Source organism: Flavobacterium sp. ARAG 55.4, from assembly GCF_051846875.1.
Classification (GTDB): Bacteria; Bacteroidota; Bacteroidia; order Flavobacteriales; family Flavobacteriaceae; genus Flavobacterium; species Flavobacterium plantiphilum.
Genome location: NZ_JBPYCT010000006.1, coordinates 115,344 through 224,363, shown reverse-complemented (window position 1 = coordinate 224,363; position 109,020 = coordinate 115,344). Strand labels below are relative to the sequence as shown.

Here is a 109,020-nt window from a genome sequence, read left to right as displayed (position 1 = left end):
AAAGAATATCCGTTTCAGGGCGGTGGCTGTTACTTGCTTATGGGACGTGTAGAAGTGGATTATCATTTTCCCACCATTACAGTAACCAAAATGGCTAAAATGCCTTTCATCCCCGATCCGCGGTATTCGAATACCAAAGACAGTCAATATAAAGTACACGAAAATATACGGGAAGATGTGAGTATGACCCATCGTGCTCCCTATCCTCAGGAACATGAGATCAATTTACCCAGATTTAAAATGACAAATAGTAATCCATAAAAGTGAAATGAAATTAGCAATCATTTGATAATTTTGTAATCTGGTGACTGCAATGAAAAAACTCGAATATGCCATAGTAGATATCGAAACCACAGGCGGAAATGCCAGTGGAAGTCGTATTACTGAAATTGCTATTATCATTCATGACGGATCTTTCAGAAATCAAAAAAGGACAGAAAGAAACGCATTGAATATGGTTTGTTTTTTCTCAACTCAAAGGTTTGGGCTTGAGCAAGACCTCTGCCCTTTATGGAATTAGCGATTTAAACGAAGAACAACGCTATCTCTCTCATCCTGTACTGGAAAAACATCTGATTGAAATTCTTCCATGCAGAGGGCTGAAAAACAAAAATTCAAAACATCATAAAATGATTCTGAATCTGAGGAAAAAAAATCTGTATAAAGTACACTCTCATATGAAAAAGAACAAATTGTAACTTATTAATCTCAACCATATCATCAGCTCTTTTTATTTAAAAGGGCTGAAAAATTTTACCCCGCAATTGCTCTTCCGGTAGTCGTGCAATTGCGGGGCGAAAAACATATTTCTACATACTACTAATTAAAAAACTATTTAACACATCGAAAACCAATATGGTTTGCAGATGACTTTATTTCTCCATGGCCGCGAGATCCTACTAAATATCTGGTACAATAGTCATCGGTACATAAGAATGAGCCTCCCCTGTGAACCTTTACTAATGCATTAGGTTCGGCAGGATCATGACTCGATTTTGGTCCTTGCGGATTTCTGGCTACTGCATTACTTTCAGCTAAAACCTGGTAATAATCCTCGCTATACCAATCATTAATTAATTCCCACACATTACCAGCCATATCATACAATCCATAACCATTAGGTTTGTACTGAGCCACAGGTGCCAATCCTACAAAACCGTCCTCTGCTGTATCTCCTTTGTCTACCGGAAATTCCCCCTGATAGATATTGGCCTGAAATTTCCCTTCTGGTTTGAAAACATTCCCCCAGGTATACGATGTTCCTGTTAATCCTCCTCGGGCTGCAAATTCCCATTCTGCTTCTGTAGGCAATCGTTTACCCGCCCATTTAGCATAGGCAACCGCATCTTCATAGGCAATCTGTACTACCGGATAATTATCCTTTCCAATGATGTTACTATCTGGACCTGAAGGATGCCTCCAATTAGCCCCTCCTACATATTGCCACCAGGCCAAATAATTATTTAAATCCACTTTATCAGGAGTAGGCGTAAAAACTGCCGAACCTGCAATTAATTGTTCTAAAGGAACGCCTGGTAATTCTTCCGGAAGTGGTTTTTTTTCGGCTACAGTTACATAACCCGTAGCTTTAACAAATGCTGAAAATTCTTTATTCGTTACCTCGGTTTTATCCATCCAAAATCCGTCTACATAAACCCGATGAATGGGTCTGGCATCATTGGTCACTCCTTTAATACTGCACAAACTCTCATCATCAAAGTTACTTCCCATAGAGAATTCGCCTCCGGGAATCCAAACCATGCCTTCCGGTGTTTCTTTAGGCTTATTGTTTTTATTTTCAATGGTTAATTCAAACTTTGGTTCTGAATTTCCATTAGCTGTATCTTCAATAACTGAGCTCCTGTCTTTGTCTTTTGAACTACCAAAATTCATTAAGACATACAAAAATCCAATTAACGGTATTAGCATAAAAAATACGACTCTTATTATTTTTTTCTCTCTGCTATTCATATTTTTTTTTATTTTTAAAACTCTTTTTTTCCAAATTCACTATCAATAAACTTCGATTTATTCTTAGTTTTAGTAAAGGTATACGATAAATTCAGAATGACCATATCCACTTCATACACATAATTTGTTGTGGTATAAAAGGCATTTGGCAAATAGGTGGTGATTCGTTGTTCGTTGGAGTTTAACAAGCCCATATCTATATTTTGCCATTGTAGTGTGGCTACCAATTGATTGTCGAAAAAAGTTTTTCTAAAACTTAAATTGGGTGAGTAAAATCGGGAATCTTCTCCTTGTGCGGTTATACGCTGTGAGAGATAATTTAAAGTAAACTGTAACGATGCGGTTTTAGAAAAATCGTAGGTACTGTTGGCATTGATTGAAAATTGGGTTGCATTTGAGTCCACTGGACGACCATCAAAACGACCCGCTATCTGCTGATTATAAACATTTCCTCCAATAAAATTATTCCATTTATTGCTGATTTTAAAATTAGCTCCTACTTCTAATCCTAATACTCTTCCCCTGCCTACATTGGTATATATTCTGTCCAAAATAGTATCGTTTAAAACTCCCATTTTATCATACGATCGGGTATTGACACGGTTTATTAGATTCTGAACATTTCTGAAATAAGCAGTAGCAAAAACAGAATTCCCAGTATTAAAATTTTTACTGATTCCTAATTCTACTAAATCCGTAAACTCTGGTCGTAAATTTTTATCTCCCTGTTCAAATGTTTCAGAATGCTCTCTTTCCTTAAATGGATTCATTTGATATGTTGGTGCACGGTCCACACGTTTACTATATCCTAATTTCAATTTTAAGTTATTATCCATCGTATATTGAGCCGAAGCCGAAGGAAATAACTTCACATAATCGTACGATAAATTTTCGGCTGCTTGATCATAACCTTTTAAATAAAAATCACGATTCATGGATTCCAAACGAAGTCCGGCCGCATATTCCCATTTGCTGGAAGAACCATTCAGTTGTGCATAACCTGAATGTATGATACGGTCTAAGTTAACTACAGAGGTAAACTCAGGTACAATTTCAAAATCAGCTGTGGTGAGATTACGTCTTTCGTAAATGAAATTACCGTTGTTTTTTAAGCCTCTGTATTGATATCCTACTTCAATTTTACCAAAGCTAAATGGTTTAAAGCTATAATCTAATTGGGCTCTTGTTCCATACAAAGGATTGTCATTGGTATTATACTCATCCTGATAAACCTGAGATTTATCCAAACTTAAATTTAGGTTAGTTGTTGGACCTCCCAATAAAGTATATTCATATAAAAAAGTAGAAGTCAATTTTGATTGGTTTTTAAACACATGTGTGTAATCAAAACTTCCTAATGCAAAATCACCATCTCTTGTTCTTAAATTTTCATTCAAATAATTAAATGTACGAAGTTCACTATCGTCACTTAAAGAAGTGGTTCTGTTTTGATAAACAATATTAGCGGTTCGGTCATTTTTTCGTTTTCCTCCATAAAAAGCTAAGGCAAAAGTATTACTATTATTAGGTGTAAAATCAACTGTAAATCGACCGTTGTAATCTAATAAATCCGTGCTACGCTCACCATCAGACGGAAATTGGGTTTTATATTTTTCAACATCGTTGATTGTAAACACATCTCCTTCTCTTCGACCGGTTATATCACTTCGTGAATAACTCCCTCCTAAAGCGATATCCCATTTGTTCTTCTTTATCGAATAAGTCCCATCGATTCCGTAACGCTGTGCAGGATCTTGATTGTTATAATCTTCTATCGAAGGAAAACCTCCTTTTATATTTAACTGTGCATAATTACCGTTTGTAGCCCCTTTTTTGGTAATAATATTTAAAATCCCAGCTTTTCCATCAGGATCATATTTGGCTGAGGGTGCTGTAACGATTTCAACACGTTCAATAGCATTAGCTGGCAATTGTCCTAAAATTGTTGAAACACTTCCCTGAGTAGGTTTACCATTCAATAAAACTTTAAAACCTGTAGTACCCCTGACGCTTATTTCACCTTGACCATCAATGGAAACTGAAGGTAGGTTTTTTAAAACATCCGTTGCTGAACCTCCTCTACTATTCTGAAAGGCTTTAACATCATAAACCTGACGGTCAATTTTAGTTGTTACCGTTTTATTCCCATTTTGAATCACCACATCACTTAATTGGTTTTCTGCTGATACCAATACTATTGTTCCTAAATTAACAAGCTGATTTCTATACTTTACATGAATAGTATTGATGGTTTTCTGTTTGAAACCAATAAATGATACTTCTAAATAATAGCTTCCGTTTTTTATGTTTTTAATTATGAATTTCCCCGATGCATCTGTAACAACACCTGTAATTAATGTTTTATCTTTTGCTGAAAACAAACTCGCCGTTGCGTATTCTAATGGATAATCTCCATCCACTACTTTAGCTGTGATCTGACTAAAAATTTCAACTGTTGCAAAGAAGCTAAGGATTATAAATAATGTTTTTATTTTCATTTTATTATTTCTAAGAAGTATTTTCTTACTTCATAGTAATTTACTACGGTTTATAAACTAGTAAAAGAAGCAATCTTAAATTGAACTTCTATAATTAAAACTTAGTACCTTTTATTTTGATATAGTTCCATTCAATCTCCAACTCGCCCAAACTCAACCTTTTCACTTCTTCATCTCAACTCTGACATAATGAAAGGTGAAACTTTTAAACCTAACACTAAATTTAGCTTAATCAACAAAAAAATCTTATCCGCATTAGTTCTTCAATATTACGATAACTGAGTGTAAAACTAGGTATGAAATATACAGCCTTAAGAATTATAGATTTTGTATAGCCAACACCGTTCGTATTTAATTTCTGAATGGGTTTAAAATTCTATAAATAAGGTTTTTAATTGATACAAAAGAGTCTCTGAAAATTTATTTAAAATAATAGTTAGAATGAAAGATACATCCTACGAAACTCCGTTTCCAAACGCAACAAAGATAATTCCTGCCACCATGCAAGCCAATCCAAAGTAAAGGAAGTTTCTAGCTTTAGCAGAAGCGTTAATCCATTCTTTGGTAACAATTCCACTCATGATGGCTGTTACCACACAGGAAGTATTAAAGATGGCATAACCTACAGTATTACCACTATTTCCTAGTTTGAAGGCTGCAAAAGCAAACAAAGCGGAAGCAGCATAATGAAAAACGGCCATTACTAAAATTAAGAAAAAGTTTTTACTGAAAGATGGTGTTGAAAAATCTCCCCAGGCCTTTTTTGCAGATAATTGCCATACAAAATAAGCCGTCATTACTAAGCCTCCGCTGATGAAAATTGGAAACATTACCGCTACTGCAGTAATCCAATCTGCATTTCCTTGTGCTTGACATGCATTATGTAAATAGGGACGTCCCACTGCATTGGCATAACTAAAACCAGTAGCTAATAAACCTCCGATTACAGCAATTAAAATACCTGTTGTCATTGAAGCTTTATCAGTGTTTTTATCTGCTATTTTCTCAACTTTTTCTCTAATATAACCAGCTTTACCATTGGCAAAAATACCAACCAATACAACAACTAATCCGGTCAAAATTAAAGTCAATTGATCTGTTGGTGGAAATCCTTCGACAATAAAAGGCAATAATGAACCTACAAGAATTACTGTACCAATGAATAAAGAAAATCCTAATGATAAACCTATGTAATTAATCGCCTTACTCCACATCATTACCCCAATTCCCCATAAGAAACTCGCTAATCCCATTTTGATTAAAATATCTGTTGGCATTTCGCTGAAAATTGTTGAAAATCCATCAATAAGTGTTATGGATGCAATAATAGGCACAACAAACATGGTCAATAAAAAGAACAAACTCCAAGTGTTTTCGTATTTGAAATCTTTGGTGAATTTTTCTGGTAGTGCATAAAGCCCTAGCATCAAGCCCGCAAATATGGCTAATAATATTCCTTCGATCATAATTTTGTGTTATTTGGTTGTTAAATAGTAAATATAGATTTTGAATTAAAAAGTTAATTTGTAAATGGTTTCGCTTTCGAATGTGTCTCCAGCATTTGTAATACATCTTGGAGCTTCTGTCATGTTGATACCGTTTGGATAGCGATGGGTTTCACAGCAGAAGGCACGAAATTTACCATATTGCTCTCCTGTTTCTCTTACAATGGTGTCCGAGGTATATTTCCCTGTGTAGAATAACATTCCGGGTTCCGAGCTACTGATTTCTAGTTTGCGTCCATTTTCATTACAATTGATTTCGGCTACTTTTTCTAGTTCGAAATTATTTTTATCGAAAATATAATAGTGTTCGAAACCATCATGCATTTTGTTATGAATTTCTTTGATAAGTTGTGGTTTTCTTAAATCATCAACTTGTCCATCTAAATTAATTATCTCGCCTGTAGCTGCCCCCGTTTCATCCATTGCCAGTTTTTTGCTAGCTTTAATTTGAACTGAATGGTTCTCGATAGAATCGGCAAATCCAGAAAGGTTGAAATAGGTGTGATTTGTTAGAGAAAGGGGAGTGTCAGCATCTGAATTGGCTTGGTATTTAATACTTAATTCGTTAGCATTGTTTAAACTAAACCAAACTTGAACGACCACATTACCAGGGAAACCTTCCTCAAGGTGATTGCTTAACAATGACATTTTTACAACTGCCGCTTCATTACTACCGATTGCTTCAGCTTCCCATATTTTTTTATCGAAGCCTATGTTTCCTCCATGTAGATTGTTGTTTCCACAATTGGCAGCCAGTTTATATTCTTTACCATTGAGGTTGAATTTAGCATCTTTAATTTGGGAAGAATAACGCCCCACGATGGAACCAAAATAAGGCGCATTGGATGTGTAATTTTCAGAAAAGTAGTTGTCGAATTTTTCAAATCCACAAACTAGTTCCTCTCTTTTACCATCTCCAGTAGGGATGGTTATAGAAGTAATTGTAGCCCCATAATTCATGATTTTGACGGTCATCCCGTTATCATTGGTTAAGGTAAATAGTTCAATGGCTTTGTTATTATAAGTAGCAAAATCGCTCTGGGTTGTGTGCATAGTGGTCTTTTTTTGGTGTTAAAAGTTTTATTTTTGTTCGAAAGGAGCTAATTTGTTCCAATCAAAAATCACTCCTGTACCAGGATAATCAGGTGCCACTGCTCTATGATTTTCAACTACTAACGGACGAGTGGTGTACTCATCAATAGGGAAACTATGAACCTCTAACCAACCTGAGTTAGGCTGAGCCGAAACCAAACTTACGTGTAATTCCTGCATTCCGTGTGAACAAGCTGGAATATTATGTTTGTCTGCTAATCTCGCTGCAGCTAACCATCCTGTAATTCCTCCACAATTAGAAGCATCAGGCTGAATGAATGATAATTTTGCTTGGTCGAAAGCATATTCAAATTCGTGAATTGTGTGTAAGTTTTCTCCCATAGCTAATGGGAATCCTGTTTTGTCGACGATTTCTCCATATCCTTTATAATCATCTGGAATGATAGGCTCTTCAAACCAAGTGATGTCGTATTGTTTGAAACCTTCAATGGCACGAATCGCTTTTTCTTTTGACATCGAATAATTAGCATCAACCATAAAAGTTACCTCTGGTCCCACAAACTCACGTACGGCTTTGATTCGCTCTAAATCTTCTTCAAGATTTTCACGACCAATTTTGATTTTTACTGCTTTAAATCCCGCATCCATATAGCCTTGCATGTTTCGCAATAATTTTTCGATAGGGAATTGCAAATCGATTCCACCGCAATAGGCTTTACAAGTATTGCCTTGTCCGCCGGCCATTTTCCATAACGGTAAACCTGCTTTTTTGCATTTAATATCCCAAAGTGCAATATCAATGGTCGAAATAGCAAAAGAAGCAATTCCTCCACGACCTACATAATGAATGTGCCATTCCATGAAATCATATATTCCATCAATGTCAGTACCGTCTTTCCCTACTAAAACCGATGCAAAATCATGTTCTACCATTGCTTTGATCGCGTGACCACCTTTACCACCTGTATAGGTGTAACCTGTTCCTTCGGAACCATCTTCTAGAGTAATTGTAGTTGTAACTAATTCAAAATGAGAATGGTCTCCGTGTTTGGCATCATTTAGAATTTCAGGTAATGGAACTTTAAATAATTGCACTTTTACGTTTTTAATTGCAGTATTCATGTTTGTCTTTTAATATTTGAGCGTCATTCATGGGTATGTTAGCTATACCGTTAGGATTTTTAGCTACCATAAAATGATATTTGATTGTAATACAAAAGTGGTGCAGCGAAAGTATTTGATCGCTGTACCACATTTGTTATTTATGCTTTATGTCTGATATAGAAAGTTTTCTTTTCTAAATATTGTTCAAAACCATATTTTCCGTCTTCACCGCCAGAACCAGATAATTTATAACCATTATGGAAACCTTGATGTTGCTCACCATGACCACGGTTTACGTAAATTTCTCCGTATTCCAATTCGTCATTACATTTCATGATGGTGTTCATGTCGTTGGTAAAAACCATTGCGGCTAAACCATATTCACAATCATTGGCATAACCAATAACTTCTTCAAAAGTTTTGAATTTAAGTACTGGTAAGATTGGTCCAAAAGACTCTTCGTGAACGATAGTCATATCTTGCGTTACATCAGTCAAAATAGTAGGTTCAAACCAATATCCTTTTTCAAATCCAGGGCCTGTAGGTTTGTTTCCACCAGTAGCAACTGTAGCGCCTTCTTTGATACTTACAGCAACCAAATGTTCCATTGCTTTCAACTCAGCTGCATTTACTTTTGGCCCCATATCGGTATCTTCCAGCATTGGGTCACCTACTTTTAAGGCTTTTACTTTAGGAATGAATTTTTCCATGAAAACATCATAAATATCTTCGTGTAAATACATACGTTCGTTACAAGTACACACTTGACCACAGTTGTCAAAACGAGAATGTAAAGCGGCATCTACCGCTGCATCAATATCTGCATCAGCAAAAACAATAAAAGGTGCTTTTCCACCTAACTCTAATTGCACGTGTGTTAAGTTTTCGGCTGCGTTACGAGCAATATCTTGTCCCACAGGCGTAGAACCAGTCATCGTAACCATTTTAGTAATAGGACTTTTTACCAAAGCATTCCCCATGGCTCTACCAGGACCTGTTAGGATGTTGATAACTCCAGCAGGAATCCCTACTTTATTAGCAATATTTCCTAATTCTAAAGTTGATAAAGGCGTTTCAGAAGTTGGTTTGATTACAATACTATTTCCTGCAATCAAAGCTGGGCCTAATTTACGAGCTGCTAATGCAAAAGGAAAGTTCCAAGCTGTGATTGCTACAATAACTCCACGAGGTACTTTTTGAATCCAAATTTGTTCATTTTTATTATCAGATGGGATGATATCTCCTTCAATTCTACGAGCACCTTCGCAAGCATATTCTATAAATGAAGAAGCTACTGCTACTTCAAAACGGGCTACTTTTAATAGTTTTCCTTGTTCTTTTACGATTAATTGCGCTAAATATTCAGAGTTTGCTTTAATTTCATTTGAAAATTTATATAGTAACTCCGCTCTTTCTCTAGCGGTTTTTTTCTTCCATTCTTTTTGTGCTTTGTCAGCAAATGCCAACGTTTCAAGTGCTTCTTCAGCAGTACCATTTTGTACTCTTGCCACTACTTCTTCAGTTGAAGGACTTAAAACATCAATTGTTTCACCAGAAGTAGAAGTTCTCCACTCACCGTTTATAAATAATTGGTATTCTTTAATTTCTGCCATGATATGTGTATTTTTTATTTATAAAATTATCTTCCCATCCAACCACCATCTACAAGCATGGTTGTACCGTGCATATAAGACGCCGCCTCAGAACATAAGAAAACCGTAGGTCCAGCAAAATCTTCAGGTTTTCCCCAACGTCCCGCAGGAATACGTCCTAAAATGGAAGCCGAACGAACAGGGTCGTTACGCAATGCTTCTGTATTATCTGTATCTATGTATCCTGGTGCAATTGCGTTAACATTTACTCCTTTACTTGCCCATTCGTTAGCAAAAGCCATTGTTAATTGACCAATCGCTCCTTTACTTGCTGCATAACCAGGAACCGTAATTCCACCTTGGAAAGTTAATAATGAGGCTGTGAAAACGATTTTACCGCTTCCTCTAGCAACCATTTCTTTACCAATTTCTCTAGTTAGAATGAATTGTGCATTTTGATTCACTTCTACTACTTTGTCCCACATTTCGTCTGGATGTTCCGCTGCTGGAGCTCTTAAAATAGTACCCGCATTATTGACCAAAATATCGATTTGTGGAAAATCAGCTTTTACAGCTTCAATAAATGCATACAATGATTTTCTATCACTGAAATCACAAGTATATCCTTTGAATTTTCTTCCCAATGCTGTTACTTCTTTTTCAACAGCACTACCTTGAGTTTCTAATGAAGCACTTACCCCAATAATATCAGCTCCTGCTTGTGCCAGACCGATAGCCATGGCTTTTCCAATTCCTCTTTTGCATCCTGTTACTAATGCAATTTTTCCTTTTAAACTAAATGTATCTAAAACGCTCATGTTTTTTTTAAGTTATTAGCCATTAGTTATTAGCCATTAGCTTGTTATGAAATTCTTTTTTATTTGAAGTATCTAGTGATTACAATTGACAATCCATTAAAACCTTTAATCCTTCTGGATTTTTGTCGATATTTTCAAAAACTTGTTGAATATTTGACAATGGTTGAATATCTGTAATCATTTGCTCAAAAGGCAATTCATTTGCAGTAATCAATTCAATTGATTTTTCATAATCTTCTTTTTCGTATACACGTGCGCCAATCAGACTTAATTCTTTCCAGAAAAATTTGAATAAATCTACCGGTTTTTTCTCGCCGTGAATAGCAACCATTAATATTCTACCACGAATACCCGCTACTTCACACATAATATCCAAAGCGGGTTGAACACCAGCTACTTCAAAAACAACATCTGCTCTACGATTCTCTGTTTTGCTTTTTACATATTCTACTAAATCCACTTCAATTGGACTTACTGCATCAAAACCAAGCTCTTTTGCTTTAGCAATACGATTAGGGTTTACTTCAGAAATGATTACCTGAGCACCTACTTCTTTAGCTACCATCGCTACTAATAATCCAATAGGACCACCACCTAAAACAACAGCCGTTTCTCCTTTTACCAATCCACTTCTGCGTACATCATGAGTAGCAACTGATAATGGTTCAATTAAAGCAGCTAATTTTAAATCGGTGTTTTCTTTTAATTTGTGCAAGGTAAAAGCTGGAACATTCCAATATTCTTGCATAGCACCTGGACTATCAATCCCAATGAATTTTAGTTCTTCGCAAATATGATTAAACCCTTTATCAGAAGCTTTAGCTTTTCTATCATCCAATGGACGAACAACTACTTTGTCTCCAACAGCATATCCCGTAACTCCTTCGCCAACGGCATCAACAACACCTGACATTTCGTGACCGATGGTTTCAGGAATACTCACGCGCTTATCCATCATTCCGTGATAGATATGCACATCGGTTCCGCATACTCCCACATAGGCTACTTTTATTCTAACTTCTCCAACAGCAGGTTGTTCAATCTCTTTTTCAATAACGGTAAAGGTTTTATTTCCTTCGTAAATGGTTGCTTTCATTTTACACTTATTTGTTTCAAATATTAAACTTGTTTCTTATTTGAAACAAATATAAAAAAAAGTATTAATAAACTTTAAATATAAGCTATTTTTTTTCATAAAAGAAACCAGTTTCACTTATGAATCTAATTATAAAAAAAAGTGCTATGAATTTCATAGCACTTTTCTGTAATATTGATAAACAGTGACTTATCTTTCGATATATCCTAATTTGGTTGATATTTCCAAAGCATATTTGGTTACAATTTTTCCTTTTTTTTCAAATTCTTCATGAGGAAGGCGTCCGTGAGGAGCAGTAATCCAAAGGGAGGCAACAGGAGTACCTTGCTCATTAAAAATAGGGGCACCGATACAATGAATTCCTTGAATATCTTCCCCGTTATCAATAGCATATCCTAGTTCACGAACGGTTTTCAGTTGGGCTTTGAAATCCTTTTTGGACGTGATTGTATTTTTAGTGAATTTTTCAAATTTAACAGAGTTCAAAATCGTGTCCACTTCCTCCTCTGGTAGGAACGCTAAAATAGATTTTCCTCCAACGGAACTATGCAAATGAAAACGAGTACCTAATTCCACAAACAGCTTAACTGGATAAGAAGAAGAAACTTGTTCTAGAATCGTCCCTGTATTTCCTAAGACAACACCTAACATTACAGACTCTTTAAGTTCATCGCGCAAGGCTCTCATGATATCAATTGATAATTCAACGATACTTTGTTCATTCATGGATGAGATTCCCAAGGTTAACATCTTTCTTGATAGAGTAATTTTTTTAGTTGTTTCGTTCTTTTGAAGATAGTTTTTGAAAATTAAAGTATTGGTAATACGAAAGGCGCTAGACTTGGTTACGTCCAAAGTCTGAAGTATTTCAGACAAAGTAAGCCCTTTAGGGTGCATTGCTAATAATTCAATAATTTGTAATCCTCTTTCAAGGTTAGGGACGTTATAATTTGATTTTAAATCTTCTTTTTCTTGAGTCATGTGATTGTATACTAAGTAATGTGCAAAAATAGTTTTATTTATTTGACTTTCTAAAAAAAAATACTTTTAGTGTATGTATATCTATTTGAGTGTCTTATATTTTTTCATCGGATTTATAAACTTTTATTTGGACCACTCTCATGGTTGGTCTTGCATCGACAGATACGGATGGATCAATAATTAATCTATACCTTGTGATTGTCTCCCGGATTGGCATATGGCTGAAATAATTAGATACATATCCTTGGCGAGTCTTTTTGTTTAGTATAATTATTACGGTCAGTTTGAATAGCTGTAGAGTTGGAGTAGTTCTTACTAAAACCCCGTCAACATAGTATTGTAATTTAATAGGATCTAGTCACAATACTTCATAATTATGATAGTCGTTTACCTATTGTGTTCTCTCGCTATCAGCATAATTTGTTTCCAGACCAGATGGCTGGTAATCCTGAAAAGGTGCTCTTATATAGCGGATTTGTCACTGAAAGAATTTAAAAAGCTCGAAATGTAAATTATCTAAAAACTCCCCTTTCGAATTTACTCTAAAAAGCAAATTCAAAAGAGGAGTTTTCTCTTAGTTATAATTGTGGATTAATATTTCTATTTATGCATGTTTTCCGCTTTTTCTTCTTTACCACTTTTGGACTTTTCTCCTACTGCTACGTGTGTCGTTTTTCTTTCAGAGGAAAAACGCATAATGCTTTGGTAATTCCAGTTGTTGTAGATATGAGTCAATCCCCATCTCAAAATTTCAGTTGGTTCTTTTTCGTTATCCGCAGTTCTGTTTAATCCAATGGCGTGCGGAGCATCTTTTATAGATGCCATGATATTGAAGTTAATTCCATCAGGAGACCATTGAATAGTGTTTTTTTCAGGACCATCAGTGGTGATTAATGAAGCAATTCCGCCGTTGTATGGCCAAACACAAATTTCGTGACCACTATTACTAATTGGGTTATAAGGTGATTTTACATAAGGTCCAAGTGGGTTGTCGGCAATAGCCACACCATGACGAATTTGACGCCCCCCAAAAGTCATTTCTTCACCCATTTGCTCTCCTTTGTAGTATAGGTAAAATTTTCCTTTGTATGGTAAAATACAAGGATCATGAGTTTTATGACTGTCAAAGTCACCTTTTTTCTCAACCAAGAAGCGGTTGTCTTCTTTTCCTTTCCAAATTCCATTTTGAGCAGGAGCTAATATTGGTGCGTCTAATTTTGTCCATGGTCCATCAGGTGAGTTTGACCATGCCATTCCTACTTTTTCCTGTACACGTACGTTGTAAATTCCTTCTACGGTTTGATAGCATAAATAGTATTTACCATCCCATTTCATGATTTCAACAGTAAAAACAGAACGATCGTCATAAGATCCTTTTTTACCTCTAGGAATTGCAATACCTTCTTCTTTCCAGTCCCATCCATCTTTAGAAGTTGCGTACCAAATGTCGCAACGATCCCATGGGAATACTTTTTCATTGACCATATCGCCACCAAATCCTTGTGTTGGACCAGTACTCTTAGTATACCAAACATAGTATTTTCCGTTTTCTTGAATAATAGCACTAGGATCTCTTCTAACAACACCTTCTTCGTAAGCTAGATCTCCTTTAAGGGGCTTTAGATCTCCAAATTCAATAAACCATTCGTTTCCTAAATCTTTAGGCCATTTTAAGGCTCTTTTTGAGGCAGCACTTAAATGATTTACATCCATAATACCTAACTTATCTTTAAGTTCGATAGCATCTTTTTTTAGCTGTTTTTCTTCCTCAATTTTGCATTTTGTTGACTGTGCAGTTGTCAAGATTGGCATTGCTAGCGTTAATAATCCAAAAACGCTTTTTGTAAATGTATTCATAGCTTAAGTTTGATTAATAATACAATATTAATTAATTTTTATCAGTTAATTTAATTTTATTAGTGAAATTAGTTTTATATATGGAATTAAATTGATCATTTTTGAAGACAACATTTTGAATTTGAACCGTACCAGTCACTGGAACACCTTTTTTTGATTGTACGATTAGTAAGCATCTCCCTTTAGAAGTGGTTAGAGTTTTCGATTGAAAATCTTGTACATTATCAACAGCGCCATTGTCTACACCTAACAACTTGATGTTGCCATCAATTGCAAATGTGATTTTTGGATTGATAGTCTTAATTGGATTGTTGTTTTTATCCACTACTTGAGCAACTATATGAGCCACATCATATCCATCAGAAGCTAGACTTGTTCGATCTGCTGTTAATTGAATGCTAAAAGGTTCAGAAGGTGTAACCCTTTCAGATGTAATTGTCGTACCTGATTTAGTTCCTTTTGCTACTAATTTTCCTGCTTCAAAAGGTACTGCCCATTTGTAAATACGGTCTTCAAAATCACTTAGTTTCTTTTTGCCTAACGAACGATCATTCAAAAATAATTCGACTTCCTCACAATTAGAGTATATTTCTACAATTGTTTTTTGTCCTTCATTGTATTCCCAATGTTCATTTACATCATGCCAAAACCATAGGGCTGTTTCCCATCCATCTTTCTTCTTTTCTACTGGTTCTCCTGTTTTTTCATCGATTTTGTAGATGGACTTATCAGTTGTTTGTGTGGCAATATATAATTCAGGAGCATTATTCCATAAGGATTTCATCATATGGTAGGATGGTTTTTCAAAACCTGCATAATCCAGCAGACCACTTTCTGTTCCTTTCTTAGGCCACTTTTTATTTGCCTCTCCCATATAATCTATACCTGTCCATAAAAATGTTCCTGAAATAAAAGGACGCTCCATAATGGCTTTCCATTCGTGCCATTGGGCTACATTCTCGGTTCCCATAATAGGTAAGTTGGGATAGTTTTTATGCCCATAATCATAAATAACTCTACGATAACTATATCCAATAATATCAAGAGCATCTGCATAACCTGATTCATAACTTGAGGAGGGAAGTATACAATTTGCAATTACATACCTGGTTGTATCCATTTCCTTAGTCCATTTAGCTAATTTATTTGCTGTTTGACCTATATCGTATTTTTCTCTTGGTAAAGTTCTAAGTTTTTCTTTAATTTTTTCGATAGAATTAGGAGGAAGTGACCAAAAATAGTTCCCACTCCAATCCATATTGTTAAAGAAACCCGTTGCCTGAGCATTTCTATCATAAGTCCACTCAATTTCATTACCAATACTCCATTGGATGATGCTTGGGTGATTTCTATGAGCCAACATAGTATTCTTTAAATCGCGCTCTGCCCATTCTTGAAAATGTTCCCCGTACCCACGAGTAATAGCATCAACTGATTTTTCCTTCATATTTAATCTTTTGTCTTTTGGGTTGTCCCATTCGTCAAAAAACTCATCTTGAACCATGAAACCCATTTCGTCACAAAGTGAAATAAATTCATCTGAACCTGGATTGTGCGAAATTCTAATAGCATTGACTCCAGCCTCCTTTAATTTTTCAAAACGTCTTCTCCAAACTCCTTTAGGTACGGCTGAACCTACTAGTCCTGCATCATGGTGCAAACATACGCCTTTGATTTTCATGTTTTTGCCATTGAGGTAAAAACCAGTATTAGCATCAAACTTAATGGTTCTTATGCCAAAAGTAGTGCTGTTTTCATCAATGACTTTCCCATTTTGTTTGATGGTCGTTACAGCAGTGTATAAATTTGGATTATCGATATCCCATAATCTAGGATTATTTACCACTGATTCAATGATGAATTTTTCTTCTTTATGAGCATTTACTTTTCCTGTGATGGATTTTTCAGCAACTTTCACACCTTTATTATCTAAGAAAACAGTATTCAGTTCAAAGTTTTCCAACTTGTCAAAGTTGTTTTTGACTTTGATTTCTAAATGAATGTTGCTTTTTTGACTGTCCACTTTTGGAGTCGTAATATAAGTACCCCAAATTGGGATATGTAAATTGTATTTCGTGATTAAATTTACATTTCTATAAATTCCTGAACCCGTGTACCAGCGACTATCAGCATACCTTGTTCGGTCAACCTTTACTTTCACTTCATTTGTGCCATTACTTTTTAAGTAAGCATTTAAGTCGTAATAAAAAGGGGAATACCCATAAGGATGTGTCCCTAATTTTTTATCATTGAGCCAAACTTCACTATTGTTATAAATCCCATCAAAGAGGAGATAAGTCGTATGGTTTTTACTTGGCTTTAAATTAAAGTTTTTCTTGTACCAACCCATTCCTCCTGGTAAATACCCCGTTGCTCCTTCGCCTTTAATTGAATCAAAAGAAGCTTCAACACTCCAATCATGTGGTAAATTGACTTTTTCCCAATTGGAGTTTTGACTCTTTTCTAGCTTAAAATTCCAATTAAAATTAAAATCGGTATTTTTTTGCGGGATGTTTTGAGCATTTGAACTTAATAAGACTAAATTCAAAACACTCAATCCAATTATTTTTTTGACGGATAAGGATTTCGTTTTATGTTCCACGTTTTTATAATTTTGTATATATAGCTCTTTATTTTTTCATACTTTAAAAAACTAAAAAGGACTGATTATTTTTTTAATATCATTTTTAATAGATAATCGCCTCTTCTTCTAGTTTTATATTTTCTTAAATTTGAATTCTTGTTGTCACTACTAAGTAATGTTCCAATTATAATTTTACTGATGAAGGAATAAATTATCAATATCTAATTTTTACCTAACAAAAGTTATTGATTCTTAATAATATTCACTTTAAAAATCCATAATTGTTATCTAAGCAAATATCTTATTATTATAAGATACCATAATTATTTACAACTAGACAAGAACTGAACAAATGTATTTTTTAATCATTTGTATTGTTTTTTTAACTAGACATTAACTACTTTAGACTCACTATTACTAAATACCTCCAAAGTTGAGTCTAAATTTTAAAGTATTTTTACCAAAACTAACTACCCAAACAACCAACCAAAAATGAACAGAATTACTTTTCTTAAAACCTTTAAAAAAAAATATCACATAAAAGTGTGTTCCAATTCGAAAAAGGAAATTTGTTTTGCTAATCTTTTGTTTTTATATTTTGCTTTATTTCCCGTTTGTTCTTATTCTCAATACGATTTTAAAACTAATCCATATTTAGAAAAAGCAGAACAATTAAAATACATCAATCCTGATAGCTCGATATCCTATTACAAAAAAAGCATTGCGATCTATGAAAAAGAAAAAGACACCGTTAATATCATTAACAATATAATGGCGTTATCTTTTTTATATGCACATATTGTAGATTACGGTAGATCCTATGATGGTTATTGGAAAGCATTATTATTAGCCGATAAATCAAAAGACGATGTATCAAAAGCTAGAATTTACCAAGCTTTAGGCTGGCTTTATAGCTATTATGATAGAAACGAAGAGGCTTTGCAGTATTTTAATCATTCATTAGAAATAACCAAACGCAATATTGATAAGCATGAAATCAGAAATTACGAATATTTATCGCAAGATTATTTCTCAATTTTAAACCTATATCGCGTTAATCATAATTACACAAAAGCAAAAATCTACTTAGATAGTTGTTATATTGCACATAAACAAATCAATAGCGGCAAAAAAAGTTACTATATTGAAGCAGAAGCTGCTTACCTCGACGCAGTGGACAAAAAGTATGATTTATCATTAACTAAATTGAAAGAGGTTAATGATTATTTTGAAATAAGTGACCCCTCCTATTTAGTTATTATTGACTACCTAATTGGGGATGTATATAGAATGAAAGGTGATCTTGCTAACAGTATTATATATTTTGAAAAATCACTTACTTTTTCAAAAAAATACAAAAGCCATTCCAATTATCGATTGATGACTCATGAGGTATTAGCTAAAATCTACGCTGCTACTGGAAATTACAAAAATGCGTATTTACATTCTAATCAAGCCATGATATTTAACGCACAAGTTTTTGGAAAGAATAGTAAAAACAGTCAACATCTTTTTGAAATTAATGATAAATACCACATTCAAAAAGAGAAAGAAAAAGAAATCATTCGACTCCAACGTATCAAAGAACTGGAACATGAAGAAAGTATTGCTAATTTAAAAACCATATTGTATTCTTTGATTGTTATTTCTTTATTATTATACGGTAGATTGTTAATCAAAAATATAAGAAGAAAGCATCAGGCCGAAAAACAAGCTTTGGCTGAAAAGCAAGAAATGGAACTTCAAAAAAGTAAAGAAATCTTAGAGCTAAAAAACAAGGAACTTACATCTTCGGCATTACAATTAATTGAAAAAGATGAATTTATAGAACGATTAAAGGTCAATTTGACCGAAAACAAAGAGAATGTTGATGTGCGAACTATCAATAAGATGCTGAAAACCATCCAAGGCACCCCTAGCAGTAACTGGAAAGAATTTGAAGCTCGATTTACAGCGGTTAACCAAAGCTTTTACAGCAACCTAAAAGAAAAATATCCCGATTTAGGACAGACAGATTTAAAAATTTGCGCACTAATTAAACTTAATTTCTCAAGTAAAGATATGGCATCACTACTTGGAATTTCTTTTGAAAGTGTACATACCTCTCGTTACCGACTACGCAAAAAATTTAAATTGGATAGGAATGATAATTTGAATGATTTTATTGCAGGAATTTGATTGAGTTAGAGTTATTATAAGTTTAAAAAACATCAGTTTGTAATTTCAGACTGATGTTTTTTTTTGCAGTTACCTTATTATTTTTGTTTATAACCCTCCCGTTTTTTTGTTATTTAAATGTGAAGTTAATTTTGTTTTAATTCATTTATAGAACTAATCATTCATTTTGGATTCTTCAGTTAGTCGTTGTGTACACTTTTATGGACTTACCAAATAAATAAAAGGAATTTAGCAATAAAAAACCACTTCTGTCTAGTTTTAATCTAGTCGATATTTTATAGTCCTGAATGCTAAATACATAATTTAGCCTTGTTAAAAAAACGTTATAAATAAAAAAATATACCATATAATGAATTTTTAACAATAAACTAAAATCAAATTATTTAACTAATTAAAAATTATTTATGAAAAAAAAGAATGGATTTTGGAAAAAGACATTACCTATAATGTTTTTTCTTTTAAGTTTTTGTGCAGTGAACGCACAGAAAAAAGTTTCGGGTCAAGTCAAAGACGATTCGGGATTTCCTTTGCCTGGAGTTACGGTATCAGTGATAGGTACTCAAAATGGTGCAGTTACAGATATAGATGGTAAATATTCCATCATAGCAAATGAAACAGATGAATTAAGTTTTTCTTATTTAGGATTCAAAACCCAAAAAAAGAAAGTAGGTTCAGCAGCTCAAATTATTATAACATTAGTAACAGATGCAAAATTACTTAATGAGGTTGTAGTAAATGTTGGATATGGAAAACAAAAAGTAAAAGAAGTAACTGGAGCTGTTGCTCAAGTTAAATCTGACATAATTGATCGCGCTCCAGTTTCTGACATTAGTGAGTCTATTCAAGGTAGAGTTGCAGGTGTAAATGTTCAAGCTGCAAGTGGGCGACCAGGAGAAGCAGCAAATATTCAAATCAGAGGTGTAGGTTCATTATTAGGAAAATTAGAACCTTTATATGTAGTGGATGGAGTACCTTATGAATCCAATCCCAACATTGCCCCCGATCAAGTAGAGACCATGGATATTCTGAAAGATGGAGCTTCAGCTGCTATTTACGGTGTAAGAGCTTCCAACGGCGTAATTTTGATTACTACTAAAAGAGGTAAGAAAGGTAATTTCTCAGTAGATTTATCCACTTACACAGGAATACAAAATATATATTCAGGAACTCCGTTGATGAATACACAACAGCAATTGTTTGCTGATTTCACAGTGCAACCAGTATTAAATGGTGGAAATCTTCCTGGTTATTTTATTATTACCCCTGAATTATTGGACTATGACACCAATTTTGTGAAAGATGTTCAGAACAATAATGCTATTATTAGAAATTACAATTTAGGAATTTCTGGAGGAACAAATGACTTGTCATTAAATTTTAATACAAGCTATTATAATCAAGATGGTGTTTTAATTAATTCAGGATTCGATCGACTGAGCTCAAGACTGAATGCTCAATTTACTAAAGGAAAATTTAAAGCATTTGCAACTATTGGATTAACTGATGAAAATCGTCAACAAGAACCATGGGGATTGTATGAATACAGTATTGGTCAAAAACCATGGCAACTCCCTTTAGGTGATTTGAATATAAGTGGAGATAATAACGTAAATATTCCTGTTGATAATGTGATTTATTTTGGATATTTAGCTAAACAACTGCAAAACACTGATGACAGAAAAGTTTCGTCCTCTAATATTGCCTTAAATTTAGAGTATGAATTTATTAAAGGACTTTCTTATAAAATAAATTTAAGTAAAAACAAATACGATTACAGACGAAAATTCTTTATGCCTTCCTACTTAATTTATGGTTTAGATGGACAACTGAACGCTACAGCATCCACACTCCAAGCACAACTGCAAGAGGATTATACGTTTAGCGAAAGAAATGTAATTGAAAATATGTTGAACTATAATGTTAAGTTTGGAAAACATAACGTTACAGCTACTGCAGTATCTTCTTATGAAGAATTTGAATCCAAGCAATTTTCTATTGGTGCAATTGGTTTCCCTACTAATGACACACAAGAAATTGGACAAGGAGAATCGGCTAAATCCCCTTCAAGCTTTGTAAATAAATATACTTTATCAGGGTTATTGGGAAGAATTCAATATAACTATGACGAACGCTACTTATTTTCTGCCAGTATTCGTAGGGACGGTTCTTCTAAATTCTTAAATAATCGCTATGCGAGCTTCCCATCAGTATCTGCAGGTTGGAACATTTCTGAAGAAAGTTTCTTTAAAAATTCTGCACTTAGAAACTCTGTGAATAGTTTGAAATTAAGAGCTAGTTATGCACAATTGGGTAATCAAGATGTTCCACCATATTCTGCAGCTACCCAATTAGAAACAGGAGTAAATTATTTGTATGGTACAAGTGAAATTTTAACCTCTGGATTGATTCAAAGAAGGTATTCAAATCCTGATTTAAAATGGGAAACAAGTACATCAAAAAATATAGGTATTGATTTAGCGATGTTCAATAACAAATTAACTTTGAATGCTGATATATACAGCAATGATAAAAAAGATATGTTATTGCCTTTCCAGACACCACCTTCAGGAGGAACAACACAACCAAATGCCGAAGGAACTTACAATCCTATTTATGTGAATGCAGGTAAAATGACAAATAAAGGTATTGAAATAGCACTGGCATATCGTAATCAATTGAAAAATGGTTTGAAATATGATGTTTCTGGAACATTTACTAAAAACATAAATGAAGTAGTTGATTTAAATGGTATTGACAGAGGTTTTCCTAATGGACGCCCAACACTTTCATTAGGTGATGCAGTTGATCAAACTACCTTTTTTGCGGTTGGACATCCAGCAGGAGCTTTCTTTTTATTACAAAATCAAGGTGTAATCAAGACAGATGACGAATTAACAGAATACAGAAAGATAAATCCAAATGCTCAAAAAGGAGATATACGTTATTTAGATGTTGATGGAAACAAAAAAATAGATGAAAATGATCGAGTGTATTCAGGATCAGGACAACCAAAATTTGAGGCTGGATTGAATATTGATTTAAAATATAAAAACTTTGATTTATCAGTTCAGTCCTACTTGTCATATGGTGCTAAATTATTTAATGGCGCACGTTTTTTTGCTTATGCGCTAGGGAGACATTTAGATCAGTATAATCAATGGTCACCTCAAAATCCGACATCAGATGTTCCAAGTTTTAAAAACAGTAGTCTTAGCGAAAGTGTTAGAGCAAGATCTGATTACTGGTTGGAAGATGGTTCTTATCTGAGAATTCGAAATATCACTTTAGGGTACTCATTACCTACGAAACTTCTTGATAAATATGGTGTAAGAAAAATTAGACTTTATGTAACAGGATTTAATCCTTTCACATTTACTAAGTACACAGGATACGACCCAGAAGTTGGTGGTAATGGAATAAGTACTAGAGGTGTAGACAGTGGTAATTATCCAGTCGCTAGAAGATTTGTTCTAGGAGCTCAAGTTAAATTTTAAGAACTAAAAAATATAAACTATGATACAATATAAAATAAAACCCAAAGCAGTGTCCATTGCATTTATGACTTGCGCTATCTTATTTCTTTCAAGTTGTGACGAGAAAGACTTTCTAACAGTTGATAACCCAAATGCAGTTACCGAGGCTACTTTTTGGAAAACACCCACACAGTTTAATAGTGCTTTAACAACAGTTTATGCTGCTATGCAGTTTCAAGCCATTAGTGGTGGTGGTTTGCCTGAAGAAGAAGTGCGTGCTGATATAGCAGATACCTATTCATTTTTTAGACCTCTTGCATACAGGCAGTTGACTTACACTGATAACTCTCCTCAAGTAGTAGGAAAGTGGAATCAATTGTACATTGGGATATTCAGAGCTAATCAAGTAATCAATCAAATAAATAAAGTTGACGGTTCTGCATTTGCTCCAAAAGAGAAAGAAACCATTTTAGCACAAGCCCGTTTTTTAAGAGCATTTTTTTACTTCAAATTAGCCTATACTTATGGTAAGGCAGTTATCCGTACAGAAGTCTCCACAACTGATTTTAATAAAAAATTGAGTTCTATTGATGAAATTAATACTGAAGTTATCATTCCAGATTTAATCTATGCCAAAGCAAATCTACCTACAAGTTGGTCTGCGAATGACATAGGAAGAGTGACGTGGGGTAGCGCAACTTCTTTATTAGGAAAGGTATATTTATACGATAAAAAATGGCCAGAAGCAGCAGCGGAATTCAAAGAAGTTATTGACTCCAAAATATATTCGTTAACGCCAAACATTCTGGATAATTTTACAGATCAAAATGAGTTTAATTCAGAATCTATTTTAGAAGTGGCCTATAGTTCAACAGCTAATCCAGGAGCTAATGGAAGCAATGTCGATGATACACCTTATGCTTCAGGAGCAGAAGCGAATGATGTTGCTGCTCAATATGCTTCCATCGGTGGTTTTGGTGGATATAATACTGTAGTGAGTAATTATTACCTCCATGAATTATTCCTAAGTGACGAGGTTGATGCAACAAACCCAATTAATGGTTCAAACGTACATTCCAGACGTCTTACTGCTTCTATCTGTCCTAAAGACTTTGAAGGAACTTATTTTGGAGTAACAAACACGAGTCAACAAGTACATGCCTATAGAGGACTAGGTTTGACTGCTTTAGTTAAAAAATACACTAACTGGTACCAAGGAACGGCTGAAATTCCCTTGAATAGAAGTGGTATTAACTTTAGACATATTCGTTTAGCTGATGTTTATTTGATGTATGCCGAAGCTGTTTTAAATGCCTCTTCAGATGTTGACGAAGCGATAAAGCACATTGATCTTGTTAGAGAGAGAGCAGGTGTTAAAACAATAAGACAATATCTTATAGCTAATAACAATACTTTCCCTCAATTACATGTTAGCAAACTAAGATATACTACTCAACCCATGGTAGCTCCAACAAAAGAGAACATAATGACACATATTCAAATGGTAGAGAGACCATTAGAATTATGTTTTGAAGGACATCGTTGGAATGATTTAGTTCGTTGGGGAATTGTAAATGATGTATTTACAACTTTAGGTTCTAACTTAAATTGGGAAAAAGATAATTTTGCTTCAATTGTAGGCAAAGCTCCACTTACTATTGAAGGTTCACTTAATTTATTGGCTTTAGCTGCGATTAGCAATTATAATTCTTCTATTCATGATTATTTCCCTATACCTGCACCTGAATTACAAACCAATACAGGATTGTAGATAAACTTAATTTAACTTGAAAAATATGAAAACAAATTTTAAAATAATAGTAGCAATTTGTATAGCCGTCTTTGGTTTACACTCTTGTAATGACATATATGATGCTATAAATTTAAACGAGGCAAATAGCAGGGTTATTGCTACCTCACAAATGGATTTCGGAAACACCATTAGAGTTGGTACAAGTATAACACTAGGAGATCTTTCTTCTGGTGTTGAATCTAGATTATGGACTTTTCCTGAAGGTGTTGCCGATATTGTAGGCTCTGATAATGATATGACTGCAACAACAGCAAATGTAAAAGCAATTTTCAATGTTGCTGGAGAGCATAATGTAAAATTAAATCAAATATTTAAAGAAGATGCTTATGATTTACAACAAATAAATAAGTTAGGTAAAGTTTTGGATACTACGATAGTTGTAACGGTTCTTCCTGAAATTGAAATTGATGTAAAAGCCTATTATGTAAATCCTGATGGAACTGATGGGACAGCACTAGTAATTGCTAATGGTGCTAAAAATGAGATTATCGCTGGTAGAACAATACGATATAAAATCACCACAGTTGGTGAGCCTCAAAAGTTTCTTTGGACAATGGAAGGTGGCGATCCTGTAACGTCAACTGTGGATACTCAAGTATTAGATGTAAAATATAAAAAATTAGGAACTTATGGTTTTAGCATTAATGCAAATACACCAAGACCAGCAGGAAGTGCAACAGTAACATTTACTGATTTTGTAAAAGTTATTCCATCTACAGATCCAGTAACTCTTGATGCTGCACAGGTAGTAAATGGAAAAATCGCACTAAATTTTAGCAGAGAAATGGAACCAACTACTTTAAATACATCTCAATTTTCGGTAGGTCTTACTAATAAAGGGGTAACATTACCCGCAAATATCAAATCAATATCTATTAATCCAACCGAAGGTAATATCGTTCTTGTGGAGTTAAACGGACAAATATTATATAATGATGATAAAGTAACTATTTCATATACTAAAGGTACTTTAGCTACTACTGATGCTGTTGCGGTGAGTTCTTTTAGTGATACACCTGTTAGTTTTGTTGGAACAAACCTCCTTAAAACTACTTCCACTTACGATTCAGGTTTTGAAAATTCAACTGCTGCAAACTGGGGGTATTTATCTTGGGGATCGCCATGGGATAAATATACATTACAAATTTCTGGTGGTAAAGCACATTCTGGAAGCAAAAGCGCTTACATCGAGATGCAGCCTAATGGAGGTATGATAATGGGACATAAAGATAATTCTGGAGCATTAGTGAATTTCAATCTGGTTGCGGGAAAAACTTATGAAGTAGGTTCATGGGTATATGTTGTGAGTCTAGGGAATAATCCACCAACATCTGCGCCTGATTTGAGATTTTATATCAATCCAAATACAGATTGGTCAGTGGGTCCTAATCCCGCTTTTAGTTCAACTTTTGTAGTAGGAAAATGGATATATAGCTCTACTTTAATGAAAATTACCACAACAGCTAATTATAATTTTATGATTAGAGGTGATAATCAAAATAACCCTAGTGCATTAAAATTTTATTTAGATGACATTACTGTTACTGAAGCGAAACTTCGACCATAACTGTTTTATTTTGAATTAGTTTGAAAAGGCGGTTACATTGCAAAATGTACCGTCTTTTTTTGTGCTTTTTTTTATAAAAATAGATCCTAAATAGCTATTTGAAATTGAGTTGAAAAAAAATATTTTTTAAATATGTAAACACATCGTGCTATTGTTTATTGTAAAAAGTGATATATTGTTTAACTACATGGATAAAAATAATATCCATAATTCATAATTAGAATATTTGATAGGAACATTTAAAAAATTCTACAATTGTGGTTACTAAATACAAGTTGGCTCGATCGGGTCAATAAGGTGGAATCTATTCAATCCAAATTACGTAGTAGAAATACATTCAACTTTATTCTAGTCAAAATCAGGTGCTTACTCAATTTTTAATCATTGAAAAAGTTTACTATTCCTTCTTCAAAAAATTTCCGTGAGCACCTGAATTAATTGAAAAATTTCGTTTCCCTACGAAGTCAGTTGCATAATTTGTGTTCAAAATAGACAGTTTTGTATAAAAAAAGACCATTTCAAAGTAAACTCAATGAAATGGTCTGATTATATCTCGTCAAATTTTATTTAGAAGACGATTTTTTTGAATAAATGAATAGCGATTCATTACTTAGCCTTATTTAATAATTTTTGGTTTTCTTCAGCAATTCTGGCTTTTTGCTTGGGATTCAAACCTTGTTTAAAATTATCTTCTGGTTTGGTATAAATATGTGTTCTCTTCATGTCGGGATCATCTAAATCCTGACTTAAATCACAATCAAAACGCACTAACATAGCATGATTTGTAGCCCAACCGTTTACGGTAGTCAAATGGCTAATACCCCAGGTAATTCCTCTACCATCTTTGGTATCAGTGAAAGCGTCTGGAATAAAAGGTCCTGCTGCATCTGGCATTAACTCAGTAATGGAAGCGATATCAAAATTAACCCCATCCTTAGCGTATTGAATTGTATTGTGTTCGTTTCCATCACGTATGGTAAAGGCAGCAATACCTTCCTTGAAAGGGAACATCGTAGTTTCATGCCCTGAAGCCAAAACAGGATTCAATGGATTTTTGGTAAAAGGACCAAATGGATTATCGGCTGTAGCCAAACCTTGCATACGAACTAAATTTGGTTTTCCGTCAAAATCTGATTTGTAATATAAATATATTTTTCCTTTATATACCAATGGATAAGGATCGTGAATCGAATATTGATCCCAAGCATCTTTAGGACCGTTAGGAATCACAATTTGGTTTGTCGCTGTCCACGGACCATCAGGTGAATCCGCATAAGACATTAAAACAGGACAATCATCACCGCGCGTACCACTGGCTTCGCTAAACCCTTGATAATACATATAATATTTGCCTTTCCATTTCAAAATATCTGCAGTCGCCACGGAACGATGTCCCAAATTAGGTTTGGGTGGACGCGGAATCGCAACTCCTTGTTCTTCCCAAGTAAACCCATCTTTACTGGTAGCGTACCAAATCTCGGCTAGATCCCAATCGGCTGACGGAATGGTTTCTGTCGCTAATTTGGCCCCTTTTGGTGGTGTTGGTGTTTGTCTGTGCGTGTACCAAACATAATATTTTCCGTTTTCGAAAAGTACTTTTGAAGGGTCACGACGCGAAATAGTACCATCATGATTACTGTAATCCAAACCTTTTAGTTCAGTATATTTAAACTGGGTGTAAAGCTCATTATCTTCAGGTCTAGGAGCCATATAATTATCGTAATTACGTTGCATCGCTTTACTCAAAGGCATTTTTGGTTTCTCATCTGGCAACTTAAAAGGGAAGCTTTGTTGCGTTGTTTTACAAGAACTAACAATGAGTCCTAAAGAGGCCAGTGCGTATATAATTGTTTTTTTTTGTAACATGAATTTTTATTCTTTAATTAAATTTACTGATTTATTAGTTTACCAATTTCCAAGATCTCACCCAGTTATAAGTTGTTGTTCTGTCTTCTTTTGAACCGTTCATCCCTCCATCTTCAGGTGCTTTATTCCAATCGTAAGTTTCAACTACCATTCTCAAATACATTTCGATATCATAATCAGCAGGTGGTTTTACCTTATTAATGAATTTACCATCTAAAAAGAACAATACTTCGTCTTTTGATTTCCACCAAACACCGTAAACATGATAGTCATCATACACTTTCCCGCCAACATCAGCGCTCGATTTATTAGAACCTTTAGCATAATCACATCCTTCTGGAATGTTTCGGCTGTGTGTGTTCGAATTCATTTTTTGGTCAAAATTTTTCATCCATTCCGCCGTGTTTACAATCTGACCCACACACTCTTGAATATCTAATTCAGTAGTTCTTTTATCGCAACCTTGTAATTCTTTAGGTTCATTAATTAACCAAAAAGTAGAAGACATAAAAGTTTTGTTTGCTTTCATTTCGCATTCGTAATACCCATACTTCATTGCGTTTCTTGAACCTACATATCCTCCGCCATGGGTAAAAGTTTTATTTTGTTTGACAATGGGTTCAGGCAATAATCGGGTAGTTATTTTCAAGCTACCATCTGATACTGTGATATTTTCAGCTTGGAATAATCCCGGGGCACGACCAATCCATCCTTGACCAGAAATTTGCCATTTGGATTCGTCTACTTTGTTTCCATTAAATTCATCCGACATGTTTTTAACTAACTCCCATTTTTGATTGGCTGCTTTTGGATCTTGTCCCTTAAGAAAATGAGGCCCTTTCTGCGCACTAATTGCGTTTGCTGTTAATAACACCATTAATGGTGTCAGTTGTTTGATTTTTTTGATTAATCTGTTCATGCTATTAAAATAGTGTTTAAAATTGATTATTTATTAAAATTATTTTGAATTTAGATATTCCAATCTTCGGAGAACTGTATTGTTTTCTCGGACTTTTTTATCCATTTTATCGATATTTACATCAAAATGTTGTTTCTGGTAGAAATCCTGCATCAATACTATGCTGTTTAGAATTAACAAAGCTTCGGTATCCCTTTTAGATTCATACAATGCCTCACATATTTGTTTTGTAGTATTTTGATGTCCCACAATAGATAAGAATTCGGCCGCTCTTACTTTATTAATAATTACTGTATCGGTATTCATGACAGTTCTTACATTAATAGTCAAGGATTTTGCTTTTTCTCCAAAAGAAGTAGCCGTAATTAGCCCCCAATAACGTTCCCATTGGTCATCCGACTTCAGACACTTGATGATTTTTGGCGCTGCTTTATCAAAATCCAACAAAGACAAATTGGCAATACTGATGTACTTCTTAATGTCTTTTTTATGTTTTTGTCCAAATTCTATCGGATTTTGAATGGCGTTATCCAACAAATAAAATTCAGGATAAAAAGACAAATCAGGTTGTTCTAGCATCCAAGAATTCAAGTCTTTTCGCAAACTCAATAATTGCGTTTTGTACGCAGGATTGTTTGCTAAGTTGGTCGTTTCAAAAGGATCTTTACTCACATCATACAAAGCTTCGGGAGCTTTTGGTTCAAAAAATTGAGATTGAATTTTGTTTAATTTTCCTTGTTTGTATAAATCAAACCATTCTTGATAAGCCAATTGTTTGTATCGGTATTCATTCATCAAACCATCAACATTGAAAGGTTCAAAGTTGCGAACATATTTTAAATTACCTTTTCGAAGACTTCTCACCATATCATACTTTTCGTCAAATCGATCAGCATAACCAAAAGTTTCATTTCTTTTCTTTAATTTTTTTACCGAAATATTTTTCCCTAAAAAAGGTTTTCCGTCCATGGTTTTCGGAACTTTAACCCCTGCTAAGTTCACGACCGTAGCACCAAAATCAACAAAACTCACAAAAGAATTGGTTCGAGAACCTGGTTTAAAAACCGTTACGTCTTGGTATTTCTTTGGAACATACACCACTAGCGGAATGTGTAACCCTGTTTCTGTCAAATAGCCTTTACTATCTGGCAAAACTCCACCGTGATCACCATAATAAAATATAATAGTATTATCCAGTTGTCCGTCTTTTTTCAGTTGGTCTAAAACTTGGCCAACTTCCTTATCCATCGCTTTAATTTTATCGCGATAATAAGTGTTTGTATATCTGAACAAATCCGTTTGAGGATGGTTTGGTTGTACAAAAACAGTGCTCGGATCCATCGAGGTTTTAGTGTTCTTCATGGTCTCTTTCGAAAAATGAATTCTGCTTTCGTGCGTTGTTTCGATGTTAAAAACAAAGAAAAAAGGTTGGCCTTCTTTTCTGTTCTTCCAAGTTGCTTTTTTAGAAGAATCATCCCAAACATCATTGGATTTGTAAATATTGTAATCCTCTTTGGCATTATTAGCAGTATAATACCCCGCTTTTCTTAAATAGGCAGGAAACATTTCTTGGATATTTGTCAAAGTTACTTTCCCCTCAGCCCTATGATAATGGGTTGCCAACTTTGGACCATAACTGGAGGTAATTAAGGTGGAACGAGCAGCACTACAAACGGCAGCGTTAGAAAAAGCGCGGTCAAAAACAATTCCGTCTTTGGCCAAATTTTCGATATTAGGTGTTGCTATTCCATGTTCATCAAACAATTTCATATAATGCTTCGAGTTGTCTTCTGATACAATCCACACAATATTAGGCTGCTGCGCATAAGAAGCAACAGTTGTAATCAGATTAACTAAGAATAATTTTATTAGTTTATTATTCACGATTAAATTATTATTTTACACTTTTTCTATTTACAAAAATATTCTTTGCTGATCCATTTAAAACATCATCAAAAACGACCGGTTTACGAGCATCCTTGTTTATTATATTGATATGAACATTATCAATAGCCAAACCATCAATATGACGTGCAAAAATTCCTGAAGCTGGTAAAGTTCCTACTTTACTGAACTCAGGCCACCAATTTCCCAGAGTTTCCAGAGTAAATTCTTTAATGTCTTTTTTCTTTGCATCTTCTTTTGTTCCTCCTCCCGCAATCGTCATTTGAATGTTTTTTAACTGAATATCACTGATATAGTGCTTGGGCATTCCTGTGATAAAAATGGCAGTATTTTTATCCAAATCCCTATTATCCACAATGATATTTTCAAAAAGAAAACCGTGCATGGCTTTCATCGGAATCATTTCAATTGGGGCATCAACTCCTGCCCGCTGTTGGCAGAAAGTCATAAAAATGGGTCTAGGAACATTTTTCATCACTATATTTGAAAAAATCATGTTCTTCATTTCACCACCTTCGTTCATTTGAATTTTCAAACCTGAATCTAGAATATCATGAAAAGTACAGTTGCTTACCGTCACCGATTCAAAATCTCCTCTTGAGGCTAATCCAAAACGCATGGCAGCCCATTTGCTGGTAAAAACACAGTTGGTGATTGTAATGTCTTTACACGGTTTATCAGCTCTGGAGGTTTGCAGGCAAATTGAATCATCACTGGTGTCAAATGAAGAATTGGAGACTTTTACATTGGTACAACCATCAAAATCCAGTCCGTCTCCGTTATGATTTACTCTGCTGATGATTTTGATTCCGTCAACCACAATTTCATTGCAATACAACCAAGCCGAAGTCCATGCTGCCGGATTTATAAGGGTTACATCTCTTAAATGAATATCATTGCAATTTAAAAAACGTAACATCATAGGACGACCACCTTTCTCTTTGGTAAAATTTTCAGGATGACCGTTGGCATCAATTGTACCTTTACCTTCTATAGAAAAAGATCTAGCATTATGTGCAAATATCAGACAACGATCCATGTGCGGTTCGTTTTTATAGGTGTTTTTGTGTGTATCAGTTGTATAATCTGAATAATTAGGACTACCTAACAAAATCGAACCATTTTCAAGATAGAGGGTTACAAAATCTTTTAAATAGATGGTGCCTATAAGTACTCTTTTTCCCGATGGAATAATGATTTTACCTCCTCCTTCCTTTGAACACAAATCAATGGCTTTTTGGACCGCTTGCGTATCTTTAGTAATTCCGTCACCCTTTGCTCCATAGTCTAAAACATTATAGTTTTTGGCTTGAATAGAGAAAGAGAAACTAAGTAAGAAAAGTTGCAATACTTTTTTCATGTTTCGTTTGATAATCTATTGGTTCTAATAAATTCTTTTATACATGTTTTAGGTCAATTATCATATGGCCTCGATGGTTCAGCATTACAGCTTAGTCTCAAAAAATCAATGCCCCGCTTTTGGAAACAAATCATTGGTATAGCGCAACACTTCGGCTTTACCTTCTCCTCTGGCGTTCTTTATTTCCACTTTCCATTGTTTTTTTAATGATGCCAAAACAGTACTGTATTTTTTATCGTTTACCAAATTATGTAGCTCGTGAGGGTCATTTTTTAAATTATATAATTCTTCATAAACCGGTTTTTCTCCATTTAAAGAAGATTCGATGTAGTCACGGTAAACAGCGATTTCAGGGTCATGCATTTTATACAACATATCGTTTACACTCATGCCTATTTCTTTGGCATACTTAATTTCTTTGGTAGCCGAAAAATTATCGTTTTTGTAATAGCGAATGTATTTCCAATCTTTTTCCTGAACAGCTTCGCAACGTGGATTACCAAAATGGGTTGACCATAGATTTTCGGTGTACAAATAGTCTCTTGGCTCCTCTTTGCCCCCTTTAATCAAATTTGAGATGTCTTTACCTTGAAATTCCTTTGGAGCCGCAATACCCGCCATAGCTAACATTGTGGGAGCGATATCGATGGTTTGTACCAAGGCATCACTCTTTAAACCTCTTGCTTTTTTTGGCGCTTTAGGGTCTAATACGATAAAGGGAACATGAGTTGTTTTTTCGTAACAAAGAGCTTTTCCTCCCAGTCCTTGTTCTCCTCCAAACAATCCGTGGTCTGAAGTGAAAATAATAACGGTATTCTTATCGATTTTTAAGTCTTTTAATTTTTTTCTAAGATTACCAATCATGCGGTCAATTCCGGTCATGGCTTGCATTTCGCGAATGAGTCTTTCTTTGATTCCGGCAGGAGTATCAACATAATTGTATCCCACTTGTCTGTCCTCTGCATGTAATAAATCGGCTGGTAATTTTGGCATTTTTATATCAGCTTTGGCGATATAATTTGGAGGTAAAGGAATTTCGACATTACGATATAACATTCTGTAAATTTCATCATCAGTTGGCTTCATTTTCATTGTTTCTGTACTCGCACCATGGGGTAGATTGAAATTAACCGATAATACAAAAGGCTTATATGTAGGGCGAGTTTCCAAAAACTTAATAGCCCCTTTTAATTTTCTTTCGTTAGAGTCTAAAAAGTCTATTACCCCTTCGTTGATGATCTCAGGTTGGGTAAAAGCGATGGCATCATTAAAAATAGCATGTCTGTCTTTTGGATAAAAACTCAAATGTCCGTGTCCTGCATACCAGTAATCAAAACTTTTTTCCATCAGGCCACTATCATAACCACCTTTTCCTACCGGTGCATGATTCTTTCCTATCCACCCGCTGTAGTAACCGTTTCTGCGCATTATCATCGGATATGATTGTTCCCAAGCTTTATCTGAAACACTGGTTCCCGAATTAAAATTAACACCATGTTTACGCTCAAATTGCCCTAATAATATAGAAACCCTACTTGGCGTACAAATGGCACTAGTCACATGAGCATTAGTAAACAAAATCCCTTCTTTAGCCATCTTATCGATATTTGGAGTTTGCACAATGGTATTCCCAGTACAACCTAATAACTCATAGGATTGGTCATCGGTTAAGATGAAAATTATGTTTGGTCGCTGTTGAGCTCTAATGGATAAAAAATATTGTAAAATAAAAACAAGAACAATTCCTTTCTTTAGCATTTTTTTTTGATTAATCTTTGTGAGCTTCGATGGTACCCCCAATGTTATTTTCTTGATATCCTTCTAAAAGTATTTTAAAGGAATGTGCGTACTCCGAAGGATATGATTTTGGTGCTTTTATAACTAATCCTTCTTCATTACGTTCCCAATAAATTTTTTCATCACTCCCTAAAAGTTCAATTTTATTAATTTTTGAATTCAACACGCCTAATTGCGTACTCAATGACTTTATTACAATTTTATCCTCAGGTTTGTCCAAAACAATGGCATAAAACTCTTTATCTGACTTTTTAGTAAATCGAATGTCTTTATTTGAATATACTATCTTACTACTTTCCTCTACTTTATGACCTCCTTCTGGCAGTCTGTTTGGTCCTTCACCAAAAATAGTCCATGGTCTTGTTCCATAAATCGCATCGCCGTTGATCTTTAACCATTTTCCCATATCAGTCAATAGATTTTCCATAACGACAGGAATTGTTCCATCAGGATCTGGTGGTACATTTAGTAACATTACACCATTTTTAGAAACAATATCAACCAAAATATCTATCAATTCGTTAGGCGATTTAAATTGAGCATTGGGTCTGTAAAACCAAGCTCCTGGCGAAGTATCTGTCAACCAAGTTGGATTTTTGGGTTGGTTAGGCCTTCCTCTTTCATAATCTTTAATAGCCGTATCTAAGGTAAAAGTACTCTCTTTATAAGCTACGCCTACTTCTTTATTCCATTCTAAACCTTTGTTATAATAATAGGCCAAAAATTTCAATCGGCATTCTTCGGTCATATTTTCCAACCACCAATCAAACCAAATTAAATCAGGTTTATAGACATCAATATATTCTTTTAATTTAGCCCACCATTCTTTGTAAAAACGTTCGTCTGGAGTATCTGATTCTAAGGAATGCGGTGAGGTATATAAATCGTAATCCTCAGGGCTAATATTGCCATGTGCATGCGCTGGAGCAAAATATTTCCAAGTAAATGCATGGTGAAAAGAGGCCATAAATTTCATTCCTCTGGCTTCAATTTCCTTTTTTAATGCCGCCGATGGATCTATTCTTCCATAATTCATACTATTCCATCGAGTGGCTTTGCTATCCCACATGGCAAAATTATCGTGATGCATGGCTACCGGACCAGCAAATTTAGCACCCGATTTCTGGAATATTTCTGCCCATTTTGCAGCGTCAAATCCTGTTGGTTTAAACTGTTCAATGATGTATTTGTATCCAAATTCTTTAGGTTCACCATACTTGTTTTTGTGATGTATGTAGTTATTGGAAGGCTGGCCGTTTTTAGTAGGTACAATTTTCCCATCTTGATACATCACCATTCCGTGCCAACCGCCATAGAATTTTTTAGGATCAGAGCCTTCAAAAGCTGCCGAAACAGGCCCCCAATGCGCATAAATTCCAAATTTAGCATCTTGAAACCAATCAGGAATTTGCTTTACGGTCGATAAGGATTCCCAACTTTGTTTGTATTTTTCTTTTTTTTGAGAATGATCCTTTTGAGCATCTGCTGTATGTACCGTTAGAATGGCAAAAAGACTCAGCAGACTAATTTTTATTTTTTTCATTTCTACTTTAATTTTTAAAAATGGGATACGAGTTTCCCGAGCAATATTTCTCTTTCTTTTACCTACTTTATGGTTAATTTTAGTTCCCCATTTATCTTCCATCTGTAAAACTAAAGGATTACTCTTGCATAAAGAAAATTTCATTCTTGTAAATTGAGTCAAAAATCATTTGTTATATTTAATAAACCATTCGATACATTTTGGGCATTTAAAAGAAAAACGCTTAGCACTATTTCTAGTTTATTAGAAATAATGTTAAGCGCACTTATCAGAAAATAGTAAATAAAAACTAGGGAGTATTTTATAAAAATTAACAGTATTAGATAAAACTATATATTAAGTTTTTAACTTATAATATGATTCCCATAAGCAATAAAAAGAATTCCAATGGTCATCATTGACAATCCTGAAAATAAAAAACGCTTACTTTTATCCCCTGCACTAGACCACTCTCCTGAAAATAATCCCAATAAATTGGCAACCATAATACAACCTGTTTGAAATACAGCAAACCCTACTGATGTTCCTAATGTTCCCAACTTGTATGCTCCTAAGCCATAAATGATCAAAGAAGTTACATATATTAGAGCCATACTAACGATAAGGATTATGTTTTTCGGACTTGAAGATCCGGAAAATTTCACCCATGATTTACCTTTCCTCAATTGGTAAACAAAGTAGGAAACCGTTACAATACCACTGCCAATGAAGGAGGGCAACATAACTGCTAAACGTGCAATCCAAGGTGAATTTCCATATTGATTTTGAGAAATTTCCCCAATTTGTCCAATAGTATCAGCCACATGGTACGCTAAATTAAATCCTGCTGCACAAATACCTCCAACAACACACATGATAATTCCAGATTTCATGTTTTTATTGGAAATATCTGTACCCGTTAATTCATTGGCTTCACGCAACAATCCTGCTTTACCATTAAAAAAAATACCAAGCATAATGATTATAATTCCAACCACAATAACGAGACCCCCGGTAGTCTTTAATTGTTCAATATTTCCCATGAAAAATGGCAATATCGACCCCACTAAAGTCCCAACTCCAATTAATAATGAGAAACCTAAAGCCATTCCAATTCTGGAAATACTTATTCCCCATAAGAGATTACCAACCCCCCACAATACACTTAGAAAGAAAACACTTATAAATACCGAAATTGGTACTTGTGTATAGGTATTAATTAAACCGTTAACCAAAAATATCGAGGCTAAAGAAGGCACAATAAACATAGCCAATAACCAAAAACTTCCCCAGGTGTTTTCTACATCAAATTCTTTAATATACTTAGTTGGAAAAGCATAAAAACCTAGCATGATAGCAGCTAGCAGTACCCAAAAAAATCCTATTATCATATCTATATATTTTTTTGACTAGTACTCTAAATAAATTGTTCTCTTTTGCAAATAATGATCAATGCCATAGATACCATCTTCTCCAGCAAGACCTGATGTTTTGTGTCCTGAATGATATCCTTGTATGTATCCTACAATTTGTCTATTGATAAAAATAGTTCCAACTTGTAATTGGTCTATAGCTTTTTGGTGAATCTTATAATCGTTTGTAAATAAATAAGCGGATAGACCTTCTTCTCTTGCGTTCGAAAAAGCCATTGCTTCATCAAATCCAGAAACTTTCATTATAGGCAACACGGGTGCAAACAATTCGTGTTTGGTAGTAGCATCTCCATTTTTAACATTTGTTAAAATCGTTGGCGCATACCAATTCCCTTTTTCAAACTCTGCCCCTTCGGGACGCCCTCCACCTAAAACTAATTGCGCTCCTTCAGCCAAATTATCTTTCACTAATTGATTTACTCTGTCTAGTCCCGACGTACTTACATTAGGCCCCATATTGATATCTTTACCGAATGGATCTCCGACTCTTATTTGTTGTACTCTTTTAATTAATTTATCAGTAAACTCTTCTGCAATTTTATCGGCAACCATAACCATTTCATTACAGATACATACTTGTCCACAATTAGCATATCGTGAAATTGCAGCAGCATTTACTGCTTTGTCGATATCGGCATCTTCTAAAACTATAAATGGCGCTTTGCCTCCTAGTTCTAAAATCAAACCCGTAATATTATTAGCTGCGGCTCGATACATTGCTCTCCCCGCATTAGTACTACCCGTTAAACTAATTAATTTAGTAATAGGACTTTCTACTAATAAAGAGGCTGCCTGGGCATTTTGAGTAGAAACCATATTTACTACGCCTTTTGGCACACCAGCCTCTTCTACTAAACGACAAAATTCTGAAGCGGTTACTGGTGTTAATTCATGTGGCTTTATAATAATAGTATTGCCAGTCACCAAAGCAGGACCTAACTTACGCCCAATTAGCGCCAATGGATAATTAAAAGCACATAATGCCACTGTTACCCCATAGGGCACTTTGTGAATTTCTAAACGCTCATTAGCATTTTCTGATGGAAAAATTGCTCCTTGAATACGACGGCCAGACTCAGCGGAATAGGTCATATAACGTATCGTATCATCTACTTCTCCTAAAGCTTCGGGATAAGTTTTCCCCTGTTCCATTACTAAGAGTTTTGCAAAATGTTCCCGCTCTATTTTCAGTCGATCACAAATAGCATAAATATAATTTGCACGAGTTTGAGGGGGTAATAATCCCCAAGCAAATTGTGCTTTTTCAGAGGACTCTAATGCGTATTGTACGTCGTCTAAAGTACAAGCCGTTACCGTAGCAAAAACTTCGTTAGTTACAGGATACTCCACCGCAATACGTTCTCTTGTGGACGAATCTAGCCATTCACCGTTTATGTAACATCTGTAATGTTGAATTTCTTGACTCATAAAAAGGAGTAATTTGGTTAGTTAATAAATTAATTAAATTTCGGTTTCCGCTTTTCAACAAATGCCTGAAAACCTTCTTTCGCATCATAGGTATCGTACAAGGTTTCCACCGATTTGGTTTCAAAATCTAAGGATTCTTGTAAATTCATTCCTTTGTGCAATTGGATGTACTTTTTAATAGCAGACATGGCTTCACCTGCGCCTAAAGCTAATTCTTGTACGTATTGATGAACTTTCGTTTTAAATTCTGTCGCTTCAAAAAGCTGATTGAATAATCCGTAGTGAAAGGCTTTTTCTGGCGAAATAGAGTTTCCGGTTACCAAAAGTTCCATGGCTCTACCGGCACCTATTAAATCGATCATTCTTGGTGTCCCACCATTTCCAGGCATCAACCCCAGTTTTACTTCGGGTAATCCTACGAGATAATTTCCCGTTGCCGCTAAACGGATGTCACAAGACATCGCCATTTCTAACCCCCCGCCTAAAACATGACCCCTAATGGCTGCAATTACTATTTTTGAACTTGAGGCAATAGTTGTACTAACTTCTCTAGCGGCAACTACCATTTCAGCGTTTTGCTCTGTGGTATTTTGACTGAACACTTTAATATCCGCACCAGCACAAAAGAATTTGTCAGAAGTACTTTCAATCAAAATTACTTTTATTGAAGAGTCACTTTCAATATCAACTAATGCTTTATTTATCAGCTTTAAATAATTTTTATCGTAACTGTTAGCGGGTGGTTTATTCAAACTCAAAACAGCGTACTCTTTTTCTATTTTAATCTTTAAGAATGATTCTACTTGCTCCATATTTATTTTTACTTGTGCATTTTTATTTAACCCAAATTACGCAGTAGAAATCTACTCAACTTTATTTTTCTTCAAATTCAGGTACTTACTCAATTTTTAATCATTGAAATAGTTTACTATTCCTTCTTCAAAAAATTTCCGTGAGCACCTGAATTTATTGAAAAATTTCGTTTCCCTACGAAGTCTATTGCATAATTTGGGTTTAATTAAAATCATAAATTGATTTCAATTATTTTTTACTTTGTTCAAAGCCAGTTGCGCGAGGATTTTGGGTTTGACTTTCGTATCTCATACCATCTTCACCTGTAAACTCTTTAAAATAGTGGTAATATGAACCGTAACCTCCATTGTCATTCTCTTCTTTTAAACGTATTTTTTTCCATTCATTGAAGTATTTTGTAGCTTCTTTTTGGTCACCAATCAAGAAGAAATAATCGTTTTTAGAAATTACTTTACCTGATTTATCCGTTAATTCAAGATTTACATAAAATTTAGATTTTACCGTTTTCAATACTTTTTCGCTTATAGGGAAGAAAGATTTCGCGCTATTCTCATCAATTTTTGACACATCAAAATTTTTGGTAGAAATAACAGCGCCGGAATCATCTTTCATTTCAAACTTCACTTTACAATCTTTGTACTCTTTGTAAAAATCATTGATAATCCAAATGTTCCCAACAAAAGGCTCTCTCGTATCCCAACGGCGTTTTTTGAATTCGAAATTCACTAATAAGGGCTGATAAGCTTTTTGTACAAAATAATAAGAATTCTTAGGTTTTCTATAATTATCTACAATTGCCCATTTCATATCCGGTCCATAAGTGATGTAATGACAGAGTGCTATACCACTTAAACTAGGCTTATCACGACGGAAATGCTCTATTCCGTTCTGGAAAATAATTCCTTGTGCATCCTGAGTCGCATTCACAAATTCTTCTAGTGAACCTTTCATTTCACTGTTAAAAACATCCCAGTTTTGCATGCGCAAATGTGTTAAATCGGCCCAATGGTGTCCCCAACTCAAACCCGGAGGCCACATCTCATTTTCAGGAATAAATTTTTTCAAACTTTCTACAGAGGGCACTGATGTGATGGCAAACTCAGGAACAATAGGGAACCCATCAGCATTGGTTTGATACCAATCTTCGTGCAACCAGCGTCCCATTTCATAGAAATAACGCAATGCATGAACCGCTTCTTTGGGTTTAAATCCGGCTTGTTGTCCCACATGGTCAGTCATTGGAGAATCCGGAACATACGGTAATTTCACATGTGCTTGTAACGAGTCACCTAAACGTTCTAAGAATTGTCTGCCAAATTTAGGATCACGGGTACGGAACATCATTTCCTCTCCACCTTCCATCATAATTAATGACGGGTGATTTCTACGTGCTACTACCACTTTTACTCCTTCATTAAAAATTGCTGCTAAATTTTTCTCATCTGATGGAATATTACCTGTTCCTAGTGGAATAATATCTTGCCAAACTGTCATTCCCATTTCGTCGCAGTACTGATAAAATTCTGGAATTTCAGGAGGATGCCATCCGAAAATACGAATGTTATTCATATTCATTTCCTTAGCCAAACGAATCAGTTCTTTATAATCACTGATTTCTGTACGACCTACAAAAATATTTGGTGGTCCACCCCAACAAGCCGAACGAATGAAATGGAATTTACCATTGATATAAGTAGAACGTGGAAAAGTAACATCTACATCTTTTACGAATCCAGGATTCCATTTTGAAGTTACCTCACGGATACCAAAAGTAGTTTCGTTAATATCTTGATTTAGTTTACCGTCTTTTATAGCAATTTTTGTTATATATAAATTTTGATCACCTAAATCCCAAGGCCACCAAAGTTTTGGATCTTTTAAGTGTATTTCTTGAATTATTTTATGCGTTCCAGGTTGAATTACTTTTTTAAACACAAATTTTTCTTCCTTTATCTTAAAGTTTTTACCATTAAGAGCGGTTTCAAATGTATATTCTCTTGCGTCTTTATTCGTATTTTCAACTGTTATTTCCAAATTCACATCAGCTGAACCGTCTTTATGGATTGTATTATTAGCATATACATCTTTAAAACGAGCTTTACCCGTTCGAACTAGTTTTACGGGACCTACAATGCCAATCGGGGTGATATCTCTCCAGTAATCTCCAAACCATGGTGTTTTTTTACCCGCTACAAAGGCATTAACTTGCGGTGGCGTATCTAGTTTTACCACCAACATATTACGACCTTTAAGGAAATCCCATTTATGAATCCTTAAATATTCGTTTACATTAAATGAAAAAGATGAAAATACCCCTTCATGATGCCCTAAAAAATGACCATTTAACCAAACATCACAGCTATAATCTACACTTTCAAAAGCGAGATCAACCATTTGGTTTTCTACACCTTCAGTTATACTAAACTGTAAAGCATACCACCATTCATACTGTTGTACCCACTGTGCTTTAACGCTATTTCGTCCAAAATGCGGGTCCTCTATAACACCAGCCTTCCACAAGTCAGTATAGACATCTCCTGGTACTTTGGCATTATTCCATACCAACGTTTCAATATCCTCGGACGGTAGTTTGTGCAAACCTTTTTTCACACCTTCTCCTGGTGCCATCATTTTAAAGCGCCATCTTTTTCCACTTAAATCAAGTATTTGTTGACTAGAATCCTCCAATGATAAGGTAGTGTTGGGTTGAGCATTGAGGACTACTGCATAAACACAACTCAGGAATAGAGCTGCAATTGTCTTTGATAATTTCATTTTCATAGTTAGTATGTTGATTTTATATGCAAATATAAAATTTATATTTAAATTTAAATAATCATGTAAAATATACTTTTTTTAAATTTTAAGTGATTCTTTATTTAAATAATAATTCCCTTTGAGGAGGATACACTCTGTATAATAGTACTGTAAAAAAAACACAATTTATTCTCAAAATAATGGTGTTTTTAAGCATTATTACTCTCAAAAAAAAGCGACAGTAAAGTCGCTTTCATAAAATAGGATTGTTGTATTAATAGTGAAATTCATATGGATTAATTCATTCCATAGATTCACTCTATTTATTTTATTTAGAAATCTTAGTTGTTGGTTTAAAAACTCTTATCCAGTCGACTTTCATGGTGTTTTTGTTCATATCTGCCAAATGAGCATCTGTAGGAGTTCTTCCTGCTGCAACATGCCAATCTTGTGATTCCATATTTATGATAATATTCAACTCCTTGGTAAATCCTTTTCCACTTTGATAATCATAAGGATCAATAATACTTACTTTGGATATTTCATTAGCTTTTTTCAGTTCTTCAAAAGAATAATCTGTTTGTGTACTGAAGTTTACAATTTTCTGCTTGCCCGATTCAACATCAAGTTTACCATCTGTCATAGTAGGGTATCCGTATTCCCATTTTCCATTTCTCTTAGTTGCCAAAGCCTTGTCATATAGAACACGCACTAACTCTCCGTCTATATAATACTCAAAATGAAAAGGACTTTTCCAATACACGCCCACTGTTACATATTTTCGGTCACCATTGTTCCAGCAATAGTCTCCCCAGGCTTCAACACCATTACTATCGTACCAGGAACCCGTATCTCTGGGTTGGTAATCTTTAAATGGTTTTCTGATAAAAGAGTGGTGACTTAAATGAATCGATTTGGCAAAAAAAGCATTACCCGGTTCTTTTCCGCCATAACACTCAATGATGTCTATTTCTTGTGTCGCATCGGGGCTTAGTAACCAAACATCAGAAGCCAAGGCAATATTGGCAACACTTACTTTAGATTCAATAAAAACAGGATAAACTACCTTTTTGACAGAAGTAATACAACCCGCATTTACACCACCATCAGGTTTATTCATTTTAACGGTCTGAGAATGAACCGGATTATATTCTACTCCTTTCTCCCTTCTAGAAGACTTTATGATTAAATCGTTCCCATCAACAGCAACATGATTGTATTTCCAATACGTTGTACCTGGACCATCCCACTGACTCTGATAAAAATTGACCCATTTATCACCTCCAAAGTTTGTTTTAGCATTGACAGGATCAAACTGATAATTAAAATCATCTGATACTTCGGGTTGAAACTCCCATTTTCCGTCTTTTTGTAAATGCTCAGGCAAAGCAAGACTTTTTATATTTTCTTTTTTGCCTTTATTGTTTAGAGTTACATTTTCAGTAGTAGCAGTTTCAAATTTACTTTTACATGAAAAAAAATACATTGTAGTTAAAACTACGAGAGACAATCTGTAAAATTTCATTTATATATAATTTAATATTTTTTGTAAAATTAGTTTTAAACAGGACAACAAACTATAAAGTACAACTAGACATCAACTAAACATGAGAAGATATTCGGTTCTCATTTATTTTCCAAGGACACACAAAATCTTACTATAATAAGAATCCTATGGATGGATTTCTATTTTCAAACAATCAAGTTCATACAAAAGATTATAAATCAAAAACTTATGTATATAAAAATATTGTAATATCCTATCCACATACTTGACAAATGACTGTAATTGCAGCACAGTTTCAAAGTTTAAAACCGAATAAAAAACATATGTTCTAATGTTTAAAACATTGGTAGCTGCTGGTCTCCTTATAATAAACTTATTTTATACAATAAAAAACAAATGAAAATAAGCAACCTACTTTATGCTGCGCTAGTAGTGACAACTTCAATCTGTCAAACAAAAGCGCAGGATTCTACTCGTCCGGCGAGCTATTATACCGATTCATTATCTTTTGGCTCCGCCCCAAAAAGAATTACAGATAAACTTCCCTTATCCCATCAAAGAGATAAAAAATGGGTTTTACAAAAAGACTTGTCCGATGAATTTAATGCACCAACATTAGATCTAGAAAAGTGGTATGATACCAATCCCAAATGGTTGGGAAGAGAGCCCTCTATGGCGAGCAATGAAAATGTTTCGATACAAAATAAAGCATTAACCTTAAAAATTAATCAAGCTAAAAATCCTGTATATAAAAATGGGTACACACATAATGTAGGTTGGGTTGTGAGTAAAAAATCTATTACCTATGGTTACTTTGAAATGCGAGCCAAACTAATGGATGCTCCTTGGGTAAGTTGCTTTTGGTTGTACAATTGGTGGTACAAGGACAATTGGAAAACCGAAATTGATATTTGCGAAAATAATCCGGGAGCTGCAAAAAACCGACATACTTTGACCTCAAATCTACATGTGTTCTCCGCTCCACCGGATAAAGGAAACGTAACCAAACTAAAATCGCACCCACAAAATTATTATATCCCTTTTGAATTACAAAAAGATTACCATGTTTGGGGGCTGGAATGGGACAAAGATTACATTAGGTGGTACATAGACGGTATTTTATTCAGAGAATCTCCCAATACTTATTGGCACCAAGATTTACACATTAATTTTAATAGTGAATCCAACAAATGGCTTTTGGCATTTCCGGATGACAACCGCTTGAATGAAGATTACAGCATCGATTATGTACGAGTATGGCAAAAGAAATAGCGTTTTTACAAATGCCTCCGCGAAAGTTAAAATTAACAAAACAAGCAATTAACCCAAGATTTGTACTATTATTTTCTGGAGGTAAATATTTTTATTAATATAATCTAAAAAAAATATAATGAGATTTTCGACATTCAAATTTCAAGTAATCATACTTTTACTTGGACTGGCTCATGGCCAACTTTATGCACAACCAACTCCCCCCGAAGGAAAAAAATGGATTATCGAGAAAAGCTTATCTGATGAATTTAACGGCTCATTTGACACCAATAAATGGTCAAAATCAACATGGAATTATAAAAACACTCCTTGCGAAATGGTAACACAAAACGCAGGAGTTTCAGACGGAAACATGTGGATCAAAGCAACCCTTAGCGAAAAAGATTCTCTGTGGTTCAAAACTGCCAGAGTACAATCAAAATCAAAGATTTCTTTTCCGATGTATACAGAGTGCAGAATAAAGGCCGCTAATATATCTGCCTACACCACCTACTGGCTCAATAATGGAAATGCTAATAGTCGTGATGAAATCGATATTTGTGAAAACAATCCAAAACCATCTATAGCAGCTCAAACCAAGATAAGGCCCTACACCTTATATTCACAATATTTTATTGTGAAAAATGGTGTTACAGAAAGAAACCACTCAGAAGAACAAAAAAGGAGACCCGACACAAGGAATCTTTCGGATAAAAACCCGGCAAAAGGAAAAAAATGGAATGAAGATTATCAGGTTTTGGGGTGCTACTGGAAAGATTCAAAAAATGTACAATTTTACATCAACGGTGAACCAGCAGGAAGTACAAACAGCAAACAAGATTTCTCCCTAGATCTAAATATTATTTGGGACTTATGGACAGGTCCGTTTGACTACTTGGGAGGATTGGCAATCAAAGAAGATCTTAAAAACAGTCAATGGAATACCATGTATGTGGATTGGATACACACTTACAAATTGGAAAATATCAAAAATTAAGAATGCTGTACCATAGATTGATATAACCAACACAATCCATTTAAAAGGAACTAAAAGTGTCGTTGTATATTATAATTAAGGTTTAGTCCAGTATTTTTCTAGGATCATTTTGATATTGAAGCTACGTTCTTATTTCCTTTAGCTAAACAAATAACACATCTTTTTTATTATCGATAAAAAAAAACAAAATGAAAATATTAATTATCCCTGTTTGCATACTGCTTAGCACATTGACAATATCTTGCAGTACCAATTCTTCAGTACCTACCCCTGAAGTGGTAGATCCGCCAATTGTTGTTCCACCAGCCGAATCCGAAGTTGCTTTTTTGCCAACTATTACTGGAAAAACGTGGAAGATTCAACCTAAATTCACGAACGAGTTTAATTTTACTGGCGGAAAAACAGATGCCGCTTTTGCTGACAATTGGCAAGATCGTTTTTTTAACGGTTGGACAGGTGCACCAAAAACGGTTTATACTGCTGGACAGTCCTCAATTGCAAACGGTGAAATGATATTTAAAGCAACCATTGACGGGCAAAAAGTGTTAACAGGTTGTGTCACTTCTAAAAACAAAGTGGGTTACCCACTGTACATGGAAGCTAGGGTAAAAATTAGCGAATCTTCATTGGCTACAGCGGTGTGGATGTTAAGTGAAGATTCAACTCAAGAGATTGACAATTTAGAAGCGTATGGAGATAAAACAAATACCGCTTATGCACAACGTTTGCACTTGTCTCATCATATATTCAAAAGAGACGTTTCTCCTATTTTGGACTACCAACCTTCTGGCTGGGCCGAAACTTATTACCTAGATGGAAAAGGAACCTATTGGGCAGATGATTATCATACCTACGGAGTGCTTTGGCTAGATCCATGGACTTTAAAATATTATGTTGATGGTAAATTAGTGAGGGAAACTCCAACGGCAGACATAGACCCGAAAAATTATACAAGCCCTACTGGTGCACCATCTGATCGGACTGGATTAAATAAAGATATGTATTTAATTATAAGTGCGGCATCGCAACCTTGGAGAGAAAATCAAGGTATTAACTACCTAACAGATCCATCCGTTATGAGTGCTACAAGGTCTACTAGTCGTTTTGATTATATTAGAGTGTATAAACCCGAATAATCAATCTAAACTGAAGTAAAAAAAAAGAGGCTGCCCTATTAAGACAGCCTCTACTTCAGTTAATTACACCCTATTATTATACCGTAAGAACTATTATGATTATTTAATAACTAATTTTTCTGTTTTCGACTCACTTTCTCCCACTTTTGTATATTTTAATAAATAGACACCAGATTTTAAATGAGAAACAGGAACTTGTTTCGTGGAATTTTTAACGATTTCAATTGATTGAACCAATCTTCCACTACTATCGTGTAATTCTACGTTGTAATCACTATCTCCCGAATTAATTTCTACTATTGAAGATGTTGGGTTAGGATAGAATTTAAATTCTGTTGATGTGATTACTTCTTTATTAAGATTTGCACTTTTAGAAACATTAACAGTCTTATAGGCTCGTATCCAATTGTATCGATTTCTATTGATAGCAGTATTGCTTAATTGGGCATTTGTGGGGTGTGTACCTGCGTTAGTAAGCCATTCATGGTTTTCGGTGTCAAGCACAATGTGCATTGGTTGAATCATTGCCTGACCATCTGTGCCTCTAGCATCTACTGTTAATTCTCTAACACGTACACCATTTAAATAAAAATCTACTCTTGTGGCATTAATCCAATGTATCCCGTATCTATTAAAACCGGTTGTTAAGTCTGATGCGGTTGCTGTTTGATGAAACTGTTGATGACTGTTGCCAGTTAGGTCGGTAGGTGGACTAGTAGTAGTATCAAAAATATGATAATTTGATGGCATTCTTCTTCTAAACCAATCAGTATGTCCATAAATTTCAATGATATCTATTTCTCTTGTCTGGTCCGCGCTTATCAACCAAAAGTTGTTGGCAAGTGACGTCATTCCTGGCTTCATACTAACTTCTATGAAACAAGGGTACCCAATTGCAGCTTTTGAGGTTACTACACCGCAATTTACACCATAGGTTGTTCCTGCTTGCCTTGATCCAATTACTTGAAGTTCTGAACCATTGACCGTAGAATTGGCTGGTACAAAATTAGTTAAACCAGGACCTTTCCAAGAAGTTACATAGGAATCTTTCCACTTTGTGGTAAAAGCGGTTCCTGTTTTACCATTGTAATTAAAGCTATCTGAAATATAATCCATGATTTGCCATTGTTTTCCAGCTCCAGCAGCAGCAGGTATAGGAATTCCGTTCCAATCTTGCGAGAAGCAATGGTAATTTGTTAAAAGTGCTGCAATAATTAAAAAGTTTGTTTTTTTCATAAATTGTTTTGTTTGTTGATAATAATTAATAGTGGTTCATAATTAGCTGTATTTAATTTGATTGTGATCTACTGCTGCTTTGTAGACCATTATAGTTGTTAGATTAAAAAAGATTTTTGCCTTGCTCGTGCAATTGTTTATCTTAATTCAAGTACCGGTAATTGGTGTTTTTTAATCATATTGGTAGTTTAGATTTAGTGTAAAATAACGCTAAAATTAGCACTAGGTTATAATCATATGATTAGGAGAACATAACAAATGTTTTTATTTGATTTATTTGAACATTAACAGAAAAGGTCTTTTAACCAACAAGGCTACTTCAGTGATGAAGTAGCCTTGTTGGTGTGTTTACCCAAATTAATCATTCCAATGCTTATCAATTACTTTTTGAATTTCGGGATAGTTTGTATCCGTTTCATTCAACGCTGCTCTTTGTTTTAATATTTCTTCTTTTAAGGAAGCAATTATCTCTTTAAATTTTGGATTTTTGTATTGATTGTTTAATTCCTCAGGATCATTTTTTAAATCATAAAACTCCCAAGCCACAGGTGTATTCCACCCAATGCTTTTCATTTCTCTTGCCCAATAAAATTGATCCCATTCTGCTTCGGGCAAATAATGTTTGGCATAGAAAAATATCAATTTGTATTGGTTGGTACGCACCCCAAAATGCGCCGGTACCCAGTGATGAATGTTGTGCATCCAATAACGATAATAGGTAGCTGTACGCCAGTTTTTTTCTGATTTTCCCTGAAGCGTATTGATAAAACTCATTCCTTGCATATAGGAAGGTTTCTTTCCTTTTGCCAATTCAATTAAGGTTGGAGCAAAATCCGTGTTATTAATCAACAAATCAGTAGTAGAACCCGCTTTAATCATTTTTGGATAATGCACGATAAAAGGCATACGCATCGATTCATCATACATCCAGCGTTTGTCAATCATATCATGCTCTCCTAACATCATTCCTTGATCAGCTGTATAAACAATAACGGTATTATCCCAAAGTCCTTCCTTTTTCAGACAATCAAAAAGACGACCCAGATTATCATCAACACCCTTTACACAACGCAAATATCTTTTTAGGTATTCTTGATAAGCCAAATGGGTAGCAATTTGTCCTGAAACAGTGTCTTTTAAAAGCATGTTGACATAATTGCGTTTTAAATGTTTTTCAGAAACTGATGAACCTACTAATTCCCTCATTTTTCCGTTTTTACCATAAGTCGCTTCCGAACCAAAGTTAGGTTGGTAATACAAACTAGCAGGTTCAGGAATTTCAGTGTTGGCTAAGTAATCTTTGTATCGTGGCGCAAATTCAAACATATCATGCGGTGCTTTGTAATGGTGCATGATAAAGAAAGGTTTTGATTTATCTCTTTTTTTCAAGTAATCCAAAGTAATATCTGTAATCACATCAGACGAATGCCCTTCTGATTTTACTTGGTTTTTAGGCCAAATCCCTTTTCCTTTTTCTAAGAATGAAGGATTAAAATACTTTCCTTGACCATCTAATACTTTATAAAAATCAAACGCAGATGGTTCGTTTTTAAGGTGCCATTTGCCAATCATGGCTGTTGTATAGCCTAATTTTTTCATCTCCATAGGAAGGTACTCTTTGGTAGGATCTATTTCGCCATCCAAGTCCAGAACTCCATTAGTTTGTGAGTACTGACCAGTAATGATGCTAGCACGACTGGGAGTACAAATAGAATTGGTTACAAAAGCATTTTCGAAAATAATCCCTTCTTTTGCTAAAGCATCAATATTTGGGGTTGGGTTTAACCTTGCCAATCGTCCGCCATAGACTCCAATCGCCTGCGAAGTATGGTCGTCTGCCATGATGTAAATAATATTCGGTCTGCCTTTTACTGACTGACCGATTGCCATTTGACACAATAAAATTAATATTAGAGTGATCTTGGTGTTTGAATTTTTCATATTAGCATTCCTATTTATAAAAAATCACTTCCTAGCAAAACGGCCAAGAAGTGATAGCTTTAAAAAAATTATTTATTAGGTGTAATTTTGAATGCAAAGGCATAATCTCCAACCTTTTCTTTTGGCAGTTGAATGTGTAATCCATCATTTTCGATGCTGAATTTCATCTTTTCTTTATTAGCCAAAAACTCAATAGTTTTAATTCCTTTAGTTAAATAAGGACCGTCTTTTTTGAAAGAGTGTATTACCAATTCATTAGTTGAAGGCCAGTCTAAAACCGTAGCGTAAATAATGTCGCCTTTGGTGGTAAACCGAATATCTTTGGCGGTATTATCGGCGTTCTTTTCTTCACTCAAATGGCCTTCTTGTACTTTTGCATCCCCTTCTCCATAAATATCAAATGTACGTGTACCATAGATTGCTTCTCCATTAGTTCTTAACCAATCTCCCATTTGTAGTAAACGTTCTTTAACAGGTTCTGGAATTTCACCATTCGCTTTAGGAGTAATATTTAGTAATACAGCTCCATTTTTACTTACCACATCCACCAAGAAATCAATCAAACGATTAGTCGATTTGTAGTTTGGATCTGCAATATGCGACCACGATTTCCAATCTATAGAATCATCTGTCAACCACGGAAATTCTTTCTTTTCACTCATTCGGGCACGTTCCAGGTCTAAGACAGCTGTTCCCTCGGCAAAGTCATGGAATTTGTAAGTTGAAACCACCTCTTGATTTTTCTTTGCAGCATGATTGTAAAAATACTGTAAAAATTCTTTTCTATAATCCTCACCAATAATGTCCATTTTATTATCAAACCAGACCATATCAGGATTGTACTTATTGATAATTTCCTTCAAACGATCCAGCCATTCCTTGTTAAATTGTTCGTCAGCCAACGGATAATAAGATGCCGCTCCTAGTTTTTTTCTATTTGGGTTATCTGGGAAAAGGAAATCCCCTTTTTTAACTTTTGGACCATATAATCCTGCATATCTTGGATCTGATGCATCGGTAGTTTCATCCCAAGTAGGGAACCAAGCATACAACCATTGGCGGTGGAAGGTAGCAATAAACTTCATGTTTCTTTTACGGATTTCTTTTGCCAATTCGCCCATAATGTCACGCTTTGGCCCCATGTCTTTGGCATCCCATTTGGTCAAATCACTGTCCCACATAGCAAAACCATCGGCATGTTCAGAAACAGGTCCGGCAAATTTGGCCCCCGATTTTTCAAATAAATCAGCCCAAGCAGCTGGATCAAATTTCTCTGCCTTAAACATAGGGATAAAATCTTTGTACCCAAATTTGTCCAATGGGCCGTAGGTCTTTACGTGATGTTTATAATACTCACTGTCTTTCCCATTTCTGGCCTCCGGATTGTCTTTGTGTACGTACATCCAATGGGAATACCACTCATTTTTGAATTCAGGAACAGAGTAGGGGCCCCAATGGCAATAGATTCCAAATTTGGCGTCTAAAAACCATTCTGGTGTTTGGTGCTGTTTTAATGATTCCCAATCGGCTTTGTATTCGATTTTTTTATCAAAAACTCTATTTTTCTTTATATTTTGTTGCGCATTGCAAGAGACTAAGGCCAAACTTGCTAATCCTAAAATGGTGTTTTTCATTTTATATCAATTATGATTTATATTTTGCTAATAGTATGTGGTCACATACCAAAACCAATTGGTCGTGTTGATTAAAGATCTCAACGTGTTCTGTGATATGACCAAGATCTGGTTTATTGGATTCTTTTTTTTCGCTGATAGTCACCACAACTCTTATGGTATCCCCAATATAAACCGGTTTTACAAACCGTAAACGATCGTATCCTTTAGAAAAAGCTTCGGGATTAATCTCTGTTGCTGTCATTCCGATTCCAACGGCAAAGGTTAATGTTCCGTGTGCAATTCGTTGTTTAAAAGGCTGTGTTTTGCACCATTCAGCATCCATATGATGGGGAAAAAAATCGCCTGTATGTCCGGCATGAACCACAAAATCCGTTTCGGTTATGGTTCTGCCTAAAGTTTCTCTTTTACTACCTAATTCGTAGTCTTCGTAAAATCGCGATACGATATGCATGTTGTAACTTTTTTAAATATTATAATTTGGGATTATCCCACCTTTATCATTGGATTCGTAAGCCGCTTCAACAATCGCCATGGAATGTGCCACATCTTCTACACTGGTAGGTAATTCAGTTGTTGAACCCTCTACATAACGCATCAACGAAGCCATGGTGCCAACAAATGCGTCGGGGAACCAAGATCCTTCAAGAGGTACTTCAACCCATTTTGGGTCTTCGCCTTCATTTACAATACAATATTGAAACAAATCGGGTTTACCGTGCGGATAATCTAATAAAAGTCCTATTCTGGCTTTAATTGCGCCTTTCGTACCTTCCCATTTCACGAAACTCTCTTGGTTTTTTTCTCCAAAATTATGATCATGGTTAGTGTTGATTATCGCTCGCATCGCATCATTATAATCCATAATGGTAGTCGTGCGCGTAGATGACATCGCTTTACCGGGATTGCGCAAGGTTTTTGAATAAACAGCTTTTGGATTTCCTAAAAACGACCGAATCAAATCGATGTAGTGAATGCTATGTTGTTGAATTTCTAATCGAGGATGATTGACCACATTTGGGAAGTATTCCCAAGGAGTATAAGTGGTAAGTCTTACCTCAAAATCGTATAATTCACCTATCAATCCTTGGTTAATTATATCTTTGGCAGCCATAATATAAGGCGCAAAACGCATCTGACAGTTGATAGCTGCTTTTAATTTTTTTCTTCTGCAAACTTCTAGAATTTCTAAGGTTTGTTTAAAATCATCCCCCATTGGCTTCTGAATCAGTACGGCTGCACCATGCGGTAGTTGTTCCAATGTTGGAACAAATTGATTTGGCATAAGTGTCAAATCATAAATTGCGTTATCCGGTGCTTCTTTTACCATCTCAGAAACCGTATCATAGACTTTTGGAATAGCAAATTCTACAGCTATTTCCTCAGCTCTTTGTCGGGTCCTGTTGGTAATTCCAGCAACTGTAAAACCAACACTTTTATAGGCAGGCAAATGTGCATCGCGTACGATACCACCGGCACCAATGATATAAATAGGGCGATTTTCTAAAGGTAACTCCGGTTTGTACTTAATATTCATTTTTATTCTTTTTACTAAAATCTAAAAAATACATTATTCTATTTGTATCAAATGGTTTTTTATTTACCACAAATCAACTCCTAATAAAATAGATAGTCATTCTTTCAATCGATGGCTCGTTTTACTTCAAATGAACCTTTATTATTGTAAAATTTCTTTGTTCTCTATGAGGTCAATTTTATGTTGTGCCTGATCTAAAATAACTTGAATAGCAGTATCACTATTCATCACTTCTAAAACCACTTGATCCATCACATCGGCAATTTCAGACCAATTGCTTTTACGGGGTAATGAACGAGTATTTTTATGCAATTCTTCTAACTTATAATAATAGGGCACTACTGTATTTACATCATTGTCGTACCAAGTTGATTTACGACAACCAATTCCACCTTCAAGTGTTAATAATTTATCATTTTGAGCATTTACGGCAAACTTGATAAAATCGTATGCTAATTGTTTTTGTTTACTTCCTTTACCAATTACGTACATCCAATAAGCATTTAACGAAACAGCTTCACCATTTGGTCCTGCTGGTACATTGGCTACATCTATTTTTCCTTTGACTTTTGAATCTGGAAAAACTTCACTAAAAGACGCAAAACCAAACCAATTCACCATCATTGCCAGGTTCCCATTGGCGAAAGCCATACCTGATTTTACCGAATCAAAATCTCTAGAATCTGGGTGAATCGCTTTAGTGTTTTGCAAGGCTTTGCGATAAAATTCCATTCCCTCTTTTGCCACAGCTGTATTGATTTTTATTTTTTTATTTTGATCAAATAAATCACCGCCACGACTCCAAAGCTGTAGGCAAAAATCAAAAACGGTGTTGTGTCCGTCGGGATAAGCTGCAAAAGTAGTTCCGTATAAATTGTCCTCCGGACGATTAAAAAACTCGGCTACTTCGATTAAATCATCCCAGGTTTTAGGTACTTCTAAAGCCTTTCCGTGTTCTCTGTAGAAAGCTACTCCTTCATCAATGGATTCAAACAAATCTTTACGATAAATCAAACATTCGGGGCCATCATGAAAAGGAAGTCCAAAGGTCTTGCCCTCAAAACGTTGTTTGTAAAACAAGGATTCTGACCAAGCTTCAGGAAAATTTTCTGGGGCTTTTTTTTCTATGTAAGGAGTTAAGTCTTCAATTGCATTTGAGGCGTAGGCTTCAGTAATCCAATCGGTATTAATTAGAGAGACATCCCAATTCCCTTTTAGCAGCCCCTCATCTTTTAAAATAGTATCATACAGAGGATGTAACTCTAAAGCCACTGCTTCTAACTCGTAATTACAGCCGGTTTTTTCGCAAAACGACGCCCATATTTTGTCGATTGCCGACTCAAAAGCATCAAACTTTCTAACGGCTATTCTAAACTTTTGCTTGCTCATTTTTTTCTATTAATTCACTAATTATAGCTTGTGTATGTTCTCCTAAATCAGGCGACCCCAAATTTGAAGTTAAATATTTTCCATCAATTTTTATAGGACAACGGGTGGTTTCATATTCAAAACCGTCACCCATTTTTACTTTTTGAATCATATCCAGTACTTTAAAACCATCATGAGCAAACAGTTCGTTCCAATCCATGACTTTAGCACACCAAATATCAGCTGGTTCCAAAATATTTAACCAATGTTCGGTTGTGTTGGTAAACAAATGATTGGCTAATATTTTTTTGATTGCATCACGTTCTGTAAACCAACTCGCTCTGTCCGGATATTGAGTGAGTTCAGGACATCCAATTAATTCGCCAATCACAGGAATCGCTCCCATGGCCAAAGACATATATCCCGATTGGGTTTGGTAAATTCCATAAGGAGCCCCTAAATAAGCATGCGCACTATTGCTTTCCGGTCGTACTGTAGGTTGGCCTCCATCGTGATAGAAAGTAGTAATGGATTCAAATTGAAAATCAATTATGGTTTCAAGCATGCTGATAGAAACTTTGGAACCTAATCCTGTTTTGGCTCTTTTAATTAAAGCGGCTAAGATTCCTTGTGCCAAATGTGCTCCTGACAGAATATCCACAATTGACAAACCTACAGGTACGGGACCGTCTTGGTTTTTTCCGTTCAACCAAGTCACCCCCGACAGGGATTGAACCAATAAATCCTGACCTGGTTTTCCTTTCCAAGGTCCTTCGGAACCATAGCCAGAAATGTCTCCATAAATAATGGATGGATTTATCTTTTTGATTGTTTCATAATCTAAACCCAATCTTTCAATAACTCCGGGACGGAAATTATGTACGAACACATCTGCTTTTTGGATTAATTTCAATACTTGTTGCTTGTCAGCTTCTACTTTTAAATCGGCTTGAAAACTCTCCTTATTTCTATTAATGGCTCTAAAAGTGGAAGATTCACCGTTTAATATCACATTCGAAACATATAAATGACGGCAAATATCTCCCGTCTCTGGACGTTCTACTTTGATGACGCGAGCACCCAAATCAGCCAGACGCAAGGTTGCTGAAGGAGCCGATAAAAACTGACTCAAATCAACGATTAATATATCTTGTAACGGTTTCATTTTGTTGTGATTTTGCGGTTATAAATTAAATTCGGCTCTGATAGATTCTGTGTGCTGACCAACTCTTGGTGCGGGTTTGTTCGCAAAAATACGTTTGTCATCCATTCGAATCGGACAACGCAACGTATATACTTCCTCACCAGAGAGCAATTGGAGCTTTTGATCCATTTGCAACACTTTATACCCTTCGTGATTCAATAAGGTTTTATAATCAAACACATCTGAGCACCAAATCCCTGCTGGCTCCAGAATATCCAACCATTCTTGGGTATTTTTTTGAATTAAAAATCCTCTCAAAATAGCCATAATTTCATCTCTTTGTGTAAACCAAGAAAGAGCATCCGTATAATTCGCTAGTTCTTTGCAATCCAAAATTTCGCCCAATCGCAACAAAGAGCCCATAGCCAAAGCGATATACCCATCCTTAGTGGGGTATTCTCCATAAGGAGCTGATAAATAAGCGTGTGCCGCTCCTTTTTCAGCACGAACCGGTTTTTGATTTCCATCATTCAAATAGGTGGTAATTACCTCAAATTGTAAATCTAAAGTAGATTCCAACAAACTTACCTCAACCCAAGCTCCTTCATTAGTTTTAAAACGCTTTAAGATACTTGCTAGAATTCCGTGAGCCAAATGCGTTCCTGTTATAAGATCCGATATAGCGGCACCCACAGGTACAGGATCATCATTTTTATTTCCGGTTAAATTCACAAATCCCGACATGGATTGCACTAATAAATCTTGTCCGGGTTTTTTTACCCATGGACCAGTAGTACCGTAACCTGTCACCGTAGCATAAACCATTTTTGGGTTGATGGCTCTTACTTTTTCGTAATCCAAACCAATTTTTTCCATCACGCCAGGACGAAAATTGTGCGTCATCACATCAGCATGGGCAATTAGCTTTTTGACGCACTCTAAATCCTCAGGATTTTTTAAATCGGCGGCATAGGATTCTTTATTTCTATTTACAGTATGAAAAACCAAACTACTGCCATCCAAAAACAAATTTTTGAGCGCAATTTGTCTTCCTGCCTCCCCATGAATAGGTCTTTCTATCTTAATAACTCTTGCTCCCAAATCTGCCAATCGCAAACCTGCAGACGGTCCAGCCATAAACTGAGCAAATTCTAGAACTACAATTCCTTCCAGTGGTTTCATCTTTATTTTTGTTTATAGTTTTTTGTTTAAATACAAATATCAACTTCTTAAAAAATGACTTAAGAATCTTGGTTGAACTTCAGTTTTAAACTTTTATATTATACTTCCAGCGACTTAATATACAACTCATTCAACTGTTTCAATAAAGCCGCTTCATCACCACCATTCATCAAATAATTTCTGACAGGAGCCCCAGCTCTGTCTTGAAAGTACATATGACCGTTGTAACGAGGACGCAAAAATGCTCTGTCTAATCCCGGCAAAGTATTTTTGAAATAATCAGCTGTTTGGCCATTGGTATATTCATCAGTCCAAGCTTTGCGGTGACCGGGTTGTCCTCCTCCGTCAAAGAAAACTGTTTTTTGAATGTCTTCAGAAGCTACATATTCTACATATTTCATGATAACATCTAGCTCCGTAGCTTTGGCTGAAACTGCTAATCCTGTTCCTCCCAAAGTTGATATCGCTCCAACACCATTAATTTCAATCATATCATGAAAATGCAATAATTTACGAGCGTATCCATTACGACTGTAATTAGAGTAACCATAGGCCCATGGACAATAAGCATACTTATCTGTCAAAGTCATAGCTTCATATACTTTAATGGGGTTCCAATGAAATATAGCCGGATCCATTTCAACCGCTAAAGCACGTAACATTTTTAAAGCTTCAACACCTATTTCCTCACTTACAACATGTTCTTTGGAAGTACATACATCTTCGCCCAGGTTACAACACATCATGTAAAAATTCATCAAGGTATCTTGAGGGATTCCGGGCATGATTACCAATCCTTTTTTGGCCAAAGCCAATAACTCATCGTAATTTTTAGGAATTACCAATCCTTTTTCAGCAAAAATATCCGGACGGCTAGACGCCACTGGCGTTGCAGCATCAATAGCCAAAGCATACTGATGTCCGTTTGAAGTATAACTTACATGAGAATGCCCTACGGTATTTTCTGCCAAATCAGCCAAAAATTCTTTAGACAAATAGTTGTCTAGTGGCAAAATTACATTTGTCTTACCTGCAAAACCAGCCCAAGGATGATCAATTACTAATAAATCATAACGTTCAGCTAATTTATCAATAGGCTCATCGGCAAAAGCTTGAAGCGATCTTTTTTCCCAAGTTATTTCCACTCCCGGATTTAATTCTGAAAATCGTTGTGCTGTTGCCACCATTGATGTAAACCCTCTACTGTGATTCCAAGTAATTCCTTTTAATTGTATTGTTTTTGTACTCATTTTATTGGTTCTATTTTATTTTTAATTCAATTTCATTGACTAAGCGCCCTGCATACTACCGTAAGTCATCACAAAAAAAGAAAGTACTAGAATGATTAAAGCATATATTAAAGTGGTATAGGTTCGTTTGGTAACAGCTACCCATTCTTTCATTACAATACCGATGATGTAACTAAAGAAAATAAGCATAGACATATGAATCACCCAACTTGCAAATTTGAATGCTCCCATTTGCACATGCGCAATACCGTAAAAGAAAAACTGTCCGTACCAAAGTGCGCCACTCAAAACCGACATTCCAAAATTGATTCCGTAACTGCGTGTTCCTATACTTTTTACATCTACAAATTCTTTGAGCGTTTTGTTTTTGATTCCTGCTGTTATAAACCAAACCAAATTAGTTACAAAAGCCCCGAAAGTAGAGAGAATTAAACTCGCATTCCCTTCAAAATTCCCAGCGCCATACTTCCCTGCCATCTCAGCTACCGGCGCTCCTACCTCTAACGAAATTCCAAAGACAGCTGATAGAATCCCTGCTATTAAAGTCAGAAGCAATCCCTTTTTCATATCAAAAGTTAAAACATCATCACCTTCTTGGGCATTGCGTTTTAAGTCGGCTTCTTTTCTATAGCCTGCAACACCACAAATTGCAATTCCTATCAGAGCCATAAACATCCCAAGAAAAATGATTCCTCCTCCAGGTGCTTCCAATTTTTCAATAAAATTGCCATGCATTAATAAAGGTACTATTGTTCCGAGTATTGCCGATATTCCTATAGAGATAGTGTAAGTCAATGAATAACCTATATGTTTGATAGCAAAACCAAAACACATCCCGCCAAAACCATATACAGCTCCTAATAATGTAGCGTTTACAATAACATCTATAGGCGAATCATTAAATACAGCTAGTAAATTAGGAACGGTCAAAAAACCAAGAACCAACGGAAAGATAAACCAAGCAAAAGTAGCCTGTAATAGCCAGTACGTATCCCATGACCATTTCTTTACTTTTTGGAAAGGCACATAACAAGTTGAAGCAGAGACTCCTCCTACTCCATGAACAAAAGTACCTAATAGCGGATTTGACATAATTTTTTTTTGGTTTTTTAATTAACATAAATTCATATGCAAAATTATATTTTATATATGAACCACACAAGTACTCGATAAGATTTATTAAATTTGTTTCAAAAATAAATACGATGACAGACGATAGCGCTACAAAATACAATGCCCCTGCCTTGGACAAAGGTTTGGATATATTAGAATATTTATCACAAGAAGGGATTCCTTTATCTCAAGCAGAAATTGCACAAGGCATTAACAGAACCCCAAGCGAAATCTACCGAATGTTAGTTTGTCTTGAAGAGAGAGGTTATCTTACAAGAGGTTCTAATGCCGGGAAATACCGTTTATCACTTAAGATGTATAGCTTATCCCATCGCCATACTCCTTTTGATGAACTAAAACGTGTATCGCATTATCCGATGCAAAATCTATCCGAAAAAACAAGACAATCCAGTCATTTGAGCATCATCAACAACGATCAATTATTGATTATTGCTCAAACCCGAAGCCCGAATGCGGTCTCACTTTCAATCGAAGAAGGTACCCATTTCCCTTTGACACTAACCACTTCAGGAAGAGTTTTTTTATCGATGTTTAACGAAAAAGAAAAAAATGATTTTCTAAATAGAGACGTACATTATAAAAAATTTTCTTACAAAGAAAAAGAAGAGTTCCTCAGTTCTATCGAAAAGATAAAAAAAGATGGTTATCGTTCAGCCAAAAGTAAAATTACCAGCGGAATCACTGATTTTGCAGTTCCTATAGGCCTTGAAGAATCAGAATTAAAAGCAGTTTTGGCCGTTTCGGTCTTTACCTCCAGCTTAGACGAAGAAATTAAAATGGAACAAATTATTGAAGCTCTTAAAGTAACACAAGCGGAAATTAACAAACTTATTGGGGGGTAAACCAAAACATTACCTTAATAAATTTTAAAAGCCTTGGATTGAGATTGCTTTGGGCAAAACGTTTAAAATAGCTGATAGTACTTCAGCCCCCCTAATCATATGTATTGTTACTCCGAATAAAGACTAGGAAAAACATGACGAAACTCAAGTAAATCTAAACCCTGAGACTATTCGCATAGGCGTTCTAGAAAATGAAATCATTGAGCTTGAAACTACTAAAGGAAGTCTAAAAACCAAATTAAATTTAAGAATAATAAAGTACTATGACAGGAAACATAAAAGAAGCTTTGATTTTGTTAGTAATCTGTTTGAATTCAGAGCCGAAACAATAGCGGCTCTTTATAAAATAAGATGGTATTATTAACTATAAAAAGCTTCCACTAAAAGGTAAAACACCAGAAGTCAAATGAGTTTTCCACCATCCTACATTCTTAACTGTGGTGTTTTACTACCAAATTTTATAATATTTGTGTGTTTTTTAATATGCATTAAAGTTCCAAATTTGACCAATAGACTCGCCTCCCTTACCATCTTTGGCAATAACTTTCCAATAGTATTTTGTGGAATTATTTACTGATACATTTAAGGATTTCGTATTTACATTAGTTCCAACTTTAGTAATAGGTGTAGTTTCTGTACCAAAATAGACATCGTATATTAATGAATCATTATCCGCATCAGAACAATTCCATTCTAAATTAACAGTTGTGTTTCCGGTCACACTATTCCCTAAAGTTGGCGCGACTAATTGAGGTGCAAAAGGTAAGTGGTTTATTACCCCTTCTCCTTCGGTATAAAATTGATTAACACTAGAATAATCTGCAGCTAGATTTTTACTGTCTACCGCTTTAACACGCCAATAATAAGCAAATCCTTTTTCTAAGGTTACAGTTTTAAAAGTGCCTAATACCGGAAATGACTTATCAATTGGAGAAAATAAATTATTTTTGGATATTTCGAGTACATATGAAACACTATCTCCATCTGGGTCTTGTGATCCTCCCCATGAAAAATCTACAACATTTGATGTACATAATAAATTGTTTGTTGGAAAAATTATTGCTTTAACTGCCGAAGGCGCTTGATTTTCCTTAGCAGTCACTGGGTCATCTCCTCCACCGGAGCATGCTGCCACCACTAATCCGAGTATTACCAATAAAACTATTTTTTTCATAACTTATTTCTTTATTACTTTAACATTAATAGGATTTTCAGTCATAATTTTGGCAAAATAAACTCCTGAAGGTTGATTATTTAAACTGAGATCAATGCGACCTGAATTAATAGTATATAACTCAGAACTAATCAATTGAGAATAAACATTATATATCTCTATAAAAACTTGCCCTTCATTAATGGGTACTAACAAATGAAAATCACCTTTATTGGGATTTGGAAAAGCTTTTACAATGCCTGAAAAATCGATAGTTTTAACTATTTCTCCTTCACACTCCTTGCTTGATTTAATTTTAACTTCGTCTCCTGTTTTGACACTTATAGAAAACGACGGGGCAGTTGTTTCATATGCTCTATCATTATTGACAAAAACAATAAAAGGTGCCGTCCCTTCTTTTATATCGACAGTAAGTTTTTCATTACTTAATGACGATTTACCTGTAAGCTCTTTCGCTTTTTTAATAGTTACATTAAAAAATTGGGTTTCAGATTTGCCTTTTACAGCTATACATAATTGATAATCGCCCGGTGCTATTTTCTCGAGCTTTATTTGTTTGGCAAAATTGGTATTGGTACCATTAAAACTAACAATATAATCATGTTCAACATCAGCATTAATACTTAGTGTACCATTGTTTTTATTGGGACAAGTTTCAGTACTTGTTGAAATAGTGAACTTAGTGTCCAAGACAGACCAAGAAGCACCTTCTCCGGTGTCTTCAATAGCATTGACACCTGCAGTCCAGGCAGTACCTCCTAATTCATATGCACCCAAATCAGGAGCGGTTCCTTTGTAGGGATTGTCAAATCCAGCGATTACTCTTCCCTTATTGACAACAGCACTTCCCGCTCTTGGCATAAAATTTTGAGCATTTGCATCTTCAAATGGAGAAATAGAGGTAATTAAATTATCTTGAACGTCAAAACCAGTTCCTCTAAACCAGTCACCACTACTAGCAAAATTATTATAGACACGGTTACCTTGTTGCACCCTTCCATTTACCCAGGAATCCATAGCTCCACCGGCATTCCAAATAGTGTTATTGAAGAAATCTAAATTGGTATTAGCCCAATTCACTTGATACCCTGACCATGACACATTCCAAATTACATTATGATGTACGACGTAACCTTTGCTATCATTATCTAAGTAAATTCCAGCAGCTTTGGCTGACGAATAAAACGGAGAAGCCGAATCATGAAACCAGTTATGATGGATTACACTATTTTTTAACTGGGTATTTCCTACTGTATAAAACACACCAGAATCACTGTTTATTAATTCAGCCTTCGAGACATCATTATAAGCCGTTTCACAATTCAAACCATTTACATACAAACCATCTCGACCAGCATTCCAAACGGTGTTTTTCAGTATTTTAATGTTATTGGCTGTAGAGCGAATGGGAGTTGCATGAATTCCCACATAATCAATATTACTAATATAGTTTCCTTCAATGATAGAATTATGTGCATTTGACCAACCTTGAATAATAATACCATTTACGGCACTGTGATTGATAGTACATCCCTTAATTAACGTATTTCCTCCCAGAACTTCAATCGAGGCTTCGCCGACACTTGCTCCTGTATTGCTCAAATTATCATGACCTTCGCTTCCATGAATCACTTTGTTATTCAAAAAGACATTGTTAGCACCACTAATCTTGATACTTCCTCCAAAAAAATCAATTCCTTCTACTTTGATGTATTGTCCCGTCAATTGAGCTGCATATTTTCGAGTTGTTATTTCTACTGTTCCATTGGCAGGAGTCGTTCCGTTAGGAGTTTGAAAATAAAGTGTATTATTTGTATTGTCATAATACCATTCTCTGGCATAATCCAAAGCTTCCAATTTATTAAAAAGATACAATTGTCCTCGATTATTGCCTGGGAGATCTCTCCAAACCGTAGGATTGTGCGGGTCAAAAGGCCATTTGGTTATATCCACACCCGTGTGATTGATAGTCGTATTGGCACTGCTCGTAATTGTTCTAGTCCAACTCGTTCCCGAGTGTGCACCTAAATAATATACCAATCCACCTGTCCAATCGATATTAGGAATCGAACTCACAGTAAATGAAGAACCATTGCCACCTGTTACAGGAATTGTATTTAAAGTCCAGCGATTGTTGTCTGTATTATTAGGCCATCGGGCTAAATCCATGATTTCTGTGTTGTAATATACCGCTAGAAACCTACTTTCTATGGCTGTTGAAACAGTAGCTTTATAAATACTTCCACTATGCAACTGCCATCCGCTTAATGATTTAGTTGCTTTAATATCTACTTTCTCCCCATCAGCGGCTTTGAAAGTGATATAATTCCCTGAAGTTCCACTTTTGTTTATCAGTAATTCCTCTTCATAGACGCCGCCCCTTATAATACAAGTTTTTCCAGCAGACATCATCGATACGGCTTTGCTAAAGGTTTTATAAGGACTCGTAATACTACCATTATTGGAATCGTTTCCATTGGTAGCCACATAAATATTTTGAGCCAACATAAAGGCTGGCATCATTAAAATAAAAAATAAAATGGTTGGTTTATTCATTATTATTAGTCAATTGGTTTTGACCAAAATTACAAAGAACTAAATCCTAACAGTATAACAGAAGTTACAACTAATGCAACATATGGTTAATTATGCACTGTAAGATGAAATTGATAGATTTTATAAATTAAACATTCACTTAACATGATTATAATATCACCAAGAAAATAATACTCTATAAACAGCTCTGATAGAAGCGACATCCTCTTGTGCTGCGATAGCGTACAAGAGATACAGCAGATAGAAGGAGGATTCGTAGCTGAAAAGCCAATCCTTCTGGTCCTAAAAAACAAAACCCACTCTATTTCATGTAAAGTGGGTTCCCTATATTATATTCTATGTTTACGCTAGAATCGTATCCAATTTTAACGGAAGCGAAGTATCCGTTAATTTTACTTTATCGATTATTTTTCGGTCTTTTATGGATTTGGTTCCAATGACATAGGCCTTCGCATTGTTAACCGCATCGACTGACAATAAGGTCTCATCTTGAAAATACCAAACCGAAAAACTATTCGGGTTTTCTTCTTTTCGAATGACGATTTGGTTGTAGCCTTGTGAGAGGCCGACCATTTGTAATTTAATATCGTATTGATCCGACCAAAACCAAGGAATGCTATCGTAAACGGGCTGTTTTCCACAAATTGCCGCTGCAGCCACTTTGGACTGATCCACGGCATTTTGCACCGACTCTAATCGAATATGACGTTGGTAATGCGGGTTGAAATGATAGGTACAATCACCGATAGCGTAGATATTAGCATCACTAGTACGAGTAGTTTCATCGACTAGAATTCCGTTTTCGATGGTAAGATTGGCTTTTTCGGCTAGTTCTTTGTTGACAAAAATTCCCGCTCCTACAATAATCATATCTGCAATGTATCGAGAACCGTCAGCACAAGCCACTTCATTAGTATTGCCCCAATTTTCGACAACCGCAACATTTTTATTCGTAAGCACCTCTACCCCATGGTTGTGATGCAAATCATGAAAAAAAGTAGACATTTCAGGTGCGGTAACACGAGCCAAAATTCTAGATTCACGTTCCAAAACAACCACCTCTGCACCTAACTTTTTAAGTGAAGCTGCCGTCTCGAGTCCGATATAACCACCTCCAATAACCACTACTCTCTTTTGTGCACTTGTTTGCATAAAATTCCGAATGTCGGTCACATTTTGAGCGCTTCGCAACGGAAATACATTTTTAGCGGTATCTAATCCAGAAATTCCTGGTATGATAGGACGTGCACCTGTGGCCAAGACTAATTTGTCATAGGCTTGAATGGTTCCATCACCTAAGGTTACGGTTTTGTTATCAGGGTTAATTTCGCTGACCCAAACACCAAGACGCAAACGAATGTTGTCTTTTTCATAACTTTCTTCGGATTTGAGGAGGTTTTTATCGATTCCGTCTTCGCTAGTCAAATACACTTTGGACAACGGAGGTTTGTGATACGGTAAAACAGGATCAGCATCAAAAAGAATGATTTCTCCTTCCCAACCTTCCCTGCGCAAAGCCGTAGCACAATTCACACCTGCATGACTAGCACCAATGATGACACAAACCTGTTTATTAAATTCGGTTCCTGACATACTATTATTATTTAGCGACCTGTAAAACTAAACCATCTAAGGCTTCACTGATTTCTAACTGGCAACACAAACGACTGAATTCATTCGCATTATCCGCTAATTCTAGCATATCCGTTTCAATTTCAGTGGCTTTACCAATTTTAGATACATGCTCTTGTAAAACGTGTACATGACAAGTAGCACAAGAACACACACCACCGCAATCGCCATCGATTCCTTTCACACCGTTATCAACTGCTAAATTCATTACAGTTCCTGTATTAGCTTCTAAGGTAATGCTTTCGTTATCACTAGTTATAAAAGTTACTTTTGCCATTTTCTATTTCTTTTTAGTTAAACTTTACTTGTAAACTGTGGAATCCTACTTTTCGTTTGAATTCCCCTAATTCTTCAATATTTTCTTCAGCACTAAGGATTTTCATGCTTTGTACTTTCTCTGTCAAAACGTCTACTAACACTTTCAAAATCGTACGGGCATGAGTTGCTCCCAAACAGTTGTGAGTCCCAAAACCGAAACTCAAATGCGGGTTCATTTTGCGATCTAAGACCACTTCGTTCGGATTTTCGAATACATTAGCATCTCTATTGGCAGATGCCCAGCAGAGCCCCACTCTTGTATCGGCTTTGATAGCATGCTCACAAACGGCAGTTTCCGTGGTAACGACACGCCCCATTTGGGTTAATGGTGCAAAATAACGAATCAACTCCTCGATAGCGCGGTTACGAATTTCAGGTTCAACACGCAGTCTGTCTAATGATTTGGGGTGTTCTGCAAAATAGGCAATCGAATTAGACACGGCATTGATAACCGTATCACGTCCACCAGCAAAAGTCAAAATCATGACTCCTTTGACCTCTTCTTTAGTTAGCTTTTTCCCATCTACTTCTGAATTCAATAGGACGGAATATAAATCTTCACCCGGATTTGCGATGGCTTTGTCAATTTGAGCATCAATATAATCATATAATATAGCTGCCTTATCCCCATCTAAGGCTTCCCCTTCGGAACGGAAAACGTGCGTTCCCCATGAAATCCATAAATCCGATTCTTCGTAAGGTATATTGAGCAATAAAGTCAAGGCTCTGGACTGCAATTTCAACGAGAATTCGCTAATCACATCAACCGAATTTTTCGCTATAACCTCATCCACTAAGGCACGGATTTGTTCTGTTAATTGGGCTTGATACTCCTCTCCTAAAGGGCGTTTAAACCAAGGGTCTAGCAAGTCTCTAAAATCTTTATGTTGGGGTGGATCTACTTCAAAAGGAATTTGACGCGTCGTCCTAATGTTGACTTCGGACGGAATCACAATTCGTCCCGGAACTGCTCCCGATTGAAAAGTCTTCCAGTCATGTGCTCCTTTGCGTACGTCCTTATGACGCAACAATATGGTTACGGGATCGTTTTGATCGTCCATTTCGCCAAAACCTTGGTTGATTCTTGCCTCTTCAAATGGGTCGTTAAATTCACTTTTTTTCATGTCCAAGAAAGTTTAATAGTATTTACTATGCAAAGATTGTTATAATACGAATCATTTGACTAGTGTTTTTTATCACATAAATAAACTATTCTGTAGTTATTATTCTTATTTTTGCGTTTTATTGATAATATAGAGACTAATTAACGAGGTTAGAAGTTAGAAGTGGAATTTGGATACAGAAAACATTGTGGCACTTAGATGACTTTGGGTTTGAAAATATTTGAACACAGATTATAGAAATTCAAGAATTCTTATATTAACTTATTATTCACTTTAGCTTAGTATAGAAAACTTATATGACTTATATGTTAAAATAATATCCATTCCGAATAGAAAATTTAGAGACTAAGACGCTAAGTCTCTAAGAAAATGATATAATTAATAATCTTGATGCTTGAGCTAATAAAACTAAAACACTTAATCTTAAAAACTTAGAACCTCAAAAAATGAAACCCATTCTTGAAGCCATACATCTAGGAGAACAAAAAACAATTACGGTTTTCAACTACGACAAAGCCAACTTTGATACGCCTTGGCATTTTCATCCGCAGCATGAATTGACCTATATTGAATCTAGTTTTGGCACCAAATTCATTGGGGATTATGTGGGGTCTTATGAGCCAGGCGAATTGGTTTTGATACGCTCTAACCTACCCCATTGCTGGAAAAATCAAGCGCAAAATAATGTTCCATCCAAGTCCATTGTCATCCAATGGAACAAAGGTGTTTTTGCTAAAGTGCCTGAATTAGCCGCATTATTCGAAATGCTCACGACCGCTTCCAAAGGGGTGATTTTTGATAACGAAGAAATAAAACCACTACTGCCTTCACTCCGAAATTTACTGCATTTACAGGAAGACGAACTCTATATTCATTTGTTAAGTCTGCTCTCACAGTTGTCCAAATGCCAATACCAAACCCTATCCGAATCTAGTTTTGTCGATGACATTCCCTTTGAGCATAATAACCGCATTACCAAAGTACACGATTTTATAGAAACCCATTTTAACCGTAAAATTTACCTAAAAGAAGTGGCCGATTTGGTCAAGATGTCCGAACAATCCTTTTCCCGATTTTTTAATAAAATGATGGGACGCTCCTTTTTTACATTCTTAAACGAATACCGCATCAATATGGCGAGCCGTATGTTGCTGTATTCGGACAAATCCGTTTCCCAAATTGGCTACGATTGTGGGTACGAATCACCACCCTTTTTCTTCAAAAAATTCAACGAAATTTATAATATTTCACCCACCAAATACCGTAAGCAACATTTGAAATAAAGATTTTGAAGTGGTCTCTTAGATGTTATTTACTTACAACCATCTGAATTTGAAATCATATCATTTTTTACTTTTACTTAGGGTAAACTCTTTTGAAATTTAAGTCTTCTTTTGGCGCAATTCCTCCACTAGATTTCTATTTTATTGAGCTCACAAGACTTCTACCTATTCAATAAAAACAAAAACGGTTGCTGAATCATCAGACAACCGTTTTAAACAAACTAAATCAATTCTTTATTTCACAACCAATTTAGAAGTTGCAGCACCATTTTTAACAAAGTATATCCCTTTACTTAGTTTAGAGATATCTATTTGCTGATAATACCCAAAAGGCACTACTTGCTCCATAATTTTTGTTCCATTAACGTTATAAATACTAACTAAATTGGATTCAAATGCTAATACATTAACAACATTATTTGCAGGGTTAGGATACAAATTTACTGTACTTATTGTTTCTGTAACCTCTTCTTTTTCTGAAGATTCTCCACCAAATTTGGCTGTTGTAGATGCTAAAGTATAAACTCTTACCCAATCCACCAACATGGTATTTTTTGTAGCATTAGCAATTTCAGTATTGGATGGTGATCTTCCTGCATCAGCTTGCCAAGATTGGTCTTCTTGGTTGATGATAAGCTCTAGCTCCTTTGTAATTTGATAATTATTATTCATATTATTGTACGGATCAATCACATTAAAATTGGAAGCCGCTATAGCAGCGTCGAGACTAGTAGCTGTTTTTACTGCTTGATAGCCACCAGACATGGCAATAGAACCATCTGCATTAAAATAAGGATAACGGTATTCCCAAACATTATTAATATTTTTGGTTTGGTAAGCTTTGAATTTTACAGTACGGACATGAACGCCATCTACGTAATAACGCCATTCGTTACCACTTACCCAATATACTCCTACGCGTACCCAACGACCTCCCCATTGTGTTACTCCGCTTTTCTGCCACCAACTTCCTAAATCTGTTGGTTGATAATCGGCATAAGTACCTGTTTTATTAAAAGCATGATGACTTAAATGGATTTTATCAGCAAAATATGCATTATTATTGTTATCTCCTTTACCTCCGTAGCATTCAATAATATCTATTTCTTGATCATCGCTTGGTGATGAAGGACTTAATAACCAGACATTGGTAGCTAATTGAGAATCCATAACAAAGACTCTTGCCTCAGCAAAACAAGGAAATTTCACTTTATTGTAAGAAGATATACAACCAGCTCGAGTAGCATAACTATAAGGGGCTTTTGTTTCTCCAGAAACACGGGAGGCTTTCAACCGTAGATTACCACCAGAAACCGATGCAGCATCATGACGCCAAATGGTTGGCCCTGGACCAGTCCAAGCATTGTGGTAAAAATTTTTCCATTTTCCTGTACCTCCAATATCCGCCGCACTATTAACAGCGGTAAAGGTGTAATTAAAATCATCAGACATATTGGTTTTTACCACCCATTGCAGACCAGCAGGAGCTGCTACAGGTATGGCGTAGGAGCTGTAGTTTTGTGAATGAATCAACGTGCTTACGAATAAAGCAACAAAAAGTAGGATAATGTTTTTTTTCATAGTTTTTTGATTTAAAAAAGAGTAATAGATTTGTTTGGGCATTCCTGTTTTTGTCACTCTTACAAAATAGGAGCAGCTAAAGTATTGCGTTAAATATATATTTGAATCTTTGAAGACTAGATTAAAACTGAACAATTTCTTATGTTTTTTAATATCTATAAATGGAGTCGTTTTGAAAACTAGACGGATTTCATTTAAATCTATAAAAAAGGATATTGAAGTAAGAAAAATCTACTAATTTAGTTGTTTTGACAATCTTAAAAAATGTATAATTGAAAATACGTTTCGGACATTAAAAATCATCGAATTCAAAAACATCAAATTGACAAAAGGCAACAATACTATTAAAGTTACTGCTGGAAAATAGCTGATGAAGTGTAATGGAAACTCAAATAATTACGGAATTTGCAGTACTTGTTTGCTTTAGGAATCCATTTAATTAGTCAAATAAAAACAAATAAATACCTAAAATTTTAAAAATTTGTTTTTATATTTCAGAATAAAAACAGTCCAATGACTCATCAGTTATTAAAAGAAAACATAACTAAGAACACCTCTTTTTCTACCACAGAACTAGAGGAATTTTGTAGTTATTTTTATCCTAAGCTCATCAAAAAGAAAGCGTTTCTATTAGAACAAGGTCAAGTCTGTAATTTTGAAGGTTTCGTGCTAAAAGGATGTTTTAGAATTTTTACAATCGACAAAAAAGGAAATGAAAACACACTCTATTTTGCCGCAAAAGAATGGTGGCTAATGGATATTGATAGTTTTATGAACCAATCAAACTCTGAATTAAATATTCAAGCTTTGGAAGACAGTGAAGTCTTATTGATAAATAGAACAGACAAATTGGCTCTTTACGAATCCATGCCTATTGTTGAGAAACTTTTTAGAATAATGTCACAAAAGGCATTGGTAGCATGGCAACAAAGATTAATCCGAAACCAGTGTCAGACAGCAAAGGAGCGTTATCATTATTTTATCGACAAGTACCCTAATATTGCCTCAAAAATAAACGACAAACAATTAGCTAGTTATCTAGGAATAACACATGAGTTTTTATGTAAAATTAAACGAATCGAATGATTTTTTACACAGAGTTGAACTAGTTCAATTGTTTTCTTATTTCATTTTTAGAAGTTTGTCATTTAAAACTAAAAAACAAAATGATGAACCTACTAAAAAAAATTAAGATTTGTTTAATTGTAATCTTTTTGGCCTTATTTTCAAGCGGGCTTAAGGCCCAAATTACGAATGACATAACTCATGACGAAGCTCTAAAGGCAGTATTGGCAGCAAAAGAAAAAGCTACAAAAGAAGGTGTTTTAGTGAATATTGCCGTCGTAGATGCGGGTGCCAACTTAAAAGCTTTCATAAGAATGGACGAATCCTATTTAGGGAGTATTGATGTAGCAATTAAAAAAGCCAAAACAGCAAGATATTTTAATATTGACACAGGTAAATTAGGCGAATTAACACAACCGGGGGGCATCATATATAATATTGAACTAACTAATGACGGACTCGTGTCTTTCCCAGGTGGAATTCCAATTAAAAACAAAAATGGAAAAATCATTGGAGCCATTGGCGTGAGTGGAGGTACTATAGAACAAGACAGAGCGATTGCTACTTTTGGAGCCAACTCAATATTAAAATAATCCTTACTAAAAATCAACTTATGACTCGTTTAAAAACTAAAATATTCTTCATCGCACTGCTTACAGTGCAAATGTGTTTTGCTCAAATTTCAGACAACCTAATGCTTTACAGAAAAGATTTCAAACACATATCAGGACAAAATACTGTATCTGTTACTAGCTATGAAAAAAATGGTTTGCATTTAGTTTATGCAGGTGGCGAGGGCGATTTGGATGTGTTTAGTCTAAACAATGAAGGGAAACTTACACCAATTAGTAAACATGAACTGTACAAACAAAAAGGCCCTTCCAGAGGTATGGTGGCTGATAAAATTAACGGTACTGATTTTCTATTTGTGGCGAATAAATACGGTAATGTAATTGAAACGTTTAAAATTTTAGACAACGGTTCCCTAGAACGTGTTTCTTTGGTCGAAGATACTGAGCAAACCTTTCTTGCCGTTGCTATTACACTTCAAGTGATACACATGAAAAAGGCGTCTTACTTGTTTATTGGTGGCTTAGAAAAAAAACCTGGATTGAGTAGTTTTAAAATTGAAGATAACGGAAAATTGACTCATGTGCAATCCATGAAAGACGACGAAAAAATACACACCGATGGTATTATCGGGATGTTTACCCATACAATCAAAGGTAAAACCTATTTATATACTGGTGGTTTTCAAGATAACGGTGTTAGTAGTTTTAGGGTTTTCGAAAATGGTACTTTTAAAAACATCAACAACATCGATGACAACAACACCGACCGATATCTAACAGGTGCTTATCCAGTCACAGGAGTAACATTAGGCGGAAACAAATATGTGGTAGTAGGGCATAGGCATCATAAATATTATGACCCCAAAGCTAATTTTATTAAAAAGAAAGATTTTGTCTATCACGGTGATGGCGTAAGTGTCTTTAAAATAAACCATAAAGGAGCCTTAATCCCGCATTTTGTTTTAAAGGATAATGAGAAAACTAAATTACAAGGGCAAACACGTATTGAAATTGTTTCAACATACAATAATGAAGCGGTATTGGCTGTTGGAACAAGGGACGATGCTAGTATTCAATTACTCAAATTAAACCAAGAAGGTGTACTAAGTCCAATTAATTATTTAGAAACCGGTTTCTCCATTTATTACGGATTAAGGTCTCACAAAATAGGGAGTGACAATTTCCTTATTGCGGGTTCTGATCAATTTAATTTTGGCAATCTCGTTACTTATAAAATAGCCCCTAAAATAGACAGGGAAAACAAAGTAATAAAACATATTGTTCACTTAAAATACAAAGACGAAGCAACTAAAACACAGGTAGATCAAGCGGTGAAAGCTTTTGTAAGCCTTAAAAACGAAATTCCATCGGTGAAAAAATTTGAATGGGGTGAAAACGATAGTACCGAAGGGCATACTAAAGGACTTACACATACCTTTGTGATCACATTTAAAGATGAAAATGCCAGAGAACAATATTTGTTTCATAAAGCACATCTCGAACTATTAAAAAAATATGCCCCATTTTTTGACGATGCGGTGGTGATGGATTATTGGACTGAGGAGTAAAACAGTCAGTATTTCCAAAAATATAAAGATCTAAAAAATAAAAAATGAGCGATTTAAAACATAAAAAAGCGATTATCACAGGTGGCAGTCGAGGTTTAGGTAAAGCTACTGCAATCGCCTTTGCAAAACAAGGTATTGATGTTGCCATTACAGGTAAAAATGAAGAAACACTTAAAAAAACAATAGCAGAACTGGAAGCCTTTGGTGTTAAAGCGATATATTCGGTATTTGATGTAGGAAATTATGAGGAGGTAAAAACCAATATTAAAAATACCGTAGAAGTCCTAGGTGGAGTTGATATTCTGGTAAATAATGCCGGTATCGGAGGATTTGGAACCTTTAGCGAAATGCCTGTTGAACAATGGACTCAGATTATTCAAACCAATCTAATGGGCATGTATTATGTTACTAAAGAGGTGCTACCCTTCCTCATTGCCAAAAACGAAGGCGATATTATAAATGTATCATCCACTGCGGGTTTAGGCGGAAATGCTAGCACATCGGCCTATTCTGCTTCAAAATTTGCCGTTATCGGGATGTCTGAATCCTTGATGAAAGAAGTTCGAAAAAACAACATCAGGGTAGTTACCCTAACCCCAAGCACCATAGAATCGGATATGTCAATAGAAGCAGGCATTGCTAAAAAAGGTTCTGATGACAGTGTACTTCAACCCGATGATTTTGCCCAATTAATCCTTGCGGGATTAAAATTACCTAGAAGAGCCCTGCTTAAAAGTGCTTCTTTGTGGTCGACAAATCCCTAAATTCGCCTACTACTACATAAAATTAACCCACTATTACACGCCTTCAATTAACTGTTAATAGTGGGATTTTTTTAATTAAAAAGAAATTATCGTTTTAGGTTTAGAAGGGAAATGCAAATAGAACAGTTAAAACAAAGCGAACTCCCGTGAACAGGAATTCGCTTGGATTTTAAAATTGATTGATAAATAATAAACTATCCTTGATGTGCTCTTGCCAGTATGACCATCGTGAGCGCCTTCAAAATCTTGGTAAGCATGATGCTTTATAGAATTTGATTCAAAAGCTTGATGCAAGGAACGGTTGTATTCAATGAGCAAATCGACTTTGCCACAGTCAAAACGAAGAGGCGGTAGTTGGTCTCTATTTTTAAGAAGCAACCTAAAAACATTTTTGTTGATGCTGCCCACTTGACTGTTGTTAAAATTACACCCATCATTTTAATTGAATTTTCAAGATAATTTTCAAAAATAGAAGTTGAGATTTTATATTCATATCTTAAAAAATCGCGCTTGTATTTGTCAATAAAATTATAAAGCTAATTTATAGTGTTTTAATGATTATTACAATACTATAAACTTTTAACATGAAAAACCTTCAAATATTAGTGGTTTAATGGGTTTGTCTAGTTTAAGTCTATATGTAAAATCGTTAAAAACATTTTAATGGCTTCACACAATTAATTTATCAACCTAACTTTGCAATAATCTTTTTGTACTAAAAAATGATTTATAAGTCCCATTCTTTTTTCAAAGATTTTAAGATAAAACCCATAAACTTTTTATACATTCTTTATTATGAAAAAAACAACAATCTTATTACTATTGTTACCCCTAAGTTTTAACCTTATTTCTTGCTCGAGTAATTCACCTCAAGAAACACCTGTTACAGTTACACCTGATCCAATTCCAATTCCCGAAGAAACAGACTATAAGTTAATCACTGTACCTGCAGACCCTGGAACAGGAAAAAAATGGGAATTTCAAACCGATATGTCAGATGATTTTGAATATGCTTATACTGCAACTAACACAAAAACTACTTTTGGTAACGGAAAATGGACCAATTTTTATCACAATGCATGGGATGGTCCAGGATTAACAAAATGGAAATATGAAAACGTAGAAATAGTAGATGGTGTCTTGAGACTTATCACTTCTCGTGTTCAAGGAGAAACTAAAAGTTATGATTACGGAGGATCAACATTGACTGGTAAAGCCACTAGACTTGGAGCAGTAGTTTCTAATAAACAAATTGTATATCCTGTTTATATTGAGAGTCGTATTAAAATTGCCAATAGTGTAAATACTTCTGGAGCGTGGATGTTAAGTCCTGATGATACGCAAGAAATTGATTTCATGGAAGCTTGGGGAGGAACTGCAGCTAGAAATAATGTTGCTGGAGGAAGACAATTTTCTAAAACCATCCATTTAAGTACTCATGTGTTTATTAGAAATCCATTTCAAGATTACCAACCTGGTGATGTGACTACTTGGTACACTGACAGTAAAGTTGGTGATTGGGCAAATGAATATCATCGTTATGGTGTATATTGGAAAAGCCCAACAGAGTTAGAATACTATATTGATGGTAAATTAGTACGCTCTACGAATAGCTTAGATAATATAGGAACAAAAGATGGTATTGACCCTAAAAACTTTACTTCGCCAACTGGAGACGCCTCAACTAGAACAGGGTTAAACAAGCCAATGGATATATTATTCACTATGGAAGATCAAAACTGGAGAGCTGGAATTGGTTGTACTCCTACAGATGAAGAAATCAAAAACACAGAGGACCACACTATGAAAATTGATTGGGTTCGTATTTTCAAGCCAGTAAGCAAAAACTAAAATTAAGATAAAAAGACTCTTCAAGTTTAATTTAAAAATCAAAATTGGAGAGTCTTTTTTTTTGTTTCAAATTTTACATAAAGAACAAAATCGTATTCTAGTACTGTTAATTTTTTCAAAGTGGTTCAATAAAAATTGGTCTAACTTATAATTCTACTTGGTATAAATAATCTCCCAAAGCTGCTTTGGAAATAAAATGTTTTTTACTCAAGACCTATGATATATTTTCATATGCCTATTGCAAAACTTCTAAGAGATACGTGTTCGTTTTCATTTCCCCGCTCCACGATCTTTCCTTTAACAAACAAAAGTTATTAAATACACGGACTGCTGTGAAGAATCAACTACAAACAATCACAGATTCAGATTAAAGATCGAAGAACAATAGAAATCCAGAGGATTTCAATGCTTATAGAAAGAAAAACACCCCTCACATACGACCCCGAAGGAGTTGAAAAAAAAAAAAAAAAAAACGATTGTATCATTTTATAAACATTTGATCTTTTCAAGGTCTAGCTAATGAAACTAATCGCATTTTAGCATCCTTTTAGCTTCAGCTGTTATGGAAATAAGTCGTTATTTTTAGCCCTGATCGAAGCGGCATCCTCTTGTGTTGCGATAGCTTTTACACAAGAGATATAGCGTAGAGCAGGACGGAAAGTTCTTGAAAACAATAGCATTTCTGCTCCTAAAAAAAAAGCGAACTCCTTTTAATTAGGAATTCACTTTGATTTTAAAATTGATTGAAGAACAACAAACTGTCTTTGATGTGTTCTTGCCAATACGGCCATTCGTGAGCACCTTCAAATTCTTGGTAAGTATGTGGGATGGTATTAGCTTCCAAAGCTTGATGCAACCGTCGATTGTAATCAATGAGCAAATCGTCTTTCCCACAGTCAAAACGAAATGGCGGTAGCTTATCTCTGTTTTTTAGCTGCAACCCAAAAACATCTTCGTTAATGCTGTCCGCTTGATTGTAATTGCTTTCGTCTTCTTCGACAAACAAATGCATTTGGTTTTTATTGGTAATTGAAGAATGTCCCGAAATGGCATTATAACGATTGGGGAATTTAGCACCCAAACGCAAGGCACCATAACCGCCCATGGAAAGTCCTGAAATAAACAATTTAGATTTATCACTCGTACAATCAATATTTTCTCTCACGGCATTAATCACATCATCAACAATCCATTTTTCATAATTGGCGCTATTATGCGGCAAATAAGCGGAACCATCGCCCCACAATCCATCGGACGGCATCGCAATTACCATAGGCTTTATCAATCCTTGCTCTATCATTTGCAAGGCAGTAAAATGAACTCCTGCTTTGTGCGCCCAAATCCAAGCACTACCATAAACACCGTGTAAGAGTGTTACGATAGGCAAATCTTTGACATCTTTCATTGGTGGAACAAAAACGCAGATATCCCCTCGCCCGTTCAGATTTTTAGTTTTCACGGTGATGAAACGAAGGTTGTTGCTTTCGAATTCTGGGTTAGAGATTTCGGTGGTTTTGAATTTTGATTCCATATTTTTACTTTAATACCATTATTTTAAACAAGACGATTTTAGAAAGAATTAAAATCTGTTCTTATTTATTAGCCACAGATTAAAAAGATTAACACAGATTAATTCTTTTTATCCTTTTAATCTGCGGCCTAAATTTTTTCAAATTTAATCCCATTTATTACTTTACTTCTAGTTCAGAACTCGTTGCTTTCAAATTCTTAGTCGTTGTTGTAATGGTTATATTCCCTTTTTGAGTCGATTGTGCAAAGATAACCGCTTGTCCATTAAAGAACTTTCTTTTGGGTTTAGATAAGTTTTGCATGTTTACCGGATCACCATTTCCAGCTGCCAAAAACGCTCCTGCTCCACTAACTTCAATATCCATATCGTCATTAAAATGTGGACATAAATTCCCATCTTTATCTACTACTGAAACCACAAAAACGCCTACTTCACCATTGTTTATGGTTTTAATTTCTGGTTGAATTGTAATATGATCAGGAGCACCCGCAGTTACTCTTTTAGTCTCTGCTACTTTTTTGTTGTTTTTATCGTAAGCTAAAATTTTGGCTTCACCTGGTTCGTATATTACATCGTCCCAAATAATAGCATAGGCTTTGAATAATTCCCAATTTCCACCACCTGAAGCTTCTCTAGCAATATTGTCTCCTTCAAAACTTAATTTTGATAATGGCTGTTTGGTTTTGACTCCGTAACTTTTCCCGTTTACAAACAATTCTGCTTTATCATACGAAGTATAACAAACCACCGGAAAAGATTTTGCTTCCTCTTTGTTCCATGTCCAATGTGGAAAGAAGTACAATACTTTTTCGTCTTTTTTCCACTGTGTTTGATACAAGTAAAATTTATCCTTTTCTAAACCTACAAAATCAACTGGTGCAAAATAAGAACTACGTGATTTAGCATCGTGATAGGGTGATGGTTCTCCTAAATAATCATAACCAGTCCAGACAAATTCCCCATAAACAGAGGTGTTTTTTTCTTGAGCTGCAAATTCTTTGTACGCAGGATAGCCCCAAGGCACATTAGTGGTTTCATAATTACCTGGATGTCCGTCAGGAAACACAATTGTATTCGCTGAATCCCCTCTTTTACCGTGAATAGTATCAAAAACAACCGGGAATTTGTAACTGTTACGCACACTTACAGAACCTCCTGTTTCACTAGCATAAAATTTCAAGTTTGGATTCTGTTTACGAATCGCCGCGTACACACCTGGCTTGTAATTAAAACCTGCCACATCGACTGTAGTTGCCATTCCGCTATCAATTGCATTTTTAGCAGAGTTGAAACCTGCTGTTGTAGCACGAGTAGTATCTAATGTTTTTACAATTCCGTTTAAGTAAGCCGTAATTTTATTAGGATCATGTTTGTACTGCTCCATAATTTCGTTACCAATACTCCACATAATTATTGATGGATGATTTCTATCTCTTAAAATCATATCCGTAAGATCCGTTTTTGCCCATTTGTGAAAATGAAGTCCATAACCGTTAATTACTTTTCCTAATTGCCATTCATCAAAAGCTTCATCAATCGCTAAAAGTCCCATTTCATCACAAACATCCAGCGCTTCTGGTGCTGGTGGATTGTGTGAAAAACGGATCGCATTCACTCCCATTTCTTTCATTTTAGTCATTTGTCTAACAAATAACTCGCGATGAAAAGCTGCCCCTACAGGACCTAAATCATGGTGCATGTTAACTCCATTGAAACGTACTTTTTTGTCATTTAAGTAAAAACCGTCCACTTCATAACGAACAGAGCGAATTCCGAAGCTCGTTACGTACTGGTCAATTTCTTTGTTTCCTTGATAAACTGATGTTTTTAACTTGTATAAATTCGGTGTTTCAAGACTCCATAAATTAGGTTTTGAAACTTCAAATTCTTCCGAAAATTTGGTTTTTGCACCAATTGTTATATCCTTATTTTTTGAAGTAACTACTTTTCCTTTGCCATCGATAATTTCATTTTTCACCGTATAAGTACCAGAACCTTCTAGTTCCAAATCTAGTTTTACAGTAGCTCTTTTTTTAGAAATTACAGGTGTTGTTACAAATGTACCCCAAGTTTTAACATGGCTTGTATTGGTCTTTATCAATGAAACTTTTCGGTATAAACCAGCCCCTGGATACCAACGGGATTGACTGTTGTAATTTTCTAATCGAACAGCAATTGTATTCTTACCTTCTTTTAAAAATGGTGTTATATCAAAGTAAAAAGAAATATAACCAAAAGGTCTTTCGCCTATATATTGTCCGTTTACATATAGCCTTGAGTTGCTCATCGCACCATCAAACAATAATTGTACTTTTTGCTGTAAATCAGCGGCTGTAACATGGTATTTTGTTCTATACCAGCCTACTCCTACATATGGTAAAGCTCCACTTCTTCCTGTGCGGTAATGAGGTTTATTTTCTCCATCTTGAATAACCATGGTTAGTTGTAAATCATTAGCAAAATCAAATTCTCCCTTTACAGCCCAATCGTGAGGAACTGTTACCGACTGCCAATCACTGTCATCAAAATTTTCTTGAAACGAAGCTCCCGAATCATAATTGGTGAACTTCCATTGTTTTAGAAGCTCTACCGTTCTATTTTGAGCAACAGATAAATTGATGGCACAAATAAGGAAAAAAGCGGATGTATATTTTTTCATCTTTTATAATTTTATTAAACCTCCAAGGTTTACTTTTTTGCGTTAACTAGTTTATAAGTTCGTATATAATCAATCAAGGCTGTTCTCTCTTCTTTAGTTGCACTAGCTACTTTACCACCATCTTTAGGAATTGGGTTCCAGTCATAACTTTCGATAGAAAAATGTAAAAACATTTCTTGATCAAAATCAACAGGTGGTTTTAGTGTGTACACATATTTTCCGTCTAGGTAAAACAAAAGTTCGGTTGGACTTTTCCACCAACAACCATACGTATGAAATTCATCCGAATTTTTCACTTCAGGATACATCATCGCTTGACTTCTTTCGGCTTTATTACATTGCGTTTCTCTATGAATGGTATTAGAGTGCATTATTTTATCCCATTTCTTACCCCATTCTTCTGCTAATGGTGAAACTACACCTATAGATTCGGTTATATCAATTTCATGCTTTTTATCACAAGTATTTTTTGACATTAGCCAAAAACCTCCACCCATTTCGGTCTTACTCATTTTGAATCGAGATTCAAAATAATTCCCAAATGATATGGGTAAATTAGCACGAATAATTCCGCCATAATAATCGTAAGTAACTGGTTTAGCATATTTATTACTCACAAAGCTCTCGGGTAACTTCCCTACTTCAATGTTCATAAACCCTTCCTTGACGGTCACAGAAGATTCTTTAAAAAGTGCAGGAGGTCTCCCTATCCAACCAAAATCAGGATGTCCTTCAGGATCTGCAGCCCACTTTTTTTTATCTAATAGCTTACCGTCAAATTCGTCTGAAAGATTGTTTATTTTCTCCCACTTTTTTCCTGTAGGAGCTTCAATTTGTGCAGACAATGAAGTGGTTATTAGTGTGCCTATTAGTAAACTACAGCAAATTTTATTTATCATCATTTAAATTTAAGAAGTGTAAAACTTATTCGAAAACAATAACGCCTTTGGCATTCTTACCTGATAACATATCATCAAGGGCTTGTTGTAAGTTTTCTAATGGATAAGAATTGGTAATCATTTCATCAAGTTTAATTTCTCCTTTTCTATAATGTTCCACTATTATTGGGAAATCTTTTTGAGGGTTGCATTTTCCATACAATGGATTGATATACTTTTTATCCCATTCGAATAAAGACATATCGATTAAAACCTCTTCTTCAATGCCACTTACTTGAACAGCTGTTCCTGCATTGCGAATCATAGCCAAAGGTGCTGCTCCCAAAGCTGGAATAGCAGTACACTCAAAGGCATAATCAGCACCGCGACCATCTGTCATTTCTTTTACTTTTTGAGCTGCTTTTAGCAAACCTTTATCATCTCTGTCAGCTAAAATGGTATGTGTAGCACCAAATTCAACCGCCATATCCAACCGTTGTTGGTTAATGTCGATTGCTATAATTTTGGATGCTTTGGATACTTTAATTCCTTGAATCACATTAAGTCCTACTCCTCCAGTTCCTAAAACAACAGCGGAGGAATTAGCCTCTACTTTCGCAGTATTAACAGCAGAACCAAAACCAGTCATTACTCCACAACTCACAATACTAGCAGCAGGAAAAGACATGTCTTGAATAGGGTTTTTAACTACCGCAGACTCTTTTACCAAAGTATACTCTGATAGTGTTCCAATATTGAAGGAACGGATTATAGGAGTTCCATTCCAAGTAGTTCCCTCTATGTGCGCATGTCCTGGTGTATATCCGTTTCCACCTGCTACTACAGGAGAATTATTTTCGCAGATATGTTCGTTTTCATGTTCGCATTGAAAACATTTACCACAAGGTGTAGCCCAATTTAAAATCACAGCATCACCTACTTGAACGCTTTTTACATTAGAACCAATAGCAGTAACAATTCCCGCTCCTTCATGTCCCATAACAATTGGTTTTCCCCAATTCAAAGAATCGTGGTCTGTATGACACAAACCTGCGGCTTTGATAGCTACTAAAACCTCATCTTCTTTTGGGTTTTCTACCGTTATAGTTTCTATTGAAAATGTTCCGTCTCCTTTAGCGATTGCTGCCTTACAATTTAGACTCATATCCTTTATTTGATAATTAATAGTTATAAACGATAAAATTACAAACTAAGCTAACCTTAAATAGTGCCTATTTCATCAAAAAAATAAACTATTAGATCATTAATTCCTAACTTTACTAAAAAAAAGAACAATATTGAATACAAACACTCTTTTACGTACTAATTCGCTCTACTTAATAAAAAGCCTCTAGAATATATTTCCAAAGACTTTAACGATAACAGTTCAAGCTTCATTTGGTTAATTATTTTTTAAACTCAATCTTAAAAACGTAAGCAGACTCACAAGGTTTGATACCTTTTACATCTATGCCCAATCCTTCAACCGTTTGTTTCCAGTTGATTTTATTTTTTCCACTTATAAATTGTACCGATTTAACTGCTTTTTTTTCATTAGGATTATTTAAAGCCAATGATATTACGTAATAACTTCCCGTTTCTGACCAAGCTAATGCCGTTGCGTATAATGTATCTTTATTTGTCGTAAAACGAATATCTTGTGCTACCGCATCTTTGTTTTCTTTTTCAGTAGGATTATCTTAACTTATTTTGGTAGGATCTTCACCATAGATTCTCCACGGTCTAGTTTCGAATATAGTTTGACCATTTATCTTATTCCATTTCCCCATATCAGTCAAAATAGCTTTGGCTGCATCAGGAAGGCATTGTTTTCGTAAAAAAGGCAGCCTCACCATTAAAATATTCAAAACCATATACTCCTGAATGGTGTGGATATTTCCCTGCAAGAATACCGTTTCTTGAAGGCGCACAAGCAGGTGAGTTACAATACATATTAGGGAATATAATCCCCTCTTTGCCAAGCGCATCCAAATTTGGTGATTCTACATACCCTAGCGGACTGTCTTTTTTTCCAGTAGTTACTAAGTTATAATCCCCATTAGAGTGTTTTCTCTGATCATCAGTTAAAATCCAAAGAATGTTAGGTTTCTTTGATTGACTTTATGTAGTAGTTTTCGGTGCTAGTGACACCAAACTCACCATTGCTAGTGCAATTAATTTTGTTTTCATAATTGTATAGGGTTAAATTGAAATAGTAATTGGTTTTTGTTTAAAAAGATAAAAAAAAAGACCTACAGTTTTATCTCTTTAAATTTCTTTTACCAAAAATATTCATTTCCATTCGTTAAAAGGTTTCCAATTGTATTTATCATCACAATAATATGGTTTTTAGAACTATTATTTACTGATGAATACATTTTAAAAACTGAGTTTCATACAAACAACTTGTAAATTTTGTCTGCAATAAAAATAAGATTTGATTTAAAAGCTACCACATTTGGGTTTTTTAAGTTTTTTCTAGTTTGATTATTGTACTTCTTCTTTCAAACGACTTATATTTAAACTTTATATTAAAAATAAACAATGCAAAAAAAGAACTCGAAATTTTTACTAAGCTGTATTTTATTTATTATAGCTTCAACTCAAGTATTTTCTCAAAAATTCCAGCCCGACTGGGAGAATTTAAAAAAACACAAAGCAGTTCCAGGATGGTTTGCAGACGCCAAATTAGGTGTGTATTTTCACTGGGGAATTTATTCTATTCCTGCTTCGGGGGGCGAATGGTACGCTCGCTGGATGTATGTTCCTGACCGCGTGGGTTGGGGAAGTGAAATTTATAAAAACCACCGAAAAGAATATGGCCCCAATTTTCAATACCACGATTTTATTCCGCAATGGAGAGCTAATAAATTTAGCGCAAAAGAATGGGTTGATATGTTCGAAGGAATGGGAGCCAAATTTATTGGATCGGTAGCCGAACATCATGACGGATTCTCACTTTGGGATAGCAAAGTTAATGAATGGAACTCGGTAGATATGGGTCCTCATCTCAATATGGTAAAAGCCATCAGTGAGGAGACCAAAAAAAGAGGATTGAAATTTATGGCTACTTTTCACCATGGTTTCAATATGATGTTTTACCCTAAAAAAGAAAACTCTTTTTCATTACCCGTGAGCAGACATATTATTGCACAAGAAAACCCTGAAGTACCCCAAGATGCAAAATACCGAAAACTTTATGGCAACATGAGTTATGAGGAAGCAAATAATCTCTGGTTAGCCAAACTAGACGAAGTCATTAACGAATATTGTCCTGATTATATATGGATGGATTTTGGAGAGCGATACATAAAAGAGTCCTATCGCAAACAATTTTTGTCCGATTATTTCAACAAAGCAGCTTCCCTGAATAAAGAAGTTGTAGTCAATACCAAAGGGGATTTCTTCCCAACTGAACTGGCTGTTGTCAATGTCGAAAGGGCTATAATGGAAGATATTACCCCTAATGTTTGGATTACCGATTTTATTCTAGGGAGTTCTTGGTGTTATGACAAAACAAAGCGCACCACCATTGATCCCCAAAAAGCCATTCGAATGTTGGCCGAAGTGGTGAGTAAAAATGGGGTTATGCTTTTATCGGCAGGTCCAATGGCAGACGGCACCATGCCCGAAGAACAAGTACAAACCATGGCTAAAATAGGAATTTGGATGAAATTGTATGGTGAATCCATATACAAAACCAGACCTTTTGTCTCTTTTGGAGAAGGAACAACAGAACTAAAACGTGATCCTAACGATGCTTGGAATGACTACGGTGCTATTAAAAAAGGTTTAGATAAATTAAACGAAAACGATGTTCGCTACACTCAAAACGGAAAAATAGTATATGCCATTCAGTTGGGTTGGAATTCTAAAAATGCGAATCGAACCCTTGAAACTTTTGCTGCAAAAGGAAAAGAGTTGAAAATTAAATCGGTTTCTGTTTTAGGAAGCAAAGAGTCTATTAAATGGAAAAAAACAGCCAAAGGCCTTGAAGTAAACCAACCCAAAATAAAACCAGCCGAAGCAGATGCTGCCTTGGTGTATAAAATTGTTTTAAAATAAAATGAAAAAAACAATTCTCAAAATAAGCGCAATATTGATGCTGCTTCTAGCGAACCTAATTTTGGGTCAAAACCCAATTGTACCAGCCGGAATGTACATTGCCGATCCCGAAGCCCACGTTTGGAAAGACGGTAAACTATATCTTTATGGTTCCCGCGACGAAAGTGACGACCATTGGTGTTCCTACTCCCATCATGTTTTAAGCACGAGTGACATGAAAAAATGGACGGTAACCGAAAATGCTTTTGCTTCCAAAGGACCAAACGATCAGGTTCCCTATCATGACGAGTTGCTTTTTGCCCCTGATTGTGCCTATAAGGACGGAACTTATTATTTGTATTACTGTTCTCCCGGAAAAACAAAAACCGAAGGTGTAGCAACTAGCTCCTCCCCTAATGGACCTTTTGTAAATGGAAAAAAAATTAAAGGAGCCTATCAAATTGATCCTGCGGTATTAGTTGACGATGATGGACAAGGGTATTATTATTGGGGACAAGGCAAACCAAAAGTTGCCAAACTGAAACCAAATATGATCGAAATTGATTCGACTACCACTGTTGAACCATTAGATGCTAAAGGAAATATTGCTTTTCATGAAGGTTCCTCCATTCGAAAAATAGGGAAATTATATTATTTTGTTTTTGCTGATGACAGCCGAAGAGATAAACCTACTTGCCTAGGCTATGCGATTGGAAAATCGCCAATGGGTCCTTTCGAATACAAAGGAGTTTTGATAGACAATTTTGATTGCGATCCAGCTTCATGGAACAATCACGGTTCTATTCAAAATTTCAATAATCATTGGTATGTTTTTTACCATCGTTCAACCAATAATTCTCAAAAGTTTAGAAAAGCTTGCATCGAACCCATTTATATCAACAAAGACGGAAGTATTAATGAAGTCGAAATGACCTCACAAGGCGCAGGTAAACCTCTAGATGCTAAAGCTATCACCGAATCGGAATGGGCTTGTCAACTATCCGGGAATGTTCGTATCACTCCTTTGCCATCAACAGATATGAAATCAGAAGGATTGTCTGCAATACAAAATGGTGATTATGTTGCTTATAAATACCTTGATTTCAAAAAAGGAATCAATGGTTTTGAAATTAAAGCAACTACTGCAACTCCACTTACGATTGAAATTCGTCAAGATTCTAAAGAAGGAAACATCATTGGAACCTGTGTGATTGAACCTAATGCTAATTATCAAATAGCGACAACTACTATAAAAAACAGCTTAAAAGGGAAACACAGTCTTTATTTAACCTTCAAAAATGATAACAGTACAACCAACAATATTGACTGGTTCCGATTTTATTAAAAAGTATAATTATAACAAATATGAAAACCAAAATTACCTTATTTCTCGCTTTTGCATTTTTGTCAAATGCCCATTCACAAGATTTAACCATCCCACCAAAAAAATATGCCGATTCTATTAAATTGGAAAAAGCACCTAAACGCTTTAATGATAAATTCCCTCTTTCAGATCAAAAAAATGCTACTAAATGGACTTTGCTAAAAGAGTCCTCAGATGAATTTGATTCAAAAAAATTAAATGAAACCAAATGGTTCCCGAATAATCCAAAATGGAAAGGAAGAGCACCGACTTACTTTCATCCTTCGAACGTTAGTTTAGAAAAAGGGGAGTTAGTTATCAAATTAAATCAACACAAAGACGAAAAACTACCCGAAGGTTTTACGCATTCGACTGGTTTTATCGTGAGTAAAGAGAAATTCTTGTACGGTTATTTCGAAGCCGAATGTAAGTTAATGGACGCCCCTTGGGTTTCGGGTTTTTGGATGAGTAATAGCACAAAAGATTGGTGGACTGAAATTGATATTTGTGAAAATGCCCCTGGAGTGGTTCAAAACCGACATGATTTAAATTCTAATATCCATGTCTTTAAATCTCCAGAAGACCAAGGAAATGTAAAATCACATTTCTCTAGAACGGAAAAGTATTATTTTCCAAAAGAATTACAAGCCGATTATCATGTTTGGGGATTAGAATGGACTGCGGAATATATTCGTTTTTACATCGACGGAATCTTGTTTAGAGAAGCTAAAAATACACATTGGCATCAACCATTAGCCATTAATATCAATTGTGAATCAAACAAATGGTTTGGAGCCTTACCGGATGACAAGCGTCTGGATGGCGAAATGCATGTGAAGTATTTTAGAGCTTGGGAAAAAAAGTAATCATAAAGTTTCTTTTTTTATTTCAAAACAACAACCAAAATAAGTAATTATGACTATTTCCAGACAGTACCCCATTTTATTCTTACTATTTGCAGTACTAAATTTTTCTTTTGTACCAAAATGTATAGCACAGAAGAAAAAAAATGTTGTCCTAATTTTAATTGATGATTTGAGTCACCTAGGTGTAACTTCTTATGGCGCAAATAAATTATCATCTATTAAAGGATTATTCGAAAACACGGTATTTAAAACTCCCAACATTGACAAAATAGCTAATGAAGGTGTTCGATTCAATAATGCGCATGCCTATCCATTATGTGAAGCCAGTCGAATTGCGTTAATGTCAGCAAAATATAATTCTCGAAACTTCCTACGCCCAAAATCACAACACCATTCCGATATCACAATAGGTGATATATTTAAAAAAGCAGGTTATGAAACTGGGATTTTTGGAAAATGGAAACAAACAAGAGGAACAAATGAAATTCCGGGCACCCAATATATTTATGAATTTGGATGGAATGAATTCACCTGCTTTGATGTAACCACAGAAGGACAACGATTTATCAATCCCAACTTAGTAGTCAATGGAAAAACTGTTGATTATACAGGACGAACCGATTTAGATCCAGAAACAGGTCGCAGATGGTATGGCCCTGACATTTGTAATCGCGCCGCCTTAAAATTTATAGACAAAAATAAAGACAAACCCTTTTTACTTTATTACCCAATGCTATTGGTTCATGATGACCATAAACCCACCCCTGATACGAAACCCAATTCGCTTTTTGACAACTTCGATGAAGCCAATAACAACAAAAACGGACATACGGGTGACGATCAGAGATATTTCCCAGATATGGTAGCATACATGGACAAGCTCATCGGAAAAGTAGTGGCTAAATTAGAAGAAAATCACCTGAAAGAGAACACTATTATCATCGTAATGGGAGATAACGGAACAAAAGAAAGCTTTACACACGTATATCCAAACGGTACTCTTTATCCTGGACGCAAAGGTGGAACATCTGATAACGGTACTCATGTACCCTTAGTAATTAGCGCTCCCTCTTTAATTAAAAAACCATTTCAATACAATGGAATGACCGACATTGTAGACATTTTACCTTCTCTTTGCGAAGCTACGGGAATTGAAATGCCAAGAAAAAATGAAATTGATGGTGTGAGCTTTTGGAATAATGTAATTGTAGGCAAGCAAAAACATAGAGATTATATTTACACATGGTACAATAACAACCAACTCTACACAAACGAAACCGAATTATTGCGATTCATACACAATGAAGATTTTAAATATTATGCTCCTACTGTTGAATTTCCTCAGGGTCGCTTTTTTGATGTGAGAACGGATCCTTTTGAACTTACAGGCGATCATTACATTCCCCGAAAATTCAGTCTTCGATTGTATGAAGGATTAAATGTAAATAAATTAACAACAGAGCAAGACAAAGCCTATCAGTATTTAAAAAATGAAATCAAAAAGTTTGATTTTGTAGCGGTAAAAAAACTGGAAATCAAGACCAAACCAGAAAATTGTACCGTTGGACAGTCTTTGCAACTGACACACCAAATATCCCCAGCTAATGCCACCCGAAACAACATTATTTGGTATTCTGATAATCCTAAAATAGCTTCTATCGATAAGTTTGGAGTGGTAAAAGCACATCAAAAAGGCAAAGTAACCATTAGCATCTACTCATGGGAGGATGCGTTTCCGTTGGCTGCTAATGAAAAGATTACCTTTAAAAAAGAAGGCATCAAAGATTCGTTTGAACTGACGGTAAACTAGCTTCTATTTAAATTCGATTCCTTAATTACAGTTTATCACATTTTAAAAACAAATAGGAAATACAACTAGAAAATTCGAATCAAAACCCCAAAAGGGGTTGCCGTTTGATAAAAACCATTATCAGCTAATGGTTGTGAAATTCTTATAATAGAACCAATAACACAACAACAAAAAAGTAGTAAGCCTAAACTTACTACTTTTTTTATTTCTCTATTTGTTTTCGGGAGAGCGTAATGGAATTACTTTTTCCAATAGGCATTAAACTCAGCCATTTTTTCTTTACCAAGTAATTTATTTACCCTTTGAAAATGAGCCGTATTAATTTCTTTAATTTTTTCAGCTTCATCTTCACTTTCTAATTTTTGATCTTTTACTTCTTTTACTTTCGTATTTTTTTCTTTAACAAAAGTTCTTAATTGATTTGCTTGTTCATCTGGTAAGCTTAATTCTTTTATAGCTCCTTCAATATTTTTTTGCTGTTGCGCATTTACCGATAATGTTAGCATTAATAAAAATGCTGATACTACTATTTTTTTCATGGTTATTTAGTTGTTTAATTATGAAAGTCAAATTTAATCAACTTGAATTCTTTAACTTTTCATTCATATACTAAAATGAGTAAAAAAAACATTTCAGTTGTTCAAAAAATCATATGCTCCTATTTTGACTAATTCTACATCAGAAAACACTTAACTACAAATAACAAATAGTAGTTTTCAAACTGCTTAAACATAGAAGTTTATACAATACTTAATTTTATTATGTATCAAATGTGCGTGAAGGATTGAGGCTTGCTAACAAATTAGCGAGTAAAGCCCGACATCATGCTATAAAGGAACCTATAACCTCAAACTACTTTAAGTCCCTTTGTAGTATGGTGGCACGTCCAAATACTTTCAAAAAAGATTTCGAAAAAAACTCGAGATAATTACTCCAGAGGTTTCGCTGAAGAAAAGTTGCAGTTATATTTTCTTGATATAAACATAATAAGCGACATTTTCTTCGCCTTTGTTATCAATAAAACTAGCCATTAAAGTGGTTTTTCCTGGCTTTAAGTGTACTTTAAAGTTAGCTGCCATATCAGTTGGTGCTACGTTCACTTTTTCTTTTACAGTATTACCAAAATTGATGGTTGCTGTTACATAATTCATCACTTTCCCCTCTGGAACTTCTTCTTCAAGACCAGAAAGTTCTTTTTGGGTAATGGCTTTCGCCGAAGCGTTTATGGCCAAATTAGCCTCTAGGGGATATCTTCGTAAAGAAACTTCGAAAATACCTTCTTCAAGTACATTGACACTCCAATATCCTGATCCTTTTTGTCCAACACGAATGCTTGGCTGATTCCAAGGTTGTTGGCCGTTTTCAGCATGAACATCATGAGCTGTTAAGGCAATAGGGTTTTCTAGTTTGTTGCCTAATTTAAAATAAACTTCTTTGTCGAAATCTACAGATACTTCTTTCCACCAATTTTCATAGAAAGCTCTCATTTCAGCCACTTTTTCTGGGTGTTGAGAGGCAATATTGTTTTTCTGCCCTTTGTCATTTTCAATGTTGTATAATTCTTTCCCGTTGATTAATCGCCATTTGTTTTGCATCACTGCAGAAGATCTCCATTTTTCAGGATTTTGAATTCTCTGAGAATCGGTTAACAACATACGATTGTCAATGGTTTTAGTCCCTTTCAGTAAAGGAACAATACTTTTTCCGTTTAGTGTTTTATGGCCTTTGGGTAGCTCAATACCACAAAGTTCTGCCAACGTAGGCATAATATCGAGTTGTGCTGTCAACTCGTGAATATCCTTAGAAACCGAAATTTTTCCGTTTTTCCAGTATATAAAGAAAGGTACTCGATGTCCTCCTTCATACTCACTACCTTTGGTTCCACGCATATCGGCATTGTAGCCTGTAATATTTGTTCCTTTCCCTTGATATCCTGCCGAAGTGCCGTTGTCTGTCATGTATATCAAGATAGTATTATCGGCTATTTTAAGATCGTTTAACGTTTTACGGAGTTTTCCAAAATTATCGTCGATATTGGTAATCATACCATAAAACCGCTTTTGTTTGTCTGTCAACACCGTTGCGGGCAAATCCTTATATAAATTATAATATTCCACAGGCACATTATAAGGTCCGTGAGGGGCATTGGGAGCTAGGTAACAAAAAAAAGGTTTGTTTTTATTGCTTTTTATAAAACTAATGGCTTCTCCAAAAAAGACATCGGTACAATATCCCTTGTATTTTTGGGGTTCACCGTTCTTAAAATAAGTATCATCAAAATAGGTATTACCCCAATAATCAGGAGTTTGCTCAATTCCCCCACCCTGATGCATAACAGTTTGCTGAAAACCCCTGTTCTCGGGTTTGAAATCATAATTATCACCCAAATGCCATTTTCCGAAAGCTGCTGTAACGTAACCTGCCTGAGTAAACATATCACCTAAAGTTTTCTCGTCTTCGCGCAGCAATGACCAACCACCAACGGTATGCCATACACCTACACTATTAGCATAACGGCCGGTCATTAGAGAGGAACGTGTAGGCGCGCAGGTTGGTCCAACATGAAAATCAGTCAGATGAAAACTTTCATCATAAAAAGAATCAATATTTGGTGTTTTAATAATTTTATTTCCCGTTGCGCCTATGTCTCCATATCCCTGATCATCTGTTATAATCAGAATTACATTGGGTTTGTTATTTTTTGTTATTTGTGCTTCATTTTTGCAGGCGCACCCCAAGATAAACACACTCAAAAATACCTTAATTTGTAAAGTTTTCATTTTTGCCATTTGAAATTAGTATTTTTCAATTGATGTCAATTCTGGCGAACCTCCTCTTTTACCACTGCCGGATGCGATGTACAAAGCATCTTGATAAACAACTATTCCTGAACCATGACGCCCCCTTACTAATGGTGGAAAAACGCGCCAGGTATTAGTTATTATATCCAAAGCATCTACCTCATTATGAGCCACATCCTGCCGTACAGACTCGCCTCCTATCACCAGAATTTCGTTGCGATACACTGTTGACATTGATCCCGCTCGTTGATTAGGCAAAGGGTTTTTTAAGGTTTCCCACCTATCGCTTTTAATGTCATACACATCTACCTGACCAATGGTTTGGGAAAAGGTTTTATCGGGTGCCTTGGACTGTCTCCCCCCTAAGACATAGATTTTCTCTTTTGCCAATACAGCCTGAAAATGATCCCTTGCTCGTGGTGCATCTGCCAATATTTTCCATTTTCCTGTTCTGATATTGTAGGAGTCTAAAGATTTTTGGTGACCACTCCGATGACCATCAATAATACCACATGACATATAAACGATATCTCCTTGAATAACATTTCCCGTAGAACCTCGCAATCGTGGCTGCGGAATAGTATCTCCTATTGACCAAATATCCGTTCTAGTATCGTATATGTAAATATTAGGAACGGGAGTTTCCCCAGGATAAGACCCTGTTAATGCACCTAAAATATAAACTTTCCCCCTATAAACTATAGGCTGAAAGTGATGTAATTCGATAGGCGGTTTGGCCCCTTTTGTCCATTTTTGAGTTTGAACATCAAAAATACTTACAGGTCTAATTCCTCGACCGCCCAATAAATACATTTTTTTATTTACATTGACAAAAGCTGCCTCGTGACGCGCTATTGGCTGTGAACCATCAGTAGCGGTAAGCATTGACCAAAATCTATTGGTAGTAGTTCTAGGTGCTGTTTTTTTACTACAAGCTGTAACTAGGATAAGAAACAGTATGCCTAAGAATACATTTTTTCTATTCATTTTAATTAATTAGTCGTTCTTGGTTCAAAATCACCGAACTCACAAAACCTCCTGCATCGGGAAAAGTAATCGAAATTGTATTTTTAACTTCCTTAATTAATCTTATATCAATTGGAATTGGAATTACTCCAAAAAATTGCTCTCTTGGAGCCTGGTCATAACCTGCCCAATTATTCGGTACACTAACCTCTGTTCCGTTAATAGTCACTATAGGACTTTTACTCAATTGATGTACTCTTGAAATCCCCATTCTGATGTAAGCTTTACCGGTATTACTGGCTACTGCTTTTTCAATTTCGAAAGTCAAAGGCTTGTTGGCTTCTATTTTTTGTAAATAAGTTGTCGCGTAATAATTTTCTTCATTCAACTTATTAGAAAATTCTATTTTTTTGGTATCACAGTCTAGCACGACGGTTTCTCCTGCTTTAAGAACCAATTCATCTAGCTTATTATTTTTCATATATTGCAATTGCGGGATTCCCTTTTCGTCCAAAAACAACTTACGGATACTCACCTTATTAATTAATTTAGAGCTGTTATTAGGAAAATCTAAATTTACTTTTTGCTCACTATCGTCTAAGTTATTTACAGCTATAAAGGTCTTTCCATTAGAACGATACCCACTTACCTGAATGTCGGGATTATTAGAACTAATAGCAATATTCTTTCCTTCTACCCCTTTCCATAATTCATAAAACTTAACCAAATGTGTTAATTGATAGCTGCCGTCGGGCATTTTACGACTTATAACCCATGGATAGGGATTTCCTTCGGTATTTTTGGGATCTTTATAAAACCAAGGCGCTCTCCCTACAATAAAGGGAACTGCCTTGAGCACGCGATCAGGTTTGTCTAATAGGGTCATTAAAATTTTATTATAGGATAATAAACAGGTACCGTCACTCTCAGGAGAATACGGTTTTCCTTGCATGCCCTTTGCAGTATAACCGTATTCTGAAATTAAATGCGGTTTTACTTTTGCCCATTTTATATAACTATAAGCTTCTATCAAATCTAATATTGCTTCCGAATTACTCCCTGAACGATAATTAAAAGCTCCCGTTACATTGATACCATCATAAATATGAGTGGCAAAGAAATCCATACTTTCTCCTGCAATATCCATGAAGGTCTTCATTCGGGTATCCTAAACAGCAAAATTATTTTTTTCGTACTCCGGCCAAGCCGCACTATAACCACCAACCATAATATCCGGCACTTCGGCATGCACTTTATCAGCAACCACTTTATGTAATTTTGACATTTCAACAATCACACCCTCTGTTTCCAGATAAGTTTTCACAAAGTCAATCGCATGAACAAAAGGCTCGTTCATAGGCTCATAATACTTTGGTTTTACAGGATAGGCCTCTTTAATAAAAGCCGCATTGTATTGCGCGATCTTATAAAAATCAGCATTCATTTGAAAAACTTCTTTAGGATGTGCTGTAATTATCAAATCCCGGGTAGCATATTCCTTAAATAGTTTTGCTGCTTTGATGTTTTTATTGTTGCGAGCAGCAGCCTCTTTAGCATTGCCAACACTCAAAACACTACGATCTTTTCCAAAGGGCCTGGGTGCACCAAAATTACGTCCGAATTTAATTCCTAAATCTCCAAAAAGATAATCTGCATCATCTGTTAAATCACCATCTGTATAGGAAAAATGAGCTGAAAAATATTGCTCTCTGTTTAATTCGGTTGTGGTTCCATAGAACTTTTGCGTGGTCAAATCAATTGTCACTCTATTGTTTTGTGCAAATCCGAATCCTGTAATTAATAAACTTACTCCTAAATATAATGATTTGACCATTTTGTTCTTATTTTCTAAATGTAATTCCGGTAATTTCTTTTGATTTTACTTTCTTATCTTCAAAATCTTTTTCTGTTCCAAAATTCAACATAAATCGATAATTATTTCCTTCCAAATCTGTTTTGATTGGCACTTTAAGCTCTTGGGTACTATTACCCGGAGCTACTTTTATTCTATCTGAAGCCGAAATCCATGTGGTTCCATTCCAAACAGAAACTTGTATCTGCTGCTCCTTACTAAATTGACAATCCACTTCAAACCCCAATAGATCTGCACTTTGAAGCACGTTAGGTGTTAAAGCAGAAAAAGACGCATTATCGGCAAATCGAAAATCCTCATCTGTAAATTCAATATTATTCACTACAATTGAAGCTTTGGTGGTTTTCCAGTCTCCATCTCGCTCTCTTAAAGCCAACATTAGACGATATCCGTCTCCTACAGAAATTGGGTTAGTAACATCCAATTTTATCTCTAGTATTCCAGGTCCTTTTTTAACCGGTATTTTTTTACTCAACCAATATTTAGCAGGTCCTTGTGTCAGCTCTAAATTCACATCACGATCTGCATCTGCTAGATAACCCACTGTAAAAGAATAACTATCATCTTTTTTATATTTTACTGCTACAGGTTTTACATATAACACTTTTTCAATCCCTTGAGCAACTCCTGCTGCCGAAAAAAATATTGTCAAAGTAATTCCAAAAAATAATTTCATTCCTTTTTTCATTGCAATTCTGTTTTATTTAGTTAATGGTTTTGTTTAATTCTTTTTGAATATTTTTCATTTTGTAATTCTTATAATCGACTGGAGTCAACAAAATAATCTATCTTCATTTTTATTCCAGACTAATTGAATGTATAACACAATATCAAAAAATCACTAAAAATTGTCTCCATTATATTTTTATTGAAAATATAAATTGACTTTCTAAATTTACCTTATTTAAACACTCAACTTAAAATCTAAATAAATATAACAACTACTTGTTTTAATTATTGATTGTAAAATTACCCAATTCAATTTTTTAATAAAATCAGTCATGTTCATAAAACTATAACAAATGGTTTATTTACAATATGTATTATATTATGAATAGTGAACTCTATTTAAAAAAAACCATATTAAAAAAACAACACATTACACTCATAAACTTAAATTCATCCCCCTCCCCTCATTTATCAGTTTACTTTTAATACTAAAGTTTTTATTCTTACTTTTGCGCAAAGGATTGAATAGCTTGTTTTATATGTAACAGAAAAGCAACTTTCGATTTCATTTTACGTCTTCAAAAACATCTGAACGTACTCAAATGGACTAATATATTAATAAACTTCGATAACTTTAAAATGAAAAAAATAGTCACTTTTGGTGAAATTTTACTTCGTCTTTCGACAGAGAGACACTTGAGATTCTCACAGGCAGAATATTATAAAGCAACCTATGGCGGCGGAGAATTTAACGTTGCGGTTTCTCTTGCCAATTACGGTATAAATGCAGAATTTGTTACTCGTATTCCCAACAATGAAATAGGAATGTGCGCATTAAATGAAATGAGAAAACTCAATGTAGGATGTGATAATGTACAATTTGGCGGTGATCGTATAGGTATTTATTTTCTTGAAACCGGAACCAGTACCAGAGCCAGTAATGTAGTTTACGACAGAGCCAACAGCGGTCTGGCCAGTCTGCAGAAAGGAATGCTAAATTGGAAAGAAATTTTAAAAGATGCTACTTGGTTTCACTGGAGCGGCATTAATCCTGCACTTTCAGAAAATGCAGCAGAGGCTAGTATGGAAGCTGTAAAAACCGCACATGAAATGGGAATTACCATTTCGACCGATTTAAATTACAGATCTAAACTTTGGCAGTACGGTAAACAACCCAATGAAGTTATGCCTGAATTATTAAATTACAGTAACGTAATTCTTGGTGATATAGACACTGCTTACTTCATGTTGGGACTGGAATCTGTAGATCCGGATTACCAAAACTCAAATTCACTACCGTCATTGTACAACAAAATATATGAACTTTGTCCTAATCTTCAATACATGTCCACTACGCTGCGCTATTCTGTGAGTGCATCGCACCAACGAATCGGAGGTATTTTGTATGATGGCGAAACTGTTTTCAATGCTCATATTCAAGATGTAACTCCAGTTGTTGACCGTGTAGGTAGTGGAGATGCTTTTATGGGTGGCTTAATTTACGGACTGAATGAAAAACCATTAGACAAACAAAGAGCACTAAACTTTGCCGTTGCGGCTTGTTGTTTAAAACATACTATTGCAGGAGATTACAATTTGGTAACGAAAGAAGAAATTGAAAAATTAATTAATGGTGACTTTTCAGGAAAAGTAACACGATAACTAAACTAAATATGGCACAGTACACACGAATTGAAGTAGCACAGGCAATGAAAGACACTGGAATGATTCCCTTGTTTTTCAGCGATGATATTGAATTAAGTAAAAATATCCTAAAAGCCTGCTACGAGGGTGGAGCTAGACTATTGGAATTTACAGCACGTGGAGATTTTGCTCACGAAATTTTTGCCGAACTGACTAAATACGCTATTAAAGAACTTCCTGGAATGATAATGGGTGTGGGTTCTGTTACTGACGCATCGGCAGCCTCATTGTATATGCAGTTGGGAGCCAACTTTATTGTAACTCCGGTTTTAAGAGAAGACATAGCCATAGCTTGTAACAGACGTAAAGTATTATGGTCTCCAGGTTGCGGAACCTTGACAGAAATCACAAAAGCTGAAGAACTAGGTTGTGAAGTTATCAAACTATTCCCTGGTGATTTGTATGGACCTGAATTTATTAAAGGTATAAAAGGACCTCAACCATGGACATCGATTATGCCAACTGGTGGTGTAAACCCTAGCGAAGAAAATCTAAAAAGCTGGTTTAGTGCTGGTGTACATTGTGTAGGTATGGGGGCCCAATTAATCAGTAAAGAAATCATTGCGAACAAAGATTACGCTGGATTGACTGTAAAAGTAAAGGAAGTGTATACAATAATTGATAAACTAAAAGCATAGAATCTTAAAACTTATATATTAAAAAAACTCAATCGAGCTACCGTCTGGACACAAATATATTTTTAATTATACTTGAAAATAACTGCAGACTAGATATTTGAAAATTTAAAAGACAAATGATTTTTGAATAGATGTAATTCTATTCAAAAATCATTTGTTTGCTAATAGTGGGAAACCAAAAACTAAAAAAACATATAAATCGTCAGATTTGAAACGATATAAATATGGGCTATTGCTAGATTAGGAGGATGGAGAATTTATCTTTTTGAAAGAAAACCTGGCATCACAACCTTTTAGATTGGTCTTAAAAATTTTGTTACTCATATGTTTGAAAAAACCTCCGATTATAAAAATCGAAGCCTTGACTTTTCAACTTGAACACTTTTGGGGACAGTGTCCATGAAATTCTGTAAAGTGGTAACTTTCCCCATAAAAAGCGTCTATATTTTGTGTCTATAAAATCGTATTTCCTATTACTCCTATATGCATATTCTTGATCATCAATATCATTCATAATTAAAATATTGTTTGATTATGCTTTCTTTGTCGATTGTGCTTTACATTAGCTATATTTTAGTTTTTACACCTGTTTCTCTAATTCGATTATAGATTGCAAAAAGTTCGTCAACTTTGGTTTTGTATTTTGGTTCTTTGATTAAGTTGAAGTTTTCTTTTTCTTCTACGTTGTCTTTCAGATTAAACAACGCATAAGGAGTTCTCACCATATCTGTTTTGTCTTTTTTGTCAAATGAAATTACCAGTTTCCAACCATCTTGTGTAATTACAGCTTCCTTGGTAGTACCTGATTGCGAAATAATAAATGGATGTACTTGCGCTTTGCTTTTTCCTAATAAAATGGACAATAAATTAGCTGAATCAATCGCCTGACCTTCTGCAATTTTTTGGTTGGTAACCGCAGCCAAAGTCCCTAAAATATCTAACCCTACAATTGGAGTATTCGAAATGGTTTTGGCTTTGATTTGTCCAGGCCAGCTCACCATAAATGGCACACAGTGTCCGCCTTCATAAGGTTGGTTTTTTCCACCACGGTAAATGTCGCTTGATTTATGACCTGATGTGGCTGTTTCTTTAACTTGTAATCCACCATTGTCTGAGGTAAAAATGATAATGGTATTCTCATAAATCCCTTTTTTCTTTAAGCTAGCAATCAACATTTCCATTTGAACGTCCAGTTCTTTTATCATATCCATATGAGCTGATGGTGTTGAACCTGCTATTTTTTTACCGTTCAACATCTTAGATGGTGTATGTGGTAAATGAACTGCCAAAGCGCAATAGTACATGAAAAACGGGCTGTTTTTATCGCTTTTTTCGATAAAATCAACTGCTTTATTTACTAGAAGAGGTCCCATTTTATGTGGATCCCAAGCGGTATCGCCCAGACCTTCGTCTTTGTCCAGAGTAACCCCTATTTTACTCATGTTTTCTTGTGAAATGAATCCTATTTGAGAATTGCTTTCCAGTGGCATCCATTTTTCGTTTTCATAAATGGCATAAGGTACATCCTGAATACCCGCAGGGAACATCAGACTGTAATCAAAACCGTTTTGTTTAGGTCCGTTTCCTGCAATTTGCGTGATATCCACATTCATTTGGATTTTATCGCGGTTGCTTTTGTAAATTTTTCCCGGATTACCTTTCTCATAAAAGTCGGAACCAAAGCCCCATTTTCCAAAGAAAGCGGTGCTGTAACCGGCATTTTTCATCAATTTCCCTAAGGTCAGTTGATCAGGTTTTACAGGAGATTCCTGATAGGCACCCCAAACCCCCCAAGGCGCATAACTACGGTAACAGTTGTTTCCCGTCATAATAGCATAACGAGAAGGAGCACACAAGGCGGCTGGCGAGTGAGCATCGGTAAAAACCATTCCCTCTCGGGCTATTTGGTCTAAGGCCGGAGTTTCTAAAATGATTTTGTCAGAATGCATTTTTCGGTAATACGAAATGTCTCCTGTTCCTATGTCATCTGCCAAAACGACAATAACGTTGGGTTGTTTTTGTGAGGTTGCATGAAGCGAAAGGGCTAGCGCCAGGGTAAGTAAAATTGTTTTTTGAATCATTATAAAATATATTTTAACAGTAACAAATATCTTGTGACTTTGTGTAGAGTAAAATTATACATTCATAATTCCTTACCTAGAAAGCCATGTTTATAATACTACAACATATGATTTATTTTGAAGAAAAACCTATGATAATCAATTATAATAAAAGTAAAAGGAATGCCATTTATTGATTTTAACAAAAGTTTTATATTGTTAAAAATATGTTGACACGGTTTGTTTAGTATTTGTGATCAGATGCAGCAGATTTATTTCATTTCTCCAAAATATTACATCGTGTTTCAAAAAAGTACTATGTTCTTCTGTTAAAACCGTTTGTTCCATGAGCTTGGACATGCTAACTTAGCCATCACAGAAAGTTAAGAAATAATCTTAATTTTAACCTATGAAACAAGTCCGCAAAATTTATGACAAAGCTTTTAAAGAGAAAGCTGTCCAATTGAGTTATGACAGAACTAACATATCAGAACTCGCCAGAGAATTAGGTGTTACAGCCCCACAATTGTATTGAAACATCAGTTATAATTTAAAGTTAATTTTAGTATAATTAGTAGCTCCTAAGTCCAAACTTCTTTGTGAAGGAAGTGAACTTCCCAAATATAGGGTATAAACTCCTTTTCTTGGTACAGATTTCCCGTCTTTATTTATTTGATTGAAGCTAGCTTTGTTTAAATCAAATGTCAGTTGTTTGGTTTCTCCAGCCTTAAGTAGTTCTCTTTTGAACGACTTTAAATCGTAAATAGGGTCTTCTTTTCCTGCTAATGGCGAGCTAATATACAGTTGGATTACTTCTTCCGAATCTGTTTTTCCAGTATTTGTAATATCTACAGTAACGGAATAATCTTTGTTTAATTTTAGATTTTTATATTCGAAAGTCGTATAGCTTAATCCAAAACCAAAGGGATACAACGGCTCTTGAGTCATGTATTTGTAAGTACGACCAGCCATATTATAATCATCAAAAGCAGGCAGTTGACTTTCAGATTTCGGAAAAGTAATAGGCAGTTTTCCCGAAGGAGCTACATCGCCAAAAAGGATATCGGCAACCGCATTCCCTCCTTCTTCGCCCGGATACCATACAAATAAAATAGCATCGGCAATTTCGTGAATCTCAGGAATGGCAATAGGACTTCCTCCTGTTAAAACGAGTACTAATGGTTTCTTGCTTCCTTTTTTTAATTTCTTTAAATAATCAATTTGGTTTTGTGGCAAACTCAAAGTTTTTTTATCGCCTTTGTCATCTGAAGCAATGGCTTCACCTTCTTCACCCTCTAATAATCCTGAAATCCCCATAACTGCTATACAAACATCGGCACTTTTAGCCTCACCTGTAGACCAATCAATTGGATTATTGTTTTTCGTAAAAGGCAAAACTCCCGATTTGTAGTTGATACTGGTTCCAGCACTTACTTTGCCCACAATACCATCCAAAATGGTTTGGGTACTGCTCGTTACACCATAGTAATTCCCTAACAATACCTCTTCGCTGGATGCATTGGGCCCTACTACATAAACTGTTCTAGTGTCTTTTTTAATGGGAAGCACATTATTGCTGTTCTTTAATAAAACAATAGATTTTTGAGCTGCTTCACGGGCGAGTTTTCTATGGGCTTCTGAATCTACTACTGTAGCTTTTATGTTGTCATAAGGATTCATTCCTATAGGATCAAACATCCCTAATTTGAAACGGGTGGCTAAACTTTCTTTTAAGCGAATGTCAATCAGTTCTTGGGTAATCAAACCTTGATTTAAAGCGTTTTTTAGCACTTTGTACACATTGCCACAGTTGATATTGGTGCCGTTAATTAGCGCTAAGGCCGCAGATTCTTCGGGTGTTTTAGTAATTTTATGGAATCGGTGAAAATCTTCAATAGCACCACAATCGGAAACAATATACCCTTTGAAACCCCAATCTTTTCTCAGAATTTCTTGTAATAAATACGGACTTCCAGAGCAAGCCTCACCTAAGGTGCGGTTGTATGCGCCCATCACTCCTTCAACCTTAGCTTCCTGAACCAAGGCTTTAAAAGCAGGTAAATAGGTTTCGAATAAATCTTTTTTGGAAACTACGGCATTGAATTCATGTCTGAATTCTTCCGGTCCTGAATGTACGGCATAATGTTTGGCACAGGCAGCCGCTTTCATGTATTTGGGGTCATTGCCTTGTAAGCCTTTGACAAAAGCAACTCCAATACGGCTTGTTAAATACGGGTCCTCACCATAAGTTTCTTGACCACGTCCCCAGCGTGGGTCTCTAAAAATATTAACGTTAGGTGACCAAAAAGTCAAACCGGCATAACGACTACGGTTGTCAATTTTTATGGCTTCATTATATTTGGCACGAGCTTCATCTGATATAGCATTAGCCACACGTTGTATTAATTCATCATCAAATGTAGCTCCCAAGCCAATGGCCTGCGGAAAAACAGTCGCTCTACCGTTTCTGGCAACTCCGTGTAAAGCTTCATTCCACCAGTTGTACTCGGGAATTCCCAATCTTGGAATCGCGGGGCAAACATCCAGCATTTGTGAAACTTTTTCTTCCAGTGTCATGGCATTTACTAGGGCGTCAATGCGTTCTGAGTAAGAGAGTGTTGTGTTTTCCCATTTGAATTTTTTAACGGTCTGTTTTTCAGTTTTTGATTGGGCAAAAAGACAATTTGCAGTCAGTATTGTCGTGAATAATAACACTTTTGATAAGGAGGTTGAATTATTTTTCATGGTTAATGTGATAATAGTATATGGTTTTAACAAAGAAAGCACATTTATAAAAAATGTGCTTCCATATGAATTAAAAATTCCGAATGTTTAAAGTGTAATTGCAATGGTATAAGCAAAATCACCTGGTTTCACTTTTGGCATTTTTACTTCTAATCCTTTGTCGGTTTGATTCCATTGAATTTTTTCCTTGCTTCCTAAAACACTTATTTTTTTGATTTTTAAATCTTTTGCATAAGCGTTGTTTTTAGCTAATGTTTCGATATTTACTTTGCCATCTGCTGGCCAATCAAGAACAATAGCATATAATTTATTTCCGTTTTGAGTGAAACGAATATCTTTTGATGATAATCCTTTATTGTTTCCTTCTGAGTGGTGTCCTTTTTTAACTTCTGTAGGTCCTTCTCCAAAAGTTTTCCAGTAATGCGTATCATAAACAGCTTCGCCATTCATATCCAACCAACCACCTATTTGTAGTAAAATATCTTTTTGGTCTTGCGGAATGGTTCCATCAGATTTAGGCCCCACATTCAATAACAAACAACCATTTTTACTGATAATATCTACTAAATCATCAACGATTTCATTGGCTGTTTTTGATTGCCAGTTCGATACATAACTCCAAGAATTTTTACCAATAGAAGTATCTGTTTGCCAAGGCAATTTTCTAATACCAGGTAGTTTTCCTCTTTCTAGGTCATAGATTACTGTTCCTTCTGGGAAAGCTTCATGACTGAAGTTTTTGTCTTGTAAGACTACTTCTTTACCCCACTCGATTCCTTTGTTGTAATAGTAAGCAGCCAACTTAGGTCTTTGGTCTGCAAAGTCAGGAATGTCAAGCATGAAATCAAACCATAAAATGTCTGGTTGGTACACATCAATAATTTCTTTAGTGCGTCTCCACCATAAATCTTTAAATTCTGCTGAAGTCGGCTCGTTGATGTCTTTTCCTTTTTTAGAATATAAATCAGAGAACTGAGGGTCAGTAGTATCAAATTTATCTTTCTTGTTGTAATAAGACCAGTTGAAAGCAAAGTGAGAAGAACATCCCATAATCATTCCTTTTTCTCTACCGGCTTTGAAGAGTTCTCCTAAGACATCTCTTTTAGGCCCCATATTAACGGCATTCCATCTGGTAACAGTTGATTTGTACATAGCAAAACCGTCGTGGTGTTCTGCTACAGGAATTACATATTTAGCCCCAGATTTTTTGAATAAGTCAATCCATTCGTTAGCATTGAATTTTTCTCCTTTAAACATTGGAATAAAGTCTTTGTAACCGAATTTTTTTAAATCACCGTATTTTTCAACATGGTGTAAGTACTCTTTTGAAGGGCCTTTAGTTTCTGGTTTTAATTGAGCCGTAAATTTAATAGAGTCCATATACATATTACGAGGGTACCATTCTGAACCATATTCAGGCACTGAATATGCCCCCCAGTGGATAAAGATTCCAAATTTAGTTTTATTGAACCAAGCAGGATCTTTGTAATTCGCTTTTATGGATTCCCAATTGGCTTCAAACTTAGTTTTCTTTGATGTAAGCATTGACGTCTTAGCACTATTTTGTGATTTACATGACAAAAATAAGAGCGAAAATACAAACGGAATCAATACCTTTGATTTCTTCAATTTCATTTTTTAATACTTATTAAGTGAGGTGTTATTTTACATTACAAAAGTCACTAGAACTATTTTTTTAGAGCGCTACGTATGTCTAAAATGGTATCTTAAATGATTAAATTCTAGTTTTCATTAAGTTTTTTTAACAATTAATCGTGAAATAAGAATAGAATCGGCTTTATTTGCCCAAGGGGATATAAATTTCCCAGAATCTTTAATTTCCTTTTCGGGGGTTAATTCTCCAGTGATGGTGTTGAACCATTGCATTGTTCTCCCCTCTTCTTTTAATTTCAAAAACCAAGCGTCTAAACCGTAATTTTCTTTATTCAAATAGATTAAAATGGTCTCGTCTGAGTCGGTGAGATTGTATCCACTTCCGTTTTTCCAGGGTGACGGTTTCATTTTTGAAAAATCAAATAGCGTAAATAATTTTTGCATGTGTTTGAAATATTCAAACTTTGGCTTGATAAAATCAGCAGCTTGTTCATATGGATTGTAGATGATGGCGTTCCATGAAGCTCCTTGCCAGTAATAAGTGGTATACACTCCTGCGAATAGGCACATATAGTTTCTGCGCAAGCAATGTTCAGCATTTACGTAATCGCCAGTGAATACCACATATGGAGATTCTTCATAACCTCCGTGCTCGATATTAAAAACCGGCTTTTTAAATTTGCTTTTAGCTTCCAACATTTTATTGTAAATGTTGTCTGACCAATCCTGAGTAGAGATGAAATCTACGTTGTCAGGATATTTTGAACAAAATTTAAAATCATGAACTGATAATAGTCGATTGAATTTGTCTGCTTTTCGAGCTCTTTCTATGCGGTCATTAATGTATTTTTCATCTGCTCTACCGTAAAACAAAGCTTCTTTTGAAATATCCCAAACAATATTTGGAAAAGCTTGATAACGTTTTACTACATAATCAAAATACATATTGTCAGCATCTGTATTCATGTCAGGCCAGGCAACTAGTTTATTCCACACATAAATCATCAGATGCGAGGCAATCCGTTTGTCATGCATTAAACTAATGGTGCGGTCTAATTTTTTGAAAAATTCGGGATTTAATGCACTGAAATCTGGCTTTTTATTGTTGCCTAAGAAAGGAAAAATATCTTGTGGCGCTCCAAATTCGTGTTCTGGATGTTCCTTTAATTTCGGGTCTTTTTTCCAGTTTACATCATAGGAAAACACATTCATTACAACTTGATTAAAGCCATTTTCCTTGATTAAGCTTAAAAGATGATCCGATTTAGGTAATCCCTTTTCGTTGTGATAGTCTAAGGCATACAGCCAGTCACATTCAAAAGCTAATAAAAAATAAGGCGTGCCGTCTTCATAGAAAAAATTTTGAGGTTTTTCTTTGGTAACAACAATTGCTCCGTGATTATCGGCCTTGTTTTTTGTGATAACTACTTTTCCTTTTTTGTTTTCTAATACTTTGTCGTCTCCAAAAGTCACATATGTCCATTCTCCTTCAATAGAGCCGGAAAAACGGATAATCCATTCGTTGTTTCCATTGTAGAAACCCGGAACTTCTTGAATTGTTCCGTTTTTATGTTGAAAAATGGCACCAAACCTTGCTGTAAAAGGCGATTTGAAATTGGTTTTCGCAGGAATGCTGATGTCTATTACTTCCCATTTTGGTACAGTAAAAGTTTTATTAGAGCCATATTTTTCATGTGTTATCTGACTGTTTATTTTGAAAGAAAATAACAGTAAGCTAAAGACTGTAATCTTAAAAAGTGACTTCATAGCGTTTTAGTTAGTCGTTCCAGTGTGCGTCAATTACTTTTTGAATATGCGGGAATTTAGTTCCGTCTTCTTCGTTTAGTTCTTTTCTTTTTGCGATAAGCTGTTTTTTCAAATCGGCAATAATGTTTTTGTAGGCAGGATCATTGTAAGCGTTGTTCATTTCCTGAGGGTCTTTGGTCAAATCATAAAACTCCCAAGCGGCAGGTGTGTCAAACGTAAAACGGTTACCCCAGCTTTTTTTGTTCCATTCGGCTTTTGGATCTTTGGTGTCCACCCAGTATTTTCCATAGAAAAAGATGAGTTTGTATTTTTTTGTTCTGATTCCAAAATGAGCTGGATTGGCATGGGCATGTGCCATGTGCATCCAATATCTGTAGTAGGTAGATTGTTGCCAGCCTTTTGGTTCTTTTCCTGTTTCTAGGATTTTTTTGAAACTGTGTCCCTGCATTTGTTTTGGTGCTTTTCCTCCCGCTAACTCAAGAATAGTTGGAGCAAAGTCGGTATTATTAATAATGGCATCAGTACGAAGACCGGCTTTGATTTTTTCAGGAAAACGAACGAAAAATGGCATGCGCATCGATTCTTCATACATCCATCTTTTGTCGATATAATCGTGTTCTCCGAGCATAAATCCTTGGTCGCCTGTATAAATGATGATGGTGTTCTCATATAAGCCTTCTTTTTTTAAGAAAGCAATCAAACGGGCTACATTATCATCTACACCTTTTACGCAACGCAAATAACGTTTTAAATATTCTTGATAAGTAGCATGCGTATATTCTCTATCTGACATGTCGTCACGAATTTTTTTAGCTGGATCAAAGTCTGGGTCAGAATGTTGTACGGATTTTTTATCCCATAGCATTATGCCTTGATTTCTAATTGTGTTTCTTTTAGAGACAGACGAACCAATCTCATGAATCAAAGCATCATTAACCCCTCTTGTAGCAATAGAACCGTTATTCTTATTGTCGTATAAGCTTTCAGGCTCAGGGATTTCAGTGTTTTCTAAATAATCTTTGTAACGTGGCGCATATTCAAAATTGTCATGCGGCGCTTTGAATTGATGAAACAAGACAAAAGGTTTCTTGGTATCCCTTTTATTTTTTAACCAATTGATAGAGATGTCTGTAATGATGTCAGAACAATATCCTTTGTATTGTTTTCCTTCATATTTTGGGTCTTCTTGTTGTGCAAAATGCATTCCTGTTTCAGTAAGAAAAGGGTCGAAATACGATCCTTGCTGGCCATGTTGCGTATACACGTTATAGTAATCAAAATTAGGTTGGTCATGCAAATGCCATTTACCAACCATAGCGGTTTGATATCCCAATTTTTTTAACTCTATAGGTAGGTATTGTCTGTCCATTGGTAAAACCCCTTCTAGGTCAAGTACGCCGTTAGCTTGGCTGTGTTGTCCTGTAAGGATCGCTGCTCTACTAGGAGTGCAAATAGAATTATTAACAAAACAGTTGTCGAAAATAATCCCTTCCTTGGCAATTTTATCTAAGGTAGGTGTAGGATTCAATTTAGCCAATCGACTGCCATAAATACCAAAAGCCTGCGAAGTATGATCGTCAGACATGATGTAAATAATATTGGGTTTTTGAAGCTTTTTGTTGCTTTTTTGTGCAACTAAACTTGTAGATGCAATCAGCGCAAGGGTAAAAGTAGTTATTGCTTTAAGATTCATTATATTGTTATTTATTTAATAGAATAAAATTCGGCTTTAATAACGAGAAGGAATATCACAAATGGTTTTATTAGGGAAACAAAAGGATTTCTATCGAAAAAGAAGGCCAATTGAACTGCCTGTAATTTAAAATCCACGCAAAGTTTTTTATTTTTTTTACAAGTTTAGCTTGTATGTAAACCGTTTTCCTTTTTTAACATGAACACAAAGACTTAAGTTAACAAACTTATAAAAAAGAAACATATACATATTGTAAATGAGCTATGTATTGATGGATTTCTAAGTTTATGATTTAAAGTATTCATTAATTTTTAGGATAGTGTCACAAATAAAAAGAGCTCGATAGGTATATCGAACTCTTTTCTGTAATTATAAAATTAGACTTTATGGTCGTACTTCTTTTTCAACCATATAAAAATCATCAACATATATAGTCACATTTGTTGTCTTTGTACTATTCGAAATTATTCTAAACCACATTTGAGTAATTAATGTTGTTCCCGTGTAGTCTTTTTCAAAAGTAAGCCATTTCCCAGATTCTACAGGAGGACGAACCGTATTAAAATATTGCGGACTATAATTTGAAGCAAATGTCCAACCAGTTTGAGTTGGAGCCTCGACTCCTGTCGCACCATTTTCAATAAAAACTTTATATCTTATTGTATATACTTTTGCTGCATCAATTGTTACAGCTGCAGGTAATTTTACAGTAGTTTCAGCTTTTGCTTGTCCAGTCGAAAGACTTAGTTTTAAACTAGCTGCTCCAGTAGCAAATCTATCAGTTGACACTATAACAGTTCCATCACTAGAGGCTGTTTTTGTCCAAAGCGCACCTCCATTTTCAAATCCTGAAATGGACGAATCACCTAAAAGATTTACATCATGCATTACTACTGGCTTATCTGTAAACGGTTGTAGTATTCTATCATCAGTTGACTTTAAGGTTGTCCCATTATATGAAACAGTGATTACATCAGGACGGTAAATTTTTTCTGTTAATTTAAGATCCAAGATGGTTTGATCCGTACTATTTAAAGTTACTGATGCAATGGCAAATGTTGTTCCGTTAACTTTTACCGAAAAATTAGCCTTAGCATCAGTAAATGATGCAAACTCACCGGCAAAAGGGACTTGAATTGTTTCGTTCGCCTGCTCTTTAATAGTCCCTGATTGAACAAAAGGTTTAGAAGAAGGGATCACTTTAATAGGACGATTAATTACGACCGTTTTAGAAGCGCCAGGTACGTTTTGAGCACTACGCGTCACGTTAAGACTAGCTTTAAAAACACCTAGTTTTTTAAATATAATATCCGCTTCAGCACTCCCGCTTGAAGCTACCACATCAGTAGGTGACGAAGCAACTCCAACTTCTAATGCCTTTCTAATAGTCCAAGTACGACCGGTTGGCTCTCCTTGAGTTGTTAAGTCTGAAAAATGCAAAACATCACCCGCTTCTACATAAATAGTGTCTTTTATTTTTAAATCTAAAACAATATTATTTTGCTTTACTTCAAATTTAGGCGTAATAGTATCAAAGACTTTTACCATAAAAGTTGTGTCAATTACCCACCTGTTTTCAGCAATTTTCTTAGAACCCATAAAATAATTTTTTCCACCCGTATTTCCTCTAAAGGTTACAGAGTCTTTGAAAACATTATAAAGTCTTACCTTACTCATACCTGCTTTGTTAAATTGTAGGATAATCGTTTTTTCTTTTGTAAGTGTGTCTCCTTCATTGATAACCGTGTAAATGGTATCCTTTGCTTTTATAGGCCCTTGAAGAAAATTAACATCCTTTTCAA

79 protein-coding genes and 1 pseudogene (1 of these 80 cut by a window edge) are annotated in these 109,020 nt (G+C 35.2%); 24 read left to right on the top strand and 56 right to left on the bottom strand.

Features of this window, described 5'->3' with window-relative positions; translation table 11 throughout:
- The 3 genes from ACSV4D_RS09210 to ACSV4D_RS09200 all read left to right on the top strand — a co-directional run.
- Positions 1–261, top strand: a 261-nt coding sequence (locus tag ACSV4D_RS09210; RefSeq protein WP_439228034.1) for a hypothetical protein, incomplete at its 5' end; no start/stop codon positions are given.
- 52 nt (positions 262–313) lie between these two features.
- Positions 314–520, top strand: a complete 207-nt coding sequence (locus tag ACSV4D_RS09205) for a hypothetical protein (protein ID WP_439228040.1) — start codon at positions 314–316, stop codon at positions 518–520.
- Entirely contained in the window at positions 483–698 is a 216-nt protein-coding gene (locus ACSV4D_RS09200; protein ID WP_439228033.1) for a DUF1810 family protein, read from the top strand. The genes ACSV4D_RS09205 and ACSV4D_RS09200 overlap by 38 nt, the downstream gene beginning before the upstream one ends.
- 133 nt (positions 699–831) lie before the next feature.
- Here ACSV4D_RS09200 and ACSV4D_RS09195 read toward each other — a convergent pair whose 3' ends face one another.
- The 11 genes from ACSV4D_RS09195 to ACSV4D_RS09145 all read right to left on the bottom strand — a co-directional run bounded on the left by ACSV4D_RS09195 (position 832) and on the right by ACSV4D_RS09145 (position 17,077).
- Positions 832–1,971 (bottom strand): formylglycine-generating enzyme family protein, encoded by a 1,140-nt coding sequence (locus tag ACSV4D_RS09195; RefSeq protein WP_439228032.1) that lies wholly within the window; start codon positions 1,969–1,971, stop codon positions 832–834.
- 14 nt (positions 1,972–1,985) lie between these two features.
- Positions 1,986–4,469 carry an outer membrane beta-barrel protein gene (locus ACSV4D_RS09190; protein WP_439228031.1) on the bottom strand — a complete coding sequence of 828 codons (2,484 nt, stop codon included), beginning with the start codon at positions 4,467–4,469 and terminating at the stop codon, positions 1,986–1,988.
- A 455-nt stretch (positions 4,470–4,924) separates the two neighbouring features.
- On the bottom strand, positions 4,925–5,935 hold the full coding sequence (locus tag ACSV4D_RS09185; RefSeq protein ID WP_439228030.1) for an L-rhamnose/proton symporter RhaT: 1,011 nt from the start codon (positions 5,933–5,935) through the stop codon (positions 4,925–4,927).
- A gap of 45 nt (positions 5,936–5,980) precedes the next feature.
- A complete protein-coding gene (locus ACSV4D_RS09180) occupies positions 5,981–7,027 on the bottom strand; it encodes an aldose epimerase family protein (RefSeq protein WP_439228029.1) in 1,047 nt (348 codons plus the stop codon).
- Between the two features lie 27 nt (positions 7,028–7,054).
- The gene (locus ACSV4D_RS09175) at positions 7,055–8,149 is read right to left on the bottom strand and encodes a mandelate racemase/muconate lactonizing enzyme family protein (protein ID WP_439228028.1); all 1,095 of its coding nucleotides are present in this window, start codon (positions 8,147–8,149) and stop codon (positions 7,055–7,057) included.
- 140 nt (positions 8,150–8,289) lie between these two features.
- A complete protein-coding gene (gene aldA, locus ACSV4D_RS09170) occupies positions 8,290–9,744 on the bottom strand; it encodes an aldehyde dehydrogenase (RefSeq protein WP_439228027.1) in 1,455 nt (484 codons plus the stop codon).
- A gap of 26 nt (positions 9,745–9,770) precedes the next feature.
- A complete protein-coding gene (locus ACSV4D_RS09165) occupies positions 9,771–10,541 on the bottom strand; it encodes an SDR family NAD(P)-dependent oxidoreductase (RefSeq protein WP_439228026.1) in 771 nt (256 codons plus the stop codon).
- 79 nt (positions 10,542–10,620) lie between these two features.
- The gene (locus ACSV4D_RS09160; RefSeq protein ID WP_439228025.1) at positions 10,621–11,637 is read right to left on the bottom strand and encodes a zinc-dependent alcohol dehydrogenase; all 1,017 of its coding nucleotides are present in this window, start codon (positions 11,635–11,637) and stop codon (positions 10,621–10,623) included.
- A gap of 189 nt (positions 11,638–11,826) precedes the next feature.
- Positions 11,827–12,618 carry an IclR family transcriptional regulator gene (locus tag ACSV4D_RS09155; protein WP_439228024.1) on the bottom strand — a complete coding sequence of 264 codons (792 nt, stop codon included), beginning with the start codon at positions 12,616–12,618 and terminating at the stop codon, positions 11,827–11,829.
- A gap of 600 nt (positions 12,619–13,218) precedes the next feature.
- Positions 13,219–14,475 carry a glycoside hydrolase family 117 protein gene (locus ACSV4D_RS09150; RefSeq protein WP_439228023.1) on the bottom strand — a complete coding sequence of 419 codons (1,257 nt, stop codon included), beginning with the start codon at positions 14,473–14,475 and terminating at the stop codon, positions 13,219–13,221.
- Between the two features lie 31 nt (positions 14,476–14,506).
- The gene (locus ACSV4D_RS09145; RefSeq protein ID WP_439228022.1) at positions 14,507–17,077 is read right to left on the bottom strand and encodes a glycoside hydrolase family 2 TIM barrel-domain containing protein; all 2,571 of its coding nucleotides are present in this window, start codon (positions 17,075–17,077) and stop codon (positions 14,507–14,509) included.
- 567 nt (positions 17,078–17,644) lie between these two features.
- Here ACSV4D_RS09145 and ACSV4D_RS09140 point away from each other — a divergent pair.
- The 4 genes from ACSV4D_RS09140 to ACSV4D_RS09125 all read left to right on the top strand — a co-directional run bounded on the left by ACSV4D_RS09140 (position 17,645) and on the right by ACSV4D_RS09125 (position 26,090).
- Positions 17,645–19,237, top strand: coding sequence for a transcriptional regulator (locus ACSV4D_RS09140; protein ID WP_439228021.1), 1,593 nt, complete (start codon positions 17,645–17,647; stop codon positions 19,235–19,237).
- A 404-nt stretch (positions 19,238–19,641) separates the two neighbouring features.
- Entirely contained in the window at positions 19,642–22,731 is a 3,090-nt protein-coding gene (locus tag ACSV4D_RS09135; RefSeq protein ID WP_439228020.1) for a SusC/RagA family TonB-linked outer membrane protein, read from the top strand.
- A 19-nt stretch (positions 22,732–22,750) separates the two neighbouring features.
- Positions 22,751–24,481, top strand: coding sequence for a RagB/SusD family nutrient uptake outer membrane protein (locus tag ACSV4D_RS09130; RefSeq protein ID WP_439228019.1), 1,731 nt, complete (start codon positions 22,751–22,753; stop codon positions 24,479–24,481).
- Positions 24,482–24,632: 151 nt separating this feature from the next.
- A complete protein-coding gene (locus ACSV4D_RS09125) occupies positions 24,633–26,090 on the top strand; it encodes a hypothetical protein (protein ID WP_439228018.1) in 1,458 nt (485 codons plus the stop codon).
- Between the two features lie 606 nt (positions 26,091–26,696).
- Here the strand turns inward: ACSV4D_RS09125 and ACSV4D_RS09120 are convergent.
- The 11 genes from ACSV4D_RS09120 to ACSV4D_RS09070 form a co-directional block, all read right to left on the bottom strand.
- Positions 26,697–27,956, bottom strand: a complete 1,260-nt coding sequence (locus tag ACSV4D_RS09120) for a glycoside hydrolase family 117 protein (RefSeq protein WP_439228017.1) — start codon at positions 27,954–27,956, stop codon at positions 26,697–26,699.
- Between the two features lie 34 nt (positions 27,957–27,990).
- Positions 27,991–28,875: a family 16 glycosylhydrolase gene (locus ACSV4D_RS09115; RefSeq protein ID WP_439228016.1), complete on the bottom strand. Its 885-nt coding sequence runs from the start codon at positions 28,873–28,875 to the stop codon at positions 27,991–27,993.
- A gap of 39 nt (positions 28,876–28,914) precedes the next feature.
- Positions 28,915–30,759, bottom strand: coding sequence for a sulfatase family protein (locus tag ACSV4D_RS09110; protein WP_439228015.1), 1,845 nt, complete (start codon positions 30,757–30,759; stop codon positions 28,915–28,917).
- A 10-nt stretch (positions 30,760–30,769) separates the two neighbouring features.
- Positions 30,770–32,140: a glycoside hydrolase family 28 protein gene (locus ACSV4D_RS09105; RefSeq protein WP_439228014.1), complete on the bottom strand. Its 1,371-nt coding sequence runs from the start codon at positions 32,138–32,140 to the stop codon at positions 30,770–30,772.
- A gap of 105 nt (positions 32,141–32,245) precedes the next feature.
- Positions 32,246–33,898, bottom strand: coding sequence for a sulfatase-like hydrolase/transferase (locus tag ACSV4D_RS09100; RefSeq protein WP_439228013.1), 1,653 nt, complete (start codon positions 33,896–33,898; stop codon positions 32,246–32,248).
- A gap of 10 nt (positions 33,899–33,908) precedes the next feature.
- Positions 33,909–35,480 (bottom strand): alpha-L-fucosidase, encoded by a 1,572-nt coding sequence (locus tag ACSV4D_RS09095; RefSeq protein ID WP_439228012.1) that lies wholly within the window; start codon positions 35,478–35,480, stop codon positions 33,909–33,911.
- Positions 35,481–35,824: 344 nt separating this feature from the next.
- Complete coding sequence (locus ACSV4D_RS09090; protein WP_439228011.1) at positions 35,825–36,850, bottom strand: L-rhamnose/proton symporter RhaT; 1,026 nt, start codon at positions 36,848–36,850, stop codon at positions 35,825–35,827.
- Between the two features lie 18 nt (positions 36,851–36,868).
- Complete coding sequence (locus ACSV4D_RS09085; RefSeq protein ID WP_439228010.1) at positions 36,869–38,320, bottom strand: aldehyde dehydrogenase family protein; 1,452 nt, start codon at positions 38,318–38,320, stop codon at positions 36,869–36,871.
- Between the two features lie 29 nt (positions 38,321–38,349).
- Complete coding sequence (locus ACSV4D_RS09080) at positions 38,350–39,132, bottom strand: enoyl-CoA hydratase/isomerase family protein (protein ID WP_439228009.1); 783 nt, start codon at positions 39,130–39,132, stop codon at positions 38,350–38,352.
- Positions 39,133–39,361: 229 nt separating this feature from the next.
- Positions 39,362–41,908: a glycosyl hydrolase 2 galactose-binding domain-containing protein gene (locus tag ACSV4D_RS09075; RefSeq protein WP_439228008.1), complete on the bottom strand. Its 2,547-nt coding sequence runs from the start codon at positions 41,906–41,908 to the stop codon at positions 39,362–39,364.
- Positions 41,909–42,218: 310 nt separating this feature from the next.
- Positions 42,219–43,415 carry a beta-agarase gene (locus ACSV4D_RS09070; RefSeq protein WP_439228007.1) on the bottom strand — a complete coding sequence of 399 codons (1,197 nt, stop codon included), beginning with the start codon at positions 43,413–43,415 and terminating at the stop codon, positions 42,219–42,221.
- A gap of 378 nt (positions 43,416–43,793) precedes the next feature.
- Here ACSV4D_RS09070 and ACSV4D_RS09065 point away from each other — a divergent pair, with 378 nt between their 5' ends.
- The 3 genes from ACSV4D_RS09065 (at position 43,794) to ACSV4D_RS09055 (ending at position 46,781) form a co-directional block, all read left to right on the top strand.
- Complete coding sequence (locus ACSV4D_RS09065) at positions 43,794–44,669, top strand: family 16 glycosylhydrolase (protein ID WP_439228006.1); 876 nt, start codon at positions 43,794–43,796, stop codon at positions 44,667–44,669.
- 118 nt (positions 44,670–44,787) lie between these two features.
- Complete coding sequence (locus tag ACSV4D_RS09060; protein ID WP_439228005.1) at positions 44,788–45,645, top strand: beta-agarase; 858 nt, start codon at positions 44,788–44,790, stop codon at positions 45,643–45,645.
- 230 nt (positions 45,646–45,875) lie between these two features.
- A complete protein-coding gene (locus tag ACSV4D_RS09055; protein WP_439228004.1) occupies positions 45,876–46,781 on the top strand; it encodes a family 16 glycosylhydrolase in 906 nt (301 codons plus the stop codon).
- Positions 46,782–46,880: 99 nt separating this feature from the next.
- Here ACSV4D_RS09055 and ACSV4D_RS09050 read toward each other — a convergent pair whose 3' ends face one another.
- The 10 genes from ACSV4D_RS09050 to ACSV4D_RS09005 form a co-directional block, all read right to left on the bottom strand.
- Positions 46,881–48,017 carry a T9SS type A sorting domain-containing protein gene (locus tag ACSV4D_RS09050; RefSeq protein WP_439228003.1) on the bottom strand — a complete coding sequence of 379 codons (1,137 nt, stop codon included), beginning with the start codon at positions 48,015–48,017 and terminating at the stop codon, positions 46,881–46,883.
- A gap of 357 nt (positions 48,018–48,374) precedes the next feature.
- Positions 48,375–49,958 (bottom strand): sulfatase family protein, encoded by a 1,584-nt coding sequence (locus tag ACSV4D_RS09045; RefSeq protein WP_439228002.1) that lies wholly within the window; start codon positions 49,956–49,958, stop codon positions 48,375–48,377.
- A 68-nt stretch (positions 49,959–50,026) separates the two neighbouring features.
- Positions 50,027–51,592, bottom strand: coding sequence for an alpha-L-fucosidase (locus ACSV4D_RS09040; protein WP_439228001.1), 1,566 nt, complete (start codon positions 51,590–51,592; stop codon positions 50,027–50,029).
- Between the two features lie 10 nt (positions 51,593–51,602).
- Positions 51,603–52,046: a MaoC family dehydratase gene (locus ACSV4D_RS09035; protein WP_439228000.1), complete on the bottom strand. Its 444-nt coding sequence runs from the start codon at positions 52,044–52,046 to the stop codon at positions 51,603–51,605.
- A 12-nt stretch (positions 52,047–52,058) separates the two neighbouring features.
- The gene (locus tag ACSV4D_RS09030; protein WP_439227999.1) at positions 52,059–53,129 is read right to left on the bottom strand and encodes a Gfo/Idh/MocA family protein; all 1,071 of its coding nucleotides are present in this window, start codon (positions 53,127–53,129) and stop codon (positions 52,059–52,061) included.
- 141 nt (positions 53,130–53,270) lie between these two features.
- The gene (locus ACSV4D_RS09025; protein WP_439227998.1) at positions 53,271–54,518 is read right to left on the bottom strand and encodes an ABC transporter substrate-binding protein; all 1,248 of its coding nucleotides are present in this window, start codon (positions 54,516–54,518) and stop codon (positions 53,271–53,273) included.
- The gene (locus tag ACSV4D_RS09020) at positions 54,499–55,662 is read right to left on the bottom strand and encodes a CaiB/BaiF CoA transferase family protein (protein WP_439227997.1); all 1,164 of its coding nucleotides are present in this window, start codon (positions 55,660–55,662) and stop codon (positions 54,499–54,501) included. Before ACSV4D_RS09020 ends, ACSV4D_RS09025 begins: the two co-directional genes overlap by 20 nt.
- 18 nt (positions 55,663–55,680) lie before the next feature.
- A complete protein-coding gene (locus tag ACSV4D_RS09015; protein WP_439227996.1) occupies positions 55,681–56,823 on the bottom strand; it encodes a CaiB/BaiF CoA transferase family protein in 1,143 nt (380 codons plus the stop codon).
- Between the two features lie 98 nt (positions 56,824–56,921).
- Positions 56,922–58,073 carry an ABC transporter substrate-binding protein gene (locus ACSV4D_RS09010; protein ID WP_439227995.1) on the bottom strand — a complete coding sequence of 384 codons (1,152 nt, stop codon included), beginning with the start codon at positions 58,071–58,073 and terminating at the stop codon, positions 56,922–56,924.
- Between the two features lie 39 nt (positions 58,074–58,112).
- Complete coding sequence (locus tag ACSV4D_RS09005; protein ID WP_439227994.1) at positions 58,113–59,165, bottom strand: L-rhamnose/proton symporter RhaT; 1,053 nt, start codon at positions 59,163–59,165, stop codon at positions 58,113–58,115.
- Positions 59,166–59,278: 113 nt separating this feature from the next.
- Here ACSV4D_RS09005 and ACSV4D_RS09000 point away from each other — a divergent pair, with 113 nt between their 5' ends.
- Positions 59,279–60,049 carry an IclR family transcriptional regulator gene (locus ACSV4D_RS09000; protein WP_439227993.1) on the top strand — a complete coding sequence of 257 codons (771 nt, stop codon included), beginning with the start codon at positions 59,279–59,281 and terminating at the stop codon, positions 60,047–60,049.
- A 478-nt stretch (positions 60,050–60,527) separates the two neighbouring features.
- Here ACSV4D_RS09000 and ACSV4D_RS08995 read toward each other — a convergent pair whose 3' ends face one another.
- The 5 genes from ACSV4D_RS08995 to ACSV4D_RS08975 form a co-directional block, all read right to left on the bottom strand.
- Positions 60,528–61,205, bottom strand: coding sequence for a hypothetical protein (locus ACSV4D_RS08995; RefSeq protein ID WP_439227992.1), 678 nt, complete (start codon positions 61,203–61,205; stop codon positions 60,528–60,530).
- A gap of 21 nt (positions 61,206–61,226) precedes the next feature.
- Positions 61,227–63,779, bottom strand: coding sequence for a T9SS type A sorting domain-containing protein (locus tag ACSV4D_RS08990; RefSeq protein WP_439227991.1), 2,553 nt, complete (start codon positions 63,777–63,779; stop codon positions 61,227–61,229).
- A 342-nt stretch (positions 63,780–64,121) separates the two neighbouring features.
- Positions 64,122–65,372: an NAD(P)/FAD-dependent oxidoreductase gene (locus ACSV4D_RS08985; protein WP_439227990.1), complete on the bottom strand. Its 1,251-nt coding sequence runs from the start codon at positions 65,370–65,372 to the stop codon at positions 64,122–64,124.
- Between the two features lie 7 nt (positions 65,373–65,379).
- Positions 65,380–65,688, bottom strand: a complete 309-nt coding sequence (locus ACSV4D_RS08980; protein WP_439227989.1) for a 2Fe-2S iron-sulfur cluster-binding protein — start codon at positions 65,686–65,688, stop codon at positions 65,380–65,382.
- 13 nt (positions 65,689–65,701) lie between these two features.
- On the bottom strand, positions 65,702–66,853 hold the full coding sequence (locus ACSV4D_RS08975; RefSeq protein WP_439227988.1) for a cytochrome P450: 1,152 nt from the start codon (positions 66,851–66,853) through the stop codon (positions 65,702–65,704).
- 446 nt (positions 66,854–67,299) lie between these two features.
- Between ACSV4D_RS08975 and ACSV4D_RS08970 the strand changes: the two genes are divergently transcribed.
- Entirely contained in the window at positions 67,300–68,136 is an 837-nt protein-coding gene (locus ACSV4D_RS08970; protein WP_439227987.1) for an AraC family transcriptional regulator, read from the top strand.
- Between the two features lie 234 nt (positions 68,137–68,370).
- Here ACSV4D_RS08970 and ACSV4D_RS08965 read toward each other — a convergent pair whose 3' ends face one another.
- On the bottom strand, positions 68,371–69,717 hold the full coding sequence (locus tag ACSV4D_RS08965; protein WP_439227986.1) for a T9SS type A sorting domain-containing protein: 1,347 nt from the start codon (positions 69,715–69,717) through the stop codon (positions 68,371–68,373).
- A gap of 513 nt (positions 69,718–70,230) precedes the next feature.
- On the opposite strand from ACSV4D_RS08965, the gene ACSV4D_RS08960 reads away from it, so the two are divergent.
- The 5 genes from ACSV4D_RS08960 (at position 70,231) to ACSV4D_RS08940 (ending at position 75,537) form a co-directional block, all read left to right on the top strand.
- Positions 70,231–70,803, top strand: a complete 573-nt coding sequence (locus ACSV4D_RS08960) for a Crp/Fnr family transcriptional regulator (protein ID WP_439227985.1) — start codon at positions 70,231–70,233, stop codon at positions 70,801–70,803.
- Between the two features lie 83 nt (positions 70,804–70,886).
- Complete coding sequence (locus ACSV4D_RS08955; RefSeq protein ID WP_439227984.1) at positions 70,887–71,375, top strand: GlcG/HbpS family heme-binding protein; 489 nt, start codon at positions 70,887–70,889, stop codon at positions 71,373–71,375.
- A gap of 20 nt (positions 71,376–71,395) precedes the next feature.
- A complete protein-coding gene (locus ACSV4D_RS08950; RefSeq protein ID WP_439227983.1) occupies positions 71,396–72,922 on the top strand; it encodes a Dabb family protein in 1,527 nt (508 codons plus the stop codon).
- A 44-nt stretch (positions 72,923–72,966) separates the two neighbouring features.
- On the top strand, positions 72,967–73,686 hold the full coding sequence (locus ACSV4D_RS08945) for a 3-ketoacyl-ACP reductase (protein ID WP_439227982.1): 720 nt from the start codon (positions 72,967–72,969) through the stop codon (positions 73,684–73,686).
- Positions 73,687–74,508: 822 nt separating this feature from the next.
- A complete protein-coding gene (locus ACSV4D_RS08940; RefSeq protein WP_439227981.1) occupies positions 74,509–75,537 on the top strand; it encodes a family 16 glycosylhydrolase in 1,029 nt (342 codons plus the stop codon).
- Positions 75,538–76,270: 733 nt separating this feature from the next.
- On the opposite strand, the gene ACSV4D_RS08935 is transcribed toward ACSV4D_RS08940, so the two are convergent.
- The 6 genes and pseudogenes from ACSV4D_RS08935 to ACSV4D_RS08910 form a co-directional block, all read right to left on the bottom strand.
- Positions 76,271–77,068, bottom strand: a complete 798-nt coding sequence (locus ACSV4D_RS08935) for an alpha/beta hydrolase (protein ID WP_439227980.1) — start codon at positions 77,066–77,068, stop codon at positions 76,271–76,273.
- Positions 77,069–77,225: 157 nt separating this feature from the next.
- Positions 77,226–79,727: a glycoside hydrolase family 2 TIM barrel-domain containing protein gene (locus ACSV4D_RS08930; protein ID WP_439227979.1), complete on the bottom strand. Its 2,502-nt coding sequence runs from the start codon at positions 79,725–79,727 to the stop codon at positions 77,226–77,228.
- A 29-nt stretch (positions 79,728–79,756) separates the two neighbouring features.
- Positions 79,757–80,626, bottom strand: a complete 870-nt coding sequence (locus tag ACSV4D_RS08925) for a family 16 glycosylhydrolase (protein WP_439227978.1) — start codon at positions 80,624–80,626, stop codon at positions 79,757–79,759.
- Positions 80,627–80,651: 25 nt separating this feature from the next.
- Positions 80,652–81,770 carry a Zn-dependent alcohol dehydrogenase gene (locus ACSV4D_RS08920; RefSeq protein WP_439227977.1) on the bottom strand — a complete coding sequence of 373 codons (1,119 nt, stop codon included), beginning with the start codon at positions 81,768–81,770 and terminating at the stop codon, positions 80,652–80,654.
- A 241-nt stretch (positions 81,771–82,011) separates the two neighbouring features.
- Positions 82,012–82,269: pseudogene (locus ACSV4D_RS08915) on the bottom strand (alpha-L-fucosidase C-terminal domain-containing protein); the annotation flags it as partial.
- A 151-nt stretch (positions 82,270–82,420) separates the two neighbouring features.
- Positions 82,421–82,696, bottom strand: coding sequence for a sulfatase-like hydrolase/transferase (locus ACSV4D_RS08910; RefSeq protein WP_439228038.1), 276 nt, complete (start codon positions 82,694–82,696; stop codon positions 82,421–82,423).
- A gap of 453 nt (positions 82,697–83,149) precedes the next feature.
- Here ACSV4D_RS08910 and ACSV4D_RS08905 point away from each other — a divergent pair, with 453 nt between their 5' ends.
- From ACSV4D_RS08905 to ACSV4D_RS08890, 4 genes are read left to right on the top strand one after another with little or no spacing between them, the layout of a single operon-like run.
- A complete protein-coding gene (locus tag ACSV4D_RS08905) occupies positions 83,150–84,670 on the top strand; it encodes an alpha-L-fucosidase (protein ID WP_439227976.1) in 1,521 nt (506 codons plus the stop codon).
- A gap of 1 nt (position 84,671) precedes the next feature.
- Positions 84,672–85,994, top strand: a complete 1,323-nt coding sequence (locus ACSV4D_RS08900) for a family 43 glycosylhydrolase (RefSeq protein ID WP_439227975.1) — start codon at positions 84,672–84,674, stop codon at positions 85,992–85,994.
- A 20-nt stretch (positions 85,995–86,014) separates the two neighbouring features.
- Positions 86,015–86,878, top strand: a complete 864-nt coding sequence (locus tag ACSV4D_RS08895; protein ID WP_439227974.1) for a family 16 glycosylhydrolase — start codon at positions 86,015–86,017, stop codon at positions 86,876–86,878.
- Between the two features lie 49 nt (positions 86,879–86,927).
- A complete protein-coding gene (locus ACSV4D_RS08890) occupies positions 86,928–88,688 on the top strand; it encodes a sulfatase-like hydrolase/transferase (protein ID WP_439227973.1) in 1,761 nt (586 codons plus the stop codon).
- Between the two features lie 239 nt (positions 88,689–88,927).
- Here ACSV4D_RS08890 and ACSV4D_RS08885 read toward each other — a convergent pair whose 3' ends face one another.
- The 6 genes from ACSV4D_RS08885 to ACSV4D_RS08860 form a co-directional block, all read right to left on the bottom strand.
- Positions 88,928–89,227: a hypothetical protein gene (locus ACSV4D_RS08885; RefSeq protein ID WP_439227972.1), complete on the bottom strand. Its 300-nt coding sequence runs from the start codon at positions 89,225–89,227 to the stop codon at positions 88,928–88,930.
- A gap of 423 nt (positions 89,228–89,650) precedes the next feature.
- On the bottom strand, positions 89,651–91,468 hold the full coding sequence (locus tag ACSV4D_RS08880; RefSeq protein ID WP_439227971.1) for an arylsulfatase: 1,818 nt from the start codon (positions 91,466–91,468) through the stop codon (positions 89,651–89,653).
- A 15-nt stretch (positions 91,469–91,483) separates the two neighbouring features.
- A complete protein-coding gene (locus tag ACSV4D_RS08875) occupies positions 91,484–92,476 on the bottom strand; it encodes a Kelch repeat-containing protein (protein ID WP_439227969.1) in 993 nt (330 codons plus the stop codon).
- A gap of 1 nt (position 92,477) precedes the next feature.
- Positions 92,478–93,614 carry a hypothetical protein gene (locus ACSV4D_RS08870; RefSeq protein WP_439227968.1) on the bottom strand — a complete coding sequence of 379 codons (1,137 nt, stop codon included), beginning with the start codon at positions 93,612–93,614 and terminating at the stop codon, positions 92,478–92,480.
- Positions 93,615–93,623: 9 nt separating this feature from the next.
- On the bottom strand, positions 93,624–94,289 hold the full coding sequence (locus ACSV4D_RS08865) for a hypothetical protein (RefSeq protein WP_439227966.1): 666 nt from the start codon (positions 94,287–94,289) through the stop codon (positions 93,624–93,626).
- 7 nt (positions 94,290–94,296) lie between these two features.
- Positions 94,297–95,016: a hypothetical protein gene (locus ACSV4D_RS08860; RefSeq protein WP_439227964.1), complete on the bottom strand. Its 720-nt coding sequence runs from the start codon at positions 95,014–95,016 to the stop codon at positions 94,297–94,299.
- Between the two features lie 620 nt (positions 95,017–95,636).
- Here ACSV4D_RS08860 and ACSV4D_RS08855 point away from each other — a divergent pair.
- Positions 95,637–96,659: a PfkB family carbohydrate kinase gene (locus tag ACSV4D_RS08855; protein WP_439227963.1), complete on the top strand. Its 1,023-nt coding sequence runs from the start codon at positions 95,637–95,639 to the stop codon at positions 96,657–96,659.
- 11 nt (positions 96,660–96,670) lie between these two features.
- The gene (locus ACSV4D_RS08850; RefSeq protein ID WP_439227961.1) at positions 96,671–97,339 is read left to right on the top strand and encodes a bifunctional 4-hydroxy-2-oxoglutarate aldolase/2-dehydro-3-deoxy-phosphogluconate aldolase; all 669 of its coding nucleotides are present in this window, start codon (positions 96,671–96,673) and stop codon (positions 97,337–97,339) included.
- Between the two features lie 566 nt (positions 97,340–97,905).
- On the opposite strand, the gene ACSV4D_RS08845 is transcribed toward ACSV4D_RS08850, so the two are convergent.
- Positions 97,906–99,420, bottom strand: a complete 1,515-nt coding sequence (locus ACSV4D_RS08845) for a sulfatase family protein (RefSeq protein WP_439227959.1) — start codon at positions 99,418–99,420, stop codon at positions 97,906–97,908.
- A gap of 388 nt (positions 99,421–99,808) precedes the next feature.
- Here ACSV4D_RS08845 and ACSV4D_RS08840 point away from each other — a divergent pair, with 388 nt between their 5' ends.
- On the top strand, positions 99,809–99,934 hold the full coding sequence (locus ACSV4D_RS08840; RefSeq protein WP_439227957.1) for a transposase: 126 nt from the start codon (positions 99,809–99,811) through the stop codon (positions 99,932–99,934).
- 8 nt (positions 99,935–99,942) lie between these two features.
- Here the strand turns inward: ACSV4D_RS08840 and ACSV4D_RS08835 are convergent, their stop codons facing one another.
- The 5 genes from ACSV4D_RS08835 to ACSV4D_RS08815 form a co-directional block, all read right to left on the bottom strand.
- Positions 99,943–102,144 (bottom strand): glycoside hydrolase family 3 C-terminal domain-containing protein, encoded by a 2,202-nt coding sequence (locus ACSV4D_RS08835; protein ID WP_439227956.1) that lies wholly within the window; start codon positions 102,142–102,144, stop codon positions 99,943–99,945.
- Positions 102,145–102,231: 87 nt separating this feature from the next.
- Positions 102,232–103,779 (bottom strand): alpha-L-fucosidase, encoded by a 1,548-nt coding sequence (locus ACSV4D_RS08830; RefSeq protein ID WP_439227955.1) that lies wholly within the window; start codon positions 103,777–103,779, stop codon positions 102,232–102,234.
- A 117-nt stretch (positions 103,780–103,896) separates the two neighbouring features.
- On the bottom strand, positions 103,897–105,525 hold the full coding sequence (locus ACSV4D_RS08825) for an apiosidase-like domain-containing protein (RefSeq protein WP_439227954.1): 1,629 nt from the start codon (positions 105,523–105,525) through the stop codon (positions 103,897–103,899).
- 10 nt (positions 105,526–105,535) lie between these two features.
- Positions 105,536–107,218: a sulfatase family protein gene (locus ACSV4D_RS08820; RefSeq protein WP_439227952.1), complete on the bottom strand. Its 1,683-nt coding sequence runs from the start codon at positions 107,216–107,218 to the stop codon at positions 105,536–105,538.
- A gap of 384 nt (positions 107,219–107,602) precedes the next feature.
- Positions 107,603–109,020, bottom strand: partial view of a hypothetical protein gene (locus tag ACSV4D_RS08815; RefSeq protein ID WP_439227951.1) — the 3' portion only. The gene runs 199 nt beyond the window's last position; the window shows 1,418 of its 1,617 coding nt (coding positions 200–1,617); its start codon lies off the right edge, out of view — the gene reads right to left on this strand; its stop codon occupies positions 107,603–107,605.

What these genes read in the sequence shown, in the direction of transcription:
- ACSV4D_RS09205 (WP_439228040.1), top strand. Translation starts at nt 314, where the DNA reads ATGAAAAAACTCGAATATGCCATAGTAGATATCGAAACCACAGGCGGA.
- ACSV4D_RS09195 (WP_439228032.1), bottom strand. Translation starts at nt 1,971, where the DNA reads ATGAATAGCAGAGAGAAAAAAATAATAAGAGTCGTATTTTTTATGCTA.
- ACSV4D_RS09190 (WP_439228031.1), bottom strand. Translation starts at nt 4,469, where the DNA reads ATGAAAATAAAAACATTATTTATAATCCTTAGCTTCTTTGCAACAGTT.
- ACSV4D_RS09185 (WP_439228030.1), bottom strand. Translation starts at nt 5,935, where the DNA reads ATGATCGAAGGAATATTATTAGCCATATTTGCGGGCTTGATGCTAGGG.
- ACSV4D_RS09180 (WP_439228029.1), bottom strand. Translation starts at nt 7,027, where the DNA reads ATGCACACAACCCAGAGCGATTTTGCTACTTATAATAACAAAGCCATT.
- ACSV4D_RS09175 (WP_439228028.1), bottom strand. Translation starts at nt 8,149, where the DNA reads ATGAATACTGCAATTAAAAACGTAAAAGTGCAATTATTTAAAGTTCCA.
- aldA (WP_439228027.1), bottom strand. Translation starts at nt 9,744, where the DNA reads ATGGCAGAAATTAAAGAATACCAATTATTTATAAACGGTGAGTGGAGA.
- ACSV4D_RS09165 (WP_439228026.1), bottom strand. Translation starts at nt 10,541, where the DNA reads ATGAGCGTTTTAGATACATTTAGTTTAAAAGGAAAAATTGCATTAGTA.
- ACSV4D_RS09160 (WP_439228025.1), bottom strand. Translation starts at nt 11,637, where the DNA reads ATGAAAGCAACCATTTACGAAGGAAATAAAACCTTTACCGTTATTGAA.
- ACSV4D_RS09155 (WP_439228024.1), bottom strand. Translation starts at nt 12,618, where the DNA reads ATGACTCAAGAAAAAGAAGATTTAAAATCAAATTATAACGTCCCTAAC.
- ACSV4D_RS09150 (WP_439228023.1), bottom strand. Translation starts at nt 14,475, where the DNA reads ATGAATACATTTACAAAAAGCGTTTTTGGATTATTAACGCTAGCAATG.
- ACSV4D_RS09135 (WP_439228020.1), top strand. Translation starts at nt 19,642, where the DNA reads ATGAAAAAAAAGAATGGATTTTGGAAAAAGACATTACCTATAATGTTT.
- ACSV4D_RS09130 (WP_439228019.1), top strand. Translation starts at nt 22,751, where the DNA reads ATGATACAATATAAAATAAAACCCAAAGCAGTGTCCATTGCATTTATG.
- ACSV4D_RS09125 (WP_439228018.1), top strand. Translation starts at nt 24,633, where the DNA reads ATGGATTTCGGAAACACCATTAGAGTTGGTACAAGTATAACACTAGGA.
- ACSV4D_RS09120 (WP_439228017.1), bottom strand. Translation starts at nt 27,956, where the DNA reads ATGTTACAAAAAAAAACAATTATATACGCACTGGCCTCTTTAGGACTC.
- ACSV4D_RS09115 (WP_439228016.1), bottom strand. Translation starts at nt 28,875, where the DNA reads ATGAACAGATTAATCAAAAAAATCAAACAACTGACACCATTAATGGTG.
- ACSV4D_RS09105 (WP_439228014.1), bottom strand. Translation starts at nt 32,140, where the DNA reads ATGAAAAAAGTATTGCAACTTTTCTTACTTAGTTTCTCTTTCTCTATT.
- ACSV4D_RS09100 (WP_439228013.1), bottom strand. Translation starts at nt 33,898, where the DNA reads ATGCTAAAGAAAGGAATTGTTCTTGTTTTTATTTTACAATATTTTTTA.
- ACSV4D_RS09095 (WP_439228012.1), bottom strand. Translation starts at nt 35,480, where the DNA reads ATGAAAAAAATAAAAATTAGTCTGCTGAGTCTTTTTGCCATTCTAACG.
- ACSV4D_RS09090 (WP_439228011.1), bottom strand. Translation starts at nt 36,850, where the DNA reads ATGATAATAGGATTTTTTTGGGTACTGCTAGCTGCTATCATGCTAGGT.
- ACSV4D_RS09085 (WP_439228010.1), bottom strand. Translation starts at nt 38,320, where the DNA reads ATGAGTCAAGAAATTCAACATTACAGATGTTACATAAACGGTGAATGG.
- ACSV4D_RS09080 (WP_439228009.1), bottom strand. Translation starts at nt 39,132, where the DNA reads ATGGAGCAAGTAGAATCATTCTTAAAGATTAAAATAGAAAAAGAGTAC.
- ACSV4D_RS09075 (WP_439228008.1), bottom strand. Translation starts at nt 41,908, where the DNA reads ATGAAATTATCAAAGACAATTGCAGCTCTATTCCTGAGTTGTGTTTAT.
- ACSV4D_RS09070 (WP_439228007.1), bottom strand. Translation starts at nt 43,415, where the DNA reads ATGAAATTTTACAGATTGTCTCTCGTAGTTTTAACTACAATGTATTTT.
- ACSV4D_RS09065 (WP_439228006.1), top strand. Translation starts at nt 43,794, where the DNA reads ATGAAAATAAGCAACCTACTTTATGCTGCGCTAGTAGTGACAACTTCA.
- ACSV4D_RS09060 (WP_439228005.1), top strand. Translation starts at nt 44,788, where the DNA reads ATGAGATTTTCGACATTCAAATTTCAAGTAATCATACTTTTACTTGGA.
- ACSV4D_RS09050 (WP_439228003.1), bottom strand. Translation starts at nt 48,017, where the DNA reads ATGAAAAAAACAAACTTTTTAATTATTGCAGCACTTTTAACAAATTAC.
- ACSV4D_RS09045 (WP_439228002.1), bottom strand. Translation starts at nt 49,958, where the DNA reads ATGAAAAATTCAAACACCAAGATCACTCTAATATTAATTTTATTGTGT.
- ACSV4D_RS09040 (WP_439228001.1), bottom strand. Translation starts at nt 51,592, where the DNA reads ATGAAAAACACCATTTTAGGATTAGCAAGTTTGGCCTTAGTCTCTTGC.
- ACSV4D_RS09035 (WP_439228000.1), bottom strand. Translation starts at nt 52,046, where the DNA reads ATGCATATCGTATCGCGATTTTACGAAGACTACGAATTAGGTAGTAAA.
- ACSV4D_RS09030 (WP_439227999.1), bottom strand. Translation starts at nt 53,129, where the DNA reads ATGAATATTAAGTACAAACCGGAGTTACCTTTAGAAAATCGCCCTATT.
- ACSV4D_RS09025 (WP_439227998.1), bottom strand. Translation starts at nt 54,518, where the DNA reads ATGAGCAAGCAAAAGTTTAGAATAGCCGTTAGAAAGTTTGATGCTTTT.
- ACSV4D_RS09020 (WP_439227997.1), bottom strand. Translation starts at nt 55,662, where the DNA reads ATGAAACCGTTACAAGATATATTAATCGTTGATTTGAGTCAGTTTTTA.
- ACSV4D_RS09015 (WP_439227996.1), bottom strand. Translation starts at nt 56,823, where the DNA reads ATGAAACCACTGGAAGGAATTGTAGTTCTAGAATTTGCTCAGTTTATG.
- ACSV4D_RS09010 (WP_439227995.1), bottom strand. Translation starts at nt 58,073, where the DNA reads ATGAGTACAAAAACAATACAATTAAAAGGAATTACTTGGAATCACAGT.
- ACSV4D_RS09005 (WP_439227994.1), bottom strand. Translation starts at nt 59,165, where the DNA reads ATGTCAAATCCGCTATTAGGTACTTTTGTTCATGGAGTAGGAGGAGTC.
- ACSV4D_RS09000 (WP_439227993.1), top strand. Translation starts at nt 59,279, where the DNA reads ATGACAGACGATAGCGCTACAAAATACAATGCCCCTGCCTTGGACAAA.
- ACSV4D_RS08990 (WP_439227991.1), bottom strand. Translation starts at nt 63,779, where the DNA reads ATGAATAAACCAACCATTTTATTTTTTATTTTAATGATGCCAGCCTTT.
- ACSV4D_RS08985 (WP_439227990.1), bottom strand. Translation starts at nt 65,372, where the DNA reads ATGTCAGGAACCGAATTTAATAAACAGGTTTGTGTCATCATTGGTGCT.
- ACSV4D_RS08980 (WP_439227989.1), bottom strand. Translation starts at nt 65,688, where the DNA reads ATGGCAAAAGTAACTTTTATAACTAGTGATAACGAAAGCATTACCTTA.
- ACSV4D_RS08975 (WP_439227988.1), bottom strand. Translation starts at nt 66,853, where the DNA reads ATGAAAAAAAGTGAATTTAACGACCCATTTGAAGAGGCAAGAATCAAC.
- ACSV4D_RS08970 (WP_439227987.1), top strand. Translation starts at nt 67,300, where the DNA reads ATGAAACCCATTCTTGAAGCCATACATCTAGGAGAACAAAAAACAATT.
- ACSV4D_RS08965 (WP_439227986.1), bottom strand. Translation starts at nt 69,717, where the DNA reads ATGAAAAAAAACATTATCCTACTTTTTGTTGCTTTATTCGTAAGCACG.
- ACSV4D_RS08960 (WP_439227985.1), top strand. Translation starts at nt 70,231, where the DNA reads ATGACTCATCAGTTATTAAAAGAAAACATAACTAAGAACACCTCTTTT.
- ACSV4D_RS08955 (WP_439227984.1), top strand. Translation starts at nt 70,887, where the DNA reads ATGAACCTACTAAAAAAAATTAAGATTTGTTTAATTGTAATCTTTTTG.
- ACSV4D_RS08950 (WP_439227983.1), top strand. Translation starts at nt 71,396, where the DNA reads ATGACTCGTTTAAAAACTAAAATATTCTTCATCGCACTGCTTACAGTG.
- ACSV4D_RS08945 (WP_439227982.1), top strand. Translation starts at nt 72,967, where the DNA reads ATGAGCGATTTAAAACATAAAAAAGCGATTATCACAGGTGGCAGTCGA.
- ACSV4D_RS08935 (WP_439227980.1), bottom strand. Translation starts at nt 77,068, where the DNA reads ATGGAATCAAAATTCAAAACCACCGAAATCTCTAACCCAGAATTCGAA.
- ACSV4D_RS08930 (WP_439227979.1), bottom strand. Translation starts at nt 79,727, where the DNA reads ATGAAAAAATATACATCCGCTTTTTTCCTTATTTGTGCCATCAATTTA.
- ACSV4D_RS08925 (WP_439227978.1), bottom strand. Translation starts at nt 80,626, where the DNA reads ATGATAAATAAAATTTGCTGTAGTTTACTAATAGGCACACTAATAACC.
- ACSV4D_RS08920 (WP_439227977.1), bottom strand. Translation starts at nt 81,770, where the DNA reads ATGAGTCTAAATTGTAAGGCAGCAATCGCTAAAGGAGACGGAACATTT.
- ACSV4D_RS08905 (WP_439227976.1), top strand. Translation starts at nt 83,150, where the DNA reads ATGCAAAAAAAGAACTCGAAATTTTTACTAAGCTGTATTTTATTTATT.
- ACSV4D_RS08900 (WP_439227975.1), top strand. Translation starts at nt 84,672, where the DNA reads ATGAAAAAAACAATTCTCAAAATAAGCGCAATATTGATGCTGCTTCTA.
- ACSV4D_RS08895 (WP_439227974.1), top strand. Translation starts at nt 86,015, where the DNA reads ATGAAAACCAAAATTACCTTATTTCTCGCTTTTGCATTTTTGTCAAAT.
- ACSV4D_RS08890 (WP_439227973.1), top strand. Translation starts at nt 86,928, where the DNA reads ATGACTATTTCCAGACAGTACCCCATTTTATTCTTACTATTTGCAGTA.
- ACSV4D_RS08885 (WP_439227972.1), bottom strand. Translation starts at nt 89,227, where the DNA reads ATGAAAAAAATAGTAGTATCAGCATTTTTATTAATGCTAACATTATCG.
- ACSV4D_RS08880 (WP_439227971.1), bottom strand. Translation starts at nt 91,468, where the DNA reads ATGAAAACTTTACAAATTAAGGTATTTTTGAGTGTGTTTATCTTGGGG.
- ACSV4D_RS08875 (WP_439227969.1), bottom strand. Translation starts at nt 92,476, where the DNA reads ATGAATAGAAAAAATGTATTCTTAGGCATACTGTTTCTTATCCTAGTT.
- ACSV4D_RS08870 (WP_439227968.1), bottom strand. Translation starts at nt 93,614, where the DNA reads ATGAAGACCTTCATGGATATTGCAGGAGAAAGTATGGATTTCTTTGCC.
- ACSV4D_RS08865 (WP_439227966.1), bottom strand. Translation starts at nt 94,289, where the DNA reads ATGGTCAAATCATTATATTTAGGAGTAAGTTTATTAATTACAGGATTC.
- ACSV4D_RS08860 (WP_439227964.1), bottom strand. Translation starts at nt 95,016, where the DNA reads ATGAAAAAAGGAATGAAATTATTTTTTGGAATTACTTTGACAATATTT.
- ACSV4D_RS08855 (WP_439227963.1), top strand. Translation starts at nt 95,637, where the DNA reads ATGAAAAAAATAGTCACTTTTGGTGAAATTTTACTTCGTCTTTCGACA.
- ACSV4D_RS08850 (WP_439227961.1), top strand. Translation starts at nt 96,671, where the DNA reads ATGGCACAGTACACACGAATTGAAGTAGCACAGGCAATGAAAGACACT.
- ACSV4D_RS08845 (WP_439227959.1), bottom strand. Translation starts at nt 99,420, where the DNA reads ATGATTCAAAAAACAATTTTACTTACCCTGGCGCTAGCCCTTTCGCTT.
- ACSV4D_RS08840 (WP_439227957.1), top strand. Translation starts at nt 99,809, where the DNA reads ATGAAACAAGTCCGCAAAATTTATGACAAAGCTTTTAAAGAGAAAGCT.
- ACSV4D_RS08835 (WP_439227956.1), bottom strand. Translation starts at nt 102,144, where the DNA reads ATGAAAAATAATTCAACCTCCTTATCAAAAGTGTTATTATTCACGACA.
- ACSV4D_RS08830 (WP_439227955.1), bottom strand. Translation starts at nt 103,779, where the DNA reads ATGAAATTGAAGAAATCAAAGGTATTGATTCCGTTTGTATTTTCGCTC.
- ACSV4D_RS08825 (WP_439227954.1), bottom strand. Translation starts at nt 105,525, where the DNA reads ATGAAGTCACTTTTTAAGATTACAGTCTTTAGCTTACTGTTATTTTCT.
- ACSV4D_RS08820 (WP_439227952.1), bottom strand. Translation starts at nt 107,218, where the DNA reads ATGAATCTTAAAGCAATAACTACTTTTACCCTTGCGCTGATTGCATCT.